The organism is Streptomyces cyslabdanicus, from assembly GCF_052663305.1.
On sequence record NZ_JBQRUW010000047.1, the window covers coordinates 1 to 115,343 of the forward strand.

Consider the following 115,343-nt stretch of genomic DNA (forward strand, 5'->3'; position numbering starts at 1 on the left):
GGGTTGGGGTGGGGGGGGGGAGGGGGGGGGGGGCCCCACCCACCCCTCCCCCCCCCCCCCCCTCCGCGCAGGTCAGGCCCTCAGTCGGCGATCCCCTCGGGGATCGCCTTCTTCACGGCCGGGGCCAGATCGACCAGCGGCGCCACCCCGTGGTCCGTCCGCTTCGCGGGGATCGTCACCTCCACATAGGCCAGGCGCAGCGTGGTCGTGAAGCGGAACGAACCGTCCTGCTGCTTCTGGAGCAGCCAGCCCACGCCGTTCACCTCGGCCCCGTCGGCCTCCGGATCGTCCATCGCGGCGGGCCGCGGGACACCGCAGCGCAGTATGATCGCCGGGCTTCCCCAGCCCGCGGTCAGTGCGGATGCGGGCCTGGGGTCCTCGCGGCTCAGTCCGTCCACTTTCCCAGGCAGTTCCCTGTCCAGACTCCGGCACAGTTTCGCAACCGACGGCCGCGGGCTGGGAACCGCCACGGTGGCGCTGTCGTCGCTTGGGGAACAGCCCGCGGCGGTGATCAGCGCGGCGAGAACGGGCAGGCCGAGAAGCCGGTGACGGAAGAAGCTCACCGGCCAAGGGTAGACGGGGGCTACAGATGCACGACCGGGCAGGTCAGCGTGCGTGTGATGCCGTCCACCTGTTGGACCTTCGCGACCACCATGCGGCCCAGGTCGTCCACTGTGCCGGCCTGGGCGCGCACGATGACGTCGTACGGCCCCGTCACGTCCTCGGCCTGGATCACCCCAGGGATCTTGCCGATCGTCTCGGCGACGGTCGACGCCTTGCCGACCTCCGTCTGGATCAGGATGTACGCCTGTACCACGGAACCTCCAGGGCGGCCACGAGGATCATGTGGGGGAAAGGAACGCCACGGTATCGCGTCGTCACGCGCCGCGGGGAGACCCGGGAAGACCGTGACGTGCGCGCCGGGGTGCAGGTAGGACGGAAGTTGACGGTCACCTCGACCGTAGCGAGGACCGCGTTGACGCGCGACCGGGAACGTACAGGGACAGAAGGGGCGAAAGGCCGATGAAGGGCACTGTCGGTGAGCTCGGGGAGTTCGGGCTCATCAGGGAGCTCACCTCCCGTCTCACCACCACCCCGGCGGTCCGGGTCGGTCCCGGCGACGACGCCGCCGTGGTCGCCGCCCCCGACCGCAGGGTCGTGGCGAGCACCGACATACTCCTGGAGGGGCGGCACTTCCGCCGGGACTGGTCCACGGCGTACGACGTGGGCCGCAAGGCGGCCGCCCAGAACCTCGCGGACATCGCCGCCATGGGCGCGGTGCCGACCGCGCTGCTGCTCGGCCTGGTCGTCCCCACCGAGCTGCCGGTGACCTGGCCCACCGAGCTGATGGACGGCCTGCGCGACGAGTGCCAGGTCGCCGGGGCCGCCGTCGTCGGCGGCGACGTGGTGCGCGGTGACACGATCATGGTGTCGATCACCGCGCTCGGCGATCTGCGCAACCACGAGCCGGTCACACGTGCCGGCGCGCAACCCGGCGACCTGATCGCGGTGACCGGCTGGCTGGGCTGGTCCGCGGCCGGGTACGCGGTGCTCTCCCGGGGCTTCCGCTCGCCCCGCGCCTTCGTCGAGGCCCACCGCCGCCCCGAGCCTCCGTACCACGCCGGTCCCGCGGCCGCCGGGCTCGGCGCCACCGCGATGTGCGACGTCAGCGACGGGCTGATCGCCGACCTCGGGCACATCGCCGAGGCCAGCAAGGTCCACATCGACATCCGCTCCGGAGCCATAGACATCCCCTCGCAGATGAACGACATCGGGCAGGCCGTCGGCGTCGACCCCTTGCAGTGGGTGCTGACCGGGGGAGAGGACCACGCGATCGTGGCGGCCTTCCCGCCGGACGTGAAGCTGCCGGCCCGCTGGAAGGTGATCGGCGAGGTGCTCAGCCCCTCGGCGCTGCCCCAGGTCACGGTCGACGGCGCGCCGTGGACCAGCAAGGGCGGCTGGGACCACTTCGGGGACATCGAGTCATGACCGCCGCTCCTCCTCGTGTGCTGACCGTCGCGGGCTCCGACTCCGGCGGCGGCGCCGGGATCCAGGCCGACCTGAAGACGATGCTCGCCCTCGGCGTGCACGGCATGAGCGTGATCACCGCGGTCACCGCGCAGAACTCCCTCGGCGTGCAGGGCGCCTGGGAGCTGCCCGTGGACGCGGTCCGGGCCCAGTACCTCAGCGTCGTGGACGACATCGGCGTCCAGGCGGTCAAGACCGGGATGCTGGCCTCGGCGGAACTGGCCGAGGCCGTGGCCGAGCTGATCGCCGGGACGGACGCGCCCGCGGTCGTCGACCCGGTCGGCGTCTCCAAGCACGGCGACCCCCTCCTGGCCGCGTCCGCGCTGCGGACCGTACGCACCAGGCTGCTGCCGGTGGCGACCGTCGCCACGCCGAACCTCGACGAGGTGGCCCAGCTGACCGGCGTTCGGGTCCGGACGGAGGAGCAGATGCGGGAGGCCGCCGCGGCGGTGCTGGCGTTCGGACCGAAATGGGTGCTGATCAAGGGCGGCCACCTCTCCGGGGACGCCGTGGACCTGCTGACGGACGGCTCCGAGGAGCACTGGCTGCGCGCCGTGCGCCACGACAACCGGCACACCCACGGCACCGGCTGCACCCTCGCCTCCGCGATCGCCGCGCACCTGGCGAAGGGACGGTCCGTGCCGGAGGCCGTGACGGCGGCCAAGGCGTACGTCACCGGGGCGATCGCGGCCGGCTTCGCGCTCGGCGGGGGGATCGGGCCCGTGGACCACGGATGGGCCCTGCGGAGGTCCCGGGAGGGGTAGTCACCCGGCCCGCGCGCCGACCGTCGGCCGCGGGCTCGGCGTGCGGGGGCACGGCGTGTGCGGGCATGGCGTGTGCGGGCACGGCAAAAAGCCGGTCCACCGAGGTGGACCGGCTCAGTGCAGCGAACCAGCAGTGGCCGCGCGCTTAGCTGTTGCTGTGCGTCAGCGCGAGACCTTGCCGGCCTTGATGCACGAGGTGCAGGCGTTCACGCGCTTCGGCGTCCCGCCGACCACGGTACGCACACGCTGGATGTTCGGGTTCCAGCGACGGGACGTACGGCGGTGCGAGTGCGAGATGTTGTTGCCGAAGCCCGGCCCCTTGCCGCAGACGTCGCAGTTGGCAGCCACGGGTCACTCCAAAGACTTCAGATGCACTTACGGTTGATCCCGGCATGCCGGGATCAAGATCTCAGGCTCAGAGAGCGCTCTTGAAATCTGAGTGGCGTTGCCAGGGGAGAGCCCGATCAGATCGGGCAACCGGAGCAGCATACAACGGCTGCGTCCGTAGGGCGAAACTACCACGGCGGCGCCGGGGCCCGCGCGGGCCCTCTTCCGTCCCGTGCCGCCCCGGGGTCTACGCTGCGACCAGTCCAGCAGCTCAGGGAGGCGCAGGTGGCGCAGGTGCCGCAGACGTTCGACGCGCCGGCGGTGCGCACCTGGTGCGGACTGGCGCTGCGGGCGCTGGGACGGGCGCGCGAGGAGATCGACGCGATCAACGTCTACCCCGTGGCCGACGGGGACACCGGCACCAACCTGTATCTGACGGTGGAGTCCGCCGCCGCGGCGGTGGAGGCCGTGTTCGCCGCGCACGAGGTGGACGGCGGCACCGCCGGGGCCCTGTCCGGACCCTCCCTTGCCGACGCCGCACGGGCGATGGCGCACGGCGCGCTGATCGGGGCCCGCGGCAACTCCGGGACGATCCTCGCCCAGCTGCTGCGCGGCATGGCCCAGGTGTTCGCCACCGACGGCGACCGCGCCCACGCCGACGGGCACGGCCTGTGCCTGGCCCTGCGGCGCGCGGCCGACTCCGCCCGGCAGGCCGTGGCGCACCCGATGGAGGGCACGGTCCTCTCGGTGGCCTCGGCCGCCGCGGACGCCGCCACCGGGGCGGAGGGAGACTGCCGGACGGTCGCGCTGGCCGCCTACGAGGGAGCGTGCGCGGCCCTCGCCGCGACCCCCGGCCAGCTGGCTGTCCTGGAGCGCGCCGGGGTGGTCGACGCGGGCGGGCGGGGGCTCGTGGCGGTCCTCGCGGCCCTGGTGGAGACGTTCACGGGACGGACCCCGGAGCAGAGCGCGGCCCCCTCGACGGCCGCGGGGACGGGCGACGGCCTGCCGACCGTGCCCCACGCGCGCATGTGCCCGGCCGAGGACGACGGGCCCGGTGCCTGCGCGCCGCCCGCGAGCGGCCCCGCCTTCGAGGTGATCTACCTGCTGGACGCCGGGGACACGGCCGTGGCCCGGTTGCGCGAGCGGCTCGACGAGCTGGGGGACTCCCTCGTCGTCGTCGGCGGCGACGGCCTGTGGAACGTGCACGTGCACGTCGACGACGCCGGCGCCGCCGTGGAGGCGGGCGTGGAGGCCGGGCGGCCGCACCGGATCCGGATCACGCACTTCGGGGCCGGCGACGCGCACACCGACGGGCCCGGACGGCCGCACCGGGAGCGGGCCCAGCGAGCCGTGGTGGCCGTCGTGCCCGGCGAGGGCCTGGCCGCGCTCTACACCGAGGCCGGGGCGACCGCGGTGCTCGCCCGGCCGGGGGAGCAGCTCGCCAGCGGGGAGCTCGTCGAGGCCGTACGGCGGGCCCACGCGCGCGAGGTGGTCCTGCTGCCCAACGACCCCGAACTGCGCCACACCGCGTCCGCCGCGGCCGAGCAGGCCCGCGGGGAGGGCGTCCGCGTCGCCCTGATCCCGACCCGCTCGGCCGTGCAGGGCATCGCCGCCCTCGCCGTGCACGAGCCCGGGCGGCGCTTCGACGAGGACGTCGTCGCCATGACCTCGGCGGCCGGCGCCACCCGGCACGCCGAGGTCACCGTCGCCGAACGCCAGTCCTGGACCACGGCCGGCATCTGCCAGGCCGGTGACGTCCTCGGCCTCATCGACGGCGACGTGGCCGTGATCGGCTCGGACGTCACGGCCATCGCCGAGACCGTCCTGGACCGCATGCTCGCGGCGGGCGGCGAACTGGTCACCCTCGTCCTCGGCGACGAGGCCCCCGACTCGATCGCCGACCACCTCCGGACGCGGGTCCGCGAGTCCTACCTCGCCGTCGACACGGTGGTCCACCAGGGCGGCCGGCAGGGAGCGCCGCTGCTCATCGGGGTGGAGTGAGCCTTGGCGGACCGGCTGACCAGGGGTTTTTCGGGAGGTCTACGGCATTGTCGGTGCCGTGGTGTGCAATGGATTTCGTGCCCGCACTGCGAGAACCACTGAAACAGCCACTGAAGTCAGTGCTCGGCCCCGCCACCGCGAAGGTGATGGCCGAGCACCTCGGCCTGCACACCGTCGGCGACCTCCTGCACCACTACCCGCGCCGGTACGAGGAGCGCGGCCAGCTCACCCACCTCGCCGACCTGCCCATGGACGAGCACGTCACGGTGGTCGCCCAGGTCGCCGACGCGCGCCTGCACACCTTCGCCTCCGCCCGCGCGCCCCGCGGCAAGGGCCAGCGCCTGGAGGTGACGATCACCGACGGCAGCGGCCGGGTCCAGCTGGTCTTCTTCGGCAACGGCGTGCACAAGCCCCACAAGGAGCTCCTGCCGGGCACGCGCGCGATGTTCGCGGGCAAGGTCTCGGTCTTCAACCGGCGGCTGCAACTGGCCCACCCGGCGTACGAGTTGCTGAAGGGGGAGGACGGAGAGGCGGTGGAGAGCTGGGCCGGCGCCCTGATCCCGCTCTACCCGGCCACCGCCAAGCTGGAGTCCTGGAAGATCGGCAAGGCGGTCCAGACCGTCCTGCCCAGTGCCCAGGAGGCGCTCGACCCGCTGCCCGAGTCGCTGCGCGCGGGCCGCGGCCTGGTCCCCCTGCCCGAGGCCCTGCTCAAGATCCACCGCCCGCACAGCAAGGCGGACATCGCCGACGCGCACGCCCGCCTCAAGTGGGACGAGGCCTTCGTCCTCCAGGTCGCCCTCGCCCGCCGGCGCCACGCGGACACCCAACTCCCCGCCGTCGCGCGGGTACCGGCCCCGGACGGCCTCCTGGCGGCCTTCGACGACCGCCTCCCCTTCACCCTCACCGAGGGACAGCGGAAGGTCTCCCGCGAGATCTTCGCCGACCTGGCCACCGAGCACCCGATGCACCGCCTGCTCCAGGGAGAGGTCGGCAGCGGCAAGACGCTCGTCGCCCTGCGCGCCATGCTCGCCGTCGTCGACGCGGGCGGGCAGGCCGCGATGCTCGCGCCCACCGAGGTGCTGGCCCAGCAACACCACCGGTCGGTCACCGAGATGATGGGGGAACTGGCGGAGGGAGGCATGCTGGGCGGCGCCGAGCAGGCCACCAAGGTGGTGCTGCTCACCGGGTCCATGGGCGCCGCCGCCCGCCGGCGGGCCCTGCTCGACCTGGCCACCGGCGAGGCGGGCGTCGTCATCGGCACGCACGCGCTGATCGAGGACAAGGTCCGCTTCCACGACCTGGGACTGGTCGTGGTGGACGAGCAGCACCGGTTCGGCGTCGAGCAGCGCGACGCCCTGCGCGGCAAGGGCAAGCAACCCCCGCACCTGCTGGTCATGACCGCCACGCCCATTCCGCGCACGGTCGCGATGACCGTCTTCGGCGACCTGGAGACCTCCGTCCTGGACCAGCTCCCGGCGGGCCGCTCGCCCATCGCCAGCCATGTCGTCCCGGCCGCCGACAAGCCGCACTTCCTGGCCCGGGCCTGGGAGCGGGTGCGCGAGGAGGTGGCGAAGGGCCACCAGTCGTACGTGGTCTGCCCGCGCATCGGGGACGAGGAGGACGACCCGAAGACGGCCGCCGCGAAGAAGTCCCCCGAGGACGAGGCGGAGAAGCGCCCGCCGCTCGCCGTGCTGGACGTCGCCGACCAGCTCGCCAAGGGCCCCCTGCACGGCCTGCGGGTCGAGGTGCTGCACGGCCGTATGCAGCCCGACGACAAGGACGCGGTCATGCGCCGCTTCGCCGCCGGCGAGACCGATGTGCTGGTCGCCACCACGGTCATCGAGGTCGGTGTGAACGTGCCGAACGCCACGGTGATGGTGATCACGGACGCCGACCGCTTCGGCGTCTCCCAGCTGCACCAGCTGCGCGGGCGCGTCGGCCGCGGCTCGGCGCCAGGACTGTGCCTGCTGGTCACCGAGATGCCGGAGGCGAGCGCCGCCCGGCAGCGGCTGAACGCGGTGGCCGCCACCCTCGACGGCTTCGAGCTGTCCCGCATCGACCTCGAACAGCGCCGCGAGGGCGACGTCCTCGGCCAGGCCCAGTCCGGCGCCCGTTCCAGCCTGCGGGTGCTCGCCGTCATCGACGACGAGGAGATCATCGCCGAGGCCCGCGAGGAGGCCGCCGCGGTGGTCGCCGCGGACCCGGACCTGGAGCATCTGCCCGGGCTGCGCACGGCGCTGGACGCGTTGCTGGACGAGGAGCGGGAGCAGTACCTGGAGAAGGGCTGACAGACTGGTGGCGGCCCGCACCCGCGCCGCCACCACGACGGCCGCCACCGGCCGGGCCGTCTCCGACAGGCCCAGGCCGCCTCCGACAAGCAAGGACCAGACATGACCCGCGTGATCGCCGGCCGGGCCGGCGGACGCCGTCTCGCCGTACCGCCGGGCAGCGGAACCCGCCCCACCTCGGACCGGGCGCGCGAAGGCCTGTTCTCCACCTGGCAGTCCCTCCTGGGCGGACCGCTGGACGGCGAGCGCGTCCTGGACCTGTACGCCGGTTCGGGCGCCGTCGGCCTGGAGGCCCTGTCCCGGGGCGCCGGGCACGTCCTGCTCGTGGAGGCCGACGGGCGAGCGGTCCGCACCGTCCGGGAGAACGTGAAGGCGCTCGGCCTCCCCGGCGCCGACGTACGGGCGGGCAAAGCGGAACAGATCGTCCACACCCCGCCCCCGGCACAGCCGTACGACATCGTCTTCCTCGACCCGCCGTACGCGGTCTCCGACGACGATCTTCGCGAGATCCTGCTCACACTCCGCACGCAGGGGTGGCTCGCGGAGGACGCCCTCGTCACCGTGGAGCGCAGCACCAGGGGCGGTGAGTTCAGGTGGCCGCGAGGGTTCGACGCGATCCGGGCCCGTCGCTACGGCGAAGGGACGTTTTGGTACGGTCGCGCCGCCTCTACGTGCGAAGACGCACGATGACCGGACCGGAGAGCGAGGGATCTCAAGTGCGCCGCGCCGTCTGCCCCGGGTCGTTCGACCCCATCACCAACGGACACCTGGACATCATCGCCCGCGCCTCGCGCCTCTATGACGAGGTCTACGTGGCGGTGATGATCAACCAGTCGAAGAAGGGCCTGTTCGAGATCGACGAGCGGATCGACCTCATCCGGCAGGTCACCGCCGAGTACGGCAACGTCCGCGTCGAGGCCTTCCACGGCCTCCTGGTCGACTTCTGCAAGCAGCGAGACATCCCGGCCATCGTCAAGGGCCTGCGCGCCGTCAGCGACTTCGACTACGAACTTCAGATGGCCCAGATGAACAACGGCCTCTCCGGAGTCGAGACGCTGTTCGTGCCCACCAACCCCACCTACAGCTTCCTGTCGTCCTCCCTGGTCAAGGAGGTCGCGACCTGGGGCGGCGACGTCTCGCACCTGGTGCCGCCGCAGGTCCTTCAGGCCCTCACCCAGCGGCTGAAGAAGGACTGACGCGGCTGACGGACCGTCACCCGGTGTCCGGCGATCACCTCATGGACGTACAGTCGTCCCGTCCGTCTCCGACACATCGGTAGTCCAACACCCTTGTAGTCCAACACACCTGTAGAGAGTGGCGAGCACACGGTGGACGTGCAGAACAAGCTCGACGAGATCGTCGCCGCGGTCTCCAGCGCCCGGTCCATGCCCATGTCGGCGTCCTGCGTGATCAACCGCGCCGACCTGCTCGCACTGCTCGAGGAGGTGCGCCAGGCACTGCCCGGCTCGCTGGCGCAGGCGCAGGAGCTGATCGGCGACCGCGAGCAGATGGTCGACCAGGCCCGGCGCGAGGCCGAGCGGATCATCGAGACGGCGCACGCCGAGCGTGGCTCGCTGGTCTCCGGCACCGAGGTCGCCCGCCGTTCCCAGGCCGAGGCGGACCGCATCCTCGGCGAGGCCCGGCAGGAGGCCGAGGAGGTCCGCGCCGAGGCCGACGACTACGTCGACTCCAAGCTCGCCAACTTCGAGGTCGTCCTCACCAAGACCCTCGGCTCGGTCGGCCGCGGCCGCGAGAAGCTGCTCGGCACCGGGCCCGGCCTCGACGAGGACGGCTACGAGGACGAGGACGCCCCCGAGCGCAGCCACGACCCCGAGACCCTGCGCCGCAACGCCGACGCGTACGTCGACGCCAAGCTCGGTGCCTTCGAGGCGGTCCTCGCCAAGACCCTGGAGGCCGTCGGCCGCGGCCGGCAGAAGCTGCACGGCCGCATCGCCACCGACGACCTCGGCGCCCTCGCCGACGACACCACCACCGTCCAGCACTCCAGCGACGCCGACTACCTCGCCGACCTCGCGGCCCTGGCCGACGCCCCGGCCACCCCGCGGACCCCGGCGGCCCCGCCCGCCGAGCAGCCCGCCCCGCCGCAGTACGAGCCGCAGCCGGCCTACGGCTACCAGCAGCCAGGGCAGAGCGATCCGTACGGCGGCTACCAGCAGGGGTACGGCCAGCAGGACCAGTACGGCTACCAGCAGCCCGACCCGTACGCGGCCGCCCCCGGCGCCTCCGGCTACGCCCCGGCGGGAGGCGCGCCCTTCCAGGGCTACGACGCCCAGCAGCCCGCCGGCTACGACCCGAACCAGGCCCAGCAGGACCAGCAGGACCCCCACGGCTACGCGCAGCCGCAGGCCCACGCCCTCGACGAGACCAGCCTCTTCGACACCAGCATGATCAGTGCCGAGCAGTTGCGCGCCTACGAGCAGGGCCGCGGCCTGTAGCGCGACCGCCGATTGGGCCGAGAGCGAAAGGTCAAGTATCCTGGCTCTTCGGTCGCGCAGACGTCCGCGATCCGCGCTGCCCGGAACACCACCGGGAAAGCGTCCCCCCGAGTTCGGAAACCGAAAGCAGGAATGGCTCACAACGCCCGCCTCGACCACCGCAACCCTCTCGTGTTCGACACGCACGAGCTGGGGCGGCGGCCCGGCGCGCTGCAGCGCCTGACCCGCGCGGTCCCCGCCCCCAAGGACCTCGGTCTCCAGGGCGTCGTCGGAGTGCCGGAAGGCGCCCCGGTGGAGCTCGAACTCCGACTCGAGTCGGTCATGGAAGGGGTGCTCGTCACAGGCACCGCCCATGCACAGGCCGAGGGGGAGTGCGTAAGGTGTCTGGAGCCGCTCGAGCTCGAACTCGACGCGGACTTCCAGGAGCTGTTCTCGTACCCTGACGCCGACGAGCGGGGCCGCGTGGTCGCGGAGCCCGACGCCGACGCCGAGGACGACGAGGACAGGCTCTTCCTCGAGGACGGACTCTTCGACCTCGAACCTCTGCTGCGCGATGCGGTGGTGCTCGCACTGCCGATGCAGCCGGTGTGCCAGGAAGACTGCGCAGGCCTGTGCTCCGAGTGCGGAGCGCGGCTCGTGGACGACCCGGACCACCACCACGACGCCGTCGACATCCGTTGGGCGGCTTTGCAGGGACTCGCCGGCACCATGAAGGACGGCGAGAAGGACGAGATGAGCGGCGGCGCGCCTCGATCAGCACGCGCCGACGAGAAGCAGGAGAAGTAGCCGTGGCTGTTCCGAAGCGGAAGATGTCGCGCAGCAACACGCGCCACCGCCGGTCGCAGTGGAAGGCTGCGGTCCCCACCCTGGTTGCGTGCGAGCGCTGCCACGAGCCCAAGCAGCAGCACATCGCGTGCCCGTCGTGCGGCACCTACAACAAGCGCCAGGTCCTCGAGGTCTGAGCGGCTGGTGAGAGGCACTGTGTCCACTGCCAAGAAGGCGGAAGGCGCCGAAGCGGGCAATCACCGCCGACGCGGAGGTGCTCCGTCGGACAACACGGCCTCGTCCCACACGCTTCTGGAAGGGCGGCTCGGCTACCAGCTCGAGTCCGCCCTTCTGGTGCGCGCGCTGACCCACCGTTCCTACGCGTACGAGAACGGCGGTCTGCCGACCAACGAGCGGCTGGAGTTCCTCGGTGACTCCGTCCTCGGTCTGGTCGTCACCGACACGCTGTACCGCACCCACCCCGACCTGCCCGAAGGCCAGCTGGCCAAGCTGCGGGCCGCGGTGGTCAACTCGCGTGCGTTGGCGGAGGTCGGCCGTGGCCTCGACCTGGGCGCCTTCATCCGGCTCGGCCGTGGTGAAGAGGGCACGGGCGGCCGGGACAAGGCGTCCATCCTCGCCGACACCCTGGAAGCGGTGATCGGCGCGGTCTACCTCGACCAGGGCCTCGACGCGGCCTCCGAACTGGTGCACCGCCTGTTCGACCCGCTGATCGAGAAGTCCTCCAACCTCGGAGCCGGCCTGGACTGGAAGACCAGTCTCCAGGAGCTCACCGCGACCGAGGGGCTCGGCGTTCCCGAGTACCTGGTCACGGAGACCGGCCCCGATCATGAGAAGACCTTCACTGCTGCCGCCCGCGTCGGAGGCGTCTCGTACGGCACCGGCACCGGCCGCAGCAAGAAGGAGGCGGAGCAGCAGGCCGCGGAGTCCGCGTGGCGGGCCATCCGGGCCGCGGCGGACGAGCGCGCCAAAGCGGTGGGATCCACCGACGGCGCCGGTGACGCGCCGGCCTCCGCCTGAGAACCGGGAAGAACCCAGCGCGGCAGCCCGGCGGTCCTCCGCCCGGCAGGCAGCGCGCAGCAGTACGCGACCGAGCGCCCGTCCCCGCCCCGGGGCGGGCGCTCGGCCCGTGACCGGCCACAGCGGCCACGATGTGTGAACGGGGGAGTCATGCCCGAGCTGCCCGAGGTCGAGGTCGTACGCCGCGGACTGGAACGGTGGGTCGCGCACCGGAGCGTCACCGGCGTCGAGGTGCTGCACCCGCGTGCCGTGCGCCGCCACCCGGCCGGCGCGGAGGACTTCGCGCACCGCGTCCAGGGCCACCGGCTCGGCCTGCCCAGCCGCCGCGGCAAGTACCTGTGGCTGCCTCTCGAGGACAGCGGCCAGGCGATCCTGGCCCACCTCGGCATGAGCGGCCAGCTGCTGGTCCAGCCGCTGAGCGCGCCCACCGAGAAGCACCTGCGGATCCGCGTCCGCTTCGCCGACACGCCGACATCGGCCGCTTGTGCGGCGGAGGCCACCGAACTCCGCTTCGTCGACCAGCGCACCTTCGGCGGCCTGTCGGTGCACGACACGACCCCGGACGGGCTGCCCGACGTCATCGCGCACATCGCCCGCGACCCCCTCGACCCGCAGTTCGACGACGAGGCCTTCCACCAGGCCCTGCGCCGCAAGCGGACCACCATCAAGCGGGCCCTGCTCGACCAGTCCCTGATCAGCGGCGTCGGCAACATCTACGCGGACGAGGCCCTGTGGCGCTCCCGCGTCCACTACGAACGCCCCACCGCGACCCTCACCCGCCCCCGTACGGCCGAACTCCTCACCCACGTCCGGGCAGTGATGAACGAGGCCCTCGCCGTCGGCGGCACCAGCTTCGACAGCCTCTACGTCAACGTCAACGGGGAGTCCGGCTACTTCGACCGCTCCCTGGACGCCTACGGCCGCGAGGGCCTGCCCTGCCGCCGCTGCGCCACCCCGCTGCGCCGCCGCCCGTGGATGAACCGCTCCAGCTACTACTGCCCGAAGTGCCAGCGGGCGCCGCGCGCGGCGTCGTAGCTCCTGACCGTCGGCCCTGTCGCGGCACGAGTACCCGAAGAAGTGATCCGGCACCTTCCTGACCTTAAAACCGTCGTGGCGCCAGTCACCGTGGGTGCGCGCGGCAGGGCCGGGCCCGTAGCGTGGCCGCATGCCGAAACCTCAGCACATCGTGCACATCACCGAGCGCTCTCTATGGGAGACGGCCCGTGAGTCCGGCACCTACGAGATGTCCACCCGCGGCCGCACACTCCAACAGGAGGGGTTCGTCCACTTCTCCACCCGCGACCAGCTCCCGCGTATCGCGGCCTTCCTCTACAGCGACTACGAGGGCCCCGACGAGTTGGTGGTGCTGGTCGTGGACCCGGCCCGGCTCGATGTCCCGCTGAGGTACGAGGCCATGCCGCCGAACGGCGAGGAGTTCCCGCACGTGTACGGGGCAGTGCCGGTCGAGGCCGTGGTGGGCGTCGAGCCCTGGGGGTGAGCGACAGGGAGGGCTGCGCCGCCGCTTGGTGTTGGTGATGACCGAGGGGCCGGGAGAGCCAGCAGTGAGAGCAGGTCCGCTTAGAGCCCCAGTTCGGAAGACTACGTACGCGGACGCCCGCTGAACTGTGAGGTCGCTGACCTGGCGGGTAGCGGCTACGCCGCCGTGGTTCCTTGGGTGATCTACGTCAGTCAGCATCGATGACCGGCATTGGGCCCGGGAAATCTGGCGGCAGACCGTCCGGAGGAACCGTCCCGCGCGCCATGCCCGCGAGATAAGAGGTGAGGGTCCCCTCGTACTCGCACCAGTCATCGTTATGACCCTCGACCAGCACGGTCCACGACTCGGCGTCCGTGCTTGATGTGCGCCAATAGAAGACGTCACCTTCTGAGGAATCACCCCACGGGAAGAGCCCCCCAGGCTCGGGGAACGGGACGTGACCGTGCGACATACCGGCGTCACGCAGCTCCGCCAAGTTGCGTAGGAGTCCTTGTACCCCGGCGATGAAATACTGCTCTTCTCCGACCGACGGAATGTGCAGGCCCAGGAAGCCGTCGACCGTGAACGGCGGGTAAGCCTCCGCTAGGGCAACGAAGTCCGAGGGTAGGACGGCACCTGTCTCGCGCCGGATGAACTCCCAGTCGATGAGTCGGCGCGCGGCTGACCTGATATCCAGCAAGGCTGGGACAGCTTCTTCCAGTTCGCGCAGACTCACCAGGTCACCTTCCGGGGAGGTTGTTGAGGATCACGCGGCTCTGGCGCAACTCGCCCGGCCAACGGCTGGGACGCCATGATGCCCCAGCACGCTCCGACCCGGCGTATCTGCCGCGACTGCGACGGCTTCGCCACAGTCGCCATCACCACCGGCACCCGCCACGCCGACGGCTCGCGCGTAACGGTCCGCGTCACCTGCCCGACCTGCAAGGGCACCGGTCACTGAGCTACCAGGCTCTCGTGAACGTCGCCGCCGGATGCGGCCTGCGACAGGGGGAGGCCTTCGGCCTGGCCGTGGAAGACGTGAACTTCCTCGGTGGGGTGGTGCACGTGGTCCGGCAAGTCAAGCTGCTGCAGCGTCATCGGCCCGTGTTCGCCCCACCCAAGGGAGGCAAGGAACGCGCTGCGCCCCTGCCTGAGTCGGTGGCCTTCGCGCTGGCTGCGCACCTACATGCGCGCGCTGAGGCACTTCTACGCCTCGGTGCTCCTGGACGCAGGGGAGAGCATCAAGGCTCTCAGTGAGTACCTGGGCCACCATGACCCCGGCTTCACGCTGCGCACGTACACGCACCTGATGCCGACCAGCGAGACCCGCACCCGGACCGCCGTGGATCGCGTGTTCCAGGACGACGAACCCACGGAAGACGGCCCCGAGCCGGCCCAGGTGCGGGATTAGGCCTCTGACCTGCGGTTATCTCAGTACCCGAAGTCCTGCGTCCACCACGGGCCGCCGGAGCCGAAGTGCACACCGACGCCCAGGGTCTTGAAGTCGCAGTTCAGTATGTTGGCGCGGTGGCCGGTGCTGTGCATCCAGGCGTCCATCACCGCCGCCGCGTCGGCCTGCCCGCGGGCTATGTTCTCGCCCCCGAGGCTGGTGATGCCGAGCTTCGCCGCCCGGTCCCACGGCGAGGCGCCGCTGGGGTCGGTGTGGTCGAAGAAGTTCTCGGCGGCCATGGCCTCGCTGAAGTCCTGGGCGAGGCCGGCGAGCGCGCTGCTCGCCGTCAGCGCGCTGCACCCCACCTTCCCCCGCTCCTCGTTGACGAGCCTGAGCACCTCGGCCTCGACGGCGGCCTGCGTGGAGGCGGTGGCCGGGGCCCGGGTTTTCGCCGGGGCCCTGGTGGCGGTCTCCGCCGGCTTGGTCTCCGCCTCCGCCGGCGCCGTGGTCGGCTTCGCCTCCGGCGCCTCCGCCGCCTCGGTGGGCGTGGCCGACGGCCGGTCCGCGGCCGGGGTGGTGGCCGGAGCCGGCTCGGAGGCGGATCGCTGCGGTGGCGCGGACCGGTCGACGTCGCGGCTCGTCGTGGAGCCGCCGGCCGGGCCGCCCGGGGCTGCGCTGCCGGAGGTGCCGCCCTGCGGGCTCTCGCTGTTCGTCGGCGAGCCCGCGGCCTGCACCGAGTCGGCGCCGCCGTCCTTCGGGCCGCCCAGCTTGTAGTTCTCGAGCCCCGGCACCGTGCCGGTGGCGACCGCGACGGTGCCGAGGGCGACCGCGGCGGAGACCCCGAGCAGCCCCGTGCGGACCGGCGTCGTGGCCTTCTTCTTCCGGCGGTGCCCCCGCTCCCGCGGTCCGTCCGCCGGGCTGAAGCCCTCGGCCGGGAAGAGCACGGTGGTCCTGGCGTGGGCGATGCCGTCGTCCGTGTCGAAGAGGTACTCCTGGGACCTGGTGCCGGCGTCGGCGTACAGGTCCGGGTTCAGGTAGGGCGCGATGCCCAGGCGGCCGTCGTCGTCCTGCGGGTGGTTGTCCCACGGATCGCGGTCCTGCTCGTACGAGCCGTGCGTCCGGCTGTCCCCCGTGGCATGGCCCGTGGCGGCGCGGCCGGCGTCCGAGCGTCGGTGGCGTCCCATGTGCTGGCCTTCCTCGTCTCTCTCCGTCGACGCGCGCCCTGAGCCGACGCGGTCAACCCAACTCACTCGATCGAGTGAGTTTCAGATGAGATTCATTGGACCGGGACGGTACCGCATGGCGCGGGAGGCGGAGGTGCCCCGAGAGACATTGGCCGGTTAGGTTGCACCCATGAGCGAGGATGTTCGACTGGTCGCCTGGGTCCGCGGACGCGTCCAGGGAGTGGGTTTCCGCTGGTTCACCCGGGCCAGAGCGCTGGAGATCGGGGGCCTGAGCGGTTTCGCCCTCAACCTGGGTGACGGGCGCGTGCAGGTGGTCGCCGAGGGGGCTCGCGAGGGCTGCCAGAAGCTCCTGGACTGGTTGCAGGGCGGCGACACGCCCGGACGTGTGGACGGTGTCACCGAGATCTGGGACACACCTCGCGGCGGGTACGACGGCTTCGCGATCCGCTGACCGTGTGGCGCGGTGCGGGCCACTGCGGTGGCGGCGGCATCTGCCACCGGCATCCGCCAGAAGGGAAAACCGGCAGGTGGTTGCCAAGAAACGCGCGGCGTGGCAGGCTCCGCACAGCAGGATGATCCGCACGCCCCGAGGGGCCCGCAGGAGATGCAGCGCCACCAGGTTTCCGGTCGCGCGCCCCCGGGACGCCCATGAATACGGGGCGTGATCGTGTTGACCGTCAAACTTTTTGGTGAGACGCTGAAAGCCCGCGCACCTCAGCTGTTTGGCATGGATGTACGGCACCACAACTCAGGCAGTGCCAAGCACCACGGGTGCGAATCCCTCACGACCCACACCGCTTCGGTCGGTCACTCAGTGTGGAGGACCATCCATCATGGCAAAGGCGCTTCTCGGTTACGTCGGCGGCTCCGACCCTCGACTCCTCGCCGAGATGCGACGGCTCCAGCAGCGCGTCCAGGACCTGGAATCCGAGATCGTGCGGATCCAGGCGGAGAACGACGCCCTGACGGCTGCCGCTTCTCACGACAGGATCATGGAGCGCGTCGACGCACACCAGGCGGAGCCTGCGCTCACCTGATCACTGCATCGCACCACGACACAGGGGTTGGTGTCCGTCAACCGCTCAGTTGTCAGAGTTGCAAGGGACGCTTCGGCGTCCCTTCGTTCTTTCCCCGACCCCTCCTGCCCCTTCCCCGCCCTTCTTGCCCTGCCTTGGTCGCCCCCGCGCATCCTTTCAGGGTCTTTAACATTTGGTGTGCCCTGCATGTTCACAGGCGAAACCGCGCGGTTGCGGGGGTTCGTGGAGTGAGGTAGCGGTGGCCGGTAAAGTCCGGCTGCGTGCACCTCAAGGCCCTGACCCTCCGGGGGTTCAAGTCGTTCGCCTCGGCGACCACGCTCCGGTTCGAGCCGGGGATCACGTGCGTCGTCGGTCCGAACGGCTCGGGCAAGTCCAATGTCGTGGACGCGCTCAGCTGGGTCATGGGCGAACAGGGGGCCAAGTCGCTGCGCGGCGGCAAGATGGAGGACGTCATCTTCGCCGGCACCACCGGCCGCCCGCCGCTCGGCCGCGCCGAGGTGTCCCTGACCATCGACAACTCCGACGGGGCCCTGCCCATCGAGTACGCCGAGGTCACCATCACGCGGATCATGTTCCGCAACGGCGGCAGCGAGTACCAGATCAACGGCGACACATGCCGTCTGCTCGACATCCAGGAGCTGCTGTCCGACTCCGGAATCGGCCGCGAGATGCACGTCATCGTCGGCCAGGGCCAGCTCGACTCCGTCCTGCATGCCGACCCCATGGGCCGCCGCGCCTTCATCGAGGAGGCCGCGGGCGTCCTCAAGCACCGCAAGCGCAAGGAGAAGGCGCTCAGGAAACTGGACGCGATGCGGGCCAACCTGGCGCGCGTGCAGGACCTCACCGACGAACTGCGCCGACAGCTCAAGCCACTGGGCCGGCAGGCGGCGGTCGCCCGCAGGGCCGCGGTCATCCAGGCGGACCTGAGGGACGCGCGCCTGCGGCTCCTGGCCGACGACCTGGTCGGCCTGCGCGAGGCCCTGAAGACCGAGGTCGCCGACGAGGCGGCCCTGAAGGAACGCAAGGAGAGCGCCGAGCAGGAGCTGAGGAAGGCCCTCCAGCGCGAGGCCCTGCTCGAGGACGAGGTGCGCCGGCTCGTCCCGCACCTCCAGCGCGCCCAGGAGACCTGGTACGAGCTGTCCCGGCTCGCCGAGCGCGTACGCGGCACCATCTCGCTCGCCGACGCGCGCGTGCAGAGCGCCACCTCCGCGCCCCCCGAGGACCGGCGCGGCCGCGACCCCGAGGAACTGGAACGCGAGGCCGGCCGCGTGCGCGAACAGGAGGCCGAGCTGGAGGCGGCCCTGGAGGCGGCCCGGCGTGCCCTGGACGACACCGTCGCCCACCGCGGCGAGCTGGAGCGGGAACTGGCCGTCGAGGAGCGGCGCCTGAAGGACGTGGCCCGCGCCATCGCCGACCGCCGTGAGGGCCTGGCCCGACTGGGCGGCCAGGTGAACGCGGCACGTTCGCGCGCCGCCTCCGCCCAGGCCGAGATCGAGCGGCTGGCCGCCGCCAGGGACGAGGCCCAGGAACGGGCCGTCCACGCCCAGGAGGAGTACGAGGCACTCAAGGCCGAGGTCGACGGCCTCGACGCGGGCGACGAGGAACTGGCCGGGCGGCACGAGACGGCGAAGGCGGCGCTGGCCGAGGCGGAGGCCGCCCTCACCGCCGCCCGTGAGGCACTCACCGCGGCCGAGCGCAGCCGGGCGGCGACCCGGGCCCGGCACGACGCCCTCGCCCTGGGCCTGCGCCGCAAGGACGGAACGGGCGCCCTGCTCGACGCCAAGGACCGCCTCACCGGCCTGCTGGGCCCCGCCGCCGAACTCCTGACGGTCACCCCCGGCTACGAAACCCCCCTGGCCACCGCATTCGGCACCGCCGCCGACGCCTTGGCCATGACCACCCCCTCCGCGGCGGCCGACGCCCTCCGCCTGCTGCGCAAACAGGACGCGGGCCGAGCAGCGCTGCTTCTCGCGGGCCCCCCACCCGGAACCGTCGACCCGTCCCCGGCCGAGGACGCGGCGGCCGACGCCGGTGACAGCGGTGCGGCGGAAGCCCCGGGTGCCACGACCGGCGGACCGGACGGCGCCGCCGAGTGGGCGGGGTCCGAGGACCGTACCGGCGTACCCGCCGCGGTTCCTGCGGCCGGGCACCGCTTCGCCGCCGAGTTCGTCAACGGTCCCGCTGAGCTGATGGCCGCCGTGCGCCGGCTGCTCCGCCGGATCGTCGTGGTGGGGACGCTGGAGGACGCGGAGGAGCTGGTCCTCGCCCGGCCCGAGCTGACCGCCGTGACCGCCGAAGGAGATCTGCTCGGGGCGTACTTCGCGCAGGGCGGCTCCGCCGGGGCGCCCAGCCTGCTGGAGGTGCAGGCCGCCGTGGACGAGGCCGCCGTCGAGCTGGACCAGCTCGCCGTGCGGTGCGAGGAGCTCACCGAGGAGCAGCGGCGGGCCGCCGAGCGGCGCGGCCGGTGCGCGGCGCTGGTCGAGGAGGTGGGGGAGCGGCGGCGGACCGCCGACCGGGAGAAGTCGGCCGTCGCCCAGCAACTGGGCCGGCTCGCCGGGCAGGCGCGCGGTGCCGCCGGGGAGGCCGAGCGCTCCGCGGCCGCCGCCGCCCGCGCCCAGGAGGCCCTCGACAACGCCCTCCAGCAGGTGGAGGAACTCGCCGAGCGGCTCGCCGTGGCCGAGGAGATGCCGATCGAGGAGGAGCCCGACACCTCCGCACGCGACCGGCTCGCGGCCGACGGCGCCAACGCCCGCCAGACCGAGATGGAGGCCCGTCTCCAGGTCCGTACGCACGAGGAGCGGGTCAAGGGACTCGCCGGCCGGGCCGACTCGCTGGACCGGGCCGCCCGTGCCGAACGCGAGGCACGCGCGCGTGCCGAGCAGCGGCGCGCCCGGCTGCGCCACGAGGCGGAGGTCGCCTCGGCGGTCGCCTCCGGCGCCCGGCAGCTGCTCGCGCACGTCGAGGTCTCCGTGGCCCGCGCCGACCAGGAGCGGGCCGCGGCCGAGGCCGCCAAGACCCGGCGCGAACAGGAGCTGACCGCCGCCCGCGCCGAGGGCCGGGAGCTCAAGGCCGAACTCGACAAGCTGACCGACTCGGTCCACCGGGGCGAGGTGCTCGGTGCCGAGAAGCGGCTGCGCATCGAGCAACTGGAGACCAGGGCGCTGGAGGAACTCGGCGTCGAACCGGCCGGCCTGATGGCGGAGTACGGGCCGCACCAGCTCGTGCCGCCCTCGCCCCCCGCCGAGGGCGAGCAGCTGCCGGAGGACCCGCAGCACCCCCGCAACCGGCCCCGCCCCTACGTGCGCGCCGAGCAGGAGAAGCGACTGAAGGCCGCCGAGCGCGCCTACCAGCAGCTGGGCAAGGTCAACCCGCTGGCCCTGGAGGAGTTCGCGGCGCTGGAGGAACGCCACAAGTTCCTCAGCGAGCAGCTCGAGGACCTCAAGAAGACCCGCGCCGACCTGCTCCACGTCGTCAAGGAGGTGGACGAACGCGTCGAGCAGGTCTTCACCGAGGCCTACCGGGACACCGCCCGCGAGTTCGAGGGCGTCTTCGGCCGGCTCTTCCCGGGCGGCGAGGGCCGGCTCGTGCTGACCGACCCCGACAACATGCTCACCACGGGCGTGGACGTCGAGGCGCGCCCGCCGGGCAAGAAGGTCAAGCGGCTGTCCCTGCTGTCCGGCGGCGAGCGGTCGCTGACCGCCGTTGCGCTGCTCGTGTCGATCTTCAAGGCCCGCCCCAGCCCCTTCTACGTCATGGACGAGGTCGAGGCCGCACTCGACGACACCAACCTCCAGCGGCTGATCCGGATCATGCAGGAGCTCCAGGAGGCCTCGCAGCTGATCGTGATCACGCACCAGAAGCGCACGATGGAGGTCGCCGACGCGCTCTACGGCGTGTCCATGCAGGGCGACGGCGTGTCGAAGGTCATCAGCCAGCGCCTGCGGTAGCGCCGTGCTCTCCCTCCCGTCCCTCTGCCCTTCATGAAGGAGACGAAGGGCAGGACGCTGGAGGAGATGGGGCAACCCGCTCCGTACCGACTTCCCGCTGCCCGGGCTCGCGCACCGACCCGAGGCGTGAGCCGGGGAGGCACGCGCTCGTGAGGGCGCGCCGCGCCCCCCGGGCAGGGCGCCCACGGGCCCGGTGTCCAGGGGCACGCGGCCCCGTCCGACTACCCCTGACCGCCCGGCCGGTCACGCATACTGGACAGGTTATGGAAACCATCATCCTTGCTGTAGTTATCGCCGTGGTGGTGCTCAGCGCGCTCGGCGGGCTCATCGTCGGCAGCCGACGGAGGAAGCCGCCGCCCCCGCCGCCGCCCTCGGCGCCCGACATCACCGCCCCTCCGGCCGAGCCACACGTCGGCGAGGAGGCAGAAACGCCGCGGGAGGAGCCGCGGCGGACGATCGAGGAGGTGGACCTCCCCGACGGCTCGGCTCCCGTCGCCGTCGAGGAGGCGCCCGTCGAGGAGCTTCCGGCACCCCCGATCGAGGTGCCCGAGCCCACCGCAGGCCGTCTGGTGCGGCTGCGCGCCCGCCTCTCCCGTTCGCAGAACGCCCTGGGCAAGGGCCTGCTCATCCTGCTGTCCCGCGAGAACCTCGACGACGACACGTGGGAGGAGATCGAGGACACCCTGCTCACCGCCGACGTCGGTGTGCAGCCCACCCAGGAGCTGGTCGACCGGCTGCGCGAGCGCGTACGCGTGCTCGGCACCCGCACCCCCGAGGAGCTGCGCGGACTGCTGCACGAGGAGCTCCTCACGCTGATCGGCCCCGACATGGACCGCACGGTGAAGACCGAGCCGGCCACCAGCAAGCCGGGCATCGTGATGGTCGTCGGTGTCAACGGCACCGGCAAGACGACGACGACCGGCAAGCTCGCCCGCGTCCTGGTCGCCGACGGCCGCAGCGTCGTGCTGGGCGCCGCCGACACCTTCCGCGCGGCCGCCGCCGACCAGCTCCAGACCTGGGGCGAACGGGTCGGCGCCCACACCGTGCGCGGCCCGGAGGCCGGCGACCCCGCCTCCGTCGCCTTCGACGCGGTGAAGGAGGGCAAGGAGATGGGCGCCGACGTGGTGCTCATCGACACCGCCGGCCGTCTGCACACCAAGACCGGCCTCATGGACGAGCTGGGCAAGGTCAAGCGCGTCGTGGAGAAGCACGCGCCGCTCGACGAGGTGCTGCTCGTGCTCGACGCGACCACCGGCCAGAACGGCCTGGTCCAGGCCCGCGTCTTCGCCGAGGTCGTCGACATCACCGGCATCGTCCTCACCAAGCTGGACGGCACGGCCAAGGGCGGCATCGTGGTCGCCGTCCAGCGTGAGCTGGGCGTGCCGGTCAAGCTGGTCGGCCTCGGTGAGGGCCCCGACGATCTGGCCCCCTTCGAACCGAAGGCCTTCGTCGACGCCCTCATCGGCGACTGACCCCCACCCTCCCCAGCGCCCGCCCCGGTCCCACCGGGGCGGGCGCTTCCGTTGAGGAAACCCCCCGCCGAGCCGGCCCACAGGACAGGCCCCGGCCCCGACCGTCACCACCGACGAGCGCCGGTGCCGCGGCCACGTCCCATACCGGGACGCCCCGGCAGCCCGCCCCGTGCCGGCATGCGCGACCCTTCCGACGCGGCCGTATTCGCGGTGGGTGCGGGGTGGGGGTGCGGGTGCGAGGGCGGCCCGGTTCCGGGGATGGTGCGCCGCGACGGTCTCAGGCCGTCATGCCCGTGACCGGTGGGCCACGTAGGCCAGGGTGCCCAGGAGGAGGCGGGCCTGGGGCGGCTTGGCCGTGTCGAGGGCCGGTGGGCGGAGCCACCGGACCGGGCCGCGGCCGCCGCGGTCGGACGGCGGGGCCGTGAGGAACGTGCCGGGCCCGAGGCCGCGCAGGTCGAGGGCGGCGGGATCGTCCCAGCCCAGGCGGTAGAGCAGGGCGGGCAGCTCGGCGGCGGCACCGGGGGCGACGAAGAAGTGGGCTCGGCCGTCCGGGGTGGCGGTCACCGGGCCGAGCGGGAGGCCCATGCGCTCCAGCCGGGCCAGGGCACGGCGCCCGGCGGGCTCGGCGACCTCGATGGCGTCGAACACGCGGCCGACGGCCAGCATCACCGCGGCCCCTGGCAGCTCCCGCCACGCCCTGGTCACCTCGTCGAGCGTGGACCCGGCCGGGATCCCGGGCGCGAACTCCAGGGGGTGGGCGCCCGGAGCCGGGCAGTTCGTCCGCCCGCAGGAACAGGCGCCGCCGACGGCCCGCGCGCCCCGCACCACGTCCCAGCCCCACAGTCCGGTGTACTCGGCCACCGCCGTGCACTCCGACGAGCGGTACGACCGGCCGCGTCGCCGCGCGCCGGAGCGGATCTCGCGCATCCCGCCGATCGTGAAGCCCATGCCCCCTCCAACGGGTCCACCGCCCCGATGGTTACGAGGCGGATGCCGATCGTCACTCTCTGTTTCCGCTCCACCCCGGCCGTGCGGGGTCCTTACGGCGTGCCGCAGCCCCGCGGGTGGTGCGTCCGGCGGCGTGCGCCCTGGCGTGCACCGCTCCACTCGCCCGTGCCTGTCCTATGTCAAGTGAATCGCGCGCGGACCATCAAGGGTTCATTCGAAGGGGTGGCGAATGGTGGCGTTTCAGCGATCCCTGTGGTTGAGCGGGTGATCGTAGGATTACTGTGAGTGTGCGAGGCCTGGGGGCACATGCACTTGTGGGTATGCCGCAGGCAAGTCGGCAGTCGGTTCGAAGGGTGAGAATCGGCGGACGAACGGCCTTGTTGACCGGCATTCTGATAGGGCTTGGCCCACCAAGCGACAAGTGGTCTCAGGACAAGTGGTCTCAGGAATGGGGGCGTTCCAGTGAGCGGCAACGGCGAAAGCGGCACGGGCGCTGCGAGCGCGGACAAGCGCCCGAACGAGCTGCTCGCCTCGTGGTTCGCACGCAGCGGCTGGTCCAAGGGCGAGCTCGCCCGCCAGGTCAACCGCCGCGCCCGCCAGCTGGGCGCCAACCACATCTCCACCGACACCTCGCGCGTCAGGCGGTGGCTGGACGGCGAGAACCCGCGCGAGCCGATCCCCAGAATCCTCTCGGAGCTCTTCTCCGAGCGCTTCGGCTGCGTCGTCGCCGTGGAGGACCTCGGCCTGCGCACCGCGCGCCCGACCCCCTCCGCCACCGGTGTCGACCTGCCCTGGACGGGCCCGCAGACCGTGGCCCTGCTCAGCGAGTTCTCGCGCAGCGACCTGATGCTGGCGCGGCGCGGCTTCCTCGGAACCTCGCTGACGTTGTCCGCGGGCCCGTCCCTCATCGAGCCGCTCCAGCGCTGGCTCGTGCCCGTGCCCCCGGCCCCCGCCGAGGAGCCCGAGCCGCAGACCGCCTCCCGCCGCCCCGGCCGGCTGTCCCGGCCCGAGCTGGAGCTGCTGGAGACCACCACCGTGATGTTCCGGCAGTGGGACGCCCAGTGCGGCGGCGGCCTGCGCCGCAAGGCCGTCGTCGGCCAGTTGCACGAGGTGACGGACCTTCTCCAGGAGTCCCAGCCGGAGGCCACCGGCCGCCGGCTGTTCAAGGTCGCCGCGGAACTCGCCGAGCTGGCCGGCTGGATGAGCTACGACGTGGGACTCCAGCCCACCGCCCAGAAGTACTTCGTCCTCGCCCTGCACGCAGCCAAGGAAGCCGGCGACAAGCCGCTCGGTTCCTATGTCCTGTCCAGCATGAGCCGCCAGATGATCCACCTCGGCCGCCCCGAGGACGCCCTGGAGCTCATCCACCTCGCGCAGTACGGCAGCCGCGACTGCGCGAGCCCGCGCACCCAGTCCATGCTGTACGCGCTGGAGGCCCGTGCCTACGCCAACATGGGCCAGCCCGGCAAGTGCAAGCGCGCCGTGCGCATGGCCGAGGACGTCTTCGCCGACGCCGAGGACTGGGACGAGCCCGACCCCGACTGGATCCGCTTCTTCTCCGAGGCCGAGCTGTACGGCGAGAACTCCCACTCCTTCCGCGACCTCGCCTATGTCGCCGGCCGCAGTCCCACCTACGCCTCGCTGGCGGAACCGTTGATGCGGAAGGCGGTGGACAAGTTCGCCGAGGACCGCGAACACCAGCGGTCGTACGCCCTGAACCTCATCGGCATGGCGACGGTCCACCTGCTCCAGCGCGAGCCCGAGCAGAGCACCGAGTACGCGCGGCAGGCCATGAGGGTCGCCAAGAAGGTCCGCTCCGAGCGCGTGAACACCCGTATCCGCAAGACCGTCGACAACGCCGTCCGCGGCTACGGCGACCTCGCGGACGTCATCGACCTGACCGAACAGCTCGCCGCCGAACTCTCCGAGACCGCCGAGGCCGTCTGACGGCGCCTCCCCGACCCCGGCCGCGGCCGGCCCTCCCGAACTGCCCGACTCGGCTCCCCCATGCCTGGTCATCGGAAGGCCGCCCGCGGCCGGCCTGTTTCCTGCCCGCGACGCACGGGCACGTCAGCACGCCCTTCACCGGTTCGTAACACAGCAGACCTCTTCGTCACCCCGGCGAAACGACAAGAGGCGGCCACCGAAACCGCGCCGCGTCAGTCTCGTGGCACGGTCGGCCGGCCAACGCCTCGCCGACCGGGCCACGCACGGCTTCGCCCGGCCGCCCGCACGGGGCCGTACCGACCGACGAGGAGACGCCGATGGCACAAGCCGCCATCCTGCTGGCGGCGGACGCGCCCAAACTGTCGTCCGCCAACACCGGCTTCATGCTCATCTGTTCCGCCCTGGTGATGCTGATGACCCCCGGTCTGGCCTTCTTCTACGGAGGCATGGTCCGGGTCAAGAGCGCGCTGAACATGCTGATGATGAGCTTCATCAGCCTCGGCGTCGTCACCGTCCTGTGGGTGCTCTACGGCTTCTCGACGGCCTTCGGCGCCGACCGGGGCTCGCTCGTCGGCTGGACCCCCGGCTTCGTCGGCTTCAGCGGCATCGGCAAGACCGAGCTGTGGCCCGGACACACCATCCCGGTCTTCGTCTTCGCCGTCTTCCAGCTGATGTTCGCGATCATCACCCCGGCCCTGATCAGCGGAGCCCTGGCCGACCGGGTCAAGTTCGGCGCCTGGACGCTGTTCCTGGTGCTGTGGGTCACCGTCGTGTACTTCCCGATCGCCCACTGGGTCTGGGGCCCCGGCGGCTGGGCCGGTGAACTCGGCGTGATCGACTTCGCGGGCGGCACCGCCGTCCACATCAACGCCGGCGCGGCGGCACTCGGCGTGATCCTGGTCATCGGCAGGCGCAGGGGCTTCAAGAAGGACCCGATGCGCCCGCACAGCCTCCCGCTGGTCATGCTCGGCGCGGGCCTGCTGTGGTTCGGCTGGTTCGGCTTCAACGCCGGCTCCTGGCTCGGCAACGACGACGGTGTCGGCCCGCTGATGTTCGTCAACACCCAGGTCGCCACCGGCACCGCCATGCTCGCCTGGCTCGCCTACGAGAAGATCCGGCACGGCGCGTTCACCACCCTCGGAGCGGCCTCCGGCGCGGTCGCCGGCCTGGTCGCGATCACCCCGTCCGGCGGTGCCGTCTCCCCCCTCGGCGCGATGGCCGTGGGTGCCGTCGCCGGCGTCCTGTGCGCCATGGCGGTCGGCCTGAAGTACCGGTTCGGCTACGACGACTCCCTCGACGTGGTCGGCGTCCACCTGGTCGGCGGAGTCGTCGGCTCCCTGCTGATCGGCTTCTTCGCCAGCGGCAGGGGCCAGTCCGCCGTCCGGGGCCTGTTCTACGGCGGCGGCATGGAGCAGTTCTGGAAGCAGTGCGCCGGTGTCCTCGCCGTCCTCGCCTACTCCCTGATCGCCTCCGCGGTCCTCGCCCTCCTCCTGGACCGGAGCATCGGCATGCGGGTCACCGAGGACGAGGAGATCTCCGGCATCGACCAGGCCGAGCACGCCGAGACCGCGTACGACCTGACCGGCGCGGGCGGCGGAGTCCCCGTCGCCGTCGGCGCCCCGGCCCTGGCCGCCGCGCAGATCAGGAGGGCCGCCACGCGGAGTGGGAAGGTGGACGCGTGAAGCTCATCACCGCCGTGGTCAAGCCCCACCGGCTCGACGAGATCAAGGAGGCCCTCCAGTCGTTCGGGGTCAGCGGCCTCACCGTCACCGAGGCGAGCGGTCACGGACGTCAGCGCGGCCACACCGAGGTCTACCGCGGAGCCGAGTACACCGTCGACCTGGTGCCCAAGGTCCGCATCGAGGTGCTCGCCGAGGACGACGAAGCCGAGCAGCTGATCGAGGTCATCGTCAACGCCGCCCGCACGGGCAAGATCGGCGACGGAAAGGTCTGGTCCCTGCCGGTCGAGACGGCGGTCCGGGTCCGCACCGGTGAGCGCGGCCCGGACGCGCTCTGAACGACGCGAGGACAGGAGCCGCCGGTGACCGGTGCGGACGTGCGGCCTCCCGGCACGCCACTCCCGGCCGACGAGGCGGCTTCGGCGGCCCGCGAGCCGGAGGAGTGGCCGCGGGCGTGACCGTGTCCCCGCCCGCCGCAATCAGCGGTCGGGGAGGATTTCCTTGCCGGGCCGGATACCCTGGAAGGCGCTCAGACTGCCGACCCCGATCCGAGGACCGACGCCGCCGTGTTCGATACTCTCTCCGACCGCCTCAGCGCGACCTTCAAAAACCTCCGCGGAAAAGGCAGGCTGAGCGAAGCGGACATCGACGCCACGGCGCGCGAGATCCGCATCGCGCTGCTCGAGGCCGACGTCGCCCTCCCCGTCGTCCGTTCGTTCATCAAGAACGTCAAGGAGCGCGCTCTCGGGTCCGACGTCTCCAAGGCGCTGAACCCCGCCCAGCAGGTCCTCAAGATCGTCAACGACGAGCTGGTCACGATCCTGGGCGGTGAGACCCGCCGCCTGCGCTTCGCCAAGCAGCCCCCCACCGTGATCATGCTCGCCGGTCTCCAGGGTGCCGGTAAGACCACCCTCGCGGGCAAGCTCGGCAAGTGGCTCCAGGAGCAGGGCCACTCCCCGCTGCTCGTCGCCTGCGACCTCCAGCGTCCGAACGCCGTCAACCAGCTCAGCGTCGTCGCCGAGCGCGCCGGCGTCGCCGTGTACGCGCCCGAGCCGGGCAACGGCGTGGGCGACCCGGTCAAGGTCGCCAAGGACTCCATCGAGTACGCGCGGACCCAGGTCCACGACATCGTGATCGTGGACACCGCCGGCCGCCTCGGCATCGACCAGGACATGATGCGGCAGGCGGCGGACATCAGGGACGTCGTCAGCCCCGACGAGATCCTGTTCGTCGTCGACGCGATGATCGGTCAGGACGCCGTCAACACCGCCGAGGCCTTCCGCGACGGCGTCGGCTTCGACGGCGTGGTGCTGTCCAAGCTCGACGGTGACGCCCGCGGTGGCGCGGCCCTGTCGATCCGGCAGATCACCGGCAAGCCGATCATGTTCGCGTCCAACGGTGAGAAGCTCGACGACTTCGACGCCTTCCACCCGGACCGGATGGCCTCCCGCATCCTCGACATGGGTGACCTGCTCACCCTGATCGAGCAGGCGGAGAAGACGTTCAGCCAGGAAGAGGCCGAGAAGATGGCCTCCAAGCTGGCGTCCAAGAAGGGCCAGGACTTCACCCTGGACGACTTCCTGGCCCAGATGGAGCAGGTCAGGAAGATGGGGTCGATCTCCAAGCTTCTCGGCATGCTGCCCGGCATGGGCCAGATCAAGGACCAGATCAACAACATCGACGAGCGGGACGTCGACCGTACGGCCGCGATCATCAAGTCGATGACCCCGGGCGAGCGCCAGGACCCGACGATCATCAACGGCTCGCGCCGCGCCCGTATCGCCAGGGGTTCCGGTGTCGAGGTGAGCGCCGTCAAGAACTTGGTCGAACGCTTTTTCGAGGCCAGGAAGATGATGTCCCGCATGGCCCAGGGCGGCGGGATGCCCGGCATCCCGGGCATGGGCGGCGGCCCCGGCCGGACCAAGAAGCAGCCGAAGAAGGCCAAGGGCAAGCAGCGCTCCGGGAACCCGATGAAGCGCAAGCAGCAGGAGCAGGAGGATGCGGCCCGCCGCGCCGCCGCTCAGGCCGGCGGCGCCCTCGGGCTGCCGCAGCAGGGCGGCCAGGACTTCGAGCTTCCGGACGAGTTCAAGAAGTTCATGGGCTGACGCCCACCCCGGACGCCGTACGGTACGCATCTGTCACCCGTACGGCGTCCGGACGACGCCGAGGGCGCCCTTCCGCGGAGGGGCGCCCTCAGCGCGTGCCGGGTTACGCCATGTGCCGTAACGTCCAGATATGAGCGATGCCGCGCCGTCGCGCAACGGCTCTGACCAGCCGTGGCGTACCGAGGGCACGCCGGACGAGCCGCCCAGGCGGTCCGGTGGCGGACGGCCACGCGGCAGGTGGTGGGGGCTGCTCGTCACCGCGGTGATCGTCTTCCTGCTGGCCTACGGCGGGCTGAGCTACTACAACCGGGGCAACGAGCCGACGATCTCGTACACCGAGTTCAGCAGGCAGCTCGACGCGGGCAACGTCGGCACGATCTACTCCAAGGGCGACGCGATCCAGGGCCGGTTGAAGAACCCCCAGGCCAGTCCCGAGGGCGGGGCGAAGTACACCAAGTTCAAGACCCAGCGCCCGGCCTTCGCGGACGACAGGCTCTGGCAGAGCCTGAGCAGCCACCATGTCACGGTGACCGCGCAGCCGGTCGTGCAGGAGCGCGGACTGCTGTCCAATCTGCTGCTCTCGCTGGCGCCGATCGTGGTGCTGGTGGCGCTGTGGATCTTCTTCGCGCGGCGGATCGGCTCGGGTCTGGGCGGGCCGGGCGGACTGCTCGGCCGCAAGACGCCGCCCAGGCCGGTCGAACTCCAGCCGGGCACGCAGCGCACCACCTTCGCGGACGTGGCGGGCATCGACGAGGTCAAGGGCGAGCTGGACGACGTCGTCGACTTCCTGGAACATCCGGACGCCTATCGCCGGATGGGCGCGAAGATGCCGCGCGGGGTGCTGCTCACGGGGCCGCCGGGCACGGGCAAGACGTTGCTCGCGCGGGCCGTGGCCGGTGAGGCGGGGGTGCCGTTCTTCTCGGCGTCGGCGTCCGAGTTCATCGAGATGATCGTGGGTGTGGGCGCCTCCCGGGTGCGCGAGCTGTTCGCCGAGGCCCGCAGGATGGCGCCGTCGATCGTGTTCATCGACGAGATCGACACCATCGGCCGGGCCCGGGGCGGCGGCGCCTCGGTGGGCGGGCACGACGAGCGCGAGCAGACGCTGAACCAGATCCTGACGGAGATGGACGGGTTCTCCGGCTCGGAGGGTGTCGTCGTGCTCGCCGCCACCAACCGCGCCGATGTGCTGGATCCCGCGCTGACCCGTCCCGGCCGTTTCGACCGGGTGGTGAGTGTCTCGCCGCCGGACCGGGGCGGCCGCGAGGCGATCCTGCGGATCCACACCCGCCAGATCCCGCTCGCCCCGGGCGTGGACCTCGCCCGGGTGGCCCGTACGACTCCGGGCATGACCGGGGCGGAGCTGGCCAACCTCGCCAACGAGGCCGCCCTGCTCGCGGTCAAGCGGCGGCAGGAGCAGGTGACGCAGACCGACTTCTCGGAGGCTCTGGAGAAGGTCCAGCTCGGTGCCGAACGTGCGCTGGTGATGCCCGAGGAGGAGCGCAGGCGCACCGCGTACCACGAGAGCGGGCACGCCCTGCTGGGCATGCTCCAACCAGGTGCCGACCCCGTACGCAAGATCACCATCGTCCCGCGCGGGAGGGCGCTCGGGGTGACGCTGTCGACGCCGGAGTCCGACAAGTACGCGTACACCGAGGAGTACCTGCGGGGCCGCATCATCGGTGCGCTGGGCGGCATGGCGGCGGAACACGTCGTCTACGGGGTCGTCACGACCGGCTCCGAGCACGATCTCGAACAGGTCACCGGCATCGCGCGCGGGATGGTGGCCCGCTGGGGCATGAGCGAGCACCTGGGCCGCCTCTCCGCACTGCCGGACGACGCCCAGCAGGCCTACGGGCTCGCCGCCGCCCCGCAGACCCTGGACGCCATCGACAGCGAGATGCGGCGGATCGTCGACGAGTGCTACGAGGAGGCGTGCCGCAAGCTGCGCGACCACCGGGCGCAGCTGGACGCGCTGGCCCAGGCGCTGCTGGAGAACGAGACGCTGGAGGAGGCCGACGCCTACCGGGTCGCGGGGATCGCCCGGCTGCGAAAGGAGGCGGAGGCCGACGGCGGCGTCCGGTGAGGCTCGCCCGGTGGGGTGCGGGGCGTCGCCCCTGACAGGTGTTCGCGATCAGAGCGTCCGTGAGTCAGGGCGTCCGTGCGATCAGGTACCGGAACACGTTGGGCATCCACACGGTGCCGTCCGGCCGCTGGTGCGCGTGCAGGGCCTCGGTGAGTTCCTTGTCGACCTGGTTCCGGTCGGTGGCGGCGACGGCCGCGTCGAACAGCCCCGTGGAGAGCAGTCCGCGTACCGCGCTGTCGAGGTCGGCGTACCCGAACGGGCAGGTGACGCGGCCGGAGCCGTCCGGCCGCAGCCCGGCCCGCTGGGCCACCTCCTCCAGGTCGTCGCGCAGTGCGGGGCGCCAGCTGCCCGCGCTGCGCAGGGGATCGGCGAGCCTGGTCGCCACCCGCAGCACGGACGAGGTCGCGCAGCGTTCCGGCGGTCCCCAGCCGGCCAGGACCACGGGCGCCCCGCGCTCGGCGAGCGGGGTCGCGGCGGCGAGCAGGCCGGCCAGCCCCTCCGAGTCGCCCGCGAGGCAGCCGATCGGCTCGAAGGCGGTCACCAGGGTGTACGCCGGGCTGCCGGGGCCGGCCGCGTCCCGCGGCCTGCCGGGGCCGGCCGCGTCCCGCGGTGATCCGTCGACGAGCCGGGCCGCCGCACGCGCGTGTGTGTCCCACGGCTTGGGCAGCAGCCGCTGCCGGGCGAGGGCGAGCCGCTCGGGGTGGGAGGAGTCGACACCGGTGACCGCCGCGCCCCTGGCCGCGGCCAGGAGCAGGGCGAGCCCGGAGCCGCAGCCCAGGGCCAGCAGCCGGGTGCTGGAGCCCACGTCCAGTCGCGCGTAGACGGTCTCGTGGAGCGGGACCAGCATCCGCTCCTGGATCTCGGACCAATCACGCGCGCGTGCGCGGGACTCCGCGCCGGGCTCTGGTGATGTGTGCCGTACGTGCTGCCGCACGAGCGCAGGTGTCATGGATGGGCGCCCCAATCCGCCGAGTGCTGCCGCTGTGCCCGGTTCCGTGGCCCCCCGTGCCGCCGTTGCGCTCCCACTTCCCCCGTATGCCAGGTAACTCCGAGCCCTCCTTCGCGTCCAGGGGTCGCGGGGCCCTGCTTGTGTCCTGGGGCGGTACGGGCCGTGATTTCACGTGCCGGCAACCTGGGCCCCAGATCGACGTGGCCGGAAGTCGGCTTGCCCTGCGGGCCGGTGCCGGACGGCGCCGGTGCGCCAGGTAACCTCGCGGGCATTGACGGGGCAGAGGGTCCCCGGCCGGGAAGCGGCCGAAACGCCTCTTGCGCGTGGCGTGATTCCGCCACTCCCCGCGTGCGCGAGGGGCGTACGCGCCGGCGCGTACTTCCTTTGCGCACCACCTTGGGGGGAGCTGTGCGGCTTCTCCGCAGATCAGCGCACCCGCCCTCGTCAGGACGCATCAGTGACGACTGACGGGTACGTGCAAATTATTTGGGATGCCCCGGAATAGGAACACAGTGGCACTCCGGCTCGTTGTCATTACGTGAGCACGACACCACCTGTTCTCGCCGCAGAGCTGGCACAGGCGTGGGCCGACATTCAGCGGTACCACCCCGAGCTGCCAGACCTTGCCGCGCCTGAGTCCCTGATCGGGGAGTCCTCGTCCGCGTGCGGACACGAACTCTCCTTCGAGCGACTGCTTCACGAGGCAGTCCATGGCGTCGCCGCCGCGCGCGGCGTACGCGACACGTCCCGTGCCGGCCGCTACCACAACCGCAGGTTCCTCGCGATCTCCGAGGAGCTGGGCCTGGACCACCCCGAGGAGCCGCACCCGAGCAGCGGCTTCTCGCTGGTCACGCTCAGTCCCGAGGCGAAGCGGCGCTACCGTCCGACGATCGAGCGCCTCCAGCGAGCGCTGAAGGCGCACTCGGCCGCCACCTCCTCCGACACCGGCCGTACCTTCCGCGGACCGGCCGCCCGGCACGGCTCCTCCGGCGGCGGGGTCAGGGTCAAGGCGGTCTGCGACTGCGGTCGCAATGTGCGGGTCGTCCCCTCGGTCCTGGCCCAGGCTCCGATCATGTGCGGCGGCTGCGGAAAGCCGTTCAGGATCCCGGAGCCGGTGGGCGCGGCGACCGGCTGACCGGCCGGCTGCGTCCCGGTATCTCGTGGGTGCCGGACGAGCAGCGGGACGGTGCGCGGGGCGCCGCCGTACGCGGCGGCGCCCCCGCCGGCGCGGGCGGACGCCCGCGCTCCACGGCAGCCGGAGCGCCGGGTGCCGCTCCGGCGTGCCGCGGGGGCGGCCCCGGACCCTTCGCGGAAGGGGGCCCGCCGGGTGTGGCACAATGGCTAGCTGTACTCGACAGCCGCACAGGACCCCTCTCTCCTCCGGCTGACGCGTCCGTCGGGCACTCGGGTACCGCAACCCCACGCGGCGTCCCAGCCGTGCCCAACCACGTCAAATCCAGGAGAACCCACTCCCGTGGCAGTCAAGATCAAGCTGAAGCGTCTGGGCAAGATCCGTTCGCCTCACTACCGCATCGTCGTCGCCGACTCCCGTACCCGCCGTGACGGCCGGGCCATCGAGGAGATCGGTCTGTACCACCCGGTGCAGAACCCCTCGCGCATCGAGGTCAACGCCGAGCGTGTGGCGTACTGGCTCTCCGTCGGCGCCCAGCCGACCGAGCCCGTGCTCGCCATCCTGAAGAAGACCGGCGACTGGCAGAAGTTCAAGGGCGAGCCCGCCCCTGCGCCGCTGCTCCAGCCGGCCGAGAAGACCGCGCGCCCGTCGTTCGAGGCCCTCGGCGGTGACGACGAGAACAAGGGTGACGCCATCACCCAGAAGAAGAAGGCTGAGAAGAAGGACGAGGCCGCCGCCGAGTCTTCTTCGACTGAGTCGACCGAGGCCTGAGCAGCATGCTCGAAGAGGCGCTTGAGCACCTCGTGAAGGGCATCGTCGACAACCCTGACGATGTGCAGGTCGCCTCGCGCGACCTGCGCCGCGGACGCGTGCTCGAGGTCCGGGTCCACCCGGACGACCTCGGCAAGGTGATCGGCCGCAACGGCCGCACCGCACGTGCCCTGCGCACCGTCGTGGGCGCCATCGGCGGCCGCGGTGTCCGTGTCGACCTCGTCGACGTGGACCACGTCCGCTGACGCTTTTCGCATCCGGCTCGGGCCGGGGAGGGCCGCTGGGCCGTCCCCGGCCCGTAGTCGTATGAGCCGCCCGGCGGCTCGCGTTCAGACGTTCCGACAGGAGATCTTCCACGTGCAGCTGGTAGTCGCACGGATCGGCCGCGCCCACGGCATCAAGGGCGAGGTCACCGTGGAGGTACGTACCGACGAGCCCGAACTGCGCCTCGCCCCCGGCGCCGTCCTGGCCACCGACCCGGCGTCCGCCGGACCGCTGACCATCGAGACGGGCCGCGTCCACAGCGGTCGCCTCCTGCTGCGCTTCGAGGGCGTGCGCGACCGCACCGCCGCCGAGGCCCTGCGCAACACCCTCCTGATCTCCGAGATCGATCCGGAGGAGCTTCCCGAGGACGAGGACGAGTACTACGACCACCAGCTGATCGACCTCGACGTCGTCACCGAGGACGGCACGGAGGTCGGCCGGATCACCGAGATCTCCCACCTGCCCTCCCAGGACCTCCTGATCGTCGAGCGTCCGGACGGCACCGAGGTGATGATCCCGTTCGTCGGGGAGATCGTCACCGAGGTGGACCTGGAGGAGCAGCGCGCGGTCGTCGCCCCGCCGCCGGGCCTCATCGACGACCGGTCCGTCCTCGACCAGGACGAGGCCACCGACGCACCCGGCGCCTCGCCCCGTACGTCCCCCGGTGCGTCCGCGGAGGAAGGGTCCTGATGCGGCTCGACGTCGTCACGATCTTCCCCGAGTACCTGGAACCCCTGAACGTCTCCCTCGTCGGCAAGGCACGCGCGCGCGGACAGCTGAACGTGCACGTCCACGACCTGCGCGGCTGGACGTACGACCGCCACCACACCGTCGACGACACCCCCTACGGCGGCGGCCCCGGCATGGTCATGAAGACCGAGCCCTGGGGCGACGCCCTGGACACCGTCCTCGCCGACGGCTACGAGACCGGCTCCCACGCGCCCGCGCTCATCGTCCCGACGCCCAGCGGCCGCCCCTTCACCCAGGAACTCGCCGTGGAGCTCTCCGAGCGCCCCTGGCTGATCTTCACACCGGCCCGCTACGAAGGCATCGACCGCCGGGTGATGGACGAGTACGCCACCCGGATACCCGTCTACGAGGTCTCCATCGGCGACTACGTCCTGGCCGGCGGCGAGGCGGCCGTGCTGGTCGTCACCGAGGCCGTGGCGCGGCTGCTGCCGGGCGTCCTGGGCAACGCCGAGTCGCACCGCGACGACTCCTTCGCGCCCGGCACGATGGCCAACCTGCTGGAGGGCCCGGTCTACACCAAGCCGCCCGAGTGGCGCGGCCACGGCATCCCGGAGGTGCTGCTCAGCGGCCACCACGGGAAGATCGCCCGCTGGCGGCGCGACGAGGCCCTGCGGCGTACTTCGGCCCACCGGCCCGACCTCATCGCGCGCTGCGATCCGAAGGCCTTCGACAAGAAGGACCGGGAGATGCTGTCCATCCTGGGCTGGTCGCCGGACCCCGAGGGGGAGGCGCACGGCCGATTTTGGCGCAGGACCGACGGCGTGGGACAATAGACCGCTGTTGTGTGCCGGTCCGGCGTGCGCCCCTGCCACAGGGGGACACGACGCCCGTCCCGACCCGCGCAGCACCGATCCCGAACCTCAAGTTCCCGTTGATGACCTGTGGCATCAACGAAGAAAGCAGACGAAATGTCTCACCTGCTCGACTCCGTCGACGCCGCGTCGCTGCGCGAGGACATCCCGGCCTTCCGCCCGGGTGACACCGTCAACGTGCACGTCCGCGTCATCGAGGGCAACCGCTCCCGTGTCCAGCAGTTCAAGGGCGTGGTGATCCGTCGCCAGGGCTCCGGCGTGCGCGAGACCTTCACGGTCCGCAAGGTCTCCTTCTCCGTCGGCGTCGAGCGCACCTTCCCGGTGCACACCCCGATCGTCGAGAAGATCGAGCTCGTCACCAAGGGTGACGTGCGCCGCGCCAAGCTGTACTACCTGCGCGAGCTGCGCGGCAAGGCCGCGAAGATCAAGGAGAAGCGCGAGAGCTGAGCGCCTGACGGAGTCCATGGCGGGGCCGGATAACATTCCGCCCCGATGGACACCGAAGCACAGCACACGGAGCGCGACCGCTCCTCCCGCCCTTGTGACGACGAACCCGGAGAGATCCCGGGGACGCCGGGGCCGGAGGAACGGTCGCGTTTCGCGTTGATGTCGCGGATCACCGAGTGGCTTCCCGGCGGGAGGATCACCCTGACCGCGCTGAGCTGCCTGGTCTTCCTGCTGCTCCTCAACACCTTCGTGGTGCAGCCCTTCGAGATTCCGAGCGGATCCATGGAGCCGGGGTTGAGGATCGGGGACCGCGTCGCCGTGAACAAGTTGGCGTACCGTTTCGGAGCCGTGCCGCGGCGCGGCGACGTCATTGTGTTCGACGGCACGGAGTACTTCGGGCACGGCGACTACATCAAACGCGTTGTGGGTGTAGGCGGAGACCATGTGGTCTGCTGTGACAAGGAGGGCAGGATCCAGGTGAACGACCGTTCGGTCGACGAGTCGACGTTCCTCTTTCCCGGTGACAGCCCGTCCGCCGTGCCCTTCGACGTCGTCGTGCCCGAGGGGACCCTGTTCGTCCTCGGCGACCACCGCGGGGACTCCAGCGACTCCCGCGACCATCTGGGCTCGCCGGGCGGCGGCATGATCCCGGTCGGCAAGGTGATCGGCCGGGCCGACTGGATCGTCTGGCCCTTCGGCCACCGGACCGGTCTGCACCGCCCGGACGCCTACGCGCGCGTGCCCGCCGCCGGACCTGCGGGTGGCACCCATGGGTAGCCGCGGCAGACCGCGCGGCGTCTCCGCCAACGCCGCCGACAACCTCCTGCCCACCGGGGCCCGGCGCGCCGCGGGCCCGGCCGGTGGCCGCACCCGCGCGGAGCGGCGCCAGCTGCAGCGCAAGGTCAGGCGCAAGCGCAGGCGCTCGGCGTTCCGGGAGATACCGCTCCTCGTCGGCGTCGCCGTGCTCATAGCCCTGGTCCTGAAGACCTTCCTCGTGCAGGCCTTCGTGATCCCGTCGGGCTCCATGGAGCAGACGATCCGGATCGGCGACCGGGTCCTGGTCGACAAGTTCACCCCGTGGTTCGGCGCCAAGCCGCAGCGCGGGGACGTCGTCGTCTTCCACGACCCGGGCGGCTGGCTGGCCGGCGAGCAGACCGCCCGCAAGGACGACCCCATCGGCGTCAAGCAGGTCAAGCAGGGCCTCACCTTCATCGGCCTGCTGCCCTCCGACGACGAGAAGGACCTCATCAAGCGGGTCGTCGGCGTCGGCGGGGATCACGTCAAGTGCTGCGACACCCAGGGCAGGGTGACCGTCAACGGCGCTCCCCTGAACGAGGAGGACTACCTCTATCCGGGCAACGCCCCCTCCAACATCCAGTTCGACATCACCGTCCCCCGGGGCCGGCTGTGGGTGATGGGCGACCACCGGGGCAACTCCGCCGACTCGCGTGCCCACCAGGACACACCGTACGGCGGAACCGTCTCGGAGAACTCCGTGGTGGGGCGGGCCATGCTCATCGGCTGGCCCGTCGGCCACTGGACCATGCTCAAGGAACCGAAAACCTTCTCTTCGGTGCCCGACGCGGCCGTCGGGTCGACCGCCGCTCCCCGGCTGTCGCATAGGGTTGCCCCAGACGATCCGAACGGATCGGTTCGACTCCCGAGCCCTGCGGAACTCCCGCTCGTTATGGGAGTGGTGGGCCTGCGCCGCGCACGGGGCAGGCGGCGGCACGGAGTGAGGAGTTGGCGTGGGGGATGTGGCGGTTGGCGCACGGTCCGGACACGACGGCGAGGAGCACCGCGGACACCCCGAGGGAGCGGCGGACCCCGCTGCGCGCAGCACCGTGGCCTCCGGGAGTGAGAGCGAAGCAGCCGAGGACGGCACGGTGACGGAGCACGACCACAGCGGTGACCAGGGGAGCGGGGGCAGCACCCCCGAGGCGAGGAAGCCCCGCTCCTTCTGGAAGGAGCTGCCCATCCTGATCGGTATCGCGCTGGTGCTGGCGCTGCTGATCAAGACCTTCCTCGTACAGGCGTTCTCGATTCCCTCGGACTCGATGCAGGACACCCTTCAGCGGGGCGACCGCGTCCTGGTCGACAAGCTGACCCCGTGGTTCGGTTCCGAGCCCGAGCGCGGCGAGGTCGTCGTCTTCCACGACCCGGACGACTGGCTGGCGGGCGAGCCGGCGGCCACCCCCAACGCACTGCAGAAGGTGCTCAGCTGGATCGGCCTGATGCCGTCCGCGGAGGAGAAGGACCTCATCAAGCGCGTCGTCGGCGTCGGCGGCGACACCGTCGAGTGCAGGAACACCGGCCCGCTGATGGTCAACGGCAAGGCGCTGGACGAGCAGTCGTACGTCTACCCGGGCAACACGCCGTGCAGCGTCGACGACCAGGGCGGCCAGTTCACGGTGCACGTGCCCCAGGGCTACATCTGGGTCATGGGCGACCACCGGCAGAACTCCCGGGACTCGCGCTACAACCAGAGCGACAAGAACCACGGCATGGTCCCGGTCAAGGACGTCGTCGGCCGTGCCATCGTCAAGGCCTGGCCGATCAACCGCTGGGGCACGCTGCCCGTCCCGGACACCTTCGACCAGCAGGGCATCAACGAGCAGTCCTCGGCGGCGGGCGCCCTGACGGTGGCCCCCCAGGGCGTGGCCCTGACCGCGGTCGTGCCGGTGGCGGTGTGGCGCCGCAGGCGGGCGGCGAAGGACGCGGCCGGTACGGGCACCCCGACGACGGCCACGGGGAGCCGCTGAGCCTGGGGGTGCGGCGGTGCGGCGGCAACCGCCCGCACCGTCCGTCACCGTGACGCCCGCCCGTCACCGTGACACCCGTCCACTGCCCCCAAGTTCTCGTGCAGCGCGTGCGGCGTCGGGCGGGGAGGAGGGGCTGCCCCGTTGCGGTACCGCCCGGTAGGGTGCGGGTCCATGGGTGGCGAGAGTACGACACGCACGGCGCCGCGCGGCGGCGGCACAGGCAGGGATCCGGCGGGCGGCAAGGCCGGGCAGCGGCTGTCCGGGCTCGCCGTGGCCGTGGGGCTGGTGCTCTTCCTCGCGGGGTTCGCGTGGGCCGCGGTGATCTACCGCCCGTACACCGTGCCCACCAGTTCGATGACGCCGACGATCGGCATGGGCGACCGCGTGCTGGCCCAGCGGGTCGACGGCGGGCAGGTGCACCGCGGCGACGTGGTCGTTTTCCGCGACAAGAACTGGGTGCAGAACTCCGCCGTGATCAAGCGCGTGGTCGCCGTCGGCGGCGACACCGTCTCCTGCTGCGAGAACGGCAGGCTGACGGTCAACGGCAAGCAGGTCGACGAGCCGTACCTGAAGGGCGCCGTCGCCGAGTCCGGCGGCATCCCGACCGTGAAGGTGCCCCAGGGCCGGCTGTTCCTGCTCGGCGACGAGCGCCAGGGCTCCCTGGACTCCACCGCCCACCTCACGGACGCGGCCGCGGGCACCGTCTCGACCGACGCCGTGGACGCCAGGGTCGACGCCGTCGTCTGGCCCATGAAGGGCCTGCTGGAGCGTCCCACCGGCTTCGAGGCGCTCGGCACCCTCTCCCAGCCGGGCCCGCTGCGCACGATCGTCACGATGATCGTGGCGGGTGCCGTTCTGGTCCTCGCCGGGGGCGCCTACGGCCCGATCGCGGCGCGGCTGGGCGGCTCCCGCGCCCGTACCCGGAGGGAGCCGGCCGGTGCTCGCTGAGGACGCCGAGGGTGTTGAGGGCGTTGAGGGCGCCGAGGACGCCGAGGACGCCGAGGACACGGACGGTCACCGCGGCGGACTGCGCAGGGTCGCGCGGGTGGTCCTGCTCGACCCCGAGGACCGCATCCTCCTGCTGCACGGCCACGAGCCGGACGACCCGGCCGACGACTGGTGGTTCACCCCGGGCGGCGGCCTGGAGGGCGCCGAGACGCGCGAGGAGGCCGCCCTGCGGGAACTCGCCGAGGAGACCGGCATCACCGAGGTCGAACTCGGCCCGGTGCTGTGGCGCCGCACGTGCTCGTTCCCCTTCGCGGGCCGACGCTGGAACCAGGACGAGTGGTACTACCTGGCTCGTACGGACCGGACCGCGGTCGAGGCCACGGGCCTGACCGAGCTGGAGCGGCGCAGCGTCGCCGGAGCGCGCTGGTGGACGTGTCAGGAACTGATCCGGGCACATGAGACGGTGTATCCGACCAGACTCGCCGAGCTGCTGCGCACGCTGCTCGACGAAGGTCCCCCGGCCGGGCCCGTGACCCTCGACACCGAAATCGTCTAGGGCCTCGTGGCACTGGCGCACAATGGTGGGATCGCACGGCTGAAGGGGAACATGCCATGAGCGCCGAGGACCTCGAGAAGTACGAGACCGAGATGGAGCTGAAGCTCTACCGGGAGTACCGCGATGTCGTCGGTCTGTTCAAATACGTGATCGAGACCGAGCGGCGCTTCTACCTCACCAACGACTACGAGATGCAGGTGCACTCGGTGCAGGGTGAGGTGTTCTTCGAGGTGTCGATGGCTGACGCCTGGGTGTGGGACATGTACCGGCCGGCCCGGTTCGTGAAGCAGGTACGCGTCCTCACGTTCAAGGACGTGAACATTGAGGAGCTGAACAAGAGCGATCTGGAGCTGCCGAGCGGGTGAGGGGCGCCATCGGAACCCGCCATCCGTCATCCGCCACCTGCCACCCGCCGCCCCGGTCGATATCACCCTTGTGAGTGACAGTGTTGTCCACAACCGGTGAGTAGCGCACCAAGATCCACTCCGTGGGGCCGGATGCGTGACCGTGGGCGCCGGAGGTGGTGCCGACATGAACGCACGAAGCGCGCTCGGCAGGTACGGAGAGGGCCTGGCGGCCCGGCGACTGACCAGGACCGGCATGACGGTCCTGGAGCGCAACTGGCGCTGCGGCAGGACCGGCGAGATCGACATCGTGGCCCGGGACGGCGACGTCCTGGTCGTCTGCGAGGTGAAGACCCGCCGGGAGGGGATCTTCGAGCATCCGATGGCCGCGGTCACACCGGCGAAGGCCGAGCGGCTGCGCGGCCTCGCGGAACGCTGGATCCAGTCCCATGGAGGGGCACCGCCCGGAGGCGTCCGTATCGACCTGGTCGGCGTCCTGCTGCCCCGGCGCGGCGCCCCCGTGGTCGAGCACGTGCGGGGGGCCGCCTGATGGGCTTCGCGCGGACGTGCTCCGTGACCCTCGTCGGCGTCGAGGGCGTGGTCGTCGAGGTCCAGGCCGACCTCGAACCAGGTGTCGCCGCCTTCACCCTGGTGGGTCTGCCGGACAAGAGCCTGACCGAAAGCCGGGACCGGGTGCGGGCGGCGGTGGTCAACTCCGGTGGCGAGTGGCCGCAGAAGAAGCTCACGGTCGGGCTCAGCCCGGCTTCGGTGCCCAAGGCCGGCAGCGGTTTCGACCTGGCCGTGGCCTGTGCCGTGCTCGGCGCCGCCGAGCGGATCGACCCCAAGGTGCTCGCCGACATCGTGATGATCGGGGAGCTCGGTCTGGACGGGCGGGTGCGTCCGGTCAGGGGCATCCTGCCGGCGGTGCTGGCCGCCGCCGACGCCGGGTACGAACAGGTGGTCGTGCCCGAGTGTGCCGCCGCCGAGGCCTCACTGGTGCCCGGGGTCTCCGTCCTCGGCGTGCGCAGCCTGCGGCAGCTGATCGCGGTGCTGACCGACGAGCCGGTGCCCGAGGAGGACCCGGACGAGCAGGGACGACCGGACCCGCTGCTGGCCGGCCTGCGCCTGCCCGGCACGGGCGCGGCCGCCGGAATGCACAGCGTGGGCGCCGCCCAGCAGGACCAGGGACACGACCTCGCCGACATCGTCGGCCAGCTCTCGGCCCGTACGGCGGTGGAGGTCGCCGCGGCCGGGGCGCACCACCTGTTCCTCGAGGGCCCGCCGGGCGCGGGCAAGACCATGCTGGCCGAGCGGCTGCCCCCGCTCCTGCCCCGCCTCGCCAGGGAGGAGTCCCTCGAGGTCACGGCGATCCACTCGGTGGCCGGACTCCTGCCGCCGGGCAGACCGCTGATCGACCTCGCCCCCTACTGCGCCCCGCACCACTCGGCCACCATGCAGGCCCTCGTCGGCGGCGGCCCGGGCGTCGCCAGGCCAGGAGCGGTGTCGCTCGCTCATCGGGGCGTGCTCTTTCTGGACGAGACCCCCGAGTTCAGCAGCCATGCGCTCGACGCCCTGCGCCAGCCGCTGGAGGCGGGCCATGTGGTGATCGCGCGCAGCGCCGGGGTGGTGCGGTTCCCGGCGAGGTTCCTGATGGTGCTCGCGGCCAACCCGTGCCCCTGCGGCCGGTTCTCGCTGCGGGAGACCCTGTGCGAGTGCCCGCCCTCGGTGGTCCGCCGCTACCAGGCCAGGCTGTCCGGGCCGCTCCTTGACCGGGTCGACCTGCGGGTCGAGGTCGACCCGGTCACCCGCGCCGAACTCACCCGGCGCGACGCCCGGGGCGAGGCCACGGCGCCGGTGGCCGACCGGGTGCGGGCCGCCAGGGAACGCGCGGCGGCCCGGCTCGCGGGCACCCCGTGGCGGACCAACAGCGAGGTGCCCGGCCGTGAGCTGCGCAACCGCTGGCACGCGGAGGCCGGCGCGATGGACGAGGCCGAGCGCGGCCTGGAGCGGGGCGTCCTCACCGCGCGCGGACTCGACCGTGTCCTGCGGGTCGCCTGGACGGTCGCGGACCTCGCCGGCCACGACCGGCCCGACGCGTCGGACGTCGCCCTGGCGCTGCAACTGCGCACCGGAGTGCCCAGGGGCGTGGCCACGGCCATCGGGGCGCCGGCGTGAACACCACCCGGGCTCCCGACCGCGAACTGCTCGCCCGGGTCTTCCTCAGCCGGGTCCTCGAGCCCGGGGACGAAGCGGGCGGGCGGTGGCTGCGGGAGTGCGGGGCGGTGGAGGTGGCCCGGCGGCTGCGCGACGGTGCCCCACGGCTCGCCGGGGTGTCGGACAAGCGGTGGGCGGGGCTGTGCGCCCGGGCGGCGCGGGCCGAGCCCGCACGGGACCTCGCCGCGGCGCGGGAGGCCGGTGTGCGGTTCGTACGTCCCGGGGACACCGAGTGGCCCACCCAGCTCGACGACCTCGGCGACACGCGGCCCACGGGACTGTGGGTGCGCGGCCGGCCCAGCCTGCGGATATGGGCGCTGCGGTCGTCGGGGCCCGCGCCTGCACCCAGTACGGGGCCCACATGGCCGCGGCCCTCGGCGCCGGCCTCGCCGAGCGCGGCTGGGTCGTGGTCTCCGGCGGCGCCTACGGAGTCGACGGCGCCGCGCACCGGGGCGCGCTCGCCGCGGGCGGGGCTACCGTCGCCGTTCTGGCCTGCGGCGTCGACCGGCCCTATCCGCGTGGGCACACCGAGCTGATCACCAGGATCGCGCAGCAGGGTCTGGTGGTCGGCGAGCTGCCGCCCGGTGATCATCCGACGCCGAGCCGGTTCGTCGTCCGCAACAGAGTGATCGCGGCGCTCACCCGGGGCACCGTGGTGGTCGAGGCCGCCCACCGCAGCGGATCGCTGGTCACCGCGCGGGCGGCGCAGCGCCTGGGACGGCACACCATGGGGGTGCCCGGCCCGGCCACCAGTGCGCTCTCCTCCGGTGTCCACGATCTCCTGCGCGGCGGGGCGGTGCTGGTCTCCGACCCCGCGGAAGTCGTCGAACTGGTCGGCGACATGGGTGAACTCGCCCCGGACCGGCGTGGTCCCGTACTCCCGCGCGACCTGCTGGAACCGGACGCCCGGCAGGTTCTGGCCGCGCTGCCGGCGCGCGGCGCGGCGACGCCGGACGAGATCGCCCGCGGCGCCCGGACGACCGCGGACGACGCGATCGCGAAACTGTACGAACTCCGATCGCTGGGTTACGTCGAACGACATGGCGAGGGATGGAAGTTGACACGCCAGGCGCTGATCTCGGCCCGGGAGGGCCGCGAGCGGTGCTGACCGAGCGTGTTCGGCCGTCCGGGGGAGGCCCTACGCCGGTGGGGATTCCCGCAGTTGGGCGCGGTGGCGGTCACCGAGGGTGACGCGTGTGACCCGGTGGGGCGCACCGCGGAACGAATCTGCGCACGCTTCGCGCCCCGCCGTTCGCGCACCGCGACACTTCAGTCACGCTACGCTCACGTGGTTCCAACCTCACAGAAGCGACCGAGAACGACAGCTCACCCAGAAGCCCGCATTCCGCGACAGAACGACACAAGGCGACGAATGTCCCAGCACACCTCCGAGCCCGACCGGGCGGCGCTCCCCCCAGCCGCCCGTGACGGTGGCAGCGTGCGGCCGTCCGCTCCCACGACGCTCGACGAGCTGTGGCGGTCGTACAAGGCGACGGGGGACGACCGGCTGCGGGAGCAGCTGATCCTGCACTACTCGCCGCTGGTGAAGTACGTGGCGGGACGGGTGAGCGTCGGCCTGCCGCCCAACGTGGAGCAGGCGGACTTCGTCTCCTCCGGGGTCTTCGGGCTCATCGACGCGATCGAGAAGTTCGACATCGAACGGGAGATCAAGTTCGAGACCTACGCGATCACGCGGATCAGGGGCGCGATGATCGACGAGCTGCGGGCACTGGACTGGATCCCCCGCTCCGTGCGGCAGAAGGCGCGGAACGTGGAGCGGGCGTACGCGACCCTGGAGGCCCGGCTGCGGCGCACGCCGACGGAGGTCGAGGTGGCCACCGAGATGGGCATCGCGGTCGACGAACTGCATGCCGTCTTCAGCCAGTTGTCGCTGGCCAACGTGGTGGCGCTGGAGGAGCTGCTGCATGTCGGCGGTGAGGGCGGGGACCGGCTGAGCCTCATGGACACGCTGGAGGACACCGCCGCCGACAACCCGGTGGAGGTCGCCGAGGACCGGGAGCTGCGCACGTTCCTGGCCCGGGCGATCAACACGCTGCCCGAGCGGGAGAAGACCGTCGTGATGCTCTACTACTACGAGGGCCTCACGCTCGCCGAGATCGGCAATGTGCTCGGTGTGACCGAGAGCCGGGTCAGCCAGATCCACACCAAATCGGTGCTCCAGCTGCGGGCGAAACTGGCGAGCTTCGGGCGCTGACCGAGGCGGACTCCCTCCCGGTGCAGGTGGCACATCCGTAAAGTGGTTGACGTGCCAAGGATTCGAGCGGCCTCCGTGGCCGAGCACCGGTCGATGCAGCGCGCCGCCCTGTTGGACGCGGCGCGGACCCTGCTGTCCGAGGGGGGAACGGAGGCGCTGACCTTCCCGGCCCTGGCCGAGCGGACGGGGCTCGCGCGGTCGTCGGTGTACGAGTACTTCCGGTCACGGGCTGCCGTGGTCGAGGAGCTGTGCGAGGTCGACTTCCCGGTGTGGACCGCGGAGGTCGCGGCCGCGATGGCCTGCGCCGACGGGCCCGCCGCCAAGGTCGAGGCGTATGTGCGCAAGCAGCTGGAGCTGGTCGGGGACCGGCGCCACCGGGCTGTCGTGGCGATCTCGGCGAGTGAGCTGGACGCGGTTGCCCGGGAGAAGATCCGGGCCGCCCACGGCGGACTCGTCGCCATGATCGTGGAGGCGCTGGGGGAGCTGGGGCACGAGCAGCCGCGGCTGGCGGCGATGCTGCTCCAGGGCGTCGTGGACGCGGCGGTGCGGAGGATCGAGCTGGGGGCCGCGGAGGATCCGGCGGTCATCGCCGAGGCCGCGGTGGGAATGGCGCTGCGCGGCGTGTGCGGCTGACGCCGGCTGCGGGCCCCTGAGCACCCGGTCTCCCCGGCCGCGCACAGTGGCGGGCCCGGGACGCGACGGGGGTCAGGAGGCACGCCGGTCGGAGTGCCGGGGCTGCGGCACCCCCAGCACCGGCAGCAGTCTCGTAGGGCCGTTCAGGAGCCACGGCGGGAGCAGGAGAAGCGGGTTCAGGTAGGTTCTGCCGCGCAGCAGGCCCCAGTGGACACACGGGCCTTCGCAGTGCCGGCCCGTCGCCTCCACGGTGCCGACGACCGCGCCGGCGGCCACCTCGTCGCCCTGCTTCACCGACGCCCTCACCGGCTCGTACGTCGTCCGCAGCGGTGGCTCGCCCGTGCCCGCCAGCTCGACCGACACCACGCCTCGGTCGGCCACCGGGCCCGCGAAGAACACCCGCCCCGCCGCCACCGCCCGGACCGGAGCGCCCGGCGACGCGCCCAGGTCCACGCCGCGGTGTCCGGGCCCGTAGACCGTCGCCGGAGGATTCCAGCCGCGCAGCACCTCGGGACGTACCCCCACCGGCCACACCCGGCCCACGGCCGGGACCGGCGGATCCCCTTCCCCCGAACCAGGTCCTGGACCTGGACCGGGATCCGGGCCGGAATCGACCGGCACGGCGCGGTCGCCGTCGGCCCGGGCCGACGACGCCGTCCATGCCGTCCACGCCGTCCGTCCCCCCGAGCCCACCGGCGCCGCCGAGGGCACGAGTGCTACCAGCGCCACCAGCACCGTCGAAGCCACCCGTGCCGCCGCCCGTCCGGGCAGCGGTTCCCGCCGGAAGCCGGCGGCCGTCCATCGCATCGCACGCGTCCGAACCATGCGCCCACCGTCCCGCAACCCCGCCGACGACGGCCGGAACCTGTGGACAACCCACCGATTGCGGACAGCGGCGTCACCCGGCGCCCCGCGGGTCCCGTACACTTCTGATGGCGACCCGGGTCACCGGGTCGACTTCGCACGCCCCGACACCAGGACCGGCGACGGTCGGTGTCAGCGCCCCTCGGTCCCTCGTGGCACGGCGCGCAGCGGGCGTCAGGCGCGGAAGCCGTCCGGCAGCCGCGGCACAACCGAGAAACTCAAGGAGATACGGCCATGGCCGTCGTCACGATGCGGGAGCTGCTGGAGAGCGGCGTCCACTTCGGTCACCAGACCCGCCGTTGGAACCCGAAGATGAAGCGCTTCATCTTCACCGAGCGCAACGGCATCTACATCATCGACCTGCTCCAGTCGCTGTCGTACATCGACCGCGCCTACGAGTTCGTCAAGGAGACCGTCGCCCACGGCGGCACGGTCATGTTCGTCGGTACGAAGAAGCAGGCGCAGGAGGCCATCGCCGAGCAGGCGACCCGCGTCGGCATGCCCTACGTCAACCAGCGCTGGCTGGGCGGCATGCTCACCAACTTCTCGACCGTCTACAAGCGCCTGCAGCGCCTGAAGGAGCTCGAGCAGATCGACTTCGAGGACGTCGCGTCCTCCGGTCTGACCAAGAAGGAGCTCCTGGTCCTCTCCCGCGAGAAGGCCAAGCTGGAGAAGACCCTCGGTGGTATCCGCGAGATGCAGAAGGTGCCCAGCGCCGTCTGGATCGTGGACACCAAGAAGGAGCACATCGCGGTCGGCGAGGCCCGCAAGCTCAACATCCCGGTCGTCGCCATCCTCGACACCAACTGCGACCCCGACGAGGTCGACTACAAGATCCCGGGCAACGACGACGCGATCCGCTCCGTCACCCTGCTCACCCGCGTGATCGCCGACGCCGTCGCCGAGGGTCTCATCGCCCGCTCCGGCGCTGCCGAGGGCAAGGGCGAGAAGGCCGCGGGCGAGCCGCTCGCCGAGTGGGAGCGCGACCTGCTCGAGGGCGAGAAGAAGGCTGAGGAGGCTCCCGCCGCGGAGGCTGCCGCCGCCGAGGCTCCGGCCGCGGAGGCTCCTGCCACCGAGGCTCCGGCCGCGGAGGCTCCTGCCACCGAGGCTCCGGCCGCCGAGGCTCCGGCCGCCGAGGCTCCGGCCGCCGAGGGCGAGCAGGCCTGACCCGTCAGCGCCAGCGTTGACGGCGGGAGCGGCGACATGAAGTCCGCTCCCGCCGTTCACCCGTAGGTCAGCACCGAGTCGGGAATCTGCATCTACATGTAGACCGCAGACCGTGCAGATCTTCGATCCTCCAGACTTCGAGAAAGATTCACAGACTCATGGCGAACTACACCGCCGCCGACGTCAAGAAGCTCCGCGAACTCACGGGCGCCGGCATGATGGACTGCAAGAAGGCGCTGGACGAAGCCGAGGGCAACGTCGACAAGGCCGTCGAGGCGCTCCGTATCAAGGGCCAGAAGGGCGTCGCCAAGCGCGAGGGCCGCTCCGCCGAGAACGGCGCCGTGGTCTCGATCATCGCCGACGACAACTCCTCCGGTGTCCTCGTCGAGCTGAAGTGCGAGACGGACTTCGTCGCCAAGGGCGAGAAGTTCCAGGCCGTCGCCCGCGCGATCGCCGAGCACGTCGCCAAGACCTCCCCGGCCGACCTCGAGGCCCTGCTCGCCTCCGAGATCGAGGCCGGCAAGACGGTCCAGGCGTTCGTGGACGAGGCCAACGCCAACCTCGGCGAGAAGATCGTCCTGGACCGCTTCGCGCAGTTCTCCGACGGCTTCGTGGTCGCGTACATGCACCGCACGATGCCCGACCTGCCCCCGCAGATCGGTGTCCTCGTCGAACTCGACAAGCCGAACGCCGAGGTCGCCAAGGGCATCGCCCAGCACATCGCCGCCTTCGCGCCGAAGTACCTCGCCAAGGAGGACGTGCCGGCCGACATCGTCGAGTCCGAGCGTCGTGTCGCCGAGGAGACCACCCGCGCCGAGGGCAAGCCCGAGGCCGCGATCGCCAAGATCGTCGAGGGTCGTGTCAACGGCTTCTTCAAGGACGCGACGCTGCTCGGCCAGCCCTACGCCCTGGACAACAAGAAGTCGGTCCAGAAGGTCCTGGACGAGGCCGGTGTCACCCTGAAGCGCTTCACGCGCATCAAGGTCGGCATCTGAGTCCACGGTCCGTACCGCGACGGACCCCCGACCCCGATAGGGTCGACAGCAGTCGTCCACGTCGCTCGCGTGTGCGCCCACGCTCACGCGCGTGACGGACGGCAGCAGATCTGACGAGGAGGCCATTGCCGCTGCATGGGATGCGAAACACGCCCCACCGGCAATGGCCTTCTTCGCATGTGCACCACGTAACAGAGGCGGGATCTCATGACCACCAAGGCCCAGAAGAGCGACGACGGCAAAGTACCCGGACGGTTTCTGCTGAAGCTGTCGGGAGAGGCCTTCTCCGGTGGCGGGGGCCTGGGGGTCGACCCGGACGTGGTGCACGCCATCGCCCGTGAGATCGCGGCCGTCGTGCGCGACGGCGCGCAGATCGCGGTCGTGATCGGCGGCGGCAACTTCTTCCGCGGTGCCGAACTCCAGCAGCGCGGCATGGACCGCGCCCGCTCGGACTACATGGGCATGCTCGGCACCGTGATGAACTGCCTCGCCCTGCAGGACTTCCTGGAGAAGGAAGGCATCGACAGCCGGGTCCAGACCGCCATCACCATGGGCCAGGTCGCCGAGCCGTACATCCCGCTGCGCGCCGTGCGCCACATGGAGAAGGGCCGCGTGGTCATCTTCGGCGCCGGTATGGGCATGCCGTACTTCTCCACCGACACCACCGCCGCCCAGCGCGCCCTGGAGATCGACGCCGAGGCGCTGCTCATGGGCAAGAACGGCGTGGACGGGGTGTACGACTCCGACCCGAAGGCCAACCCGGACGCCGTGAAGTTCGACTCCCTGGGCTACGGGGAGGTCATCACGCGGGACCTGAAGGTCGCCGACGCCACGGCGATCACGCTGTGCCGGGACAACAAGCTCCCGATCGTCGTCTTCGAACTCCTGAAGGAGGGCAATATCGCCCGCGCCGTCAAGGGTGAGAAGATCGGCACGCTTGTGGGTGACCAAGGCAGCCGGGACTGACCGGCGGACCCCGCACAGGGGTAGCCGGAAAGAGGCCTGTCCGGGCGACGGACGGGACGGACCCTGGCCGGGGGATGGACAATGTCCTGCCGGTCGGGAACCGTGCAGGAAGAAGACGCGACGAAGCCGGCCACCGGTCCCGACTGGGAACCGGAGCCGGGCCTACTCAAGACACGCAGGAGCAAGTGGTGATCGAAGAGACCCTCCTCGAGGCCGAGGAGAAGATGGAGAAGGCCGTCGTGGTCGCCAAGGAGGACTTCGCCGCGATCCGCACCGGCCGTGCGCACCCGGCGATGTTCAACAAGATCGTGGCCGATTACTACGGCGCGCCGACGCCGATCAACCAGCTGGCCTCGTTCGCCGTACCGGAGCCGCGCATGGCCGTCGTGACCCCGTTCGACAAGACCGCGCTGCGCAACATCGAGCAGGCGATCCGCGACTCCGACCTGGGCGTCAACCCGAGCAACGACGGCAACATCATCCGCGTGGTGTTCCCCGAGCTCACCGAGGAGCGCCGTCGCGACTACATCAAGGTCGCCAGGGGCAAGGGCGAGGACGCCAAGGTGTCCATCCGCTCCGTGCGCCGCAAGGCCAAGGACGCCATCGACAAGATGATCAAGGACGGCGAGGTCGGTGAGGACGAGGGCCGCCGTGCGGAGAAGGAGCTCGACGACACCACCGCGAAGTACGTGGCGCAGGTGGACGAGCTGCTGAAGCACAAGGAAGCGGAGCTGCTCGAAGTCTGATGAACGACACTTCCTGGGGAGCGCCGCGGCAAGCCGGGTACTGGGAGCCCGCGGACGGGTCACCCGCCCATCAGGGACCCGTCCCGGGGGCCGCTCCGGCGGGTCCCGCGTACGATGCGCATGACGCCCAGCGGACCCGCCCCATGCCCGTCGTGCCCGACGCGCCCGCTCACGGCGGAAACCAGGATGACGACCGGGGGGCCGCCCAGTGGGACGGCGCCCCGGTCCGCGACGACACGCCGCGGCCGCCGCACCACGCGCCGCGGCCCCACGACACGCCGCAGACGCCGTCCCCGCACGGGACGGCGTCGCAGAATCCGGAGCCCATGCCCGACGCCCCGCAGCCGGCGCCCGCGCCGCAGAAGAAGAGCGCGGGTCGCGACCTGGGCGCCGCCATAGGCGTCGGCCTCGGGCTCGGCGCGGTGATCGTCGTGTCGCTGTTCGTCGTCAAGGCCGTGTTCGTCGGTGTCATCGCGGTCGCGGTCGTGGTCGGCCTGTGGGAACTCACCAGTCGGCTCGACGAGCGCAAGGGCATCAAGGCGCCGCTCGTACCGCTGGCGGTCGGCGGAGCGGCCATGGTGGTCGCCGGGTACGTCCGGGGCGCCGAGGGCGCCTGGGTGGCGATGGCGCTGACCACGCTCGCGGTCCTGGTCTGGCGCATGGCGAAGCCACCGGAGGGCTACCTCAAGGACGTCACGGCCGGCGTCTTCGCGGCGTTCTACGTGCCGTTCCTGGCCACGTTCGTCGCGATGATGCTGACCGCGGACGACGGTCCCCGCCGTGTGCTGACCTTCCTCCTGCTCACGGTGGTCAGCGACACGGGCGCGTACGCCGTCGGGTGGCGCTTCGGCCGGCACAAGCTCGCTCCGCGCATCAGTCCGGGCAAGACCCGCGAGGGCCTGTTCGGCGCGGTGGCCTTCGCGATGGTGGTCGGCGCGCTGTGCATGCAGTTCCTGATCGACGACGGCGCCTGGTGGCAGGGCCTGCTGCTCGGCCTCGCGGTCGCCGCCACCGCCACCCTCGGCGATCTCGGCGAGTCCATGATCAAGCGGGACCTGGGCATCAAGGACATGGGCACCCTGCTCCCCGGCCACGGGGGCATCATGGACCGCCTCGACTCCCTGCTGCCCACCGCGCCGGTGGTCTGGCTCCTGCTGGTCCTCTTCGTCGGCTCCGCCTGAGCCCACGGTCGTGCCCCGCCCAAGCCGGCGGCCATCGAGCCCCCAGCCCGCACGGGTTGGGGGCTCGATGCCGTCGGCCCACCCGGAGCCCGACCATGGGGCTGTCCACAGCCGACCGGGTCACCCGAGTGGATACCACCATGCCCAAGCCCGGAGAACTGGCAGTGACCGGGCAGCAACAAGCCCCCCCACCAGCGCGTTCGGCGCGGATAGGGGGCCTGGTGTGGGTCACTGGGCCGTCTCTGGGCCGTCAGGCCCGCGCGGGGCCGGCAGAAGCCCCCGATCCACGGCCTTCCTCGTACGCTCCTGACTCGACGGCATCAGGTGCGCGTACACCCGCAGCGTCAACCCCGGGTCCGAGTGCCCCAGGTACTCACTCACAGCCTTGATGCTCTCCCCGGCGTCCAGCAGCACCGAGGGGTAGAAGTGCCTCAGCGCGTGCATGCCGTGCTCGCGAGCGGACTCGTACTTGCCGTTCTCCCGGGCTTCCGCGATTAGGCCAGCCGCCGCAAGAGCGGGCTTCCACTCCTGAATGTTGAAGTTGCTGCGCCAGACAAGGCCGCTCGCGGTGTTCGTGAACAGGGTCCCGCTCCTTGCTGCACTTCGGAGGAGCGAACACGGCCTTACCCCGGATCAGCTTCACCTGCCGGACCACCCGAATGATGCCGCCGTCAAAGTCGAGCGCATCCTCAGCCCATGCTCAGCCCTGGCGCCCTACTCCGAGACATCACCGTCCTGACCGAGCAGAGCGAGGTCGCGTGGACGACATCACGCGTTCTCGACCTCCTGCCGGACGGCTCAACCGTCGGCTTCGAGGGCGACCCCCCAGCCGGACCGATCACCCAAGGTGCAGTCCTGGAACGGTGGCGAACGCACGACTACAGGGCGCAGGTGCATCCGGCGACGCTGTGCGCACGGCGCGACCTTGTGACCGCGTTGGGCGGATGGATGGCCCTCCCAGCCTCCGAGAACACCGGCCTCCTGATGGCCCTGAACGCCGTGAGCACCGCCCGGTGGTTCATCGAGGAATGCGGATTGCCCTACCGCAAGTGGCCCGGACAGAGTACTGCTCAGGACGCCCACCACCATGAAGCCGAGCGACGCACCCGGATGAAGATCATTGAGGAACGCGCCGAAGCGTTGAGCAAGCTCAGCACATGGCACCTGCGAGCCCGACCTACACGTAACGTGCGGTCAAGAGAGTCTCAAGGTCTACCGTCACACACGGATCGTTGAGGCCCTCGCCACTTTGCGGGGCCGAATCAAAGGGGCCGTGATCCTGACCGTCTCTGCTCTCGCTGCCGGAGCTGTCCGACGGGACAACAAGGCGTATACATGAGCGACTGCAGGAGACGGAGACCGTGGGAAGGACCCGGACGTGTATGGCATGAGCGCACGGGAGTTCAGGCGCTTTTGGTGGCGGTACATTGCCGGAGCCGGCATGTGGGCCGTGCTGACGTTCTGCGTCACGCAGCTCGGCCCCGCGTGGTCGGCGCATCTAGGCCACGGGCAGATGGGGACGTGGACCGTCACCAGACTCGCCTGTTCTCGGGGGAGCTGCAACGACGTGGGGCGCTTCGTCTCTATCGATGGAGGCGTCCGTAGCGAGGTCGGGATCAGCGGTGGCGCATCACTAGGAGTGGGCGAAAGCCTCGCAGCGGTCGATACAGGGGGCGACACCGTCTACCCCCCCGGCGGAGGCAGCGCCTGGTTGAAGATCACTATCGCGACCTCGCTGCTTGTCGTGGTCTGCGCGGTCTGGACCTGGACTTTCCCTGTTGCAGTGTTCCGACGGCGTCTCGCAGCGCGCCAGTCACCGATGTTCGGCACGACCACTTTCAAACGACGCCCAACCGCTCACTGACTGCTGATCACATGGGCCTCCCTCGTCTAGAACTGGCCCCAAGCGGCACGCGGTAAGACTTTCTCTACTTCATCAAGCACCCGTCGTCGCTTCGCTCCTCCGGGCAGGCACACAGTGCATGAGGTCAGAACACGTCGTGGCTGGGGCGGTCGGCTCCGCGACTTTAGCCAGCCACTTTGGCACGAGCCTCGAAGATCATGGCCCCACATCGGGCACTAACGGGCAGGTCCACAAGCCTGCCCGATTCGCGGGCCAGCGTAAGGGGCCGTGATCACTCGCGCCAAAGCAGCTCCCGGCCAAAGTCGCTGCACCGACCTCGGCTGTACGGTTCCCGTAGACGATCACGGGAGGGGAACAGATGCCGAGTGATCTCCAGTTCGGTTGGGAACTGAGCGGAGCCGGTTGGGCAACGTGCCGCATCGCGGACGGAGCTTCGGAATGCATAGATCATGTCAGCTACTGCACGGACGCTCTCGCTGACCTACTGCATGGCGTAGCAGGCCTGTATGGACCCAGCTCGGTCCAACGGTTCTCCTTCGACCTGGAACCGGCCGAGGCGCGATGGGTCCTCCGCAGCCATGGCCAGGACGTCGAGATCCTGATCCATCTCTTCGCTGACATGTCCACGAGCCTCGATCTGCCCGACGACGAAGGCGAGCTCTCTTGGAGCTCCACCCAGCCTCGCAGCGCGGTTGGGCATGCAGTGCTGGAGGCAGCACAGTCCGTCTTGCGGCAGCACGGGGAGGAGGGGTATCGGAAGAAGTGGATGCAGCACCCATTTCCCGCCGCCGCCTTGCAAGATCTCAGACGCCTGCATCTACGAGATGACGAGTGCCAGATGGAACATGACCTGCTGTCATAGCCCGCCCAACAGGCCGCCAGTCTTAGCCCTTGATAGGCAGCAGATCTGTCAAGAGTGAGTCGGTCGGCTGACATCAACAGCTGACACCAACAGGTGCGGACAGCGCCGACCAACGCCGAATGGCAACGGACGATCAGCCCAGGAGACCGGCCGGTTGGCCGACGTTGCCGCCTCCCCGTGATCGACCTGACAAGGATGAGGCCACAGGTTCAAATCCCTTTAACGCCACACGACACGAAGACCTCCGGTCCGCTTGGGCCGGAGGTCTTCGGTGTTCACGGCTGCGGGTATGTACTGACGTGCGGGATGGGAGTTAACGGGAATTCGAGTTGTTGTAGTTGGTTGACCGTCAGGCAGGAGTGACACGATCAGGTCTCGTCCGCGCGGCTGGGCTGGTGCCGGCTGTGACGGCGCGCGCCTGTTTTCCGTCCGACGCGACTGAGCAGCGCCTGGATCAGGACGACGAGCGTGGGCAGCGCGCGGTACATGCAGGCAGCCGTTTCCCCGATCAAGACGACGCTTGATCGTGTGGATGCGCGTGGCGCAGGCCCAGTCCTGCCCCTCACGGGTGCAGTGGAGGCAGCTTTCGGCGCTTCCGGCCGCCGCGGCCGTTTCGGAAGATGTCGCGGTCGCGTGCCACCAGAATGAAGCCAGCAATGCTGAATGCCAGACAGCAGGCAGCCAGGATGAAGCCGAGTGGCTGGCGTCCGGCCCAGGAGCCGACTGCGCGAAACAACTGCCCCAGTCCGATCGCTATGGCACCCCAGCCCGCACGGGTGTCCGCGCGCCGGCGGTGTTGCCGCCCGATGAGCAACAAGCCAGACGCCATGCAGATGACGCCCCCGACGCCGATGATCACCGCAACGAACATCCCCACCTCCGCGGGAAGCGTACCGATCGCGGGGCGACGAGGGCCCGATGAGATGACGGCAACGACGGCACCCTCGCACGGACAGGCCGATGCGCTCCGAGCCTGTGCCGTCTTGAAGTGTCAGGCCCTGGCACCAGCCGCTTCAAGAGCGGGCCTCACTGAGAAGGCGCCGTCGCGGGGTTCGCGTCCGCGATGCGGGCCAGTCGCATCAGTCCCAGGACACCGAGAGCCACGCCGAGCAGGGCCTCGAGCAGATACGGGACTACGGGCTGGACTCCCCAGTTCAACACCGCATGGTTGACGGCGGGAAGGTGGGTGACGGGGAGTACGACAGCAGGTTCCAGCGCCAGGAACAGCCCTGCGACCGCCAGCGGAGCCGCGTACCGCAAGCGCACGGACCACCCGCCCAGAGCTCCCAGGACGGGTCCGCTGATCAGGCCGGACTCGAACCAGTGCAGGTTGCCGGTGAACTCCAGGCGCAGGTCGCCGAGCAAGCCGTGGTCTCCGAGGCCGGAGATCAATCCGGTGGCCAGGTAGAAGCCGGCCAGGCCGAGCATGGTCGCTATCGTGCCGACCGCCATGCCCCGCAGGACGCCGCGGGCCTGCCGTGCCGGCAGGAACGCGAGCATCAGCCAGGGCGCTGACATGTTGCCGTACACCTGCCGGACGCTGTCGTCGGTGCCCTTTAGCAGAGCGGCAGTGACGCCGAAGACGAAGGCGGCGACCAGGATCAATGCGAGTGAGCGGAGACGTGGCACAGTCCGGGATCGTAGACCGCGCCGATCTTGACGGGAAGCCTCTCGGGGCAGCGTGACCGATTCGTCCCCAGCCGGCGTGACACGGTCGGCCGCGGCGACTCCATCATGAGCTTGCCGTTCGTTCCGCACCCTGACAGGGATCGGCGTACAGCACTGAAGTACAGCAACCACAGCAACCAATTCCGTCCGTTAGCGTCCTCCTAGGGCTGTAGCACGGCCGGAATGGCCGTCCGCGACCGATCCACATAGAGCTACGGATCAGAAGGTGCCCGTGCCTCGTCCGTGCCCGATCGCACGGGGAACCGCGGGGAACCGCGGTGTCCAGCGGGCACGGCACAACGCAACGGCCCCTGACCGATTCGCCTGGTCAGGGGCCGTTCACCTGCGCGGTGGGTGTGGGATTTGAACCCACGGTGACTCGCGCCACGACGGATTTCAAGATCGCGTCCATTGGGTCATGAGTAGAAGTTCGCCCAGTACTCCTCGTGACTCTTGGTGAAGTCGGCCGTACGTTCCCGTCGCAGCACCTCGTAGCGTGCGACGTAGACGTCGAGGGCTTCATGCAACGAGCAGCCGAGGTGATCACGTAGCGTCCTCAGCCCGAGGATGATCTGCCCAGCGACGATCGCGTCGTCGGCCACCTTCGCATCCGTCTCGCCATTGCCAGGACACATAGGGTGATCACATCCCACCTCCACAGCCAGGTCAACGCGTTGTCCCGCACTGTCTCTGGGCCGTCTCTGGGCCGTCCGAGGGGGATCAGCGGCGACAGACGACGACCGCCAGCGACAGGCGTCCGGACCGGCAGTCGCAGGTCACCCAATTGGATCTGCGACACTGGTACAGCCATGCCTAAGCCCGGAGAACTCACTTTCGTCGCCCCGCGCGGTGCCAAGAAGCCGCCGCGGCACCTTGCCGACCTGTCGCCCGCCGAGCGCAAGGAGGCCGTCGCCGCGATCGGCGAGAAGCCGTTCCGTGCCAAGCAGCTCTCGCAGCACTACTTCGCACGGTACGCGCACGATCCGCAGCAGTGGACCGACATCCCCGCCGGATCCCGCGCCAAGCTCCAGGAAGCGCTGCTTCCCGAGCTGATGACGGTCGTGCGGCATCTGTCGACGGATCAGGGGACCACCCGCAAGACGCTGTGGCGGCTGTTCGACGGCACGCTCGTGGAGTCGGTGCTCATGCGCTACCCGGACCGGGTGACCATGTGCATCAGCTCGCAGGCGGGCTGCGGCATGAACTGCCCGTTCTGCGCCACCGGACAGGCCGGGCTCGACCGGAACCTGTCCACCGCCGAGATCGTGCACCAGATCGTGGACGGGATGCGCGCCCTGCGGGACGGAGAGGTCCCCGGAGGCCCCGCCCGCCTGTCGAACATCGTCTTCATGGGCATGGGCGAGCCGCTCGCCAACTACAACCGCGTCGTCGGCGCCATCCGCGCCCTGACCGACCCCGAGCCGGACGGGCTCGGCCTGTCCCAGCGCGGGATCACCGTCTCGACGGTGGGCCTGGTTCCGGCGATCCACCGGTTCTCCGACGAGGGCTTCAAGTGCCGGCTCGCCATCTCCTTGCACGCGCCGGACGACGAACTGCGCGACACCCTCGTCCCGGTCAACACGCGGTGGAAGGTGCGGGAGGTGCTCGACGCGGGATTCGAGTACACCGCCAGGTCCGGGCGCCGGCTGTCCATCGAGTACGCGCTGATCCGGGACATCAACGACCAGGCGTGGCGCGGTGACCGGCTCGGCCGGCTGCTCAAGGGCAAGCCGGTGCACGTCAACCTCATCCCGCTGAACCCGACGCCCGGCTCGAAGTGGACCGCGTCCCGGCCCGAGGACGAGAAGGCGTTCGTCGAGGCGATCGCCGCCCACGGTGTGCCGGTGACCATCCGGGACACCCGGGGTCAGGAGATCGACGGCGCCTGCGGTCAGCTGGCCGCCACCGAGAGGTAGCTGAAAGGTAGCCGGACGGTAGGCTGAGACCGTACACATCTTCATATTCCGACAGGGGAGCGCCACAGCGCTGAGAGTGCGGCACCGGCCGCAGACCCTCTGAACCTCGCCCAGGTCATTCTGGGTAGGAAGTTCGGTCATCACTCAAGCTGTTGTGCCCTGCCCGGGTCTGCCTCGCGGAACCCGGGCGGGGCCGCGTCTCTTCCTGGCCAACCCCCAGGAGGACATCCAGTGCACACCAAGACGTTCGCCGCCGTGGCGGTCGGGCTCGGCCTGGTCACGCTGTCGGCGTGCGGCTCGTCACCGAACGACAAGGACTCCGCGGGCTCCAGAACGGTGACGCTGGTCAGCCACGACTCGTGGGCCGCGTCCAAGGGCGTCATCGCGGACTTCGAGAAGAGCTCCGGCTACAAGGTCAAGGTCCTCGAGGACGGCGACGCCGGCCAGGCCGTCAACAAGGCCATCCTCACCAAGGACAACCCGCAGGGCGACGTCTTCTTCGGCGTCGACAACACGCTGCTGTCCCGCGCTCTGGACAACGGGCTGTTCCAGCCGTACGAGCCGAAGGGCGCCGACCTGGTCCTGCCGCAGTACCGGGTCGACGAGGCGAAGCACCGGGTCACGCCCATCGACACCGGCGACATCTGCGTCAACTACGACAAGAAGTACTTCGCCGACCACAAGCTGACCCCGCCCGCCTCGTTCGACGACCTGGTCAAGCCGGAGTACAGGAACCTCCTCGTCACCGAGAACGCCGCCACCTCCTCGCCCGGCCTCGGCTTCCTGCTCGGCACCGTCGCGCAGTACGGGGACAAGGGCTGGCAGGACTACTGGAAGAAGCTCAAGGCCAACGGCGTCAAGGTCGTCGACGGCTGGGAGCAGGCCTACAACCAGGAGTTCTCCGGTTCCGCCGGCGGCAGGAAGGCCAAGGGCGACCGTCCCCTCGTCGTCTCCTACGCCTCCTCGCCGCCCGCGGAGGTCATCTACGCCGACCCGCGGCCGAAGACCGCGCCGACCGGCGTCGCGCAGGGCACCTGCTTCCGCCAGGTCGAGTACGCGGGTCTGCTCTCCAACGCCCGGAACGCCGAAGGGGGCAAGGCCTTCCTGGACTTCCTGACCTCCAAGAAGTTCCAGGACGACATGCCGCTGAACATGTTCGTCTACCCGGTGCGTGAAGGCGCCCAGGTGCCCAAGGAGTTCTCCGAGTACGGGCCCCAGGCCAAGAACCCCGAGACCATGGCCCCCGACAGGATCTCCGCCAACCGTGACCAGTGGGTCAAGTCGTGGACCTCGCTCGTCCTCAGGTAGGCCGCGGACGCGGCCGCCGCACGGGGAACGCGGCGCGGCTCGGCCTCATGGCCGTGCCCGTCGCGTTCTTCGCGGTGTTCTTCGCCTACCCCGTGGCCGCGATCGTCCGGCGCGGCCTGGAGGCGGACGGGTCCTGGCAGTTGGGGCGGATCACCGAGGTGCTCGGACAGTCCGACATCCGGCACGTGCTGTGGTTCACCACCTGGCAGGCGCTCGCCTCCACCGTGCTCACCCTGCTCGTCGCCCTGCCCGGCGCCTATGTCTTCGCGCGGCTCGACTTCCCCGGCCGGCAGGTCCTGCGGGCCGTCGTCACCGTGCCGTTCGTGCTGCCCACGGTCGTGGTCGGCACCGCGTTCCTCGCGCTGGTCGGGCGCGGCGGCCTGCTCGACGAGCTGTGGGGCGTCCGCCTGGACACCACCGTGTGGGCGATCCTGCTCGCCCACGTCTTCTTCAACTACGCCGTCGTCGTACGGACCGTGGGCGGCCTGTGGGCGGGACTCGACCCGCGCCAGGAGGAGGCCGCCCGGATGCTCGGCGCCTCGCCGCTCGCCGCCTGGCGCAAGGTCACCCTGCCCGCGCTGGCCCCCGCGGTCGCCGCCGCCGCGCTCATGGTCTTCCTGTTCACGTTCACCTCCTTCGGCGTGGTGCAGATCCTCGGCGGCCCCACCTTCTCCACCCTCGAGGTGGAGATCTACCGGCAGACGTCCGAGATCTTCGACCTGTCGACCGCCGCCGTCCTGACGATCCTCCAGTTCGCGGCGGTGGGTGCGATCCTCGCCCTGCACGCCTGGACCGTGAAGCGCCGGGAGACCGCGCTGAAGCTGGTGGACGCCTCACTGACCGCCCGCAGGCCGCGCGGCGCCGGACAGTGGACGCTGCTGGCCGCGGTCCTCGCCACCGTCGCCGTCCTCCTCGTACTGCCGCTCGCCGTGCTGGTGCAGCGCTCGCTCGCCGCGCCCGGCCTTCGCTACTACCGGGCGCTGACGAACGCGGACGGCGGCACCTTCCTGGTCGCGCCCATCAACGCCGTCGGCACCTCACTGAACTATGCCGCCGCCGCGACCGCCATCGCCGTGGTGATCGGCGCACTCGCCGCGGCCGCGCTCACCCGGCGGGAGGCGGGCCGGCTCGTACGCGGCTTCGACGCGCTGCTGATGCTGCCCCTCGGGGTCTCCGCCGTGACCGTCGGCTTCGGCTTCCTGATCGCCCTGGACCAGCCGCCGCTGGACCTGAGGCAGTCCTGGATCCTGGTCCCGCTCGCGCAGGCCCTGGTCGGCGTGCCCTTCGTGGTGCGGACCATGCTGCCCGTGCTGCGCGCGGTGGACGTACGGCTGCGGGAGGCGGCGGCCGTGCTCGGGGCCTCGCCGTGGCGGGTGTGGCGGGAGGTCGACCTGCCCCTGGTCCGGCGGGCGCTGCTGATCGCCGCCGGCTTCGCCTTCGCGGTGTCGCTGGGGGAGTTCGGGGCGACCGTGTTCATCGCGCGGCCCGACAACCCGACGCTGCCGGTCGCCGTGGCCCGTCTGATCGGGCGGCCCGGCGACCTCAACTACGGCCAGGCGATGGCCCTGTCCACGATTCTGATGGTGGTGTGCGCGGTGGCGCTGCTCGTGCTCGAGCGGCTGCGCACCGACCGGACCGGGGAGTTCTAGATGCTGCTGAGCCTCGATGCCGCGACCGTGCGCTTCGGCGGGCGGCCCGTACTGGACGCCGTCGACCTGGCGGTCGCCGAGCACGAGATCGTGTGCGTGCTCGGACCCAGCGGCAGCGGCAAGTCGACGCTGCTGCGCGCGGTGGCCGGGCTTCAGCCGCTGGACTCCGGGCGGGTGCTGCTGGACGGCCGTGACCAGGCGGGGGTGCCGGTGCACCGCCGCGAGGTGGGGCTGATGTTCCAGGACCACCAGCTGTTCCCGCAGCGGGACGTGGCCGGCAACGTCGGCTTCGGCCTGCGCATGCACGGCGCGGCGAAGGGCGAACGGGACGTTCGCGTGGGGGAGCTGCTGGAGCTGGTCGGGCTGCCCGGTGCCGGGCGGCGGGCGGTGGCCGCGCTCTCCGGCGGCGAGCAGCAGCGGGTGGCCCTCGCCCGGGCGCTCGCCCCCCGGCCGCGGCTGCTGATGCTGGACGAGCCGCTCGGCCAGCTCGACCGCTCGCTGCGGGAGCGTCTCGTCGTCGAACTGCGGGAGCTGTTCGGGCGGTTGGGCACCACCGTGCTCGCCGTCACGCACGACCAGGGCGAGGCCTTCGCCCTCGCCGACCGGGTCGTGGTGATGCGGGACGGCCGGATCGCCCAGTCGGGCACGCCGCTTGAGGTGTGGCAGCGGCCGGCCGACGCGTTCGTGGCCCGTTTCCTCGGCTTCGAGAACGTGGTGGAGGCGAGCGTGGACGGCGCGGTCGCGGTCACCCCGTGGGGCAAGGTGCCGGTCTCCGACGGCTCGGTGCAGGGCACCCACACCCTGCTCGTCCGGCCCGCCGGCGTCCGCCTGGTCCCCGCCGGCGAGGGCCTGCCCTGCACGGTGACCGCCCGCACCTTCAAGGGCACCCACGTCACCGTCCGCCTCCAGCCCGTCAACGCCCCCCGCCTGGAGGCAGCCTGCGCCCTGCGCGCGGCACCGGAGGTCGGGGACGAGGTGGCGGTGGAGTTCGACACGGCGGAAATCGTGGTGCTCGACTGACCACGCGCCACCCAGGGCCTTTGGTTTGGATCATGCCGGGCCGATCCGAACGAAAGGCCCTAGGCCCTGTCGTCAGACTCCCGTCTGCCTCGCGACGCCATGCACGCTCCCCCAAGCTCTTCGAGCAGGGGGGACCCCCACTCGCCGCACCGGGCCCTGACCCAAGTACATCCAGTACGAGGGCCAGGGCCCGGCACTCCCCCAAGCTCTTCGAGCAGGGGGGACCCCCAGAGCACGCACCTGACGCCGCGAGGCCCGCCCTCCGGGCGGACGACGGGAGTTTGACGAAAGGCCCTAGTGTGCGGGCATGACGCTGCTTTCCCATGACCGTTACTGCGACGAGATCACCCTTCAAGTAGACGAGTTGAGATCCCTGCTCACCTCCGGCGCGGACCTGTCCCGCACCGTGCCGACCTGCCCGGACTGGACACTGGAGAAGCTGGTACGGCATGTGGGCGGCGCCCTGCGTTGGGCCGAGGCGCTGGTCAGGACCCGTGCGCAGGAGAACATCCCGCGCAAGGGGATCCCGCTCGCCGGGGGCCCCGAGGAGCAGGGTGATGCGGCCGCGCTGGACGCCTGGCTGGCGGAGACCGGCCGGATGCTCGTCGACACCCTCCGCGAGGCCGGACCGGACACGAAGGTGTGGACCTGGGCCGGGCTCCTCGACAGCGGCTTCTGGGCCCGCCGCATGACCCACGAGATCACGATCCACCGTGCCGACGCGGCACTGACCGTGGGCCGGCCCTACGAGGTCGCCGCGGACGTGGCCGCCGACGCCGTCGACGAGTGGCTTCAGATCGTGGAGTTCATCCAGCGGGCCAGGGTGAAGCAGGACGTCCGGGAGCTGAGTGGTCCGGGCCGCAGCATCCATCTGCATGCCACCGACGGCGACCCCGAGCTGCACGCCGAGTGGGTCATCGAGTTCACCGAGGACGGCGTCGTCTGGCGCCGCGGTCACGAGAAGGCGACCGTCGCCCTGCGCGGGCCGCTCACCTCCGTGCTGCTCGCCTTCTACAACCGGCTGCCCCTGGACAGCCCCGGGTTGGAGGTGCTCGGCGAGCGGGAGCTGTTGGAGTTCTGGCTGGAGTGGGCGACGTTCTAGTGAACGACGGTGGCCCGCCCCCGAGTTCGGGGACGGGCCACCGTCGGTGTGCCGGGGGCGTCAGCTGTTGCTGTTCGCTCCGCGGCGGCGCAGGCCGAAGAAGACCGCGCCACCGCCGACGACGACCAGGGCGGCCGCGATGCCGGCGATCATGCCGGTGTTGGAGTCGGCACCGGTCTCGGCGAGGTTGGAGTCACCGACGGCGGGCGACGGAGCGTTGTTCTCGGCGCCCGCGGGAGCGGTGGTGCTCTCCGAGGCGGACGGCGTCGAGGACGCGTCCTGCGACGGGGCCTCCGACTCCGGAGCGGACTCCGAAGGCGCCGGGGCCGACGACTCCGGCTGAGACGGCGTGGTGGAGTCGGTCGGCTCCTCGGTCGGCGTCTCGGTCTTGCACGCGGTCGCCGGAGCCACCAGGTTCGGCTTGATGTCCGCGTTGACCTTGAACCGGCTGTTCTTCGCGGTCTCGACGTGGATCCGGTAGACCGCGTTCGGCTGCCAGTCCTCGGCGAAGGTGATCGCGGTCGCACCCTTGATCGGCTGCTCACCGATCTTCTTGGCGTCGGCACCCTTGTCCTCGAGGAACACGGTGACCGTGACCGGGGTGTTGGAGGAGTCGGTGCTCTTGACGACGATGACACCGTTGTCGCCGTCACACTTGGCTTCGGCGGAGAAGTCCTTGATGTCACAGGCGAGCGCGTTGCCCGCGGCGCCGAGAGCGAGCGCGGCGGACGCGGAGGCGACACCGAGGATGCGCACAGTGCGTGCGGTACGACGGGATATGGACAAGATAGCCACTTTGCCCTTCACGGGATGCCCAATTGCGGGGGGTTTGCGGGGCGTTGGGGTGACAGCGAGGTCGAACCCCCAGCAACCCCAGGAGGCTCAGGTTTATAAGCGCTCCGGCGGGAGTGTCAATCTGAAAGCCTCCCACCGGCGTTGACTTTACCTCATTATTAACTAGGTAAATGTTTCAACGGTGTTGGCATGAGTCCGGGCGGGTGCCGACGCACCCGCCCGGACCGCTGTGAGCCTCACCCCCGTGGGCTCAGCTCTGCACCGCCGCCGGGTCCATCCACATGACCTCCCAGGTGTGGCCGTCGAGGTCGTCGAAGGAGCGGCCGTACATGAAGCCCTGGTCCTGGGTCTCGCCGCTCGCGGTGCCGCCGGCCGCGACCGCCTTCTGCACCAGCTCGTCGACCTTCTCGCGGCTCTCCGCGCTCAGGCAGATCAGCACCTCGCTGGACTTCGTCGAGTCCGCGATCTCCTTCTTGGTGAAGGTGGCGTAGTGCTGCCTGCTGAGCAGCATCGCGATGATCGTGTCACTGATGACGACGCAGACGCAGTCGTCGCTGGAGAACTGAGGGTTGATGGTGTAGCCGAGCTCGGTGAAGAACTTCCTGGACGCGGCCACGTCGTTCGTCGCCAGGTTCACGAAGACCATCTGCTGGTACATGGCGGGGTCTCTCCCATCGGGGTTCGTTGCCTTTCACAGGGGTGGACCCGGGGCCCGCGCGGAACTCATCGCCGGCCACGGGATTTTCTCGTACGTCTTGTCCGGCGCCGGACCGCCGGACCGCCGGGCCGATGGGCTCAGGGGTTCAGCGGCAGTGCGGCGAGATCGGCGACCACCACGGTCAGCGGGACGAACAGGGCCAGCAGGGCACAGGCGCGCAGGAGGACGGCGGAGCGCAGCATCGTGGACGGCGCGCCGAGCCGCAGCAGCGCGGCGTTGGTGCCGGCGCGGGACTGCCGCGCCTCGACGGCGGCGATCAGCAGGGTGGCCAGGGCGCAGCCGGCGACGAGCAGCGTGCCCAGCGTCGTCAACGGGCCGAGTGGCCGAGCGGTGCCGTCGTAGGCCGCGACCATGGCGTACGTCCCCGACGCCACCGCGCAGACCACACCGAGTGGGCGGCCGATGCGGCCCGCCTCCTCCATCAGGACACGGCCGGCCAGGAGCCGCAGGGCTCCCGGACGCGCGGACTGGAGCACACGCCCGCACAGGTGGGTGAGGCCGGGCCCGGCCAGGGCGAGGCCGAGGGCGGTCATCAGCCAGCCGACGAGGACCGGGGCGGAGTCGGCCGCCAGGCCGCCGGGGAGGGCCGGTCCGGAGGCGGCCCCGGGTGTGGTGGACCGTCCGGCGTAGGTCTCCACGGTCAGGCCGGCGGCGAGTACGGCGATGCCCCAGGGGAGACCGGTGGGCGGTTCGCGCGGGGTCGGGGGCCGGTGGGGATCGGGGTCGTCGGGCACGGGCTTGCGGCCGGAGTCCTCGTGGCCGGCGTCCCCGAGGGCGTCCGTCGGCTCGATGCCGGTCGGGTCCGTGCCCGTCACGCGGGCCTCGGCCGGATCGGTCTCGGCCGGGTCGGTTCCGGCTCGCGCCGGGCCGGCGGCCGTCTCCGTGGGCCGGGTCGCGCACGCCGTCGCCGACCGGCCCTGCCGCCGCGCCGTCCCGTCGCCGAGGCGTGCGCCGAACCGGCCGTACGCCCCGAACGTCTCCTGCGTGCCCGTGCGCCGGTAGGCCCCGAAGCGGCCGAACCTCCGGCCGGTGCTCCGGGCCGCCGCGGGCCTCGCGTCCCGGGGGTACAGCACCAGCGCGACCGCCGTCGAGGCGAGCACGGGGACGACGGCCAGCAGGGTCAGCACCGCCGGCACCGGCAGCGGCTCCCCGGCCGCCAGGAACGCCCAGGCTGCGCCGTCGAACGGCAGTCCCGTGCCCTCGCCGCGCAGGTACGCGAAGAGCAGCAACGCGAGCAGCGAGCCGAGCCCGCAGGCCACGGCGGTCGTGGCCGCGGAGACGGCCATCAGACGGCCCGGGCCGAGACCGACCGCCGACAGGCCCGGCCGGGGACGGGTCCCCGGGTCGGTGCGGGCCACGGCGACCGCGAGGTACAGCGTCGCGACCAGGGGCAGCACGCACCAGGACAGCCGCAGCACCGCCGCGCCGGAGTGCTCCGGGCGGCCGAGCGCGTAGCCGAGGCTGGACAGCAGCAGGAAGCCCGTGCCCGCCGACGCCGCCACGACCGTCAGGCGGCGCAGCTGGACGCCCGGGCGGGCGACGCGGATCAGACGGAGAGCGAGCACGCGGCCCGGCCTTCCGCCGTGTCGCCGACCGGGGGGAGGTGCACGGTCTTCACGCACCGTCCGTCGAGCACCGCCACCGTCCGGTCCGCGACGGCCGCGGTCTGCGGGTCGTGCGTCGCGAGCACCACCGTGATGCCGTGCGAGCGGGCCGCGGTGGTCAGCGTGCGCAGCACCTGGGCGCGGTCGGCGCGGTGCAGCGGGGCCGTCGGCTCGTCCGCGAACAGCACCGTGGGGAGGGGGGCGAGCGCGCGAGCGATGCAGACGCGCTGCCGCTCGGCCTGGCGCAGCCGGTGCGGGCGCAGCCGGGCCTGGCCGCCGACGTCGAGGCGCTCCAGCCACTCCAGGGCGGCCACCTTGGCCCGCCGCCGGCTCGTGCCACGCAGCATCAGGGGCAGGGCCGTGTTCTCCCAGACGTTCAGCTCCGGTACGAGCACCGGAGCGGGGTCGACCCAGCCGAACCGGTCCCGGCGCAGCCGCTCACGGGCCAGCGGGCCGAGGGTGTGCACGGGGACGCTGTTGAACCAGACCTCGCCGTGCCGCACCCGCGTCAGGCCGGACAGGCACCGCAGCAGGGTCGTCTTGCCACTGCCGCTCGGCCCGCTCACGGCGAGGATCTCACCCTGCGCGACACCGAGGGAGACGCCGCCGAGGGCGGGCGAGCCGTCGTCGTGGGTGTAGTGCAGGGCCCGCGCCCAGAGCACCTCGTTGTCGGGTGGGACGTCCATGGGCGTACACCTCGGTTCTCAGCGGGAATGCCGTGCCGTGTCCCCCGTACGGGCGAACGAGTGTGAAGACCTCGGGTCACGGGACCGGTCCGACGCAGAGTGACGCGTCAAGGGCACGCTAGGCAGCCCCTCCGGGGAGGCCGGACAGCACACGGCCCCGGGCCGCCGTTTCTCACTCGAACGGACGGCACCGGGGCCGGTGATGATCAGCTGATCGCAGGTGTGCGCATTTCGCGCGGCGGTCGCACCGCCGCGGTCACAGCTTGGTCCACGCCTCCGTCAGGGTCGCGCGCAGGATCTGCTCGATCTCGTCGAAGGTCTCCTGGTTGGAGATCAGCGGCGGGGCGAGCTGGACGACCGGGTCGCCGCGGTCGTCGGCACGGCAGTACAGGCCGTTGTCGTACAGCGCCTTGGACAGGAAGCCGTACAGGACCCGCTCGGTCTCCTCGTCGTTGAAGGACTCCTTGGTGTTCTTGTCCTTCACCAGCTCGATGCCGTAGAAGAAGCCGTTGCCGCGGACGTCGCCGACGATCGGCAGGTCGTGCAGCTTCTGGAGGGTGGAGAGGAAGGCGCCCTCGTTGTCCAGCACGTGCTGGTTGAGGCCCTCGCGCTCGAACAGGTCGAGGTTGGCCAGGCCCACCGCGGCGGAGACGGGGTGGCCGCCGAAGGTGTAGCCGTGCAGGAAGGTGTTGTCGCCCTTGTAGAACGGCTCGGCGAGGCGGTCGGAGATGATGCACGCGCCGATCGGGGAGTAGCCCGAGGTCATGCCCTTGGCGCAGGTGATCATGTCCGGGACGTAGTCGAACTTGTCGCAGGCGAACATGGTGCCCAGGCGGCCGAAGGCGCAGATGACCTCGTCGGAGACGAGCAGCACGTCGTACTGGTCGCAGATCTCGCGCACCCGCTGGAAGTATCCGGGCGGCGGCGGGAAGCAGCCGCCGGCGTTCTGCACCGGCTCCAGGAAGACCGCGGCGACCGTGTCGGGGCCCTCGAAGAGGATCTGCTGCTCGATCTGGTCGGCGGCCCAGCGACCGAAGGCCTCCGGGTCGTCGCCGAAGAGCGGGGCGCGGTAGATGTTGGTGTTCGGGACCTTGTGCGCGCCCGGCACCAGCGGCTCGAACGGCGCCTTCAGGCCCGGCAGTCCGGTGATGGACAGGGCGCCCTGCGGGGTGCCGTGGTAGGCCACCGCGCGGGATATGACCTTGTACTTGGTGGGCTTGCCGGTCAGCTTGAAGTACTGCTTGGCGAGCTTCCAGGCGGTCTCGACCGCCTCACCGCCGCCGGTGGTGAAGAAGACCTTGTTCAGGTCGCCCGGCGCGTAGTCGGCCAGCCGCTCGGCCAGCTCGACGGCCTTGGGGTGGGCGTAGGACCAGACGGGGAAGAACGCCAGCTCCTGCGCCTGCTTGAACGCGGTCTCGGCCAGCTCCGTGCGGCCGTGACCGGCCTGGACCACGAACAGACCCGCGAGACCGTCGAGGTAGCGCTTGCCCTTGTCGTCGTAGATGTAGGTGCCCTCGCCGCGCACGATCGTCGGCACGGGGGCGTTCTCGTACGAGGACATGCGGGTGAAGTGCATCCACAGGTGATCGTACGCGGTACGGCTGAGGTCCTTGCTCACGGTTATCGGGTTCCCCACATGTAGGTCTGCTTCTTGAGCTTGAGGTAGACGAAGCTCTCGGTGGAGCGCACGCCGGGCAGTGCCCGGATGCGTTTGTTGATGACGTCCAGCAGCTGGTCGTCGTCCTCGCAGACGATCTCGGCGAGGATGTCGAACGAGCCCGCGGTCATCACCACGTACTCGACTTCCGACATGCCGGTCAGCGCTTCGGCCACGGACTCCGTGTCGCCCTCGACGTTGATCCCGACCATCGCCTGCCGACGGAAGCCCACGGTGAGTGGGTCCGTGACGGCGACGATCTGCATCACGCCCTGGTCGAGCAGCTTCTGGACGCGCTGGCGCACGGCCGCCTCGGACAGGCCCACGGCCTTGCCGATGGCGGCGTACGGACGGCGGCCGTCCTCCTGCAACTGCTCGATGATGGCGAGGGAGACGGCGTCCAGGTGCGAGCTGCCGCTCGCGTGCCTGGACTCGCGGGAGTCCCTGTGCTCTGCGCTTCGACTGGCCACGACCTCACTGTGCACGACGGATCGACAGTTCCGCAAGGCCGATGCGATGAAATTCGTTGTTTGCGATACCGAGACGTGCGGATTTCGCAGAACTCGGCCGGACGGGGGTGTTGAAAACGTCGCACCGCGGACTAGGGTGGGTGCCTCAGTGATGGGACATCGTGAACAGACCAGGAGGGCCGGGCAGTGAGCACCGAGCTGGGACGGCTGCGCAAGCTCCGTAACTACATCGACGGTGAGTTCCGGGACGCCGCCGACGGACGGACCACCGAGGTGGTCAACCCCGCGACGGGCGAGGCGTACGCGACCGCGCCGCTGTCCGGGCAGGCGGACGTCGACGCCGCCATGGAGGCCGCGGCGGCAGCCTTCCCGGGCTGGCGCGACACCACTCCGGCGGAGCGCCAGAAGGCCCTGCTGAAGATCGCGGACGCCTTCGAGGAGCGCGCCGAGGAACTGATCGCGGCCGAGGTGGAGAACACGGGCAAGCCGATCGGGCTGACCCGCTCCGAGGAGATCCCGCCGATGGTCGACCAGATCCGCTTCTTCGCGGGTGCGGCGCGGATGCTCGAGGGCCGCTCGGCCGGCGAGTACATGGAGGGTCTGACCTCCATCATCCGCCGCGAGCCGATCGGCGTCTGCGCGCAGGTCGCGCCGTGGAACTACCCGATGATGATGGCCGTGTGGAAGTTCGCCCCGGCGCTCGCCGCCGGCAACACGGTCGTCCTCAAGCCGTCGGACACCACCCCCGCCTCCACGGTCCTGATCGCCGACATCATCGGCTCGGTCCTGCCCAAGGGCGTCTTCAACGTCATCTGCGGCGACCGCGACACCGGCCGCCTGATGGTGGAGCACCCGACCCCGGCGATGGCCTCCATCACCGGCTCCGTGCGCGCCGGCATGTCCGTCGCCGAGTCGGCCTCCAAGGACCTCAAGCGCGTCCACCTGGAGCTGGGCGGCAAGGCCCCGGTCGTGGTCTTCGAGGACACCGACATCGACAAGGCCGTCGAGGACATTTCGGTCGCCGGCTTCTTCAACGCCGGTCAGGACTGCACGGCCGCGACCCGCGTCCTCGTCCACGAGTCCATCCACGACGCGTTCGTCTCCGCGCTCGCCAAGGCCGCGGCCGAGACCAAGACCGGGCAGCCGGACGACGAGGACGTCCTGTTCGGCCCGCTGAACAACCCCAACCAGCTCAAGCAGGTGGCCGGCTTCATCGAGCGGCTGCCCGCCCACGCCAAGGTCGAGGCCGGCGGCCACCAGGTCGGCGACAAGGGCTACTTCTACGCCCCGACCGTCGTCTCGGGCCTCAAGCAGGACGACGAGATCATCCAGCGGGAGGTCTTCGGCCCGGTCATCACCGTGCAGTCCTTCTCGGACGAGGACCAGGCGGTGGAGTGGGCCAACGGCGTCGAGTACGCGCTGGCCTCCTCGGTGTGGACCAAGGACCACTCCCGCGCCATGCGGATGTCCAAGAAGCTCGACTTCGGCTGCGTGTGGATCAACACCCACATCCCGCTGGTCGCCGAGATGCCGCACGGCGGCTTCAAGAAGTCCGGCTACGGCAAGGACCTGTCGGCGTACGGCTTCGAGGACTACACGCGGATCAAGCACGTCATGACGTCGCTCGACGCGTGACGCCGACTGCGTGACGCGTGACGCCGGCCGGTCGACGTATGACGCCGGCCGCGCGGCACGGACAGCGTGCCGCTGACCGCGTGATGCGCTGATCGCACGGCTCGCCCGCTCGCGGCCCCGGACGGGGGACGGACCGTCCGGGGCCGCGGTGTGTCCACGGCCGGGCGCCGCCCCGGGCGTTGATCGACAAGGTGTCGGCTCCCTCCCCGCGTGCTCGACGCTGCGTCGATTGTCCGGCCGCGGGGCGAGCGGCATCCTGGGCCGGTGCCCAAGACTGCGAACACGCCCCCGCTCTCCCGCCGCTCCCTGCTGCGCGCCCTGGGCGGCACGGCCGCGCTCGGTGCGCTCGCCGGGTGCGGAGTGCCCGCCGCCTACGTCCAGCCCGGTGACCGCGCCATCCCGGACAGCTCCGCCACCGACCACCGGCTGATCTGGGCGAACTGGCCGCTCTACATCGACACCGACGACAAGAACCCGAACAAGCGGCCCACCCTGGAGGCCTTCGAGAAGCAGACGGGCATCACCGTCGACTACGTCGAGGAGATCAACGACAACGACGAGTTCTTCGGCAAGATCAGCCCGTCGCTGATGAACCATCAGGATCCGGGTCGCGATCTGATCGTGATCAGCGACTGGCTGTGTGCGCGGTTCGTCCGGCTGGGCTGGGTGCAGGAGATGGACCGCGCCCGCCAGCCGCAGGTGGCCGAGTACCTCGACCCGCTGCTGCGCGACCCCGCCTTCGACCCGGGACGCAAGTTCACGATGCCGTACCAGTCGGGCATCACCGGCATCGCCTACAACCGCCGCAAGCTCGGCCGCGAGATACGCCAGGTCTCCGACCTGTGGGCGAGCGACCTCAAGGGCAAGGTCACCCTGCTCTCCGGCCTGGACGAGGCGTTCGCCCTGCTGATGCAGGCCAACGGCGTGGACATCACCAAGTGGGAGACCCGGGACTTCGACAAGGTCTGCGACCAGGTGGAGCGGCAGGTCCGCAGGGGCCAGATCCGCCGCTTCACCGGCAACGACTACACCAAGGACCTGGTCAGCGGGGACGTCCTGGCCTGCCAGGCCTACTCGGGCGACGTGATCCAGCTCCAGGCGGACAACCCCGACATCCGCTTCGTCGTGCCCGAGGAGGGCGCCGAACTGTGGTCGGACTCCTGGATGATCCCCAACCGGTCCACCCACAAGGCCAACGCGGAGAGACTGATCGACTACTACTACGAGCCCGAGGTCGCCGCGGAGCTCGCCGCCTGGGTCAACTACGTCTGCCCGGTCCCGGCGGCCCAGGCCGTGCTCGCCGACTCCAAGGACAAGGAGACCGCCGAACTCGCGGAGAACCCGCTGATCTTCCCCGACTCCACCATGCGCAAGCACCTCGCCATCGCCCGGGACATGTCCTCCGACGAGCGCACGGAGTTCGGCAAGCGCTGGAACGCGATCGTGGGCCTGTAGGGCCTGTTGCGAAAGGCCCTGGCAGACTCACCTCCGTGACACACACGCCGAACGACCAACAGGTGGGCCCCGCCGTGACGTTCGGGCTGCTGGCGGCCTGGGCGCTGCACGACGTGGAGGAGCTGGCCACCGTGCAGGCCTGGCTGCGGCGCAGTGAGCCGGGGCTGCGGGAGCGCTTCCCGGCCGTGCCGGAGGCGGTGTGGCGGCGGCTCGGGTCCGTGGACGCGCGTGAATTCGCGGTGGCCGTGGGGGTGATGGGCGCGATCGTCGCCGCCACGTCCGCCGCGGGCCGGGCGACCGGCGGGCGTTCCGCCGTCTACCAGACGGCGCTGAACGCCTTCGGACTGCACGGTCTGGTCCACCTGGCCCAGGCCGCGGCGGTGCGCGGTTACACCCCCGGCTCCGCGACCTCGCCCGTCCTGGTCGTCCCCTTCACCCTCTGGGCCCGCGCCCGCCTGCGCCGCGCCGGCGTCCTGCGCCCCACGCGTCCCCGGGACCTGGTCCTCGGCCTGGGCCTCGCGGGCGCGGCCACGGTGGCGTCGCACGCGGCGGCCCGCCGCCTGCTGGGCGGACGGTCCGCCACCTGAGCGCCGCCGGCGCGATGCGTTCGGCCACCGGGTTCATGGATTCGCCCTTGGCGTCGGTGGAGTTGACCGAGTGGACGAGGGTGCGGTTCAGGTCGCGGGTCGCGCCGAGCACGGTGCTGTAGCCGTAGCGGGCGCCGGACCTGATCCAGGCGACCCGGCCGCCGTACTCGAAGCGCTGGAGGCCCGCGCTGTGGGTGGCGCCCTCGATGCCTGCCGGGACCGTGAACATCCGGCCTGGATGCCGCTGGTGTGGTTGAGCAGTTGCCGTACGGTGACGGGCTGGAAGTCCTCGGTGAGCAGGCCCGGAGGATACCGCTGGATCGGTGCGTCCAGGCCGACTCCGCCCTGCGCGGCGAGCCGCAGTACGCCCGCCGCCGTCACCACCTTCGTCGCCGAACCGGCCCGGAAGCGGGCGTTCGGGCCGGCCGCTGCGCAGGTCGTGCACGCCCGCGCTGCCGCGCCGGGTGCCGCCGGTGCCGCCGATGCGGACCAGGGTGGCCGTGGGGTCCTCGTCGGGCAGCGAGGTGACGGCGGAACGCGGCGCTTCGGCGCCCGGGCCGGACGGGCGCGCGGCCGACGGCCGGTGAGCCCGGGCCGGAGACGACACCCCCGGCGGCCGGTGCGGGCCCGGTGGGTGCGGCCAGGGCGGGTACGGCGGTGACCGGGGCGAGGACGACGGAGGCGGCGGTCGGGGCCGTGGCGCGTGCGTGCATCGGATGCCTCCGGGGGCGCTCGGTGGGCTGGTGCCGAACATCCGTCAGGCGTGCGACGCCCGCTGGATCGTCGCAGGGGAGGGCACCCGTCCCCGAGGTGTCCCGGAGCAAGTGCCGGGCCCTACCGGGGTGTTGTCGGGGCCGTCCCCTACGGTGCCGTCGTCTGCGCGGTGCGCAGGGTGTGCAGCAGGTCGACCCGGTTGGTCGTGATCGAGTCGGCGCCGAGGTCGAGGAGGCGGCGCAGGGAGCGGCGGGTGTCGGGGGTCCAGACGGACAGCAGGTAGCCGTCGTGGTGGACGCGGGCGGCGAGGTCCCGGTCCACCAGGGTGAAGCGGTAGTTCAGCCACCGGGGCCGCACCGCGTCCAGCAGCCCGGCCCGCGGCGGCGCGAGCGTCGTCCAGGTCAGCGCGATCTCGGCGGCCGGGTCGGCGGCCCGCACCGCGAGCATGGCCTCGGCGCCCGCGCAGTAGTACACGCGGTCCCGCGCGCCGCACGCGTCGACCACGTCGACGATCCGCCGCACCGCCCGTGGGTGGGCCGGGCCCGGCAGGTCGATCATGACGCGGCCGGCGTCCGCCGCGGTGAGCGCGTCCTCCAGCGTGGGCACCAGGCCGCCCGTCAGTCCGCGCAGTTCCGCCGCGGACAGTGCGTGCAACGGCCGGTCGTGGGCCCACAGCCGCTTGAGCGACTCGTCGTGGAGCAGCACCGGAACGCCGTCCCGGGTCAGCCGTACGTCGATCTCGACCGCGTCCGCGCCCTGGTCGAACGCGGAGCGCAGTGAGTCGACGGTGTTCTCGCGGAAGCGGTAGGGGTCGCCGCGGTGCGCCACGGCGGTCACGGTCTGCATGGTCCCCATTGTGTCCCGCGCGTTCCGGTTCAGGGCGCGAGCCACCGCGCGGTGTAGGCGTCGATCTCCTCCACGATGCGCGCCTTGCCGGCCGCGTCCAGGAAGGAGGCGTGCACCGCATTCCTGGCCAGCTCGGCCAGGCCCTGCTCGTCGAGGTCGAGCAGCCGGCCGGCCACGGCGTACTCGTTGTTGAGGTCGGTGCCGAACATGGGCGGGTCGTCGGAGTTGACCGTGACGAGGACTCCGGCGCGGACGAACTCCCTGATGGGGTGCTCCTCGAGGGTGCGCACGGCCCGGGTGGCGATGTTGGAGGTCGGGCACACCTCCAGCGGGATGCGGTGCTCGGCGAGGTGGGCGAGCAGCTTCGGGTCGAGGGCGGAGCTGGTGCCGTGGCCGATGCGCTCGGCCCGCAGTTCGGTCAGCGCGTCCCACACCGTCCCGGGTCCGGTGGTCTCGCCGGCGTGCGGGACGGAGCGCAGCCCGGCGGCGATCGCCCGGTCGAAGTAGGGCTTGAACTGGGGCCGGGGTACGCCGATCTCGGGTCCGCCGAGCCCGAAGGACACGAGGCCCTCCGGGCGCAGCCGGTCGTCGGTGGCGAGCCGGGTGGTCTCCTCGGCCGACTCGAGACCGGCCTCACCGGGGATGTCGAAGCACCAGCGCAGTACGGTCCCGAACTCGTCCTCGGCCGCCTTGCGGGCGTCCTCGATCGCGTCCATGAAGGCGCGCTCGTCGATGCCGCGCCGGGTGGAGGAGAACGGCGTGACGGTGAGCTCCGCGTAGCGCACCTGCTGCCGGGCCAGGTCGCGGGCGACCTCGAAGGTCAGCAGCCGGACGTCCTCCGGGGTGCGGATCAGGTCCACGACGGACAGGTACACCTCGATGAAGTGGGCGAAGTCCGTGAAGGTGAAGTAGTCGGCCAGGGCCTCGGGGTCGGTGGGCACCTTGGAGTCGGGGTGGCGGGCGGCCAGCTCGGAGACGATCCGGGGGGAGGCGGAGCCGACGTGGTGCACGTGCAGTTCGGCCTTGGGCAGTCCGGCGATGAAGGCGTGCCGGTCACGCGGCGCGTGCAGGTCGTGCGATGCGTGCGATGCGTGCGGCGCGTACGGGGCACGGAGTGCGGGCTGGTCGGTCAAGGGGTCCCTCCCCGGGAAGGGCGCCGCGGGCCCTGCGGGCGCGGCGCGGGTGATCGGCTGATCGGTGAGCACCGTCATGGTAGGCGCACGCCTCGCCGCGGCCCGGGCCGCGGTCGGCGGTCAGGGGCGGGGAAGCCCGGTGCCCGGCGGCGCGCCCGCACGGACGAGGCCTTAGCATGGCGAGGCGATCGATCAAGGGGGAGACGACGAGATGACGGACGGAACGCAGGCCGGCGGGGGCGCGGGAGCCGAGGATCCGTGGGCGCCGCCCGAGAACAGACCTTCATTGGAGAAGAACCCGTCCGCTCCGGCGCCGTACCCCGGGCCGGAGCAGCCGTCCGGCTTCGCCCCGCCCTCCGTGCACGACCAGGCGACGATGGCCTCGATGCCGGCGACCGGTTTCCCGCCGCCCGGCTACGGTGCCCCCGGCGCGGACTCCGCCGTGCCGCCGCCGCCCGTCGCTCCCACGGGTCCGGGCGCTCCCATCGGTCCGGGCGCACCCGTCGGCCCCGTCCCCGGCGGGTACGGCTACTCCGGCTACCCGGGACCGGGCAACGGCTGGCCCGGCATGCCGATGCCCCCGGAGAACGGGATGGGCACCGCCGCCATGGTGCTCGGCATCCTGTCCTGCACCCTGTTCTGCTTCTACGGCGTCTTCGGGGTGATCCTCGGCGTCCTCGCCGTGATCTTCGGCGTCAAGGGCCGCCGCAAGGCCGAACGCGGCGAGGCCAACAACCACGGCCATGCCCAGGCCGGCCTGATCACGGGCATCATCGGTATCGTCCTCGGCCTCATCACGATCGCCCTGCTGGTCCTCGGTCTGTTCTACGTCAGCACCTTCGAGCACTCCTCGACGACCTACGACGAGGACCCCGCCCGCGCCTCGCTGCCGGCCGTGAGCGTCCTGGCCGACCACTGACGGCGGACCGGCCCGCGCACCCTGCGCGGGCCGGTCTCCGTATCCGGGCCCGGCCGCGCACCTCGCGTGGGCTGGTCTCCGTATCCGGGCCCGGCCGCGCACTGTGCGCGCGCCGGTCAACGCACCCGCGCCCGGCCCCGCACTCTGCGCAGGCGGTCAACGCACCTCCGCCCCGCCCAGCCCTCCGCCGGTCACCGCACCCGCGCCTCGGTCCGCAGCCGCTCGCGCGCCTCCATCAGCGCGAAGCCGAGCAGGTTCGGCCCCCGCCAGCGCTCCGGATCGGCCGCCGCGTCGTCGCCGGCGGCCAGCCCGATGCCCCATATCCGGTCCACCGGACTGGCCTCCACCAGTACACGGTCGCCCGTGGCCAGCAGGAACTCCCGCAGCGCGGGGTGGGCGGCGAACTTGTGGACGCTGCCCTCCATCACGATCCGGAACCGCTCCCGCTCCCACACGCCCTCGTCGAAGCCGCGCACGAGCCGACCCGCCTTCTTGGCCTCGGCCGGATGCCGCGCGGCCAGCACCAGACGCTCCGCCTCCGCGTCGTCGAACAGCCGCGCCTTGCCGGCCATCATCCAGTGCTCCGCGGTCGCGTACCGCACCGAGTCCACCGTGAACGGCGACGGCCACCACTGGCTCAGGCAGCTCGGGCCGACGCGGCCGTCCGGGCGTGGCCGATGCCCCCAGAAGTGCAGATAGCGCACCCGTGTCCCCGCACGGACTTCCCTGGTCAGAGCCTGCCAGGAGGCGATGTTCCCCATGCACGCGAGTGTGGCACGCACCACTGACACACCGTCCTGCCTTTTCCGTGCCGACTGGACACCTGGTCGACAGATTCCGTCGCGTAACCAAAAGGCAACAACGGAATCACTTGTTGGAGTCCCAGGGCTCTGTCAGGATCGGCACTCAAATCGAGCTGGAGCTACGCCACCCGCCCTCGGTGACCGAGGGGCGAAGGCGGAGGAGAGCGACATGCACAACCCGGGCACCGCCACCCCGGACCGATTTCCGGCACAGGACCGTTTCGCGAACGGCGCGCAGTACATCGCCGGAAAGCTGATCAAGGGCACCTCGGGCCGCAGCCACGCGGTCGTCGACCCCGCCACGGGCGAGGAGGTCTACACCTACGAACTGGCCGGCCGCGAGGACGTCGACGCCGCGGTGGCCGCCGCGCGCGAGGCGTTCCCCGGCTGGGCGGGCGCCACGCCCGGCGACCGCTCGGACGCGCTGCACCGTTTCGCGGCCGTGCTCGCCGACCGGGCGGAGGACCTCGCCCGCGCCGAGTCCCTCCAGTGCGGCAAGCCGCTGAAGCTGACCCGCGAGTTCGACGTGCCGGGCACGATCGACAACGCGGCCTTCTTCGCGGGCGCCGCCCGGCATCTCCAGGGCCAGTCGGCCGGCGAGTTCTCCGGCGACCACACGTCCTACGTCCGCCGCGAGCCCATCGGGGTCGTCGGCTCCATCGCGCCCTGGAACTACCCCCTCCAGATGGCCGCCTGGAAGATCCTCCCGGCCGTCGCCGCGGGCAACACCATCGTGCTCAAGCCGGCCGAGCTGACCCCGCTGACCTCGCTGATGTTCGCCCAGGCCGCCACCGACGCGGGCATCCCCGACGGTGTGATCAACATCGTCACCGGCACCGGCAAGGTGGCCGGCGAGCACCTGATCGGCCACCCGGACGTCGCCATGACGTCCTTCACCGGCTCCACCGCCGTCGGCAAGCGGGTCGCCGAGATCGCCACCGCGACCGTCAAGCGCCTGCACCTGGAACTCGGCGGCAAGGCGCCCTTCGTGGTGTTCGACGACGCCGATCTGGAGGCCGCCGCCAACGGCGCGGTCGCGGGCGCGCTCATCAACACCGGGCAGGACTGCACGGCCGCCACGCGCGCGTACGTGCAGCGCCCCCTGTACGAGGAGTTCGTCGCGCGGACGGCCGCCCTGATGGCGTCCGTCCGGCTGGGCGACCCGTTCGCCCCCGGCACCGACCTCGGCCCGCTGATCTCGCACGTCCAGCGCGACCGCGTCGCCGGCTTCGTCGACCGGGCGCGTGCCTACGCGCGCGTGGTCACCGGCGGCGAGGCACCCCAGGACGAACTGAAGAACGGGGCGTACTATCGCCCCACCCTCATCGCGGACGCGGCGCAGGACAGCGAGATCGTCCAGTCGGAGATCTTCGGTCCGGTACTGGTCGTACTGCCGTTCGACAGTGATGATGAGGGGATTCGGCTGGCCAACGACACTCCGTACGGTCTGGCGGCTTCGGCGTGGAGCCGGGACGTCTACCGGGCCAACCGCGCGACGCGGGAGATCAAGGCGGGGTGCGTGTGGGTCAACGACCACATTCCGATCATCAGCGAGATGCCGCACGGCGGTTATAAGCAGTCCGGCTTCGGCAAGGACATGTCCTCGTACTCGTTCGAGGAATACACGCAGATCAAGCACGTCATGTTCGACAACACGGCGGTGGCCCGCAAGGACTGGCACCGCACGATCTTCGGGGACCGATAGCAACGACCAGGCCTTGCACCAGGCCACCTTCCCGAAAGGGCACCACGCGCATGGAGCAGTACGAGCCCGACCGCCTCACCCCGGCCCAGCTGGCCGCCGTGCGGCGCAGCTTCCGCAACGGCAGGGCCTCCCTCAGCCGCCGCTCGATGCTGCGCGCCTCGGCGGGCGGCGCGCTCGCGGTCGGGGGACTCGGGGCGCTGAGCGCCTGCGGAATCCCGCCGGCCGGCCAGGCACAGGGGGGTACCTCCGCCGAGGACCACTCGGCCAAGGAGAAGATCGTGGACTTCTCCAACTGGCCCGTGTACATCGACGTCGACAAGAGCGGCAAGAAGCACCCCACGCTCGACGAGTTCACTCGGCAGACCGGGATCCAGGTCAAGTACACCGAGGACATCAACGACAACAACGAGTTCTTCGGCAAGATCAAGCCGCAGCTCGCCGCCGGCCAGGACACCGGCCGCGACCTCATCGTCGTGACCGACTGGCTGGCCGCGCGGCTGATCCGCCTGGGCTGGGTGCAGAAGCTGGACGCGGAGAACCTGCCGCACGCCTTCGCCAACCTGTCCGAGCAGTACCGCAGTCCGGACTGGGATCCGGGACGCGCCTACTCCTACGCGTGGCAGGGTGTCTCGACCGTCATCGCCTACAACAAGAAGGCACTCGACGGCATCGAGGTGAAGTCGGTCTCCGACCTGCTGGACAACCCCAAGCTCAAGGGCAGGGTCTCCTTCCTGTCGGAGATGCGCGACAGCATGGGCATGACCCTGCTCGACATGGGCAAGGACCCGGCCAGGTTCACCGACGACGACTACGACGCGGCGACCGCCCGCCTGCAGAAGGCCGTCGACAAGGGGCAGATCCGCCGCTTCACCGGCAACGACTACACCTCCGACCTGACCAAGGGCGACATCGCCGCCTGCGTCGCCTGGGGCGGCGACATAGTCCAGCTCCAGGAGGACAGCGCCGACGTCGACTACGTCATCCCGGACGCCGGCTGGCTCACCTCCACCGACAACCTGCTGATCCCCAACAAGGCCCGTCACAAGGCCAACGCCGAACGGCTGATCGACTTCTACTTCCAGCCGAGGCAGGCCGCCCAGCTCTCCGCCTACGTCGCCTTCATGAGTCCCGTCGACGGGGCGAAGGACGAACTGGCCAAGATCGACAAGGCGGCGGCGGAGAACCCGCTGATCATCCCCACCAAGGACATGGTGGCCAAGGCCCACTCCTTCCGCGCCCTGAGCGACAAGGAAGAGGCGGCCTACGAAGCGAAGTTCGCGAAGCTCACAGGGGCGTGACGACAATGACGACGACAGACAACAGCGGCGACGTCCGCCTCTCGCAGATCGGCAAGCGCTACGGCGCCTTCACCGCCGTGCACCCGCTCGACCTGACCGTGCCGCAGGGATCCTTCTTCGCCCTGCTCGGCGCCTCCGGCTGCGGCAAGACCACCACCCTGCGCATGATCGCCGGCCTGGAGGAACCCTCCTCCGGCACCGTGCACCTCGGCGACCAGGACGTGACGCACCTGCCGCCGTACAAACGCCCGGTCAACACGGTCTTCCAGTCCTACGCCCTCTTCCCGCACCTCGACATCTTCGAGAACGTCGCCTTCGGTCTGCGCCGGCGCGGCATCAAGTCGGTGAAGAAGCAGGTCGAGGAGATGCTGGACCTGGTGCAGCTGGGCGAGCAGGCCCGCAAGAAGCCCCACCAGCTCTCCGGCGGCCAGCAGCAGCGTGTCGCGGTCGCCCGCGCGCTGATCAACCACCCCAAGGTGCTCCTGCTGGACGAGCCGCTCGGCGCCCTGGACCTGAAGCTGCGCCGCCAGATGCAGCTGGAGCTCAAGCGCATCCAGACCGAGGTCGGCATCACCTTCGTCCACGTCACGCACGACCAGGAGGAGGCCATGACCATGGCCGACACGGTCGCCGTGATGAACGGCGGCCGGGTGGAGCAGCTCGGCGCGCCCACCGACCTCTACGAGAACCCGCAGACCACGTTCGTCGCGAACTTCCTCGGCACCTCGAACCTGATAGAGGCCGAGGTCGGCTCCAGGAGCGGCGAGGAGATCGTCCTGAAGGCGGGCGGCGGCAAGCTCACCCTGCCCAAGGCGCGATGTTCCGCCCCGGCCACGACCGGCGGCAAGGTGCTCGTCGGCGTCCGCCCGGAGAAGATCTCCCTCACCCACGCCGACGACGCGGGCGAGATCCCCGACGGCCGCAACCGCATCACCGGCCGGATCTCCGAGTCGAGCTTCATCGGCGTCTCCACGCAGTACATGATCGACAGCCCGGTCTGCCCCGACTTCGAGGTCTACGCCCAGAACATCGACCGCGACGCCCGCCTGGTGCCCGGCGCCGAGGTCGTCCTGCACTGGAACCCGGCCCACACGTTCGGTCTTGATGCGAAGCAGGACATCGACGCGGGCGTCGAGAGTGTCGAGGAGGACGCAGCCTGATGGCCGCTGTCACCGAGGCGCCCTCGCCGCCCGTCGCCCAGCAGACGAGACCGCCGCGCAGGCGGGGCCGCTTCACCCCGTACTGGCTGCTGCTGCCCGGCATCCTCTGGCTGGTCGTCTTCTTCGCGCTGCCGATGATCTACCAGGCGTCCACGTCCGTGCAGACGGGCTCCCTGGAGCAGGGCTACAAGGTCACCTGGCACTTCGCGACCTACTGGGACGCGCTGTCGCAGTACTGGCCGCAGTTCGTCCGCTCGGTCCTGTACGCGGCCTCCGCGACGATCCTGTGCCTGCTGCTCGGCTACCCGCTGGCGTACCTCATCGCCTTCCGCGCGGGCCGCTGGCGCAACCTGATCATGATCCTGGTGATCGCGCCGTTCTTCACCAGCTTCCTGATCCGGACCCTGGCCTGGAAGACGATCCTCGCCGACGGCGGCCCGGTCGTGGGCGCCCTCAACACGCTGCACGTCCTGGACGTCACCAACTGGCTCGGCTGGACCGCCGGCGACCGGGTGCTCGCCACGCCGATGGCGGTGGTGTGCGGTCTGACGTACAACTTCCTGCCGTTCATGATCCTGCCGCTGTACACCTCGCTGGAGCGCATCGACCCGCGGCTGCACGAGGCGGCGGGCGACCTCTACGCCAGGCCGTTCACCACCTTCCGCAGGGTCACCTTCCCGCTGTCGATGCCGGGCGTGGTCTCCGGCACGCTGCTGACCTTCATCCCGGCGGCCGGCGACTACGTCAACGCGGACCTGCTCGGCTCCACCGACACCCGCATGGTCGGCAACGTCATCCAGACGCAGTTCCTGAGGATCCTGGACTATCCGACGGCCGCGGCCCTGTCCTTCATCCTCATGGCCGCGATCCTCGCCATGATCACCATCTACATCCGCAAGTCCGGCACGGAGGATCTGGTTTAAATGGCCTTCGTCAACTGGCTCAAGCGCCACCTCGTCGTCATCGCCGGACTGCTGACGCTCGGATACCTGCTCCTGCCGAACGTCATCGTCACGGTCTTCTCCTTCAACAAGCCCAAGGGCCGCTTCAACTACCAGTGGCAGGCGTTCTCCATGGACGCCTGGAAGGACCCGTGCGGTGTCGCCGACATGTGCGGATCGCTGTCGATCAGCCTCCAGATCGCCGTCTGGGCCACGATCGGCGCCACCGTCCTCGGCACGATGATCGCCTTCGCGCTGGTCCGCTACCGCTTCCGCGCGCGGGGCACGGTGAGCTCGCTGATCTTCCTGCCGATGGCGATGCCCGAGGTGGTCATGGCGGCCTCGCTGCTCACCCTGTTCCTCAACATGGGCGCGCAGCTCGGCTTCTGGACGATCCTGATCGCGCACATCATGTTCTGCCTCAGTTTCGTCGTCGTCGCCGTCAAGGCGCGCGTGATGTCGATGGACCCGAGGCTGGAGCAGGCCGCGCAGGACCTGTACGCCGGACCGGTCCAGACCTTCCTCCGGGTCACCCTGCCGATCGCGGCCCCCGGTATCGCCGCGGGCGCGATGCTCGCCTTCGCGTTGTCGTTCGACGACTTCATCATCACGAACTTCAACGCGGGCTCGACCGTGACCTTCCCGATGTTCGTCTGGGGCTCGGCACAGCGCGGCACACCCGTCCAGATCAACGTCATCGGTACGGCCATGTTCGTCATCGCCGTCCTGCTCGTCCTGGTCTCCATGGCCATCGCCAACCGGCGGACCAGGCAGAAGGCATGACGCCTTCCCGTCGAAACAACGCAAGTGACTCTGTAGGGAGTTGAAATCATGGCCCCTGGCGCCATGAGCCGTGAGCACGACTGGACCACATCCCTCTCCGAGGCCCAGCCGGTCCCGTACTGGCTGGACGACCCCGGCAGGCCCCGCCCGGAGCCGGCGCTGACCGGAGCCGAGACCTGCGACCTGCTGGTGGTCGGAGGTGGTTACAGCGGACTGTGGACCGCGCTGATCGCCAAGGAGCGCGACCCCGCCACGGACGTGGTGCTGGTGGAGGGCCGCGAGGTGGGCTGGGCCGCCTCCGGCCGCAACGGCGGCTTCTGTGCCGCCTCCCTCACGCACGGCCTGGCCAACGGCCTCGCCCGCTGGCCGGAGGAGATCCACAAGCTGGAGGAGCTGGGCGCCCGCAACCTCGACGCCATCGAGGAGACGGTCGCCCGCCACTCCATCGACTGCGAGTTCGAGCGTACCGGCGAACTCGACGTCGCCACGGAGCCGTACCAGGCCAGGGAACTGAAGGACTGGTACGCCGAGATGCAGGAGCACGGCCTGGCCGAGGGCTTCGAGTTCCTCGACCGGGACGCGGTGCGCGAGCAGGTCGCCTCACCGACCTTCGAGGCCGGTCTGTGGGACCGCCGGGGCGTCGCCATGGTCCACCCCGCCAAGCTCGCCTGGGGCCTGAAGCAGGCGTGCGTGCGCCTCGGCGTACGCGTCTACGAGCGCACCCCGGCCCTGACCCTGAGGCCGTACGGCGCCGGAATGTCGGTACGCACGCCCTACGGCCGGATCAGGGCCGGCCGGGTCGCGCTCGGCACCAACGTCTTCCCCAACCTGGTCAAGCGGGTGCGCTCGTACACCGTCCCGGTCTACGACTACGCCCTGATGACCGAGCCGCTCAGCGCCGAGCAGATGGCGTCGATCGGCTGGAAGAACCGCCAGGGCCTCGGGGACGAGGCGAACCAGTTCCACTACTTCCGGCTGTCCGCGGACAACCGGATCCTGTGGGGCGGCTACGACGCGATCTACCCGTACGGCGGCCGGGTGCGCGCCGAGTACGACGACAGGCCGGAGACCTACGCCAAGCTGGCCGGGCACTTCTTCACCTGCTTCCCGCAGTTGGAGGGCGTCCGCTTCACCCACGCCTGGGGCGGGGCGATCGACACCTGCTCCCGCTTCTCGGCGTTCTTCGGCACCGCCCACCAGGGGAAGGTCGCCTACGCGGCCGGCTACACGGGCCTGGGCGTGGGCGCGACCCGCTTCGGCGCCGAGGTGATGCTCGACCTGCTGGCCGGGCAGCGCACGGAGCGCACCGAGCTGGAGATGGTCCGCAGGAAGCCGATGCCCTTCCCGCCCGAGCCGTTCGCCTGGACCGGCATCGCGCTGACCAAGTGGTCCCTGGCACGCGCCGACGAGCAGGGCGGCCGGCGCAACCTGTGGCTGCGGACGATGGACCGCCTGGGCCTGGGCTTCGACAGCTGAGGTCCGACCCCGCAGACGAGACCTCCCTCTCCCGTACGACGCACCCCCCCCGCGTCCACGGGAGAGGGAGGTCTTCTCATGCCGCCGGCGCCACAGGTCTTGACAACCGAATTGGTCTGGACCAGGTTGGGGCGCGCTCCACCCTCCCCAAACCCCCATGCCCGGAGGTAGTTGTGGACCGCGCCAGACACAGACCAGCCGGACCGGCCAAGCGCCGACTGCTCGCCGCGCTGACAGCCACCCTCCTCGCCCTGCCCGGCGTCACCGCGCTCGCGACGACCGCCCGCGCCGACGACGCGGACGTCCTGCGCAACGGCGGCTTCGAGGCGGGCCTCGACGGCTGGACCTGCCCGGGATCCGGCACCACGGTGAAGTCACCCGTCCGCAGCGGCAGTTCGGCGTTGCAGGCGACCCCGTCCGACAACGACAACGCCCAGTGCGCGCAGACGGTGCCGGTCCAGCCGAACTCCCAGTACACGCTGACCGGTTACGTCCGCGGCTCGTACGTCTACCTGGGCGCGAGCGACACCGGCACCACCGACGTCTCCACCTGGACCCAGTCCGCCCCCGACTGGCAGCAGCTCACCACCACCTTCCGCACCGGCGCGCAGACCACCGAGGTCACGGTCTACACGCACGGCTGGTACAGCACGGGCGCCTACTACGCCGACGACCTCTCGCTCGTCGGCCCGGGCGGGAGCACCGGCCAGCGGCCGCCCGCCGCACCGGCCGGCCTGACGACCGGCACCGTCACCTCGACCAGCGTCGCCCTGTCCTGGTCCCCGGTGACCGACGCCGCCGGCTACACGGTCTACCGCGACGGCACGAAGACCCAGACGGTGACCGGCACGTCCGCGACGATCACCGGCCTGTCGCCCTCGACCGCGTACGGCTTCCAGGTCGCGGCGGTGAACGCCGCGGGCGAGTCGGCGAGGTCGGCGACAGTGACGGCCCAGACAGCCGCGGACCCGGGCGGCCCGGACGACCCGGGCGGGCCCGGCGGCGGCACGGACCTGTCCGCACACGCCCTGGTCGGCTACCTGCACGCCAGCTTCGCCAACGGCTCCGGTTACACGCGCATGGCCGACGTCCCCGACAGCTGGGACGTCATCGACCTGGCCTTCGGCGAGCCGACGTCGGTCACCTCGGGCGACATCCGCTTCGACCGCTGCCCGGTCACCGAGTGCCCGAACGTCGAGAGCGATGCCGAGTTCAAGGCGGCGATCAAGGCCAAGCAGGCCGCCGGCAAGAAGGTCCTGATCTCCATCGGCGGCCAGAACGGCCAGGTGCAGTTGACCACGACGGCGGCCAGGGACACGTTCGTCTCGTCCGTTTCGAGCATCATCGACGTATACGGCCTCGACGGCCTCGACATCGACTTCGAAGGCCACTCCCTGTCCCTGGACGCGAACGACACGGACTTCAGGAACCCGACCACACCCGTGGTCGTCAACCTGATCTCGGCGCTGAAGACCCTGAAGGCGAAGTACGGCGCCGGGTTCGTCCTGACCATGGCCCCGGAGACCTTCTTCGTGCAGATGGGCTACCAGTACTACGGCACGGGCCAGTGGGGCGGCCAGGACCCGCGCTGCGGCGCGTACCTCCCGGTGATTTACGCCCTGCGCGACGACCTGACCCTGCTCCACGTCCAGGACTACAACTCGGGCCCGATCATGGGCCTGGACAACCAGTACCACTCCATGGGCGGCGCGGACTTCCACATCGCCATGACCGACATGCTCCTGACCGGCTTCCCGGTGGCAGGCAACGCGGCGAACGTCTTCCCGCCGCTGCGCCCCGACCAGGTCGCGATCGGCATGCCGGCGTCCACCAACGCGGGCAACGGCTACGTGGCCCCGGCGGAGGTCACCAAGACTCTGGACTGCCTGACCAGGGCGACGAACTGCGGCTCGTACACCACCCACGGCACCTGGCCGGCGCTGCGCGGTCTGATGACGTGGTCGGTCAACTGGGACCGGTTCGGGGACTGGCAGTTCCAGAACACCTTCGACGCCTACTTCGGCCGAGGCCGCTGACCAGCCGCCACAGCGCGGACAGCAGCATGGACGCCAGGCACCAACTGGCCACGACATCCAGGGGCCAGTGGTAGCCCCGCCGCACCAGCCCGAAGGAGGCACCCAGGACGAGCGCGACGCACACCGCGACGACGGTCCGGCGGGCGGCGGGCCTGCGCAGCCAGGGCAGGAGGACGAGCGCCGCGGCACCGTAGGCGACGGCGGCGGTGGCCGCGTGTCCCGACGGGAAGTAGCCGGTACCGGGCGGCATGACCGCCGTACCGGGCCGGGCCGTCCAGGCCTTCAACGGCACGACCAGCGCCGGGACCAGAGCCATCGTCACGGCCGCCGCGAGGGGCGCGCGCCACCAGTGGTCCGCGCCGGTGGCGCGGCCCCGCCGGGCCGTGTGGACCAGGACGGCCAGGAGCACGGGTACCGCGATCTGCACCAGGCCCAGATCGGCCAGCAGTTGGGAGAGGCGGTCCGGGTGCAGCAGGGCGTGCTCGACCTCCCGGTCCACCTCCAGCAGCGGGCCGCCCGCCACCACCTGCCAGGTGATCAGCGCGAGCAGGACGGCCGGGACGGCCAGGAGGAACACCACGAACACCACGGTGCACAGCTTCGCAGGTGGGGAGGGCGGTCCTGCCGGCCGGGCCCGAAGACACCGAAGGGCCGGCGCAAGGGGGGGAAGTGCGCCGGCCCGACGGGGACGGCCGTCCCAACTGTTTGCGACCGTCCGGACCGGAATGCCGCGCGCCCCGGGGGGTCTGGGGCGGGCGACTGTCCGATCATTGAGGAGAACCGGAACCCGAGGGCTCCGGGTGTGTGCGCGAGGCACGACCAGGTCGAAGCTGGGGAGGCCACGGCCTGGATCCGCCCGCAGTCCCCTGCGGGCGGGTGTATCTCTCATCCGGGAAGAACCTACGGCAGCCGGTGGGCGCAGGACAGCCGGAACGGCGTCCTGCCATCCACCTCGCACACCTTCTTCACACGCTCTGCAGGCTGCGTCAGGCGTGCGAATGCGCTGCTCAGATGCGCGCGAACGCCTGCTCGATGATGTCGAGACCCTCGCCCAGGAGGTCCTCGCCGATGACCAGCGGGGGCAGGAAGCGCAGCACGTTGCCATAGGTGCCGCAGCTCAGGACCAGCAGGCCCTCGGCGTGGCAGGCCTTGGTGAGCGCGGCCGTCGCCTCCGGGTTCGGCTCCTTGGTGTCACGGTCCTTGACCAGCTCGATGGCGATCATCGCGCCGCGGCCGCGGACGTCGCCGATGATGTCGAACTTGTCCTGCATCGCGGTGAGGCGGGCCTTCATGATCTCCTCGATCCGCTTCGCCTTGGCGTTGAGGTCGAGTTCCTTCATGGTCTCGATGGCGCCGAGCGCACCGGCGCAGGCCACCGGGTTGCCGCCGTAGGTGCCGCCGAGGCCGCCCGCGTGCGCGGCGTCCATGATCTCGGCGCGGCCGGTGACGGCGGCCAGCGGCAGACCGCCGGCGATGCCCTTGGCGGTGGTGATCAGGTCCGGGACGATGCCCTCGTCCTCGCAGGCGAACCACTGGCCGGTACGGCAGAAGCCGGCCTGGATCTCGTCGGCGACGAACACGATGCCGTTGTCGGCGGCGAACTGGCGGATCGCGGGCAGGAAGCCCTTGGCCGGCTCGATGAAGCCGCCCTCGCCGAGCACCGGCTCGATGATGATCGCGGCCACGTTGTCCGGGCCGACCTGCTTGGTGATCTGGTCGATGGCCTGCTTGGCGGCCTCGGGGCCGGCGTTCTCCGGGCCGGTCGGCCAGCGGTAGCCGTAGGCCACCGGCACCCGGTAGACCTCGGGCGCGAAGGGGCCGAAACCGTGCTTGTACGGCATGTTCTTCGCCGTCAGCGCCATGGTGAGGTTGGTGCGGCCGTGGTAGCCGTGGTCGAAGACGACGACGGCCTGGCGCTTGGTGTACGCGCGGGCGATCTTGACGGCGTTCTCGACGGCCTCGGCGCCCGAGTTGAACAGCGCGGACTTCTTGGCGTGGTCACCCGGCGTGAGCTCGGCCAGCGCCTCGGCGACAGCCACGTAGCCCTCGTACGGCGTGACCATGAAACACGTGTGGGTGAAGTCGGCGAGCTGCGCGGAGGCACGGCGTACGACGGCCTCGGCGGAGGCGCCGACCGAGGTCACCGCGATGCCGGAGCCGAAGTCGATGAGGCGGTTGCCGTCGACGTCCTCGATGATGCCGCCGCCGGCACGCGTGACGAAGACCGGCAGCGTGGAGCCCACGCCCTGCGCGACCACAGCGGTCCGGCGGGCCTGCAGCTCCTGCGACTTCGGGCCGGGGATGGCGGTGACGACGCGGCGCTCCTGCTCAAGTGCGGTCATGGGGGCTCCCTGATGAGATCTTGCGTACGGCGGCGTTTTTCGGACGCTTTTCCTTCTTTTCTCGCAGGCTAGGGCGACGGGGCGGACGTGGGCATGCTCCATGTGGGCGTTGTCGGCGCCCGCGGTTGTCCGCGGTGGACATAGCAGCGGACCCAGCGACGGACAGGGGCGGACGCGGACCGGAGGACGCGGGCGCCGGGGCCGTGACCTGCGGCGTACCGTGCAATCGGTGAACTCCCCTTGCCCGGGCGTTAGATTGACTCGCTGATGGTGGACGGAGCGGCTGGTCAGGGGGCAAGGGCGATGGACGACGGGACGCAGGACGCCCGGGGTACGCACGCGAACCCCGTGCCACGCCCGACGGTGCCACGGGACGCCCCCACGACGCCACCCCGGCCCACACGTCCGCCGGGCGCGCCGCAGTCGTACGAACATCCGCTTGCGCCGCAGCACAGCCCCCGGGCCGCCGTCGCCGAGTGGCTCGACACCCCGCGCCCGGCCGCCGCGCCCGGCATCTGGCGCTTCGGGCACCGCCCGTCCAAGGCCGCCAGGACGCCGGACCGGCTGCCGTCGATCACGATCGTCGGGCTGCTGATCCCGCTGGTCGTGGCCCTGCTGGTGTGGTCCCTGTGGCGTCAGGGCGCGCTGCCGTACCAGTGGGCGCCGCTGAAGCTGTTCACCCCCGGCGACTGGTGGTGGGGCGGCACGACCTCCCCCAAGGGAACGCAGGGCCATGAGGCCATGGTGGTCTATGACGGCGTGTTCTTCGCCGTGCTCGTCTACGCCGTCGGACGGCTCGGCAGCTGGCCCGACGTCGCCCGGCACTTCGTGGGCCGCCGCCCGCAGCCCGCGCGGGCCCTGTACGCCGCCGTCGGCGCCCTGATCGCGCTCAGCCTGGTCTTCCCCGATGCCTTCCCGGGCGTCGGCTGGAACCCCCTGCCGGTCGTCGATCCCGTGTTCTCCCTGGTCGTCCTCGTCTCGGGCGGCTACGGCCTGTTCTCCTCCCAGCTGTTCACCGACGCGCTGTACGCGCTCGTCACCCTGCTGGTCGTCTGGCCGTTCGCCCGGCTCGGCGACTGGTGGGCGTACGCCCGGGAACTCGCCGCGCGCCGCCGGGCGGCCGCGGCACCCGTCGCCCCGCTCGCGGCGGACCTGCCGCGCTCGCAGTGGCCCGGGCCGCGCCAGGCCGGGCAGTACCAGGCGGCCGACCTGCTGACCGGCGAGGTGGCCGCCGGCCGGATGAACGACGTGGACTGCGCCCGCGTCGAGCGGGCGTGGGAGGCGGCCGGGCGCGAGGCGCGGCCGGCCGCCTTCACCGACACCGTGCTGCGGCAGGGCGCCGCCGCCTGGACCCACCCCTCCGGGGCGCGCGACCTGCCCGGCCGCACCGCCCACCACGACCTGCTGGAAGGGCAGGTGCGCATCGGACAGTGGGCGCCGGGGGAGCGGACCCCGCGCGACTACGAGGGGGCGGGGGCCGCCCTGGGACCCGACACGCTGGGCACCTCGCTGCTGCTGGTGGGGCCGCCCGGCTCCGGGAAGACCCGGCACGTCACCGGGCCGGTCACCGAGGCGCTCACGCTCCAGGCGCTGACCGGCGGGTGCGCGGTCGTCGCCGTCTGCGCCGCCGGGACCCCGCTCGGCCCGGACTCCGCGTACGACGTGGTGGTCCGGATCGGCGACCCCGCCTCCGTCCACGACCTCGATCCCTACGCCGGGTCCGACGACCCCGACGAGGCCGCCGACTTCCTCGCCGAGGCCCTGGTCGGCGACCTCGACACCGTCGGCGCGCGGAACGCCGCCACCGCGCTGGCCCAGTTGCTCGGCCCCTACCGGGCGGTGCACGGCCACTTCCCGCCGCTGCCGGCGCTGCGCGAGCTGCTGGAGGGCGATCCGGGCACGCTGGCCTCGCTGCGGGCGGCGCTGTCGACGGACGAGCACGCCGTGATGCGGCGCGAACTCGACGCCCGGATGCGGCAGGCCGGCACCGCGGCCGACGCCGGGCCCGCCCTCGCGGACCGGCTCGCGCTCCTGGACCGGCCGGCCTTCGCCGAGTTCTTCGGCGCGGCGGGACCCGACGGCCGGCCCTTCTCGCTGCGGGCGGTCGCCCACCATCCGCTACGGGTCCGCGTCGACCTGCCCGAACGCGGGCACGAGGAGGCGTCCCGGCTGATCACCCGGCTGGTTCTGGCCCAGTTCCACACCGTCGCACGGGACACCCGGCGCCCCCACTTCGCCTGTCTGGTCCTCGACGACGCCACCGGGGCGATCACCGCCGAGTCGGTGCGCCGTGTCCAGGGGCTGCGCTCCCAGAACGCCGGTGTCGTCCTCGCGCTCCGGTCGGTCGCCGACGTGCCCGAGGCGCTGCACGGCCCGCTGCTTGCGGCCGTCGGCTGCCGTATGGCGCTCTCCGGCGTCACCACCTGGGACGGCAGCCGGTTCGCGCAGGCCTGGGGGACCGAGTGGGTGGAGACCAAGGAGGTGGCCAAGCACACCGTCTTCGCCCACCAGCCGATGACCCGTGCCATCCACGCCCTGCGCAAGCTGGTGACCGGACGGGCCGTGACCACGGATGCCGTGACGACCCGGCAGGTGGAGCGGGAGCGCTGGTCCGCCTCCCGGCTGGCCCAGGAGGTCCCGCCCGGTCACGGGGTGCTGTCGCTGACCAGCGTCCGGGGCGAGCACGCGCCGCCGCTGCTGGTGGACCTGCGGGGCTGAGGGGAGCGGGACGGCGAACGCGGCGGTTGTCCGCACGGGCGCAAAGCGTTCACCCGTGCGGACCGTAACGCGTTCACCGTACGGTGAGGCAGAATCGGCATAGGCCGTTCATACGTGACGTCCAAAAGATCACAACGATCATCCGATCTCCACAGAACCCCGCAGGAACCGCCACCGAAGAACCGTCACCCGAAAACCGCCGACCGCCGCCGAAGAACTTCCTCCGAAGTACCCTCCGAGACCAGAAGGCCTCATGCCCCCGACGCTCGCCTCGCTCGTCCAACACTCCGCGCTCAAGCTGACCGTGCGCGCGGGCGGGGACCGCCTGGACGTACCAGTCCGCTGGGCCCACGTCAGCGAGCTCGCCGACCCCGTGCCGTACATGGAGGGCGGGGAGCTGCTGCTGATCACCGCGCTCAAGCTGGACGCGGAGGAGCCCGACACCATGCGCCGCTATGTGAAGCGGCTGGCCAAGGCCGGGGTCGTCGGGCTCGGCTTCGCGGTCGGGGTGAACTACGACGAGATCCCCGCGGCGCTCGTCGACGCCGCCGAGGAGGAGAACCTGCCGCTGCTCGAAGTGCCCCGCCGCACTCCGTTCCTCGCCATCAGCAAGGCGGTCTCGGCGGCCATCGCGGCCGACCAGTACCGGGCGGTCACGGCAGGCTTCGCCGCCCAGCGGGAGCTGACCAAACAGGCCCTGAACGCCGGACCGGAGGGACTGCTCGCCGCGCTCGCGGCCCAGGTGGACGGCTGGACGGCGCTCTACGACGCCTCCGGCGCCGTCGTCGCCGCGGCACCCGAGTGGGCCACACGCCGCGCCGAACGGCTCACGGCCGACATCGAGCGGCTGCGCGACCGGTCCGCCCCCGCGTCGGCCGTGGTCGGCGGGCCCGAGACCGAGGACCGCGTCGAACTGCACTCCCTCGGCACCGGGCGCCGTCCGCGCGCCGCGCTCGCCGTCGGCACGGCCGCCGCCCTCGGCACCGCCGAGCGGTACGCCGTCCACTCCGCCGTGGCCCTGCTGACGCTCATCACGGAACGCTCACGCTCACTGCACGCCGCCGAGCAGCGGATCGGCGCCGCCGTGCTGCGCATGCTGCTCGCCGGGCAGCCGGACCACGCCCGCGCGGTGGCCGGCGACCTGTACGGCGGCCTGCTCGACGCCCCCTTCCGCGTGATCGTCGCCGAGTCCGCCTCGGCGTCCGCCGCGCGGGCGCACGCCGGTGCCCACGCGCGCGTGCAGCCCGCCGCACCCTCCTCGGCCGCCGTACTGGCCGGCGCCGATCCCGGCGCCGACCCGCTCGCCGCGCTGGCCGAGGTCGTGGAGGCGGCCGCCGCCCGGTCGGGCGAGGCCGTGCTGGTGGTGCCCGACGGGGAGCGCCTGGTGGTGCTGGCCGCCGACGGCGGCGCGGCCGTGGCGGTGTGCGGCCGGTACGCGTCCGCGCTGGAGGCGGCGCGGGCCGAGACCGTGCGCGAGCAGCAGGGCGGGGAGGAGGACGAACTGGTCGTCGGCCTGTCCGGGCCGGCCGGGCCCATCGCGGCCGCCGCCGCGTACAAGCAGGCCGAACAGGCGCTGTCGGTGGCGCGGCGGCGCGGACGGGTGCTCGTCGAGCACGAACAGCTCGCCTCCGGATCGGTGCTGCCGCTGCTGGCGGACGACGCGGTGAGGGCGTTCGCGGACGGGCTGCTGCGCGCGCTGTACGAGCACGACGCGACGGGACGCGGCGACCTGGTGGCCTCGCTGCGGGCCTGGCTGTCCCGGCACGGCCAGTGGGACGCGGCCGCCGCCGACCTCGGTGTCCACCGGCACACCCTGCGGTACCGGATGCGCAGGGTCGAGGAGATCCTCGGCCGCTCCCTGGACGACCCGGACGTGCGGATGGAGCTGTGGCTGGCGCTGAAGGCCACCTCCACGGAGTGAAGGCCACCTCCACGGAGCAGGGAGCCGCCGGACACGGCACCGGACAGCGCGCTGGATACCGCTCGTACGCCAATCCGGCGCACCCCCGCCCCGTACTGCTACGACTCGGACAAACGACCCCGGGCCGTCCCCGCCCTACCGTGGACGTCGACAGCAGACACCCCCAAACGCGGAAGGGCCGGGACTCGTACATGACTTCCACCCACGCCTTCTGGCTCGCCGGCCGCCAGGTCACCGGCGAGGACACCTTCGACGTCACCAACCCGTGGGACGGGCGGCTGGTCGGCAAGGCCGTGGTGCCGTCCGACGCCCAGGTCGAGGAGGCCGTGGCCGCCGCGTACGCCGTGCGGGACGAGTTCGCCGCCACCCCGGCGCACGTACGGGCCGCCGCCCTCGACCACGTCAGCAAGCGGCTGGTGGAGCGCACCGAGGAGATCGCGCAGCTCATCTCCGCCGAGAACGGCAAGCCGATCAAGTGGGCGCGCGGCGAGGTCGGCCGTGCCGTGTCCGTGTTCCGGTTCGCCGCGGAGGAGGCCCGCCGGTTCAACGGCGGCGACGCCCAGCGCCTGGACACCGACGCCGGTGGCCAGGGCCGCCTCGCCCTCACCCGCCGCTTCCCCAAGGGTGTCGTGCTTGGCATCGCGCCGTTCAACTTCCCGCTGAACCTGTGCGCCCACAAGGTCGCCCCGGCCATCGCCGCCGGCGCGCCGATCATCCTCAAGCCCGCCCCGGCCACCCCGCTGTCCGGGCTGATCCTCGGCGAGCTGCTGGCCGAGACCGACCTGCCGGCCGGCTCCTGGTCGATCCTCCCGGTCGCCAACGAGAAGATGCCCGCCCTCGTCCAGGACGAGCGCCTCCCGGTCATCTCCTTCACCGGTTCCGAGAAGGTCGGCTACGCGATCATGGACTCGGTGCCGCGCAAGCACTGCACCCTGGAGCTCGGCGGCAACGGTGCGGCGGTCGTCCTCGCCGACTACGCGAGCGACGAGGACCTGGACTGGGCCGCGAGCCGCATCGCGACCTTCTCCAACTACCAGGGCGGCCAGTCCTGCATCTCCGTGCAGCGCGTGATCGCCGACGCCTCGGTCTACGAGCGCCTGCTGCCGCGCATCGTCGCCGCCGTCGAGGCCCAGGTCACCGGTGACCCCTCCGACCCGAAGACCGACGTCGGCCCGCTGGTCAGCGAGGACGCCGCCCAGCGCGTGGAGTCCTGGGTGCAGGAGGCCGTCGAGGCCGGCGCCACCCTGCGCACCGGCGGCAAGCGCGACGGCGCCTCGTACGCCCCGACCGTCCTCACCGACGTGCCCTCCGAGGTGACGATCTCCTGCGAGGAGGTCTTCGGCCCCGTCCTGACCGTGCAGAAGGTGAACGGCGAGGCCGAGGCCTTCGCCGCCGTCAACGACTCCAAGTACGGCCTCCAGGCGGGCGTGTTCACCCACGACCTGCAGACCGCCTTCCGCGCCCACCGCACCCTGGAGGTCGGCGGCGTCGTCGTCGGCGACGTCCCCTCCTACCGCGCCGACCAGATGCCGTACGGCGGCGTCAAGCAGTCCGGCGTGGGCCGCGAGGGCGTCAAGTTCGCGATGGACGACTACACCTACGAGCGCGTCCTGGTCCTGACCGGCCTCGCCTTGTAGGCCCCCCTTCCGGACAGCCGACAACGGCCGGAGCCCGCTGTGCGGGGGCTCCGGCCGTTGTCGTACGTGCTTGTCCCGACAGGCCAGGGAGCACGTCAACCAGGCCAACCGGTGACCACGGCAACGGAGGGTCAACTCCCACTCGGCGACGGTGAGATCCCGCGCCACCCCTTGTAAGGAACGGGCCGGCCGGTGTGCGCGTCGAGCAGGACGCGGTCGCCCACGGGACGTTCCAGCCTCACCGTCACCTGCTGCAGCCTCGCCTGCTTGGTGCAGGTGCTGCCGCCCCCCTGCCCCCTGACCGTGGCCGACAGTACGACGCTTCCGCGTGTCTCCAGCACGCCCACCTCGGCCCCGTCGCCGCAGACGCCATGGAGGGCGACGACGGTCAGTGAGCGGCCTCGTCGGTGATCCTGATGAGCCGGTTGAGCGGATGGCCGGGGATGTCACGGGCCGCTTTGATCGGCGACGGAGGGAGTTTCGACGGGACGGCCGCAGCGTGCTTGAGGGGAGTGGCATAGCCGTCCAGGGTGAAGAGCCAGGCCGGAACCGTCGCCGGCCCACGGCTGGTGACCATCGTCATCTTGCCCAGCTCCGCCCCGGTCACCGTGAGGTGTGGTTCTCCGTCATCGTGGGTGCCGGCCAAGATCCTGTACGACTGGCCCGCGCCCACCAGCGGCCGGATGAGCGTGTCGCCCCCGGGCCACGTGACCTGGCCGTTCTTGGGCGCAGCACCGGGCAACTCGGCTCTCAGAACGAAGTTCTGGTTCTCGTAGGCCTGCCTGTCAGCCTGGCTGTGCAGGCCGCCTCTCGGCAACTGGATTGCTTCTCCCATGGGGTGGTAGCCAGTGCGCCACGCTCCAGCAGCGGCTGAGCCGTCCCAAGCGGCAGCGACCTGCCGGGCACGGTCCGCGAGTACATCCGGCTCGCCGCCGGCCGCTGCCCACTGGCCGCCGCAACCGGAGACAGCCGTCAGGCCGCCGGCGGACAGGACAATCCCAGCAAGCAGACTGACCGAGCGCGATGCCCTGATGCGCATCTGTCCTCCCAAACGTACGGAGTCGCAGTTGGTGCTGTGACCGAGAAGGTTCACCGGGGTCAGGAACTGTCGCGCTGATCACGGACGGAGCCAGATGGCAGTGGCAGCGAGGGCGAGGGCGAGGAGAAGCCTTCCCCTTATTGGGTGGCACGTGCACTGTCGTCCTGCAAGCATCTGCGGATGCTCACACTCGCCGATGATCTTGGGCACCTTTCCTACGTCGTCACCGGCGACGGACCGCCCGTCGTACTCGTGCACGCCGGCGTCGCTGACCACCGTATGTGGGACGCGATCGTGTCCGACCTAACAGAACGGCACACCGTCATTCGGTACGACTTGCGCGGCTTCGGTGAATCCGCACCGCCGACCGGCCCGTTCGGCGAGACGGACGATCTGCGCCGTCTCCTGGACCACCTCGGCTACGAACGCGTACGGCTCGTCGGCGCGTCGTGGGGCGGCCGCGTGGCCGTGGACTTCAGTCTCACCCACCCGGGCCGGGTGCACTCCATGGCGCTGCTCGCCCCGCCATGGCCGGGATACCACTGGTCTGCGGAAATGGTCGAGTACGACGAGGCGGAAACGGCGGCCCTGGCCTCGGGCGACTTGGATGCCGCCGTCCGTATCAACCTGGACATGTGGCTGCGCGGGCCGGCGCGAAGGTGGGAGGACGTCGCCGCTGGACTGGCTGACCAACTCCGCGGCCCGATACGAATGTCGCTGGCGAACCAAGAGATCAGGGAAAAGCGCTCCCAAGACGTCGCAACCGGCGACATCGCCGTCATCTCCGTCCCCACGCTGGTCGGGATCGGCAAGCTCGATATCGCCGATTTCCAGGACATCGCCCGCCGGTACGCCTCTGAGATCCCCGATGCCACCTTGGTCGAGTTCGCCACCGCTGCTCACCTCATAGCGCTGGACGCGCCCGCCGAGCTCATCTCGATGCTGGGCCCGTTCCTCGGCCGTTAGTGCCGGATCGGGATGGTGGCTCACCGGATGTCATGACGCGGGCGCGTTCGTTGCGTTGGGCAGTGAGCAGGCCGGGGTGGCGGACGTTGGAGTCGATGGCTTTCATCGAGGAATTGCTGGGAGACCTATGAAGAACGTCAGGGAACTGACCTGGGTCAAGAGCACCTACAGCAGCGGTGAGGGCGGCCAGTGCGTCGAGGTCGCCCTCACCACCACCGCCGTCCACGTCCGGGACTCCAAGGACACCGTCCGCCCCGGGCTGGCCCTCGGACAGGACGCCTGGGCGATGTTCGTCGCGCACGCCGTCGACCGGAACGGCTGAGCCGCAGTCGTAGGACCGTACCTCCTCGGCTGAGGGAGGGCAGGCAATCGGGTGACCGGGCGGCCGGGATGAAGGGGATGGAGCCTCGGTGTTCAACTTGGTGGCCGGTGCGTTGGTCGCTTTTGGAGGGATCCTCCACGGGGGCCTTCTGACCCGCAGGGTCTGGCGTGATCCCGACTTCGCCCGGCGGCTGTCCCAGAGGATGACCGGTCTCCCCTACGGCCTTGAGGGCAACCGGGGGGTGGTGAGGGCCTCCGCGGTACTGACGGTCGAACTGGTCTTCCTGGGAGGCATCTTCGTTTCCGGCGGCCTGGAGGAGGTGTGGCAGGGCAGGGCGAGGGAGGACGTGCTGCTCGCCCTCGGCCTGCTCATGATCACACTGTTCCTGCTGGCCGCCGCCGTGAACCTCTCGGTCGTCTGGTTCAACATCCCGAGGTGGACCGTTCCGCCACACATGCGGGGCGACAGGGGCGTGAAGACCGAGGCGCTGCGCAGCCGCTGGGCCAGGCTCACCAGGAAGCGCTGATCGGGGGAGTCTCGTCGGGTGGGGAGGGGAGGGGCCGCGACTCAGGCCGTGAAGCCGACCCGTGACAGCCGCAGGGGGCCGGTCAGCCTGACGTGTACGTCGTGGACGCCGGTGGTGGTGGCCAGAGTGGTGAGCGTGGTGTAGTCGTACGGGCCCGACGTGGGTGTGGTCAGGGTGAGGGTGGCGAGCGGCGGGCCGCCGTTCAGGATCAGTTCCACGGTGCCCTCGCCTGCCACTTCCACGCTCACCCCCGTCACTCCGGTGCCGAAGTCGCAGCCGCGGTAGAGGAGTTCGCCCGGCCTGCCGGAGGCGGGTGTCACCGCGTCGCCCGTGGTCCTCGTCCGGTCGACGATCTCGATGCCCGACTGCTCGTCGAAGTCGGCGGCGTTCAGGCCGTGGTGGAGGATCGGCCGTGGTGTGCCGGGTTCCCCGTCGAGGGTGAGCGTGGTGCGGAGGCGGATGTCCTCGCTGGAGGCGCCGACGAGGAGGTCGTAGGGGCCCGGCTCCAGACGCCGGCGGTTCTGGGAGACGTCCCAGAACTCCAGGGCGGAGAGGGGGACTTCGAAGGTCAGGTCCGCCTTCTCGCCGGGCGTGAGCGTGACGCGGCGGTGGGCCGCGAGCTCGCGGCGCGGGCGCGGGACCGACGGGTTCGCGGCGCGGGTGTAGACCTGGGCGACCTCGTCGGCCGTGACGTCCCCGGTGTTGGTGACCGTGCAGGAGACGTGCACCGTGTCCCCGGCGACCCGGACCGTCAGGTCGCCGTATCCGAACGACGCGTACGACAGCCCGTGTCCGAAGGGGAACAGCGGGGTGCCCTCGAAGTACAGGTACGTCTGGCGGCTGCCGATCACGTCGTAGTCGAGCAGGTCCGGCAGGTCGGAGTCGTCCGCGTACCAGGTCTGCGGGAGCCGGCCGGCGGGGGAGGAGTCGCCGGCCAGCGCCCGGGCCAGGGCGGTGCCCGCCGCCTGGCCGCCATGGGCGGTCCACAGCACCGCCCGCAGGGGGGCGGGGTCGACCGCGTACGGGTACGACGAGACCAGTATCAGCACCGTGTTCCGGTTCGCGGCGCGGGCCGCGCGCAGCAGCCGCTCCTGGTGCTCCGGCAGCCGCAGGGTCGTACGGTCCTGAGTCTCCCGGCCGTTGATGTGCGGGTCGTTGCCCGCCACCACCAGCACCACGTCGGCCCGGCCGGCCGCGCGTGCCACCGCCTCCTCGCCGCGCTCGGTCACGACCGGTTCGAAGACCTCGGGGTTCTCCACGGCGACCCGCACGCCCTGCGCGGTGACACAGACGTGACGACCCGTCCCGAGGTGCCGCAGCAGGTGGCCCCCGCCGTACGGTTCGAGGCGGAACGTCTCCTGCACCACCCAGCCGCCGGGCTGGTCGGCCGAGGCGCGCAGGTAGCCGTCGTCGGCCACCGAGAGGTAGCGGCCGTCCGGGGCGCGCAGGGTCAGGACACCCTCGCCCCAGTCCACCAACGCCAGTTCGGTGCCGGTGGCGTCGGTGGTGAGGGGCGGTAGGTCGGTGCGGCCGGACAGCAGCGCCGGGTCCAGCGCGCCCTCGGCGCCGCGTACCCGGTCGCTCGCGTCCGCGGCCGACGGTACGCGCAGGAAGGTGCCGTCGGCCGTGCGCAGCCGTATCCGGTCCACACCCTCCGCGAACGCCACACGCTCGGCGCCGAACCGCTCGTACAGGCCCTCCAGCGGCGTGGACCGGTGCAGCAGCGTGCCGCTGTACCAGTCGAGCTTGCACTCGTCGGCGAGCAGGCCGACCACAGCGATGCGGGCGTCCGGGGCCAGGGGCAGCAGGCCGTCGTTGCTCAGCAGCACGATCGCCTGCTCGGCGGCCTCCTGGGCGAGCGCGCGGTGCTCCGGAGTGTCGAAGTCCTCGGTCGCGGCGTGCGGATCGTCTGCCGGGTCGAACTCGCCGAGCCGCAAGCGCACCGAGAGCTGCCGGCGCACCGCCGTGTCGACGTCGGCCTCGGTCAGCAGCCCCTGGTCCAGGGCGCCCCGCACCCGCGCCACGATCTTCGTCGGGTCCGTGCCGTGGTCGGTGAAGCTGTCCACGCCGGCCAGCAGCGCGGACGCGGTGGCCTCCTCGTGGGTGGCGAAGTAGTGCTCGGAGTCGACCAGGTTGGAGGGCGCGCACGCGTCCGAGCAGACCAGCAGCTCCTCGTCGGTCCAGGCGCGCAGGTGCTCGCGCAGGTACGGCGAGACGTGGTTGGGGCGGCCGTTGACCAGGTTGTAGGCGGGCATCACGCCGGCCACCGCGCCCGCCGCCACCGCCGCCCGGAAGGCCCGCAGGTCGTACTCGTGCAGGACGCGCGGGCGCACTGAGGAGGACGTGGTGTCCCGGCGCGTCTCGTTGTTGTGGGCCAGCCAGTGCTTGAGGACCGGTGCCGTGCGCCAGTACGTCGGATGGCCGCCGCGCAGGCCGCGGGTGTAGGCGACGGCGATCGCCGACGTCAGCCCCGGATCCTCCGAGTAGCCCTCCTCGTTGCGGCCCCACAGTGGGTGGCGCAGCAAATTCACCACCGGCGCCCAGACGTTGAGGCCGACGCGGTCGTCGCGGGCGCGCATCGCCCGGACCTCGCGGGAGACCGCCTCGCCGATGCGGCGCACCAGGTCGTCGTTCCAGGTGGCGCCGAGCCCGACGGCCTGCGGGAAGACCGTCGCCGGGCCCATCCAGGCCACCCCGTGCAGCGCCTCCTGACCGGTGCGGAACGCGGCGACGTCCAGCCGCGGAACGGCGGGCGCGAACTGGTGCAGGAAGGAGACCTTCTCGTCGAGGGTCAGCCGTGCCAGCAGATCGTCGACGCGCTTCGCGAACGGCAGCCGCGGATCGCGGAACGGCGGAGTGTGAGGCGTTCGTACGGTCACGTGGGGGTCCCCCTGGCGCTGGAACGGCGAGCCTCTTTCGAAGCGCTTCGATGCTCAGTCGACTCGCGGCGGGTGTCAAGACGGTCCGGGGTAACAAGTCCGGTTCCTGGCCCGCATCTCAAGGGACGTATGAGAGTGGCCCCGTGTGCACCGCCCCGGAGCAATCTCGGATCCGATGGGATCCGGCCCTTGTGCGCCCCCAGGTGTTCACTTAACCTCGCAGCAACATCGAAGCGCTTCGACTCGGTTTCGACCTCAGCCAGTTCCACTCGAGACATCGAGCATCGGGATAGAGATTCATCGGGACACCGCAGCCGACGGCTCCACCGCCGGGTGTCCTGGTGCGCCACGAAGGGTTGACGCAATGACGCCGAACGCCGCCCCCGCCTCCGCCGGCCCCAGCCGGAGAAGCTTCCTCGCCTCCACGGCGGTCGCCGCCGCAGCGGTGGCGGGAGGGATGCCGCTGCTCACCGCCTGCGGCGGTTCCGACAGCGGCTCGGGCGGGGGCACCACCTCGGGCAAGGACGCGAAGAAGCTGCTGCCGTCCTACGTGGCGAACAGCGTCGTCGCCCCCGACATCGCCGCCAAGAACGGCTCCGCCGTCGGCTTCACCAGCCCGCTCGACCTCGCCGGTCTGAAGACCTCCGTGCCGAAGAAGCTCGGCAAGGGCGGCAAGGTGACGATCATGTCGCCGTTCTGGGGATCCCCGCCCAAGCAGGACAACCCGTACTACCAGGGGATGAACGACCTCATCGGCGTCGACGTCGTCTGGCAGAACCAGGACGGCAACACCTACGAACAGAAACTGGGAGCCGTCCTCGCCTCCAGCAGCGTCCCGGACGTCGTGGTGATCCCCGGCTGGAACATGGGCGGCAAGATCCCCAGCGCGATCACCGGCAAGTTCGCCGACCTGGGCCCCCACCTGTCCGGGGACAAGGTCAAGGAGTACCCGAACCTCGCGGCGATCCCGACGGACGCCTGGCAGCGCTGCATCTTCGGCGGGAAACTGCGCGGCCTGCCGATGCCCGCCTCCTACGTCACGAACATCGTGCCCTTCTACCGCAAGGACATCTTCGACAAGGAGGGCTACGACGTCCCGCGCTCGGCGGACGAGTTCGCGGCGCTGGCCAAGGACATCACCAACGCCCGGGCCAAGCGGTGGGCCTGCCTCGACATGAAGTGGACCGCGTTCAACATCTTCGGTGTGCTCTCCGGCAGCGAGAAGCCGCTCGGCTGGAACCTCGTCGACGGCAAGCTGATCTACCGCGTCGAGACCCAGGAGTACCTGGAGGCGCTGGAGTGGACCCGCAAGCTCTTCGCCGCCGGGTACGTCCACCCGGACGCCAAGCTGGGCAAGAGCGCCCAGACCGACTCGGGCCCCAAGTTCGCCTCCGGCGAGTTCCTGATCTACAACGACGACATCTCGCAGTGGTACAGCCGGACCGCCGAACAAGCCGTCCAGAACCCGGACTTCAAGATCTCCGGCATGGACGTCTTCGGCCACGACGGCGGTGCGCCCACCCTGTGGGCCACCCAGCCCGCCAACATCTTCGCGTTCGTCAGCAAGAAGGCGTCCGAGTCCGTCGTCCGTGACGTGCTGGCCGTCGCGAACGTCACCGCAGCCCCGTACGGCACCAAGGAGTACATGCTCACCAACTACGGGGTCGAGGGCACCCACTACACCGTCAAGAACGGGGTGCCCGTCAAGAACGACAAGGGCAACAACGAGGTCATCAACGCCTACATCATGGTCGCGAGCCCCGCCGCGACCCTCGCCCACCCGGACTTCCCGGACACCGCCCGGGCGCAGGTCGAGTGGCAGCAGCGGATGGGCGCCGCCACCAGGAAGTCTTCCTTCTACGGCATGCAGATCGCCGAGCCCTCCCGCTATACCAACCTGTCCAACGACTTCGAACAGCTGGAGGACGACATCGTCCGCGGCCACAAGAAGATCAGCGACATGCAGCAGGCCGTCTCCGACTGGAAGAGCAAGGGCGGCGACCGACTGCGCGACTGGTACAAGAAGCTCCTGGACGAGAACGGCTCGGCGGCAGGCTGACCCGGGCGCTGAGGCAAGGAGACCGGCCGTGTCCCACAGCACGGTGCCTCGGAGCGGGACCGAGGCCGACACGACGGAGAGGACTCCGGAGGCGTCCGGCGGCGCCACCGGAACCCGCGAGGACGCGCACCCGGGGAGGCTGAGCCTGCGCACCAGGGTCCGACGCGACCGCGTGCTGCTCCTGATGACGCTCCCGGCCGTCGTCCTCGTCCTGCTCTTCAACTACGTACCGATCCTCGGCAACGTCGTCGCCTTCCAGGACTACGACCCCTACATCAGCGACAACGGCGTCGTCTCCATCCTGCACAGCCCCTGGGTGGGCCTGGAGAACTTCCAGGCGATCTTCGCGGACTCGGCGTTCTGGAACGCCGTGCGGAATACGCTGGTGCTGTTCTTCCTCCAGCTCGTGCTGTACTTCCCCATCCCGATCCTGCTCGCGCTGCTCATCAACAGCGTGGTCAGACCGCGGGTGCGGGCGGTCGCGCAGGCCGTGCTGTACCTGCCGCACTTCTTCTCCTGGGTGCTGATCGTCGCCGTCTTCCAGCAGCTGCTGGGCGGCGCTGGACTGCTCTCCCAGCTGCTGCGCCAACACGGTTACGACGGCTTCGACCTCATGACCGACCCCGCCACCTTCAAGCTGCTCCTCACCGCGCAGAGCGTGTGGAAGGACGCCGGCTGGGGGATCATCGTCTTCCTCGCCGCGCTCACCTCGGTGAGCCCGGACCTGTACGAGGCCGCCGCGATGGACGGCGCCGGACGGTGGCGCCGCATCTGGCACGTCACGCTGCCCGCGCTGCGCCCGGTCATCGCGCTGCTGCTGGTGCTGCGCGTCGGCGACGCCCTCACCGTCGGCTTCGAACAGATCCTGCTGCAACGCGACGCCGTCGGACCGGGCGCCGCGGAGGTGCTGGACACCTTCGTGTGGTGGAACGGCGTACGCAACCAGGACTTCGGCTACGCGGCCGCCGCCGGCCTGATCAAGGGCGTGGTCAGCATCGGACTGGTCCTCGCCGCGAACAAGGTGGCCCATCTGATGGGCGAGCAGGGGGTGTACAAGAGGTGACCGCCGTGATCGACAAGCCCGTCCGCGGACGCCGCCGGTGGGCCGCGCCGCCCCGGCCGGTGTGGGAGGAACAGCCCACGAGGGCGGGCCTGGCGGGCAAGGGCCTCGTCCTCACCCTGGCCTGCCTGGCGATCCTCTTCCCGCTGTGGATCGTCGTCGTCACCAGCCTCTCCTCACGCAGGACCATCGACGAGGCGGGCGGCCTGGTGATGGTGCCCAAGGGCATCACCTTCATCGCCTACCGGGAACTGCTCGGCGGCGGCCAGGTCACCCGCGCCGCCCTCGTCAGCGTCCTGGTCACCCTGGTCGGCACGCTGTTCTCCATGACGGTGTCCGTGCTGTGCGCCTACGGCCTGTCCCGCACCGGCTCGCTCGGCCACCGCTGGATCCTGATGATCCTGCTGGCGACGATGTTCTTCAGCGCCGGTCTCATCCCGACCTACCTGCTGGTGCAGACCCTCGGCCTGACCGACACCTACCTCGCGCTGATCCTGCCCAGCGCGGTCAGCGTGTTCAACATCCTCGTCCTGCGCGGCTTCTTCATGGGCATCTCGCCCGAACTCGTCGACAGCGCCCGCATCGACGGCGCCGGCGATCTGCGCATCCTGTGGCAGATCGTCATGCCGCTCTCCCGCGCGGTACTCGCCGTGATCACCCTGTTCTACGCCGTCGGCTACTGGAGCGCCTGGTTCAACGCCTCCCTGTACCTCAACGACCAGAGCATGCTCCCGCTGCAGAACGTCATGATCCAGCTCGTCCAGAAGCAGGAGGCCCCCGTGGGCCTCGCCCAGTCCATCAAGACCGGTCAACTGTCCGGGCTCGCCGTGCAGATGGCGGTCATGGTGATGGCGCTGCTGCCGGTGGCCGTGCTGTCCCCGTTCGTCCAGAAGCACTTCAGGAAGGGGATGCTGACGGGGGCGGTCAAGGGATGAGGGAGCTTCCGTGGTCGACGCGTACGACCCGCGGCCGCATCCTCTTCGGCGGCGACTACAACCCCGAGCAGTGGCCCGAGGAGACCTGGCACGAGGACGTCCGGCTGATGAAGGACGCCGGGGTCAACTCGGTCACCCTCGGCGTGTTCTCCTGGTCGAAGCTCGAACCGCACCCCGGCGCACGCGAGTTCGGCTGGCTCGACACGGTGATGGACCTCATGGCGGACAACGGCGTCGGAGTCGTCCTCGCCACCCCCACCTCCTCGCCCCCGCCCTGGATGGGCCGCCTGCACCCCGACACCCTGCCCCGCGACGAGGACGGCTGCACCGAGTGGTGGGGCGGCCGGCAGCACTTCTCGCACTCCAGCGCCACCTACCGCCGCTACGCCGCCGCCATCACCGAGGACCTGGCCGCCCGCTACGCCGGCCACCCGGCCCTCACGATGTGGCACATCAACAACGAGTACTGCACCCACGACTACGGCGACGAGGCCGCCGCCGCCTTCCGCCGCTGGCTGCGGACCAGGTACGGCACCCTCGACGCCCTCAACACCGCCTGGGGCACCGCCTTCTGGAGCCAGGGCTACGACAGCTGGGACGGCATCCTGCCCCCGCGCCGCACCCACTACCTGAAGAACCCCACCCAGGTGCTGGACTTTTGCCGCTTCACCTCCGACGCGCTCCTGGAGTGCTACCGCGCCGAACGCGACATCGTCCGCCGGCACACCCCGCACCTCCCGGTCACCACCAACTTCATGCCGCTGTGGTCCGGCCAGGACGGCTGGCGCTGGGCCGCCGAGGAGGACGTCGTCTCCGTCGACCTCTACCCCGACCCGCACGACCCCCTCGGCGCCCAGTACGGCGCGCTCGTCCAGGACCTCACCCGCTCCCAGGCCCGCGGCCCCTGGATGCTCATGGAACAGGCGGCCGGACCCGTCAGCTGGCGCCCCGTCAACCACCCCAAACCGTCCGGCCTCAACCGCCTGTGGTCCCTTCAGGCCGTGGCCCACGGCGCCGACGCCGTCTGCTACTTCCAGTGGCGCCAGTCCCGGCAGGGCGCGGAGAAGTTCCACTCCGCGATGGTCGGCCACGCCGGCGAGCAGGGCCGTACGTTCCAGGAGGTCAAGCGGATCGGCGCCGAACTGCGCCGGATCGGCGCCGAGGTGTCCGGCACCCACGGCACCCGCGACATCGCGATCCTGCACGACTGGCACTCCTGGTGGGCCTGCGAGCAGGACGGCCGCCCGTCCACGCACGTCGCCTACCCCGAGGTCCTGCGCGCCTGGCACCGCGCCCTGTGGGAAGCCCACCTCACCGCCGACTTCGCCCACCCCGAGCACGACCTCACCGCCCACCGGCTCGTCGTCGTCCCCCAGCTCTACCTGCTCACCGACGCGGCGATCGGCAACCTCCTGGCGTACGTCGCCGGCGGCGGCACCCTCGTGTGCGGCTTCCTCACCGGGGTCGCCGACGAGGACGACCGGGTGCGCCCCGGCGGCATGGACGCCCGGCTGCGCGAGCTGTTCGGCATCCGCACGCTGCACCAGTGGTGGCCGCTGGAGGCGGGGGAGAGCGTCGCGTGCGCGGGCGGACTGCGCGGGACCCTGTGGTCGGAGGAGATCGAGGCCGCCGCCACCGCCGACGAGACGGTCCCGTACCGGGGTGGCGAGCTCGACGGGATGCCCGCCGTGCTGCGCCGCGGCCGCGCCTGGTACGTCTCCACGCTCCCGGAGCCCGAGGCGCTGCGCGCCCTGCTCACCCGCGTCGCCGCCGGTGCCGGCGTCCGCCCGGTGCTGGACGAACTGCCCGCCGGGGTCGAGGCCGTACGGCGCGGCGAGCTGCTGTTCCTGCTCAACCACCGGCGTGAACCGGTGACCGTCGACGTGCCGGGCAGCCACCGCGACCTGCTCACCGGGTCGGCCGTGAACGGCCGCACGACGCTCGGACGGTACGGAGCGGCGGTGCTGAAACCGTGACCGGCGGACCCCGGCACGGAACCTGGGAACCCCTCCCGGCCGCCCGCTGGGAGGACGCCTTCCTCAGCGGCAACGGCCACCACGGCGCCCTGGTGTCCGGCGACCCGGACGACGACCGCGTGATCGTCACCCATCACACCCTCGTCCGTCCGAACGGAGCCGAGCACGCCCGGCCCCCGCTCCTCGCCGATCGGCTCGCCGCACTCCAGGACCGCCTGCTCGCCGGTGACCGCACCGCCGCCGAGTCCTTCACGGACGGCCGGCCGTTGCAGTGGGTGCGGCCCTTCCACCCGGCCTTCCGGATCAGGCTGAGCCGCCCGGCCCGCGCTCGGCGGGGCTACCGCCGCTCGGTCGACTTCACCAGCGGCGAGGTGACGGCGGTGTGCGGGGACCGGAGCAGCCGCGTCTTCGTCTCCCGTGCCGACGACGTGATCGTCCAGCACGTCACCGCGCCCGGTGCCGTGCTCGACGTCCGCCTGGACCACCGGCTGCCCGGCGTGCCGCCCGGCCTGCGCGTCGGCCACGGGGCACGGCTCACCGCCGGGGGCGCCGTACTGAGCCTGCATGCCCGCTACCCGGGCAGCGACCGTGCCTACACCGGCGTGACGCTGATCGCCGTCACCGGTGGCACCACGGCGCTCACCCCGCCCGGAGCGCGTATCACCGGCGCGGACTCGGTGCTGCTGCTCACCCGGGTCCGCCGGCACACCGGTGAACCGGCCGTGGCCGAGGACGCGGGAGCCCTGCTCGACCTGCTCACCGGGCGGACCTACGACGACCTCCTCGAGAGCCATCTGCCCGCGCACCGCACCGCCTACCACCGTGTCACCCTCGACCTGCGCGGCGACCCCGGCGAACGCGACCTGCCGGGGTCGGAGTTGCTGCAGCGGCCCGGCAGCGCGGCCCTCCTCGAGCGGCTGTTCGCGGCGGGCCGCTACCACCTGCTCTCCGCCAGCGGCCTGCTCCCGCCCCGGCTCACCGGACTGTGGACCGGCGACTGGGACACGGCCTGGTCCGGCGCGTTCACCACGGACGCCAACCTCAACCTCCAGACCGCCTCCGCCGCGGCGGCCGGACTTCCCGAGGTGGGCGAGGCCCTGGCCCGGCTCGTCGAGGCACAACTGCCCGACTGGCGGGACAACGCCCGCGCGATCTTCGGCACCCGAGGGGCCGTCGCGCCCGCGCACACCGACGGCGAGTCCGGCCACACGTACCACTTCAGCCGTGAGTACCCGCTGCACCTGTGGACCGCCGGCGCCGACTGGCTGCTGGGGCCGCTCGTCCACCTCGACGAGACACGCGGCGTCCAGGACCCCCGCACCGCCGCCGCGCTCGCCGAGGTCGCCCGGTTCTACGAGGACTTCCTCACGCGCACCGACGAACATGGCCATCTCGTGGTCGTCCCCTCCTACTCACCGGAGAACCGTCCCGCCAACGCGAGCTGGGGCGCGCTCAACGCCGCCATGGACCTCTCCGCCGCCCGGCACGCCCTGCGGACGGCCGCCGCCTACCACCCCGGCACCCCCGACGCCGACCGCTGGCAGGCCCTCGCCGACCGCCTCCCACCGCACCGGATCAACAGCGACGGCGCCCTCGCCGAATGGGCGTGGCCCGGTCTGGCGGACACCTACGACCACCGCCACCTCAGCCACCTCTACGCCGTCTGGCCGCTGGACGAGATCACCCCTCACGACACCCCGGACCTGGCCGCCGCCGCCCGCCGCGCCCTGGAACTGCGCGGCGCGGAGAACGACTCGGCCCACGGCCACCTCCACCACGCCCTGATCGCGGCCCGCCTCGGCGACGGCGACCGCGTCGCCCGCGCCCTCGCGCACGTCCTGGAGGGCGACTACTTCCACACCTCCCTGATGAGCGCCCACTACCCGAACCGGAACGTCTACAACGCCGACGCCGCCCACGCCCTGCCCGCCGTGCTGATCGAGACGCTGGTGCGGTCCACCCCGGACCGGCTGGTCCTGCTGCCCGCGCTCCCACCGGCGTACCCGGAGGGCGAACTGCGCGGCGTCCGCACCCGGTTCGGAGCCGAGGTCGACCTGGCGTGGAGCCGGGACACGGTCGCGGCAGTCCTGCGCCCCACCCGCACCGTCCGCATCGAACTGAGGACTTCCACCGGCGTCCGGCCACTGGACCTGGTCGCCGGAGAAGACCACGCCCTCGGCCTGAGGGAGTGGTAGCCCCCCCGCAACTCCCCCCACCCATGGAAGGACACCATGGCCATGGCACCACGGACACTGAGCAGGCTCTCCAAGGCGCTGATCGCCCCCGCCCTCGCCCTCGGCGCCACCGTCGGTCTCGCCTCCGCCCCCGCCCAGGCCGCCGTCTGGAACTCGTGCGACCAGTGGGGCAACACCACGCTGAACGGCTACACGCTCTACAACAACATCTGGGGCTCCGGCGCCGGCAGCCAGTGCATCTGGGCCAACTCCGGCACCAACTGGGGCGTGACGGCCAGCCATCCGAACACCGGCGGCGTCAAGTCCTACCCCAACGCCAAGAAGGTGATCAACAAGTCGATCACCTCGCTCGCCTCGCTCACCAGCAGCTACAACGTCACCGTCCCGTCCTCCGGCGCGTACAACACGTCCTACGACATCTGGGACACCGGCTACCGGTACGAGATCATGCTCTGGGTCAACAGGACCGGGGCCGTCGGCCCGCTCGGCAGTTCGCAGGGCAGCGTCACCCTCGGCGGTTCGACCTGGACCGTCTACAAGGGCAACAACGGTTCGAACGACGTCTTCTCGTTCGTCCGCGGCTCCAACTCCAGCTCCGGCACGGTGGACATCCTGCCCATCCTGAAGTGGATCAAGGACACCAAGGGCTGGTTCGGCAACGTGACCATCGGGGACGTGCAGTTCGGCTACGAGATCACGTCCTCGTCCGGGGGCCTGGCCTTCACCACCAACAGCCTGACGGTCAGCGGCGGCTGATTCCGGCGGGCCCATGAGTGTGCGGCCGGTCCCGCACAGGGGAGGGACCGGCCGCACGTCGGCCTCCGGGCGCGCTACCCGGCGACCGGCAGTTCGGCTCCGTCCCGCAGGAACAGCGGGATGCGGTCCAGCGGGGCGTCGACGGTCACGGCCCTGCCGCCCTCGTACTCCCGGCCGGTCCACGCGTCGGTCCACCGCGCGCCCGCCGGGAGGTACGCGGTGCGGGCCGTGGCCCCGGCGGTCAGCACCGGGGCGACCAGCAGGTCCCGGCCCAGGAGGTAGGAGTCGTCCGCCGTCCACGCCGTCTGGTCCGCGGGGAACTCCAGGAACAGCGGCCGCATCACCGGCAGCCCCTCCTCGTGGGCCTCCCGCATGACCTCCAGCACGTACGGCTTCAGCCGCTCGCGCAGCCGCAGGTACTTCTCCAGGATCGGATAGGCCCGCTCGCCGTACGACCAGACCTCGTTGGGGCCGCCGGTCATCGCGGGGCCCAGCGGCATGCCCGGGTCCCGGAAGCCGTGCAGCCGCATCAGCGGGGACAGCGCCCCGAACTGGAACCAGCGCACCAGCAGCTCCCGGTAGGCGGGGTCGTCCGGGTCGCCGCCGTGGAAGCCGCCGATGTCGGTGTTCCACCAGGGGATGCCGGACAGCGCGGTGTTCAGGCCGGCCGCGATCTGGCGGCGCAGGGTCGCGAAGTCGGTGCCGATGTCACCCGACCACAGGGCGGCGCCGTGGCGCTGACTGCCCGCCCACGCCGAGCGGTTGAGGGTGATCACCTCCTCCACGCCGGCGGCCCGCAGGCCCTCCTCGAAGGCGCGGGAGTTCTCCGCGGGGTAGAGGTTGCCGACCTCCAGGCCGGGGCCCGCCCAGTAGCGCAGGTTCTCGGCGAAGCCCGGCTTCAGCTCCGGCTCGCAGGCGTCCAGCCAGAACGCCGTGATGCCGTACGGATCCAGGTAGTTCTCCTTGATCCTGGACCACACGAACGCGCGCGCCTCGGGGTTGGTGGCGTCGTAGAAGGCCACCTGGACGGTGGAGGCGACCTCCTTGTCGGGCCAGTCGGCGTGCGCCATCGGGCCGTACTGGGTGCCGATGAAGTAGCCGCGCTGCTCCATCACCGGGTGGTTCTCGCTCAGCGGGGACACCGACGGCCAGACGGACACCACCAGCTTGACGCCGAGGTCCGCCAGCTCGCGCACCATCGCCGCCGGGTCCGGCCACTCCTCGGGGTCGAACTTCCACTCGCCCAGATGGGTCCAGTGGAAGAAGTCGCAGACGATCGCGTCGAGCGGCAGGTTCCGCCGCTTGTACTCCCGGGCCACCTCGAGGAGTTCGTCCTGGGTGCGGTAGCGCAGCTTGCACTGCCAGAAGCCGGCCGCCCACGTCGGCAGCATCGGGGTGCGGCCGGTCACCGCGCTGTAGCGGCGCTGGGCGTCGGCCGGGGAGCCCGCGGTGATCCAGTAGTCGATCTGGCGGGCGGAGTCCGCCACCCAGCGGGTGCCGTTGCCGGCCAGCTCCACCCGGCCGACGGCCGGGTTGTTCCACAGCAGGGTGTAGCCGCGGCTGGAGGTGAGCACGGGGATGGACACCTCGGCGTTGCGCTGCACCAGGTCGACGACCAGGCCCTTCTGGTCCAGCCGGCCGTGCTGGTGCTGGCCGAGGCCGTACAGACGCTCGTCGTCGTAGGCGGCAAAGCGCTGCTCCAGGCGGTGGTGGCCGCCTCCGACGGCGGTGTAGAGGCGGGGACCGGGCCACCAGAAGTGGGCGCGCTCCTCGGCCAGCAGCTCCGTGAGGCCGTCCGTGCGCAGGAAGCGGATCAGGCCCGCGGCGTCGACGTCGACCGTGAGCGCGCCGACGGTCAGGCGTGCCCGGCCGTCCTCGATCTTGACGGTGCTCTCGGTGGCCGGCGCGTGGGCGAGGAGCGCGCCGGGCAGGTCGTCCAGGACCGGGCCCCCGAGCCGGGCGCGCACCCGGACCGCGTCCGGCCCCCACGGCTCGATGCGTACGGTCTCCTGGCGGCCGCTCCACTCCAGCACGCCGTCCCGGTCGCGGAAGGTGCCGACCGTGGGGGAGGACTGGGCGAGGCTGACCGGGCCGGGCGAGGTCCGGGTCTCGGCATGCTGGTTCACGAGTGCTCCTTGAAGGAGTGCGGACGGGGGAGTCCTGCGAGAGGGCGTGAGAAGGCATGAGGGCGCCCTGGGCGGGCCGGGGCCCGAGCCGGAGCGGATCGGGGTCAGGAGCAGGAGCGGACCGGGTCAGGAGCCGGACGGGGCCGGCCCCGAACTCGCTCGGACGGTCAACTCGGGCGCGATGAGCGCCACTTCGTCCGTGGCGCGCCCGTCGAGCTTGGCCACGAGTCGTGCGACCGCGTGCCGCCCCATCTCCTGGGCGGGGATGCCCACGGAGGTCAGCCGCACCGAGGCCTGGACGGCGACCTGGTCCGGGCAGATCGCGACCACCGACACGTCCTCGGGTACCGCCCGGCCCTGCTGGCGCAGCAGGGCGAGCAGGGGTTCGACGGCGGACTCGTTCTGCACGACGAAGCCGGTGGTGCCCGGGCGCTCGTCGAGGATCCGGGCCAGGGTCACCGCCATCGCGTCGTAGCCGCCCTCGCAGGGGCGGTGCAGCAGTCCCAGGCCCAGCTCGCGGGCCCGGGAGCGCAGGCCGTCGAGGGTGCGTTCGGCGAAGCCGGTGTGCCGTTCGTAGACCGCGGGCGCCTCACCGATGACGGCGACGTCACGGTGCCCGAGCAGTGCCAGATGCTCCACGCACAGCGCGCCCGTCGCACCCCAGTCCAGGTCCACGCAGGTCAGCCCGGAGGTGTCGGCGGGCAGGCCGATCAGGACGGACGGCTGCCGCTGCTGCCCACCGCGCAGCAGCGGCAGCCGTTCGTCGTCCAGCTCGACGTCCATCAGGATCATGGCGTCGGCGAGCCCGCTGCCGGTGACCCGGCGCACGGCGTCGGGGCCCTCCTCGCCGGTGAGCAGCAGCACGTCGTAGCCGTGGGCGCGGGCGGTGGTCGCCACGGCGATGGCGATCTCCATCATCACCGGCACGTACATGTCGGTGCGCAGCGGGATCATCAGGGCGATGATGTTCGACCTGCTGCTCGCCAGGGCGCGGGCGCCCGCGTTCGGGTGGTAGCCGAGTTTCCGGATGCTCTCCTCGACCCGCTGCCGGGTGCTCGCGGAGATGGACCGCTTGCCGCTGAGGACGTAGCTCACCGTGCTCGCCGAGACTCCGGCGTGCTGGGCGACCTCGGCGAGGGTGACCATCCAGCTCTCCAAGATGTGTGAAGCGCTTCGACAGTGCGCGGTGCTGTCAGCGGTGGGTGAGGGTGGTTCGACAGTAACCCCGGCGAGAGTGGGTGTCCAGAGCCTGTCGAAGCGCTTCGACAGCTTTCTTTCCCCGGCCTCGGACGGAGCGTCCCAGGAGCATCCCAACGGAGTACAACGAGTGGTCGTCACCCGGCGCACACACGATGCTGGGTGGGTCGCACCGCATCAGACGGTGAACGCCAGACGGTGAACTGCGAGCGTCCGTGCGCGTGGGGTGGTGGGTCCGCCCGGTATCGGGTACATACGGTCCAGTAGCACCAGTCGGTAACGTACCGCCCCCACCCTCCCTATTCGCGGCGAGGTGAGCCTCATGTCCGCACCAACATCCAACAAGCCCACCGTGACCGAGCGCGAGGCCCGCGAGGTGGCGGAGGCCGCCCGGGAGCAGGACTGGCACAGGCCCAGCTTCGCCAAGGAGCTGTTCCTCGGCCGCTTCCGGCTCGACCTCATCCATCCGCACCCGCTGCCCGCCGCCGACGACGTCCAGCGCGGCGAGGAGTTCCTGGCCAAGCTGCGCGACTTCTGCGAGACGAAGATCGACTCGGCCCGCATCGAGCGTGACGCGCGGATCCCGGACGAGGTCGTCACCGGGCTCAAGGAGCTCGGCGCACTCGGCATGAAGATCGACACCAAGTACGGCGGCCTCGGCCTGACCCAGGTCTACTACAACAAGGCCCTCGCCCTGGCCGGCTCCGCCAGCCCCGCGATCGGCGCGCTGCTCTCCGCGCACCAGTCGATCGGTGTACCGCAGCCGCTGAAGCTCTTCGGCACCCAGGAGCAGAAGGACACCTTCCTGCCGCGCTGCGCCCGCACCGACATCTCCGCCTTCCTGCTGACCGAGCCGGACGTCGGCTCCGACCCGGCGCGCCTGGCGACCACGGCGGTCCCGGACGGCGACGACTACGTCCTCGACGGAGTCAAGCTGTGGACGACCAACGGGGTCGTGGCCGACCTCCTCGTGGTCATGGCGCGCGTGCCGAAGTCGCCGGGGCACCGGGGCGGCATCACCGCCTTCGTCGTCGAGGCCGCCTCCGAGGGCATCACGGTGGAGAACCGCAACGCCTTCATGGGCCTGCGCGGCATCGAGAACGGCGTCACCCGCTTCCACCGGGTCCGGGTGCCGGCCGCCCACCGCATCGGCGCGGAGGGCCAGGGCCTGAAGATCGCCCTGACCACCCTGAACACCGGCCGGCTGTCCCTGCCGGCGATGTGCGCGGGCGCGGGCAAGTGGTGCCTGAAGATCGCCCGCGAGTGGTCCGCGGTCCGCGAGCAGTGGGGCAAGCCGGTCGCGCTGCACGAGGCGGTCGGTTCCAAGATCTCCTTCATCGCGGCCACCACCTTCGCGCTGGAGGCGGTGCTCGACCTGTCGTCCCAGATGGCCGACGAGAACCGCAACGACATCCGCATCGAGGCCGCCCTCGCCAAGCTCTACGGCTCCGAGATGGCCTGGCGGATGGCCGACGAACTGGTCCAGATCCGCGGCGGCCGCGGCTACGAGACGGCCGCGTCCCTCGCCGCCCGCGGGGAACGCGCGGTCCCCGCCGAGCAGATGCTGCGCGACCTGCGCATCAACCGCATCTTCGAGGGCTCCACGGAGATCATGCACCTGCTGATCGCGCGCGAGGCGGTCGACACCCACCTCGCGGTCGCCGGCGACCTCATCGACCCGGACAAGACCCTCTCGGACAAGGCGAGGGCGGGCGCGAACGCGGGCGTCTTCTACGCCAAGTGGCTGCCCAGGCTGGTCGCGGGTCCGGGCCAGCTCCCGCGCTCGTACGCCGAGTTCCACCCGGCCGGGCACGCCGACCTCTCACCGCACCTGCGGTACGTCGAACGGCACGCCCGCAAGCTCGCCCGCTCCACCTTCTACGCCATGTCCCGCTGGCAGGGCCGGATGGAGACCAAGCAGGGCTTCCTGGGCAGGGTCGTCGACATCGGCGCCGAACTGTTCGCGATGAGCGCGGCGTGCGTCCGCGCCGAGCTCCTGCGCACCCGGGGCGACCATGGCCGCGAGGCCTACCAGCTCGCCGACGCCTTCTGCCGGCAGTCCCGCATCCGCGTCGCCGAACTCTTCGACCGCCTGTGGACCAACACCGACGACCTCGACCGCAAGGTCGTCAAGGGTGTCCTCGGCGGCGTCTACACCTGGCTGGAGGAAGGGGTCATCGACCCGTCGGACGACGGCCCGTGGATCGCGGCGGCGGACCCCGGCCCG

The 115,343-nt window shown here is 71.2% G+C and carries 99 protein-coding genes and 3 pseudogenes (1 of these 102 running past the window's edge); 74 read left to right on the forward strand and 28 right to left on the reverse strand.

What is annotated here, in order from left to right; genetic code table 11:
• Positions 1 to 80 precede the first annotated feature (80 nt).
• Positions 81 to 563: a DUF3515 domain-containing protein gene (locus ACTYVM_RS27080; protein ID WP_400034734.1), complete on the reverse strand. Its 483-nt coding sequence runs from the start codon at positions 561 to 563 to the stop codon at positions 81 to 83.
• 20 nt (positions 564 to 583) lie between these two features.
• On the reverse strand, positions 584 to 817 hold the full coding sequence (locus tag ACTYVM_RS27085; RefSeq protein ID WP_400034732.1) for an Lrp/AsnC family transcriptional regulator: 234 nt from the start codon (positions 815 to 817) through the stop codon (positions 584 to 586).
• Between the two features lie 206 nt (positions 818 to 1,023).
• Here ACTYVM_RS27085 and ACTYVM_RS27090 point away from each other — a divergent pair, with 206 nt between their 5' ends.
• Positions 1,024 to 1,989 carry a thiamine-phosphate kinase gene (locus tag ACTYVM_RS27090; RefSeq protein ID WP_365421759.1) on the forward strand — a complete coding sequence of 322 codons (966 nt, stop codon included), beginning with the start codon at positions 1,024 to 1,026 and terminating at the stop codon, positions 1,987 to 1,989.
• Positions 1,986 to 2,792: a bifunctional hydroxymethylpyrimidine kinase/phosphomethylpyrimidine kinase gene (gene thiD, locus ACTYVM_RS27095; protein WP_445528463.1), complete on the forward strand. Its 807-nt coding sequence runs from the start codon at positions 1,986 to 1,988 to the stop codon at positions 2,790 to 2,792. The genes ACTYVM_RS27090 and thiD overlap by 4 nt, the downstream gene beginning before the upstream one ends.
• Positions 2,793 to 2,954: 162 nt before the next feature.
• Here thiD and rpmB read toward each other — a convergent pair whose 3' ends face one another.
• On the reverse strand, positions 2,955 to 3,140 hold the full coding sequence (gene rpmB, locus ACTYVM_RS27100) for a 50S ribosomal protein L28 (RefSeq protein ID WP_003993230.1): 186 nt from the start codon (positions 3,138 to 3,140) through the stop codon (positions 2,955 to 2,957).
• Positions 3,141 to 3,404: 264 nt separating this feature from the next.
• Here rpmB and fakA point away from each other — a divergent pair, with 264 nt between their 5' ends.
• The 10 genes from fakA (at position 3,405) to ACTYVM_RS27150 (ending at position 13,165) form a co-directional block, all read left to right on the forward strand.
• Positions 3,405 to 5,120 (forward strand): fatty acid kinase ATP-binding subunit FakA, encoded by a 1,716-nt coding sequence (gene fakA / locus ACTYVM_RS27105; protein WP_445528464.1) that lies wholly within the window; start codon positions 3,405 to 3,407, stop codon positions 5,118 to 5,120.
• Positions 5,121 to 5,188: 68 nt separating this feature from the next.
• Positions 5,189 to 7,408: an ATP-dependent DNA helicase RecG gene (gene recG, locus ACTYVM_RS27110; protein ID WP_445528465.1), complete on the forward strand. Its 2,220-nt coding sequence runs from the start codon at positions 5,189 to 5,191 to the stop codon at positions 7,406 to 7,408.
• A gap of 102 nt (positions 7,409 to 7,510) precedes the next feature.
• Complete coding sequence (gene rsmD / locus ACTYVM_RS27115) at positions 7,511 to 8,098, forward strand: 16S rRNA (guanine(966)-N(2))-methyltransferase RsmD (RefSeq protein ID WP_445528466.1); 588 nt, start codon at positions 7,511 to 7,513, stop codon at positions 8,096 to 8,098.
• Positions 8,099 to 8,124: 26 nt separating this feature from the next.
• Positions 8,125 to 8,604, forward strand: a complete 480-nt coding sequence (gene coaD, locus ACTYVM_RS27120; protein WP_445528467.1) for a pantetheine-phosphate adenylyltransferase — start codon at positions 8,125 to 8,127, stop codon at positions 8,602 to 8,604.
• Positions 8,605 to 8,736: 132 nt separating this feature from the next.
• Positions 8,737 to 9,864 (forward strand): F0F1 ATP synthase subunit B, encoded by a 1,128-nt coding sequence (locus tag ACTYVM_RS27125; RefSeq protein ID WP_445528468.1) that lies wholly within the window; start codon positions 8,737 to 8,739, stop codon positions 9,862 to 9,864.
• A 132-nt stretch (positions 9,865 to 9,996) separates the two neighbouring features.
• Positions 9,997 to 10,650 (forward strand): YceD family protein, encoded by a 654-nt coding sequence (locus ACTYVM_RS27130; protein WP_445528469.1) that lies wholly within the window; start codon positions 9,997 to 9,999, stop codon positions 10,648 to 10,650.
• A 2-nt stretch (positions 10,651 to 10,652) separates the two neighbouring features.
• Positions 10,653 to 10,826, forward strand: coding sequence for a 50S ribosomal protein L32 (rpmF, locus tag ACTYVM_RS27135; RefSeq protein WP_003951102.1), 174 nt, complete (start codon positions 10,653 to 10,655; stop codon positions 10,824 to 10,826).
• Positions 10,827 to 10,833: 7 nt separating this feature from the next.
• Positions 10,834 to 11,667, forward strand: coding sequence for a ribonuclease III (rnc, locus tag ACTYVM_RS27140; RefSeq protein ID WP_400034719.1), 834 nt, complete (start codon positions 10,834 to 10,836; stop codon positions 11,665 to 11,667).
• Positions 11,668 to 11,817: 150 nt separating this feature from the next.
• The gene (gene mutM / locus ACTYVM_RS27145) at positions 11,818 to 12,702 is read left to right on the forward strand and encodes a bifunctional DNA-formamidopyrimidine glycosylase/DNA-(apurinic or apyrimidinic site) lyase (protein ID WP_445528470.1); all 885 of its coding nucleotides are present in this window, start codon (positions 11,818 to 11,820) and stop codon (positions 12,700 to 12,702) included.
• A 130-nt stretch (positions 12,703 to 12,832) separates the two neighbouring features.
• The gene (locus ACTYVM_RS27150; protein WP_445528471.1) at positions 12,833 to 13,165 is read left to right on the forward strand and encodes a DUF952 domain-containing protein; all 333 of its coding nucleotides are present in this window, start codon (positions 12,833 to 12,835) and stop codon (positions 13,163 to 13,165) included.
• Positions 13,166 to 13,352: 187 nt separating this feature from the next.
• On the opposite strand, the gene ACTYVM_RS27155 is transcribed toward ACTYVM_RS27150, so the two are convergent.
• Positions 13,353 to 13,880 (reverse strand): hypothetical protein, encoded by a 528-nt coding sequence (locus ACTYVM_RS27155; protein WP_445528472.1) that lies wholly within the window; start codon positions 13,878 to 13,880, stop codon positions 13,353 to 13,355.
• Between the two features lie 227 nt (positions 13,881 to 14,107).
• On the opposite strand from ACTYVM_RS27155, the pseudogene ACTYVM_RS27160 reads away from it, so the two are divergent.
• Positions 14,108 to 14,555: pseudogene (locus ACTYVM_RS27160) on the forward strand (site-specific integrase); the annotation flags it as partial.
• A 20-nt stretch (positions 14,556 to 14,575) separates the two neighbouring features.
• On the opposite strand, the gene ACTYVM_RS27165 reads toward ACTYVM_RS27160, so the two are convergent.
• Positions 14,576 to 15,718 (reverse strand): CAP domain-containing protein, encoded by a 1,143-nt coding sequence (locus ACTYVM_RS27165; RefSeq protein WP_445528473.1) that lies wholly within the window; start codon positions 15,716 to 15,718, stop codon positions 14,576 to 14,578.
• A 169-nt stretch (positions 15,719 to 15,887) separates the two neighbouring features.
• Here ACTYVM_RS27165 and ACTYVM_RS27170 point away from each other — a divergent pair, with 169 nt between their 5' ends.
• From ACTYVM_RS27170 to ftsY, 4 genes are all read left to right on the forward strand, one after another.
• The gene (locus tag ACTYVM_RS27170; protein ID WP_361416386.1) at positions 15,888 to 16,169 is read left to right on the forward strand and encodes an acylphosphatase; all 282 of its coding nucleotides are present in this window, start codon (positions 15,888 to 15,890) and stop codon (positions 16,167 to 16,169) included.
• Positions 16,170 to 16,551: 382 nt separating this feature from the next.
• A complete protein-coding gene (locus ACTYVM_RS27175; protein ID WP_361297589.1) occupies positions 16,552 to 16,755 on the forward strand; it encodes a hypothetical protein in 204 nt (67 codons plus the stop codon).
• 260 nt (positions 16,756 to 17,015) lie between these two features.
• Positions 17,016 to 20,702 (forward strand): AAA family ATPase, encoded by a 3,687-nt coding sequence (locus tag ACTYVM_RS27180; RefSeq protein ID WP_445528474.1) that lies wholly within the window; start codon positions 17,016 to 17,018, stop codon positions 20,700 to 20,702.
• Between the two features lie 263 nt (positions 20,703 to 20,965).
• Entirely contained in the window at positions 20,966 to 22,174 is a 1,209-nt protein-coding gene (ftsY, locus tag ACTYVM_RS27185) for a signal recognition particle-docking protein FtsY (protein WP_445528475.1), read from the forward strand.
• A 285-nt stretch (positions 22,175 to 22,459) separates the two neighbouring features.
• Here the strand turns inward: ftsY and ACTYVM_RS27190 are convergent, their stop codons facing one another.
• Positions 22,460 to 23,122: a bifunctional DNA primase/polymerase gene (locus ACTYVM_RS27190; protein WP_445528476.1), complete on the reverse strand. Its 663-nt coding sequence runs from the start codon at positions 23,120 to 23,122 to the stop codon at positions 22,460 to 22,462.
• A 462-nt stretch (positions 23,123 to 23,584) separates the two neighbouring features.
• On the opposite strand from ACTYVM_RS27190, the gene nsdA reads away from it, so the two are divergent.
• From nsdA to ftsH, 5 genes are all read left to right on the forward strand, one after another.
• Positions 23,585 to 25,069, forward strand: coding sequence for a transcriptional repressor NsdA (gene nsdA, locus ACTYVM_RS27195; RefSeq protein WP_445528477.1), 1,485 nt, complete (start codon positions 23,585 to 23,587; stop codon positions 25,067 to 25,069).
• 317 nt (positions 25,070 to 25,386) lie between these two features.
• Entirely contained in the window at positions 25,387 to 26,751 is a 1,365-nt protein-coding gene (locus tag ACTYVM_RS27200) for an ammonium transporter (protein WP_445528478.1), read from the forward strand.
• Positions 26,748 to 27,086 (forward strand): P-II family nitrogen regulator, encoded by a 339-nt coding sequence (locus ACTYVM_RS27205; protein ID WP_400034702.1) that lies wholly within the window; start codon positions 26,748 to 26,750, stop codon positions 27,084 to 27,086. Before ACTYVM_RS27200 ends, ACTYVM_RS27205 begins: the two co-directional genes overlap by 4 nt.
• A gap of 228 nt (positions 27,087 to 27,314) precedes the next feature.
• Positions 27,315 to 28,853, forward strand: a complete 1,539-nt coding sequence (ffh, locus tag ACTYVM_RS27210) for a signal recognition particle protein (RefSeq protein ID WP_445528479.1) — start codon at positions 27,315 to 27,317, stop codon at positions 28,851 to 28,853.
• A 130-nt stretch (positions 28,854 to 28,983) separates the two neighbouring features.
• Complete coding sequence (ftsH, locus tag ACTYVM_RS27215) at positions 28,984 to 30,936, forward strand: ATP-dependent zinc metalloprotease FtsH (RefSeq protein WP_445528480.1); 1,953 nt, start codon at positions 28,984 to 28,986, stop codon at positions 30,934 to 30,936.
• Positions 30,937 to 31,000: 64 nt separating this feature from the next.
• Here ftsH and ACTYVM_RS27220 read toward each other — a convergent pair whose 3' ends face one another.
• Positions 31,001 to 31,885, reverse strand: a complete 885-nt coding sequence (locus ACTYVM_RS27220; protein WP_445528481.1) for an SAM-dependent methyltransferase — start codon at positions 31,883 to 31,885, stop codon at positions 31,001 to 31,003.
• 538 nt (positions 31,886 to 32,423) lie between these two features.
• On the opposite strand from ACTYVM_RS27220, the gene ACTYVM_RS27225 reads away from it, so the two are divergent.
• The 17 genes and pseudogenes from ACTYVM_RS27225 to ACTYVM_RS27305 all read left to right on the forward strand — a co-directional run bounded on the left by ACTYVM_RS27225 (position 32,424) and on the right by ACTYVM_RS27305 (position 45,733).
• The gene (locus tag ACTYVM_RS27225) at positions 32,424 to 33,020 is read left to right on the forward strand and encodes a hypothetical protein (protein ID WP_445528482.1); all 597 of its coding nucleotides are present in this window, start codon (positions 32,424 to 32,426) and stop codon (positions 33,018 to 33,020) included.
• A gap of 339 nt (positions 33,021 to 33,359) precedes the next feature.
• Positions 33,360 to 33,788, forward strand: a complete 429-nt coding sequence (rpsP, locus tag ACTYVM_RS27230; protein WP_445528483.1) for a 30S ribosomal protein S16 — start codon at positions 33,360 to 33,362, stop codon at positions 33,786 to 33,788.
• Positions 33,789 to 33,793: 5 nt separating this feature from the next.
• A complete protein-coding gene (locus ACTYVM_RS27235; RefSeq protein ID WP_005479813.1) occupies positions 33,794 to 34,033 on the forward strand; it encodes an RNA-binding protein in 240 nt (79 codons plus the stop codon).
• Between the two features lie 112 nt (positions 34,034 to 34,145).
• Entirely contained in the window at positions 34,146 to 34,742 is a 597-nt protein-coding gene (gene rimM / locus ACTYVM_RS27240; protein WP_445528484.1) for a ribosome maturation factor RimM, read from the forward strand.
• Positions 34,742 to 35,575, forward strand: a complete 834-nt coding sequence (trmD, locus tag ACTYVM_RS27245; protein WP_445528485.1) for a tRNA (guanosine(37)-N1)-methyltransferase TrmD — start codon at positions 34,742 to 34,744, stop codon at positions 35,573 to 35,575. The genes rimM and trmD overlap by 1 nt, the downstream gene beginning before the upstream one ends.
• A 135-nt stretch (positions 35,576 to 35,710) precedes the next feature.
• Positions 35,711 to 36,061, forward strand: a complete 351-nt coding sequence (gene rplS, locus ACTYVM_RS27250) for a 50S ribosomal protein L19 (RefSeq protein WP_445528486.1) — start codon at positions 35,711 to 35,713, stop codon at positions 36,059 to 36,061.
• Between the two features lie 45 nt (positions 36,062 to 36,106).
• The gene (gene lepB, locus ACTYVM_RS27255; protein ID WP_445528487.1) at positions 36,107 to 36,838 is read left to right on the forward strand and encodes a signal peptidase I; all 732 of its coding nucleotides are present in this window, start codon (positions 36,107 to 36,109) and stop codon (positions 36,836 to 36,838) included.
• The gene (gene lepB, locus ACTYVM_RS27260) at positions 36,831 to 37,922 is read left to right on the forward strand and encodes a signal peptidase I (protein WP_445528488.1); all 1,092 of its coding nucleotides are present in this window, start codon (positions 36,831 to 36,833) and stop codon (positions 37,920 to 37,922) included. The genes lepB (ACTYVM_RS27255) and lepB (ACTYVM_RS27260) overlap by 8 nt, the downstream gene beginning before the upstream one ends.
• Positions 37,810 to 38,823 (forward strand): signal peptidase I, encoded by a 1,014-nt coding sequence (lepB, locus tag ACTYVM_RS27265; protein WP_445528489.1) that lies wholly within the window; start codon positions 37,810 to 37,812, stop codon positions 38,821 to 38,823. The genes lepB (ACTYVM_RS27260) and lepB (ACTYVM_RS27265) overlap by 113 nt, the downstream gene beginning before the upstream one ends.
• Before the next feature lie 171 nt (positions 38,824 to 38,994).
• Entirely contained in the window at positions 38,995 to 39,771 is a 777-nt protein-coding gene (gene lepB / locus ACTYVM_RS27270) for a signal peptidase I (RefSeq protein ID WP_445528490.1), read from the forward strand.
• A 79-nt stretch (positions 39,772 to 39,850) separates the two neighbouring features.
• Positions 39,851 to 40,327, forward strand: coding sequence for an NUDIX hydrolase (locus ACTYVM_RS27275; RefSeq protein ID WP_400034851.1), 477 nt, complete (start codon positions 39,851 to 39,853; stop codon positions 40,325 to 40,327).
• Positions 40,328 to 40,383: 56 nt separating this feature from the next.
• A complete protein-coding gene (locus tag ACTYVM_RS27280; protein ID WP_003993268.1) occupies positions 40,384 to 40,692 on the forward strand; it encodes a DUF2469 domain-containing protein in 309 nt (102 codons plus the stop codon).
• A gap of 166 nt (positions 40,693 to 40,858) precedes the next feature.
• Positions 40,859 to 41,221 carry a YraN family protein gene (locus ACTYVM_RS27285; protein WP_445528491.1) on the forward strand — a complete coding sequence of 121 codons (363 nt, stop codon included), beginning with the start codon at positions 40,859 to 40,861 and terminating at the stop codon, positions 41,219 to 41,221.
• Positions 41,221 to 42,846 carry a YifB family Mg chelatase-like AAA ATPase gene (locus ACTYVM_RS27290; protein WP_445528492.1) on the forward strand — a complete coding sequence of 542 codons (1,626 nt, stop codon included), beginning with the start codon at positions 41,221 to 41,223 and terminating at the stop codon, positions 42,844 to 42,846. Before ACTYVM_RS27285 ends, ACTYVM_RS27290 begins: the two co-directional genes overlap by 1 nt.
• Positions 42,843 to 43,993: pseudogene (gene dprA / locus ACTYVM_RS27295) on the forward strand (DNA-processing protein DprA). Before ACTYVM_RS27290 ends, dprA begins: the two are co-directional and overlap by 4 nt.
• Positions 43,994 to 44,257: 264 nt before the next feature.
• Positions 44,258 to 45,100, forward strand: coding sequence for an RNA polymerase sigma factor WhiG (whiG, locus tag ACTYVM_RS27300; RefSeq protein WP_445528493.1), 843 nt, complete (start codon positions 44,258 to 44,260; stop codon positions 45,098 to 45,100).
• A 75-nt stretch (positions 45,101 to 45,175) separates the two neighbouring features.
• Positions 45,176 to 45,733 (forward strand): TetR/AcrR family transcriptional regulator, encoded by a 558-nt coding sequence (locus ACTYVM_RS27305; RefSeq protein WP_445528548.1) that lies wholly within the window; start codon positions 45,176 to 45,178, stop codon positions 45,731 to 45,733.
• 72 nt (positions 45,734 to 45,805) lie between these two features.
• Here ACTYVM_RS27305 and ACTYVM_RS27310 read toward each other — a convergent pair whose 3' ends face one another.
• The gene (locus tag ACTYVM_RS27310; RefSeq protein ID WP_445528549.1) at positions 45,806 to 46,540 is read right to left on the reverse strand and encodes a murein hydrolase activator EnvC family protein; all 735 of its coding nucleotides are present in this window, start codon (positions 46,538 to 46,540) and stop codon (positions 45,806 to 45,808) included.
• A gap of 291 nt (positions 46,541 to 46,831) precedes the next feature.
• Here ACTYVM_RS27310 and rpsB point away from each other — a divergent pair, with 291 nt between their 5' ends.
• From rpsB to ACTYVM_RS27335, 5 genes are all read left to right on the forward strand, one after another.
• Positions 46,832 to 47,764 (forward strand): 30S ribosomal protein S2, encoded by a 933-nt coding sequence (gene rpsB, locus ACTYVM_RS27315; RefSeq protein WP_445528494.1) that lies wholly within the window; start codon positions 46,832 to 46,834, stop codon positions 47,762 to 47,764.
• 158 nt (positions 47,765 to 47,922) lie between these two features.
• Positions 47,923 to 48,759 carry a translation elongation factor Ts gene (tsf, locus tag ACTYVM_RS27320; protein WP_400034664.1) on the forward strand — a complete coding sequence of 279 codons (837 nt, stop codon included), beginning with the start codon at positions 47,923 to 47,925 and terminating at the stop codon, positions 48,757 to 48,759.
• A 207-nt stretch (positions 48,760 to 48,966) separates the two neighbouring features.
• Positions 48,967 to 49,725, forward strand: a complete 759-nt coding sequence (gene pyrH / locus ACTYVM_RS27325) for a UMP kinase (RefSeq protein ID WP_445528495.1) — start codon at positions 48,967 to 48,969, stop codon at positions 49,723 to 49,725.
• Positions 49,726 to 49,913: 188 nt separating this feature from the next.
• Positions 49,914 to 50,471 carry a ribosome recycling factor gene (frr, locus tag ACTYVM_RS27330; protein ID WP_445528496.1) on the forward strand — a complete coding sequence of 186 codons (558 nt, stop codon included), beginning with the start codon at positions 49,914 to 49,916 and terminating at the stop codon, positions 50,469 to 50,471.
• Positions 50,471 to 51,652 (forward strand): phosphatidate cytidylyltransferase, encoded by a 1,182-nt coding sequence (locus ACTYVM_RS27335; RefSeq protein WP_445528497.1) that lies wholly within the window; start codon positions 50,471 to 50,473, stop codon positions 51,650 to 51,652. The genes frr and ACTYVM_RS27335 overlap by 1 nt, the downstream gene beginning before the upstream one ends.
• Before the next feature lie 228 nt (positions 51,653 to 51,880).
• Here ACTYVM_RS27335 and ACTYVM_RS27340 read toward each other — a convergent pair.
• Positions 51,881 to 52,346, reverse strand: a pseudogene (locus ACTYVM_RS27340) (site-specific integrase); the annotation flags it as partial.
• 2 nt (positions 52,347 to 52,348) lie between these two features.
• Between ACTYVM_RS27340 and ACTYVM_RS27345 the strand changes: the two are divergent.
• Positions 52,349 to 52,888 (forward strand): hypothetical protein, encoded by a 540-nt coding sequence (locus ACTYVM_RS27345; RefSeq protein WP_445528498.1) that lies wholly within the window; start codon positions 52,349 to 52,351, stop codon positions 52,886 to 52,888.
• Between the two features lie 2,052 nt (positions 52,889 to 54,940).
• On the opposite strand, the gene ACTYVM_RS27350 is transcribed toward ACTYVM_RS27345, so the two are convergent.
• The 3 genes from ACTYVM_RS27350 to ACTYVM_RS27360 all read right to left on the reverse strand — a co-directional run bounded on the left by ACTYVM_RS27350 (position 54,941) and on the right by ACTYVM_RS27360 (position 56,681).
• Positions 54,941 to 55,249, reverse strand: coding sequence for a hypothetical protein (locus ACTYVM_RS27350; RefSeq protein WP_445528499.1), 309 nt, complete (start codon positions 55,247 to 55,249; stop codon positions 54,941 to 54,943).
• A gap of 155 nt (positions 55,250 to 55,404) precedes the next feature.
• Positions 55,405 to 56,007: a hypothetical protein gene (locus tag ACTYVM_RS27355; RefSeq protein WP_445528500.1), complete on the reverse strand. Its 603-nt coding sequence runs from the start codon at positions 56,005 to 56,007 to the stop codon at positions 55,405 to 55,407.
• Positions 56,008 to 56,462: 455 nt separating this feature from the next.
• A complete protein-coding gene (locus ACTYVM_RS27360) occupies positions 56,463 to 56,681 on the reverse strand; it encodes a hypothetical protein (RefSeq protein ID WP_445528501.1) in 219 nt (72 codons plus the stop codon).
• Positions 56,682 to 56,855: 174 nt separating this feature from the next.
• Between ACTYVM_RS27360 and rlmN the strand changes: the two genes are divergently transcribed.
• From rlmN to ACTYVM_RS27385, 5 genes are all read left to right on the forward strand, one after another.
• Positions 56,856 to 57,962 carry a dual-specificity RNA methyltransferase RlmN gene (gene rlmN / locus ACTYVM_RS27365; protein WP_445528502.1) on the forward strand — a complete coding sequence of 369 codons (1,107 nt, stop codon included), beginning with the start codon at positions 56,856 to 56,858 and terminating at the stop codon, positions 57,960 to 57,962.
• A gap of 231 nt (positions 57,963 to 58,193) precedes the next feature.
• Positions 58,194 to 59,270 (forward strand): thiamine ABC transporter substrate-binding protein, encoded by a 1,077-nt coding sequence (locus ACTYVM_RS27370; RefSeq protein WP_445528503.1) that lies wholly within the window; start codon positions 58,194 to 58,196, stop codon positions 59,268 to 59,270.
• Positions 59,246 to 60,919 (forward strand): ABC transporter permease, encoded by a 1,674-nt coding sequence (locus tag ACTYVM_RS27375; RefSeq protein WP_445528504.1) that lies wholly within the window; start codon positions 59,246 to 59,248, stop codon positions 60,917 to 60,919. Before ACTYVM_RS27370 ends, ACTYVM_RS27375 begins: the two co-directional genes overlap by 25 nt.
• Positions 60,920 to 61,939: an ABC transporter ATP-binding protein gene (locus ACTYVM_RS27380; protein WP_445528505.1), complete on the forward strand. Its 1,020-nt coding sequence runs from the start codon at positions 60,920 to 60,922 to the stop codon at positions 61,937 to 61,939.
• A gap of 307 nt (positions 61,940 to 62,246) precedes the next feature.
• Complete coding sequence (locus ACTYVM_RS27385) at positions 62,247 to 63,041, forward strand: maleylpyruvate isomerase N-terminal domain-containing protein (protein ID WP_445528506.1); 795 nt, start codon at positions 62,247 to 62,249, stop codon at positions 63,039 to 63,041.
• A gap of 60 nt (positions 63,042 to 63,101) precedes the next feature.
• On the opposite strand, the gene ACTYVM_RS27390 is transcribed toward ACTYVM_RS27385, so the two are convergent.
• The 6 genes from ACTYVM_RS27390 to ACTYVM_RS27415 form a co-directional block, all read right to left on the reverse strand.
• Complete coding sequence (locus tag ACTYVM_RS27390; protein ID WP_445528507.1) at positions 63,102 to 63,836, reverse strand: LAETG motif-containing sortase-dependent surface protein; 735 nt, start codon at positions 63,834 to 63,836, stop codon at positions 63,102 to 63,104.
• A gap of 250 nt (positions 63,837 to 64,086) precedes the next feature.
• The gene (locus ACTYVM_RS27395) at positions 64,087 to 64,494 is read right to left on the reverse strand and encodes a VOC family protein (RefSeq protein ID WP_445528508.1); all 408 of its coding nucleotides are present in this window, start codon (positions 64,492 to 64,494) and stop codon (positions 64,087 to 64,089) included.
• Between the two features lie 137 nt (positions 64,495 to 64,631).
• On the reverse strand, positions 64,632 to 66,119 hold the full coding sequence (locus ACTYVM_RS27400; RefSeq protein ID WP_445528509.1) for a hypothetical protein: 1,488 nt from the start codon (positions 66,117 to 66,119) through the stop codon (positions 64,632 to 64,634).
• Complete coding sequence (locus ACTYVM_RS27405; protein ID WP_445528510.1) at positions 66,101 to 66,844, reverse strand: ABC transporter ATP-binding protein; 744 nt, start codon at positions 66,842 to 66,844, stop codon at positions 66,101 to 66,103. Before ACTYVM_RS27405 ends, ACTYVM_RS27400 begins: the two co-directional genes overlap by 19 nt.
• 256 nt (positions 66,845 to 67,100) lie before the next feature.
• Complete coding sequence (locus ACTYVM_RS27410; RefSeq protein WP_445528511.1) at positions 67,101 to 68,480, reverse strand: aspartate aminotransferase family protein; 1,380 nt, start codon at positions 68,478 to 68,480, stop codon at positions 67,101 to 67,103.
• The gene (locus tag ACTYVM_RS27415; RefSeq protein ID WP_445528512.1) at positions 68,465 to 68,986 is read right to left on the reverse strand and encodes an Lrp/AsnC family transcriptional regulator; all 522 of its coding nucleotides are present in this window, start codon (positions 68,984 to 68,986) and stop codon (positions 68,465 to 68,467) included. The genes ACTYVM_RS27410 and ACTYVM_RS27415 overlap by 16 nt, the downstream gene beginning before the upstream one ends.
• A 171-nt stretch (positions 68,987 to 69,157) precedes the next feature.
• Here ACTYVM_RS27415 and ACTYVM_RS27420 point away from each other — a divergent pair, with 171 nt between their 5' ends.
• The 3 genes from ACTYVM_RS27420 to ACTYVM_RS27430 all read left to right on the forward strand — a co-directional run bounded on the left by ACTYVM_RS27420 (position 69,158) and on the right by ACTYVM_RS27430 (position 72,648).
• The gene (locus ACTYVM_RS27420; RefSeq protein ID WP_445528513.1) at positions 69,158 to 70,606 is read left to right on the forward strand and encodes a gamma-aminobutyraldehyde dehydrogenase; all 1,449 of its coding nucleotides are present in this window, start codon (positions 69,158 to 69,160) and stop codon (positions 70,604 to 70,606) included.
• Between the two features lie 264 nt (positions 70,607 to 70,870).
• Positions 70,871 to 72,061, forward strand: coding sequence for an ABC transporter substrate-binding protein (locus ACTYVM_RS27425; RefSeq protein WP_445528514.1), 1,191 nt, complete (start codon positions 70,871 to 70,873; stop codon positions 72,059 to 72,061).
• Between the two features lie 35 nt (positions 72,062 to 72,096).
• Positions 72,097 to 72,648 (forward strand): HXXEE domain-containing protein, encoded by a 552-nt coding sequence (locus ACTYVM_RS27430; RefSeq protein WP_445528515.1) that lies wholly within the window; start codon positions 72,097 to 72,099, stop codon positions 72,646 to 72,648.
• A gap of 87 nt (positions 72,649 to 72,735) precedes the next feature.
• Here the strand turns inward: ACTYVM_RS27430 and ACTYVM_RS27435 are convergent, their stop codons facing one another.
• From ACTYVM_RS27435 to ACTYVM_RS27445, 3 genes are all read right to left on the reverse strand, one after another.
• The gene (locus ACTYVM_RS27435) at positions 72,736 to 73,032 is read right to left on the reverse strand and encodes a serine hydrolase domain-containing protein (RefSeq protein WP_445528516.1); all 297 of its coding nucleotides are present in this window, start codon (positions 73,030 to 73,032) and stop codon (positions 72,736 to 72,738) included.
• A gap of 477 nt (positions 73,033 to 73,509) precedes the next feature.
• Positions 73,510 to 74,208, reverse strand: a complete 699-nt coding sequence (locus tag ACTYVM_RS27440; RefSeq protein ID WP_445528517.1) for a glycerophosphodiester phosphodiesterase — start codon at positions 74,206 to 74,208, stop codon at positions 73,510 to 73,512.
• A 29-nt stretch (positions 74,209 to 74,237) separates the two neighbouring features.
• Positions 74,238 to 75,419, reverse strand: coding sequence for an adenosine deaminase (locus tag ACTYVM_RS27445; protein ID WP_445528518.1), 1,182 nt, complete (start codon positions 75,417 to 75,419; stop codon positions 74,238 to 74,240).
• Positions 75,420 to 75,552: 133 nt separating this feature from the next.
• Between ACTYVM_RS27445 and ACTYVM_RS27450 the strand changes: the two genes are divergently transcribed.
• The gene (locus ACTYVM_RS27450) at positions 75,553 to 76,260 is read left to right on the forward strand and encodes a DUF4190 domain-containing protein (RefSeq protein ID WP_445528519.1); all 708 of its coding nucleotides are present in this window, start codon (positions 75,553 to 75,555) and stop codon (positions 76,258 to 76,260) included.
• A 191-nt stretch (positions 76,261 to 76,451) separates the two neighbouring features.
• Here ACTYVM_RS27450 and ybiA read toward each other — a convergent pair whose 3' ends face one another.
• Positions 76,452 to 77,021: a riboflavin biosynthesis intermediates N-glycosidase gene (ybiA, locus tag ACTYVM_RS27455; protein ID WP_445528520.1), complete on the reverse strand. Its 570-nt coding sequence runs from the start codon at positions 77,019 to 77,021 to the stop codon at positions 76,452 to 76,454.
• A gap of 211 nt (positions 77,022 to 77,232) precedes the next feature.
• On the opposite strand from ybiA, the gene ACTYVM_RS27460 reads away from it, so the two are divergent.
• The 7 genes from ACTYVM_RS27460 to ACTYVM_RS27490 all read left to right on the forward strand — a co-directional run bounded on the left by ACTYVM_RS27460 (position 77,233) and on the right by ACTYVM_RS27490 (position 86,462).
• A complete protein-coding gene (locus ACTYVM_RS27460) occupies positions 77,233 to 78,768 on the forward strand; it encodes a gamma-aminobutyraldehyde dehydrogenase (RefSeq protein WP_445528521.1) in 1,536 nt (511 codons plus the stop codon).
• Between the two features lie 50 nt (positions 78,769 to 78,818).
• Positions 78,819 to 80,066: a polyamine ABC transporter substrate-binding protein gene (locus tag ACTYVM_RS27465; protein ID WP_445528522.1), complete on the forward strand. Its 1,248-nt coding sequence runs from the start codon at positions 78,819 to 78,821 to the stop codon at positions 80,064 to 80,066.
• The gene (locus ACTYVM_RS27470; protein ID WP_445528523.1) at positions 80,063 to 81,226 is read left to right on the forward strand and encodes an ABC transporter ATP-binding protein; all 1,164 of its coding nucleotides are present in this window, start codon (positions 80,063 to 80,065) and stop codon (positions 81,224 to 81,226) included. Before ACTYVM_RS27465 ends, ACTYVM_RS27470 begins: the two co-directional genes overlap by 4 nt.
• Positions 81,226 to 82,149, forward strand: coding sequence for an ABC transporter permease (locus tag ACTYVM_RS27475; RefSeq protein WP_400034587.1), 924 nt, complete (start codon positions 81,226 to 81,228; stop codon positions 82,147 to 82,149). The genes ACTYVM_RS27470 and ACTYVM_RS27475 overlap by 1 nt, the downstream gene beginning before the upstream one ends.
• Positions 82,150 to 82,950 carry an ABC transporter permease gene (locus ACTYVM_RS27480; protein WP_445528524.1) on the forward strand — a complete coding sequence of 267 codons (801 nt, stop codon included), beginning with the start codon at positions 82,150 to 82,152 and terminating at the stop codon, positions 82,948 to 82,950.
• A 48-nt stretch (positions 82,951 to 82,998) separates the two neighbouring features.
• Positions 82,999 to 84,426 (forward strand): NAD(P)/FAD-dependent oxidoreductase, encoded by a 1,428-nt coding sequence (locus ACTYVM_RS27485; RefSeq protein WP_445528525.1) that lies wholly within the window; start codon positions 82,999 to 83,001, stop codon positions 84,424 to 84,426.
• 173 nt (positions 84,427 to 84,599) lie between these two features.
• The gene (locus tag ACTYVM_RS27490) at positions 84,600 to 86,462 is read left to right on the forward strand and encodes a chitinase (RefSeq protein WP_445528526.1); all 1,863 of its coding nucleotides are present in this window, start codon (positions 84,600 to 84,602) and stop codon (positions 86,460 to 86,462) included.
• On the opposite strand, the gene ACTYVM_RS27495 is transcribed toward ACTYVM_RS27490, so the two are convergent.
• Entirely contained in the window at positions 86,392 to 87,051 is a 660-nt protein-coding gene (locus ACTYVM_RS27495) for a phosphatase PAP2 family protein (RefSeq protein ID WP_445528527.1), read from the reverse strand. The two genes, ACTYVM_RS27490 and ACTYVM_RS27495, sit on opposite strands and share 71 nt — an antisense overlap.
• 418 nt (positions 87,052 to 87,469) lie before the next feature.
• Positions 87,470 to 88,804, reverse strand: a complete 1,335-nt coding sequence (gene gabT, locus ACTYVM_RS27500; RefSeq protein WP_445528528.1) for a 4-aminobutyrate--2-oxoglutarate transaminase — start codon at positions 88,802 to 88,804, stop codon at positions 87,470 to 87,472.
• 303 nt (positions 88,805 to 89,107) lie between these two features.
• Here gabT and ACTYVM_RS27505 point away from each other — a divergent pair, with 303 nt between their 5' ends.
• The 3 genes from ACTYVM_RS27505 to ACTYVM_RS27515 all read left to right on the forward strand — a co-directional run bounded on the left by ACTYVM_RS27505 (position 89,108) and on the right by ACTYVM_RS27515 (position 95,080).
• Positions 89,108 to 91,522, forward strand: a complete 2,415-nt coding sequence (locus tag ACTYVM_RS27505; RefSeq protein ID WP_445528529.1) for an ATP/GTP-binding protein — start codon at positions 89,108 to 89,110, stop codon at positions 91,520 to 91,522.
• Between the two features lie 253 nt (positions 91,523 to 91,775).
• Positions 91,776 to 93,443: a PucR family transcriptional regulator gene (locus ACTYVM_RS27510; RefSeq protein WP_445528530.1), complete on the forward strand. Its 1,668-nt coding sequence runs from the start codon at positions 91,776 to 91,778 to the stop codon at positions 93,441 to 93,443.
• 191 nt (positions 93,444 to 93,634) lie between these two features.
• Positions 93,635 to 95,080, forward strand: coding sequence for an aldehyde dehydrogenase family protein (locus ACTYVM_RS27515; RefSeq protein WP_445528531.1), 1,446 nt, complete (start codon positions 93,635 to 93,637; stop codon positions 95,078 to 95,080).
• A gap of 388 nt (positions 95,081 to 95,468) precedes the next feature.
• Here the strand turns inward: ACTYVM_RS27515 and ACTYVM_RS27520 are convergent, their stop codons facing one another.
• A complete protein-coding gene (locus ACTYVM_RS27520; RefSeq protein ID WP_445528532.1) occupies positions 95,469 to 96,119 on the reverse strand; it encodes a hypothetical protein in 651 nt (216 codons plus the stop codon).
• Between the two features lie 180 nt (positions 96,120 to 96,299).
• Here ACTYVM_RS27520 and ACTYVM_RS27525 point away from each other — a divergent pair, with 180 nt between their 5' ends.
• From ACTYVM_RS27525 to ACTYVM_RS27535, 3 genes are all read left to right on the forward strand, one after another.
• Positions 96,300 to 97,085: an alpha/beta fold hydrolase gene (locus tag ACTYVM_RS27525; protein WP_445528533.1), complete on the forward strand. Its 786-nt coding sequence runs from the start codon at positions 96,300 to 96,302 to the stop codon at positions 97,083 to 97,085.
• 127 nt (positions 97,086 to 97,212) lie between these two features.
• Positions 97,213 to 97,407, forward strand: coding sequence for a DUF397 domain-containing protein (locus ACTYVM_RS27530; protein ID WP_445528534.1), 195 nt, complete (start codon positions 97,213 to 97,215; stop codon positions 97,405 to 97,407).
• Between the two features lie 202 nt (positions 97,408 to 97,609).
• Complete coding sequence (locus ACTYVM_RS27535; protein ID WP_445528535.1) at positions 97,610 to 97,933, forward strand: hypothetical protein; 324 nt, start codon at positions 97,610 to 97,612, stop codon at positions 97,931 to 97,933.
• A gap of 41 nt (positions 97,934 to 97,974) precedes the next feature.
• Here ACTYVM_RS27535 and ACTYVM_RS27540 read toward each other — a convergent pair whose 3' ends face one another.
• Positions 97,975 to 100,812, reverse strand: a complete 2,838-nt coding sequence (locus tag ACTYVM_RS27540; RefSeq protein WP_445528536.1) for a glycoside hydrolase family 3 C-terminal domain-containing protein — start codon at positions 100,810 to 100,812, stop codon at positions 97,975 to 97,977.
• A gap of 364 nt (positions 100,813 to 101,176) precedes the next feature.
• On the opposite strand from ACTYVM_RS27540, the gene ACTYVM_RS27545 reads away from it, so the two are divergent.
• Genes ACTYVM_RS27545 through ACTYVM_RS27570 form a run of 6 tightly spaced genes read left to right on the forward strand, consistent with a single transcriptional unit; the run spans position 101,177 to position 109,793 of the window.
• A complete protein-coding gene (locus ACTYVM_RS27545; protein ID WP_445528537.1) occupies positions 101,177 to 102,871 on the forward strand; it encodes an extracellular solute-binding protein in 1,695 nt (564 codons plus the stop codon).
• Between the two features lie 28 nt (positions 102,872 to 102,899).
• Positions 102,900 to 103,934, forward strand: coding sequence for an ABC transporter permease (locus ACTYVM_RS27550; protein ID WP_445528538.1), 1,035 nt, complete (start codon positions 102,900 to 102,902; stop codon positions 103,932 to 103,934).
• Complete coding sequence (locus ACTYVM_RS27555) at positions 103,931 to 104,866, forward strand: carbohydrate ABC transporter permease (RefSeq protein WP_445528539.1); 936 nt, start codon at positions 103,931 to 103,933, stop codon at positions 104,864 to 104,866. The genes ACTYVM_RS27550 and ACTYVM_RS27555 overlap by 4 nt, the downstream gene beginning before the upstream one ends.
• Positions 104,863 to 106,842 (forward strand): beta-galactosidase, encoded by a 1,980-nt coding sequence (locus ACTYVM_RS27560; protein ID WP_445528540.1) that lies wholly within the window; start codon positions 104,863 to 104,865, stop codon positions 106,840 to 106,842. The genes ACTYVM_RS27555 and ACTYVM_RS27560 overlap by 4 nt, the downstream gene beginning before the upstream one ends.
• Entirely contained in the window at positions 106,839 to 109,037 is a 2,199-nt protein-coding gene (locus ACTYVM_RS27565; protein ID WP_445528541.1) for a glycosyl hydrolase family 95 catalytic domain-containing protein, read from the forward strand. The genes ACTYVM_RS27560 and ACTYVM_RS27565 overlap by 4 nt, the downstream gene beginning before the upstream one ends.
• Positions 109,038 to 109,079: 42 nt before the next feature.
• Complete coding sequence (locus ACTYVM_RS27570; RefSeq protein ID WP_445528542.1) at positions 109,080 to 109,793, forward strand: glycoside hydrolase family 12 protein; 714 nt, start codon at positions 109,080 to 109,082, stop codon at positions 109,791 to 109,793.
• Between the two features lie 74 nt (positions 109,794 to 109,867).
• Here ACTYVM_RS27570 and ACTYVM_RS27575 read toward each other — a convergent pair whose 3' ends face one another.
• Both ACTYVM_RS27575 and ACTYVM_RS27580 read right to left on the reverse strand, forming a co-directional pair.
• The gene (locus ACTYVM_RS27575; RefSeq protein ID WP_445528543.1) at positions 109,868 to 111,919 is read right to left on the reverse strand and encodes a glycoside hydrolase family 31 protein; all 2,052 of its coding nucleotides are present in this window, start codon (positions 111,917 to 111,919) and stop codon (positions 109,868 to 109,870) included.
• 126 nt (positions 111,920 to 112,045) lie between these two features.
• The gene (locus ACTYVM_RS27580; protein ID WP_445528544.1) at positions 112,046 to 113,065 is read right to left on the reverse strand and encodes a LacI family DNA-binding transcriptional regulator; all 1,020 of its coding nucleotides are present in this window, start codon (positions 113,063 to 113,065) and stop codon (positions 112,046 to 112,048) included.
• A gap of 373 nt (positions 113,066 to 113,438) precedes the next feature.
• Here ACTYVM_RS27580 and ACTYVM_RS27585 point away from each other — a divergent pair, with 373 nt between their 5' ends.
• Positions 113,439 to 115,343, forward strand: partial view of an acyl-CoA dehydrogenase family protein gene (locus tag ACTYVM_RS27585; protein ID WP_445528545.1) — the 5' portion only. It continues 36 nt past the right edge of the window; only the first 1,905 of its 1,941 coding nucleotides appear in the window; its start codon is at positions 113,439 to 113,441; its stop codon lies off the right edge, out of view.

Bases quoted from the DNA above. Each gene is read 5' to 3' on its own strand.
- ACTYVM_RS27090 (WP_365421759.1), top strand. From the start codon at position 1,024: ATGAAGGGCACTGTCGGTGAGCTCGGGGAGTTCGGGCTCATCAGGGAG.
- thiD (WP_445528463.1), top strand. From the start codon at position 1,986: ATGACCGCCGCTCCTCCTCGTGTGCTGACCGTCGCGGGCTCCGACTCC.
- recG (WP_445528465.1), top strand. From the start codon at position 5,189: ATGGATTTCGTGCCCGCACTGCGAGAACCACTGAAACAGCCACTGAAG.
- rsmD (WP_445528466.1), top strand. From the start codon at position 7,511: ATGACCCGCGTGATCGCCGGCCGGGCCGGCGGACGCCGTCTCGCCGTA.
- ACTYVM_RS27130 (WP_445528469.1), top strand. From the start codon at position 9,997: ATGGCTCACAACGCCCGCCTCGACCACCGCAACCCTCTCGTGTTCGAC.
- mutM (WP_445528470.1), top strand. From the start codon at position 11,818: ATGCCCGAGCTGCCCGAGGTCGAGGTCGTACGCCGCGGACTGGAACGG.
- ACTYVM_RS27150 (WP_445528471.1), top strand. From the start codon at position 12,833: ATGCCGAAACCTCAGCACATCGTGCACATCACCGAGCGCTCTCTATGG.
- ACTYVM_RS27165 (WP_445528473.1), bottom strand. From the start codon at position 15,718: ATGGGACGCCACCGACGCTCGGACGCCGGCCGCGCCGCCACGGGCCAT.
- ACTYVM_RS27170 (WP_361416386.1), top strand. From the start codon at position 15,888: ATGAGCGAGGATGTTCGACTGGTCGCCTGGGTCCGCGGACGCGTCCAG.
- ACTYVM_RS27175 (WP_361297589.1), top strand. From the start codon at position 16,552: ATGGCAAAGGCGCTTCTCGGTTACGTCGGCGGCTCCGACCCTCGACTC.
- ftsY (WP_445528475.1), top strand. From the start codon at position 20,966: ATGGAAACCATCATCCTTGCTGTAGTTATCGCCGTGGTGGTGCTCAGC.
- ACTYVM_RS27190 (WP_445528476.1), bottom strand. From the start codon at position 23,122: ATGGGCTTCACGATCGGCGGGATGCGCGAGATCCGCTCCGGCGCGCGG.
- ACTYVM_RS27200 (WP_445528478.1), top strand. From the start codon at position 25,387: ATGGCACAAGCCGCCATCCTGCTGGCGGCGGACGCGCCCAAACTGTCG.
- ftsH (WP_445528480.1), top strand. From the start codon at position 28,984: ATGAGCGATGCCGCGCCGTCGCGCAACGGCTCTGACCAGCCGTGGCGT.
- ACTYVM_RS27220 (WP_445528481.1), bottom strand. From the start codon at position 31,885: ATGACACCTGCGCTCGTGCGGCAGCACGTACGGCACACATCACCAGAG.
- ACTYVM_RS27235 (WP_005479813.1), top strand. From the start codon at position 33,794: ATGCTCGAAGAGGCGCTTGAGCACCTCGTGAAGGGCATCGTCGACAAC.
- trmD (WP_445528485.1), top strand. From the start codon at position 34,742: ATGCGGCTCGACGTCGTCACGATCTTCCCCGAGTACCTGGAACCCCTG.
- rplS (WP_445528486.1), top strand. From the start codon at position 35,711: ATGTCTCACCTGCTCGACTCCGTCGACGCCGCGTCGCTGCGCGAGGAC.
- lepB (WP_445528487.1), top strand. From the start codon at position 36,107: ATGGACACCGAAGCACAGCACACGGAGCGCGACCGCTCCTCCCGCCCT.
- lepB (WP_445528488.1), top strand. From the start codon at position 36,831: ATGGGTAGCCGCGGCAGACCGCGCGGCGTCTCCGCCAACGCCGCCGAC.
- lepB (WP_445528490.1), top strand. From the start codon at position 38,995: ATGGGTGGCGAGAGTACGACACGCACGGCGCCGCGCGGCGGCGGCACA.
- ACTYVM_RS27280 (WP_003993268.1), top strand. From the start codon at position 40,384: ATGAGCGCCGAGGACCTCGAGAAGTACGAGACCGAGATGGAGCTGAAG.
- ACTYVM_RS27285 (WP_445528491.1), top strand. From the start codon at position 40,859: ATGAACGCACGAAGCGCGCTCGGCAGGTACGGAGAGGGCCTGGCGGCC.
- ACTYVM_RS27290 (WP_445528492.1), top strand. From the start codon at position 41,221: ATGGGCTTCGCGCGGACGTGCTCCGTGACCCTCGTCGGCGTCGAGGGC.
- whiG (WP_445528493.1), top strand. From the start codon at position 44,258: ATGTCCCAGCACACCTCCGAGCCCGACCGGGCGGCGCTCCCCCCAGCC.
- ACTYVM_RS27310 (WP_445528549.1), bottom strand. From the start codon at position 46,540: ATGCGATGGACGGCCGCCGGCTTCCGGCGGGAACCGCTGCCCGGACGG.
- rpsB (WP_445528494.1), top strand. From the start codon at position 46,832: ATGGCCGTCGTCACGATGCGGGAGCTGCTGGAGAGCGGCGTCCACTTC.
- tsf (WP_400034664.1), top strand. From the start codon at position 47,923: ATGGCGAACTACACCGCCGCCGACGTCAAGAAGCTCCGCGAACTCACG.
- pyrH (WP_445528495.1), top strand. From the start codon at position 48,967: ATGACCACCAAGGCCCAGAAGAGCGACGACGGCAAAGTACCCGGACGG.
- ACTYVM_RS27335 (WP_445528497.1), top strand. From the start codon at position 50,471: ATGAACGACACTTCCTGGGGAGCGCCGCGGCAAGCCGGGTACTGGGAG.
- ACTYVM_RS27345 (WP_445528498.1), top strand. From the start codon at position 52,349: ATGCTCAGCCCTGGCGCCCTACTCCGAGACATCACCGTCCTGACCGAG.
- ACTYVM_RS27350 (WP_445528499.1), bottom strand. From the start codon at position 55,249: ATGTTCGTTGCGGTGATCATCGGCGTCGGGGGCGTCATCTGCATGGCG.
- ACTYVM_RS27360 (WP_445528501.1), bottom strand. From the start codon at position 56,681: ATGTGTCCTGGCAATGGCGAGACGGATGCGAAGGTGGCCGACGACGCG.
- rlmN (WP_445528502.1), top strand. From the start codon at position 56,856: ATGCCTAAGCCCGGAGAACTCACTTTCGTCGCCCCGCGCGGTGCCAAG.
- ACTYVM_RS27380 (WP_445528505.1), top strand. From the start codon at position 60,920: ATGCTGCTGAGCCTCGATGCCGCGACCGTGCGCTTCGGCGGGCGGCCC.
- ACTYVM_RS27385 (WP_445528506.1), top strand. From the start codon at position 62,247: ATGACGCTGCTTTCCCATGACCGTTACTGCGACGAGATCACCCTTCAA.
- ACTYVM_RS27395 (WP_445528508.1), bottom strand. From the start codon at position 64,494: ATGTACCAGCAGATGGTCTTCGTGAACCTGGCGACGAACGACGTGGCC.
- ACTYVM_RS27405 (WP_445528510.1), bottom strand. From the start codon at position 66,844: ATGGACGTCCCACCCGACAACGAGGTGCTCTGGGCGCGGGCCCTGCAC.
- ACTYVM_RS27440 (WP_445528517.1), bottom strand. From the start codon at position 74,208: ATGCAGACCGTGACCGCCGTGGCGCACCGCGGCGACCCCTACCGCTTC.
- ACTYVM_RS27445 (WP_445528518.1), bottom strand. From the start codon at position 75,419: ATGACGGTGCTCACCGATCAGCCGATCACCCGCGCCGCGCCCGCAGGG.
- ACTYVM_RS27450 (WP_445528519.1), top strand. From the start codon at position 75,553: ATGACGGACGGAACGCAGGCCGGCGGGGGCGCGGGAGCCGAGGATCCG.
- ybiA (WP_445528520.1), bottom strand. From the start codon at position 77,021: ATGGGGAACATCGCCTCCTGGCAGGCTCTGACCAGGGAAGTCCGTGCG.
- ACTYVM_RS27460 (WP_445528521.1), top strand. From the start codon at position 77,233: ATGCACAACCCGGGCACCGCCACCCCGGACCGATTTCCGGCACAGGAC.
- ACTYVM_RS27465 (WP_445528522.1), top strand. From the start codon at position 78,819: ATGGAGCAGTACGAGCCCGACCGCCTCACCCCGGCCCAGCTGGCCGCC.
- ACTYVM_RS27475 (WP_400034587.1), top strand. From the start codon at position 81,226: ATGGCCGCTGTCACCGAGGCGCCCTCGCCGCCCGTCGCCCAGCAGACG.
- ACTYVM_RS27480 (WP_445528524.1), top strand. From the start codon at position 82,150: ATGGCCTTCGTCAACTGGCTCAAGCGCCACCTCGTCGTCATCGCCGGA.
- ACTYVM_RS27485 (WP_445528525.1), top strand. From the start codon at position 82,999: ATGGCCCCTGGCGCCATGAGCCGTGAGCACGACTGGACCACATCCCTC.
- gabT (WP_445528528.1), bottom strand. From the start codon at position 88,804: ATGACCGCACTTGAGCAGGAGCGCCGCGTCGTCACCGCCATCCCCGGC.
- ACTYVM_RS27505 (WP_445528529.1), top strand. From the start codon at position 89,108: ATGGACGACGGGACGCAGGACGCCCGGGGTACGCACGCGAACCCCGTG.
- ACTYVM_RS27510 (WP_445528530.1), top strand. From the start codon at position 91,776: ATGCCCCCGACGCTCGCCTCGCTCGTCCAACACTCCGCGCTCAAGCTG.
- ACTYVM_RS27515 (WP_445528531.1), top strand. From the start codon at position 93,635: ATGACTTCCACCCACGCCTTCTGGCTCGCCGGCCGCCAGGTCACCGGC.
- ACTYVM_RS27520 (WP_445528532.1), bottom strand. From the start codon at position 96,119: ATGCGCATCAGGGCATCGCGCTCGGTCAGTCTGCTTGCTGGGATTGTC.
- ACTYVM_RS27525 (WP_445528533.1), top strand. From the start codon at position 96,300: ATGCTCACACTCGCCGATGATCTTGGGCACCTTTCCTACGTCGTCACC.
- ACTYVM_RS27530 (WP_445528534.1), top strand. From the start codon at position 97,213: ATGAAGAACGTCAGGGAACTGACCTGGGTCAAGAGCACCTACAGCAGC.
- ACTYVM_RS27535 (WP_445528535.1), top strand. From the start codon at position 97,610: ATGACCGGTCTCCCCTACGGCCTTGAGGGCAACCGGGGGGTGGTGAGG.
- ACTYVM_RS27545 (WP_445528537.1), top strand. From the start codon at position 101,177: ATGACGCCGAACGCCGCCCCCGCCTCCGCCGGCCCCAGCCGGAGAAGC.
- ACTYVM_RS27560 (WP_445528540.1), top strand. From the start codon at position 104,863: ATGAGGGAGCTTCCGTGGTCGACGCGTACGACCCGCGGCCGCATCCTC.
- ACTYVM_RS27570 (WP_445528542.1), top strand. From the start codon at position 109,080: ATGGCACCACGGACACTGAGCAGGCTCTCCAAGGCGCTGATCGCCCCC.
- ACTYVM_RS27580 (WP_445528544.1), bottom strand. From the start codon at position 113,065: ATGGTCACCCTCGCCGAGGTCGCCCAGCACGCCGGAGTCTCGGCGAGC.